Raw genomic sequence first — 115,343 nt, forward strand, 5'->3', positions numbered from 1 at the left:
TTCTTCAGAGCAATACCGCTATAATTATTATATGTGGCAATACTGATATAATCATCTTCACTAAGACGTTTTGAGAGTAGTTTAAAGGTTTGTTTTAGAACAAACTTATCTTCATCAGAAAAATCTCCTTGATGAGTTTTTAATAGGAATGAAATATTTTGTGGATTACCATCTTCTTCAAAATGGTCTACAATAAACGTAAAGAGGTTCTCTAAAGTTACCGATTCTGTTTCAACTCTTCTTTCTTGACTGTTTAGTTGCACTGTAAAGAACAGTATAGCAATACATTTAATTAGCTTTTTCATTGGTTCTGCATTTAAAAGTTTCGATAAAACTAAATGCAATACCGTTTCTAAAAAACACAGAATGAGTGAAATGCAACTTTTGGTGAGTAAACTATCCTAAAACCGATTGAATAGTTTTTTGACGCTGTACTTTACCGTTCTCAGTGAGAACGAATTGATCTATGGTATAAATATGCTTAGGTATTTCGTATTTATGAAGTGAGTTAGCAGTAGAGATTTTGTTCTTCAGTTCTTCTGAGATATTGCCCGATGTTTCGACAATTAAAATCACTTTTTCTCCAAAATTATCATCTGGTTCTGCACAAACAATAATACGTTTCTTGATAATTGGAAGTAATTTTTGTTCTATATGTTCTGGAAATAATTTAACGCCTCCAGAGTTGATAACGTTATCAAAACGCCCTAGCCATTTGAACTCTTTATTCGATTTTAAATCAACGACATCGTTTGTAACTAAAGGTGTATCCATCAAGTTTGGCGCATCAATAATTAAGCAGTCACGTTTGTCTTGACTGAATTTTACCGTTGGCAGTGCTTTAAAAAAGTCTTCTCCTTTTTGAGTTAAAGTCTCTAATGGTTTTAATGCAACATGTGTGACCGTTTCTGTCATACCATAAGTCTCGTAGAATTTTACCGGACTGTTTTTCATACACTCTAACAAAAATGGAACAATCTTAGAACCACCAATGATAACCGTTTTTATGTTATCTAATTTCTTTATTGACCCTGCCACTTGTATCGGAACCATAGCACAAAAATCATAAATTTTATTAGTATCAAATAATGGTTTGGAGTGTGGGGTTTCGCAATCAATTTCCAAACCCAAAATCATTGCTCTTACAAGCATCATCTTTCCTGCAATATAGTTACTAGACAAACAGTTTAATGCTTTATCTCCTGGGTTTAAACCAAAAAAGTCTCCTGTTGCAATGGCAGAATTCACCATGGACTGTTTCTGTAATTTAATACGTTTGGGCGCACCTGTTGAACCAGAAGTTTCTGCGAAAACAAAATCATCATCATTAAGCCAATCGGTCAAGAAATCACCAGTAATACGTTCGTAATAATCACCTTCTTTTATAAGACTATACGCGACTTCTTTAAATTCTTCATGACAAAAATGATGCCCATTAAACTTAAATCGGTTGTGAATCTTATTAAAGCTTGGTGTCATTAATCAAGTACTTTGTAATCTTCTTTCGGTGGCGGTGTTACTTTGCCAAATAGCTTATCTTTCCAATTAGTCCAACCATATTTTTTAGATAGAATAAAGAGTAGTATTGGATAGACTATTATTACTGGAGTTAAAATCTCAGTAATAGAGCTTATTCCTTGTTCTGCAGTGTTCTTAAAAATAGCATCGGTTTGTAATGCCGACCAATCTGAAGTAATTAGCAATGCTGCCAATAAATTATTACCAAGATGAAATCCTAATGCAAGTTCTAAGCCTTCATCCATTAATGTCATTATTCCAAGAAGTAATCCAGTACCAACATAAAAAATCATCATTTTAAAATAGCCTATCTCAGCTACTTCTGGATTTGCGCTATGCATAATCCCAAAAAGCACAGAGGTCAATATTAATGGGAACCATTTATTTTTTACGATGACTCCAATATGCTGCATTAAATATCCTCTAAAGAGATATTCTTCTAATCCTATCTGAAATGGAAATAAGAGAACACATATTAGAAACAGAATTGCAAATCTTCCTGGATTAAACTGATAAACAATATCAGAAGAATCGTAATAATAACTAATAAAAAAAGTGACTAAAGTAAAAACAACGACTAGAAAGAAAGTGAAAAATATTCGTTTAAAATCGACTTTAGGGCGTGATGTAGTTAAAGACAATATACTTCGTTGATGCACATATTTTACAAACACAAAAAGTAATAATATAAGCGGAACAAAAAGTCCTAAATTTAGAATCAAAGTTAAATTAGGGTCCCAACTTTTCATTAAATCATAAGATGCTTCTAAGTCTTCGGGTGATGAAAATAGGTAGAAAATAAAATTTAGTACAAATATACCTGACACTACGCATGTGGTAATTATTACCATCCATGCTTCTAACTTTCCTTTATAGGCCTGTTGTATATAATTCATTATATAATATTAAGTTTCCAATTTGTATTTATATCGTATTGCAAAGTACCATTTTTTACTGTTAATGGCGAATGGAAATTATTGGTATATAAACTCCCAGTCCCTAAACCTTGTGGCATTTTATTCTTTAAAGCATATGTCCATTGCGCAATGGCATTTAAACCAACATTACTTTCTAGAGCACTCGTAATCCACCATTTAACATGATATTTCTCAGCAATAGCAATCCATTTTTGACTACCACTGAAACCACCTACTAAACTTGGTTTAAGGATAATATACTGAGGTTTTATACTAGAAATAACCTTCTCTTTTTCGGCACCATAAAAAACACCAATAAGCTCTTCATCTAAAGCAATGTCTATTGGAGATGCTTCACAGAGTCTTGCCATAGTATCTAACTGTTTTGGTTTTATAGGTTGTTCTATAGAATGTAGCTGATATTCTGAAAGCTGTTTTAATTTCTCCAAAGCCTCATTTTGATTAAAAGCGCCATTAGCATCAACTCGCAATTCGATATCTGAAACCGAAAATTCTTTCCGAATAGATTTTAAAATATCTAACTCTGTTTGAAAATCAATAGCACCAATTTTAAGTTTTATACAATTAAACCCTGCTTCTATTTTTTCAATTATTTGCTTACGCATAAAAGCCTCGTCTCCCATCCAAACCAGTCCGTTGATAGGAATATTGTCGTTTCCTTTAGTAAACTCAGACGGGAATAGTTCGAATTTGCTTTCAGCTTGCAAAGATTTGAAAGCCATCTCAACACCAAATTGAATACTAGGCAGTTCGACAAGCTCGCTAAGCAATTTTTCTAGTCCTAAATTAATATTATTACACGTCCACTCTAACTTTTCTTCATAATCAGGTCTATCGTCTATAGAAAGTCCTCTTAAAATGCCGCATTCGCCAACACCAATTTTACCATTCTCCTCAAGAATAATAAACCAGGTTTCCTTAGTAGTCATAACGCCACGCGATGTTCCACTAGGGTGCTTAAAGTTTAAAATATAAGACTGATAAGTAGCTTTCATAAGAGTTTCAAAAATACTTAATAATTCTCCCTTTTTAAATGAAATATCTCGTAATCATTCTACAAATTCGTATTTTCAATTTTTAAATATCGATTATGGATTTTAACAATAAGGTTGTATGGATTACTGGTGCATCTAGTGGTATTGGTAAAGCAACAGCATTACTCCTTTCTCAACTAAATTGTAGACTTATACTCTCTTCTAGGCGTGAAGCTGAACTCAATAGTGTAAAATCTCTATGCAAAACCCAAGAGAATGTTGCTGTTCTTCCTTTTGACTTGGCAAATTATGATATGATGAAACCTATAGCAGAAAAAGCAGTTTCTGCTTTTGGGACTATTGATATCCTTATTAATAATGGCGGTATTAGTCAACGCTCATTGATAGTAGACACCGACATCTCTGTAGACAAAAAATTGATGGAGGTTGACTATTTAGGCACCGTAGCTTTATCTAAAGCTTTGTTGCCTTATTTTATTTCTCAGGAATATGGGCATTTTGTAACTATAACAAGTTTAATGGGAAAATTTGGCTCGCCGTATCGCTCAGGGTATTGTGGAGCCAAACATGCGCTTCATGGTTTTTTTGATGTCTTAAGAATGGAACATGAAAAAGACAATATTAAAGTAACTCTAATTTGCCCTGGTTTTGTTAATACAGATGTGTCTCGTAATGCATTAACTGGTGATGGCACAAAATTAGAGGCATTAGACAAGGCTACAGAAAATGGATTATCTGTTGACGAGTTTGCAAAGCGCATGCTTAAAGCTATCTCAAAAGAAAAATTTGAGGCTTACATTGGTAAAAGGGAAACGATTGGTGTGTTTTTAAAACGGTTTTTCCCTAAACTACTACATAAAACAGTATTAAAAAGTAGCGTTAGATAACTACCATTTATGATGCATACTCAACTGTAATTGGCCTTTTCCCCAAGTATTGGTTTTTTGATTCATCCAGCCTAATTGAAAACGAATCTTCTCATTTAAAACATATCCAAAACCAAGGTAAGTTCTGTTTCTATCAAATAATTCTACCGTTTGGTTGTTCCCAATATCTTGCTGACCATTGATAAACAATTCGTTATACAATGCTGCATATATTGCTTTAGGTGATAATTCTTTTTTGTTAATAGGAATATTTAAAAATAGATTGTAACGATAACGCGTTCTAAAATCTTGATTTTCGACAAAACGCTGTTCGTATCTAAAACGATGCGTCAAATAAAAACGACCAAATTTTGAATTAAACAAGGCTTCTTGATAGATACGACTCTCGCTGCTTGTATCATCACTTTCTCCTGGAACTCCAGAAGTAACATTACCATAGCCAAGCGTAAACTTTATATTGGCATTTTTTGGCATATATGTAAACCCAGAACGTAATAATAATTGTTCCTTATCTCCTAAACCTTGCCAATCGCGATATTGAAAATCACCTTGAATGCCAAATTGACTATTCTTAAACTGATGACTATAAAAGTACATGTACCATGCACCAGTTTGCGATTGGTCTACTTGTGCATTAGATACAAGAAAGCTTATACAAAAAATGAATAGAAATATATATCTCATCGATTATTATTTTAATACAATAAATAGCCTACACCTAATAAAATTGAAAACATAAAAGTTGTCAATGCTAATACTTTAAGCTGACTATCAAAGTCATCAGGAACTTCAGCTTTTTTAATTTTTTTTAAATGAATAACTAAAGGAATAAAACTTAGAAGAAAAATAAAATTATAAGGTTCTACATAATATAATATGCTAAATAATATAGCCGAGAACATAGCGCCAACTATCAAAAAATAATGATATTTCTTAGCCTTTTGCTTTCCTAGTTTTACTGCAAGAGTAATTTTACCAACTTTCTCATCAGCTTCCAAATCTCTCATATTATTAAGGTTTAGAACTGCTACACTCAATAAACCTAAAGTTGCTGCAGGCAAAAATACAATATGGTCAATGGCTTTTACATTTAGTAAATATGTACCTAAAACACTTATGAATCCAAAAAATATAAATACAAAAACGTCTCCTAAAGCTCTATAACCATATGGAGAATCTCCCATCGTATAATTGATTGCCGCATAAATTGATAGACCTCCAAGAAAAATAATAAGTAATGCGTATAGAAAATACATATGCCCAAAAGCCACATAAACTAGCGAAATTGTGAGTGCAATGACTATAAGAATATTCTTTTTTATCGCTTCAAACATTTGCTCCGGAGTAATCTCTCCACTTTGTATGGCACGCTGCGGACCTACTCTATCTTCATTATCAGTACCTTTAATCCCATCTCCATAATCATTTGCTAGATTAGATAGGATTTGCAAACTTACAGTTGTTAAAAGTGCGAGTATAAATACAAAAACATTAAACTTACCATTGTAAGCCGCAAGGCATGTGCCTATGATAATTCCGGAAACTGATAAAGGCAATGTACGCAAACGCATTGCCGAAAGCCATGGCTTAATATTATTCATGAATATCGAAACTATTTAGGGAATCCATTTTTTGTCAAAATTTGGTTTACGTTTCTCTAAAAACGCATCTCTACCTTCTTTAGCTTCATCTGTCATGTATGCTAAACGTGTAGCTTCTCCAGCAAATACTTGTTGCCCAACCATACCATCATCAGTAAGGTTCATTGCAAACTTTAGCATCTTTATAGATGTCGGAGATTTAGCTAAAATCTCTTGCGCCCATTCATAAGCAGTATCTTCTAAATCTTTATGAGGTATAACAGCATTAACCATTCCCATCTCATAAGCATCTTGAGCAGAATAGTTACGCCCTAAAAAGAAAATCTCTCTAGCTTTCTTTTGCCCAACCATTTTTGCTAAATATGCTGAACCATAGCCGCCATCAAAGCTTGTTACATCTGCATCTGTTTGTTTAAAAATTGCATGTTCTTTACTCGCTAAAGTTAAATCACAAACAACATGCAAACTATGTCCTCCTCCAACTGCCCATCCAGGGACAACAGCAATTACAGCTTTAGGCATAAATCTGATAAGGCGTTGTACTTCTAAAATATTAAGTCTATGGTAACCATCGTCGCCAACATATCCTTGATGACCTCTCGCCTTTTGATCTCCACCAGAACAAAAACTCCAAATACCATCCTTAGTTGATGGTCCTTCAGCACTAAGTAAGACAACGCCTATATTGACATCTTCATTTGCATCATAGAAAGCATCATAAAGTTCTGAAGTTGTTTTTGGTCTGAATGCATTTCTAATATTTGGCCTATTAAATGCTATACGTGCTACACCATTACATTTTTTATAAGTAATGTCTTCGTATTCTTTAGCAACGACCCATTTTATATCACTCATTAAATATTCATTCTTTAGCAAACAAAAATACGGATAAATTCTATTTCTAATTCTATGATTAATTTACAAAAAGAGCAACATTTTGTTTAAGATTAAAATCTACTTTATTCAACGAAAACGTTGTAATTAAAATTAACTCAAATCACTATTAATCAACTATTTAAATTATCTGTAACAATTCATATATTTTTTTATTTAATTCTAACATAAGTTAAACAAAGCTTGAAGTTTTAGTACCTGATACGTTAAAGTCAAAAAAAGCCATGTTAATACTATGCTTGCATAGTACTTTTGCACTCTGTTAAACAAGAAATATGTCGATAACTGAATACAAAAATACGCTAGAACTCATTGATTATAAGGAAGTAAAAATTGGAAAGCTGTACTTTTTTAATAATTATGTTGTTGGTGAATTTAATGAAGGTATACATATAGATTTTGAGACATTTGCGGAATCAACAGAAAAAATACTTAGCTATTTTGGTAGTAATGATTTTGGTTTTATAGCAAATAGAACAAATTCTTACTCAATTGATTTAAATGATGCAAATCGCTTTAACAAGAGCTTTCCAAATCTTAAGGCCTATGCTGTAGTATGCGATACTCTGTTTGGAAAAGGTGTATTTGAAGTTGAAAACCAGTTCTTTAAGTTTAACCGACAAATATTTAAAAATCTAGAAGAAGCAATAACTTGGGTTGAAGAAACGATATAAAGCATCTATTTCAAATAGATACCGTTCTCTTTGATTTCAATTTTTCTTGCTTTATATAATGAGCCAACAGCTTTTTTAAAGTTCTTTTTACTCATTTGCAGCATATCCTTTATATCATCAGGTGCAGATTTATCATTTAATGGCAGATAACCCCCATTATCCCCCAATTCTGTCAAGATAAACTGCGCATTGGGCTCTATATTACGATACCCGATTTGACTCAGAGAAATATCTAACTTATTTCCAGGTCTTATTTTTTTGATAGTGCCCTTTAACCTGTCTCCAACGCTTAGGTCTTTAAAGATTTCATCTTTAAAGACTAAGCCAAGGTGACGTTTATTTACAATCACATTCATTCCAATATCCGAAGGATGTGACACAATTAAATCTACTTCTTCATAGCGTTCTACAGTTAGCTCTTTATTATCAAGAAAGTGATTGGTTTTACTAGAAGCCACAAGACGCCCTGATTCTTCATCTAAATAACAATGCACAAGGTACCATCCTCCTGCTTTCATTTTAAAAGCTTGTTCTTTAAATGGGCAGAATAACTCTTTAACTAAACCCCAATCCAAAAAAGCACCAAATTTTGTGACTTGATTACAACGTAGCAAAGCAAAATCACCTCTCTTAATATATGGTTTATCAGTAATTGCTACTGGTCTTTCTTCATTATCTAAATAAGCAAAAACTTCAATCTGATCTCCTATTTCAAAAGATTCAGGTACATATCTATTTGGTAATAAGATTTCGTTCTCTTCATTATCTCCTAAGAAGAGTCCTGGCTCTGTATCTCTTAAAATTGTAAGTGTATTGTATTCGCCTATCTGTATCATAGTGCAAAGGTAAATAAAGTTAGAAGTTTAAGGTTCTAAGTTCTAAGTTTAATTCCTCATAAATATTATGAGATGCTGAAATAAATTCAGCACAAAGAAAAAGCGCTAGTATTCTGTAGTAGAATTATAGCGCTTACTTTATTTGAAACATCTTATCCTAGTACCTAGTAAACAGATTCTTTTTTAAAGTGCTTCGTCAACATATAATATATTACTGCTCTATACTTGTTACGGTTTGAGCGTCCATAAGTTTCAATAACACTATCAATAGCCTTATCTAAATCTGCTCCATCGCTCAATCCTAGTTTTTTAATTAAGAAGTTATTTTTTACTGTTGCCAATTCTTTTTCATCTGAACCTGAAACTGTAGCAGCATCTGCATTGTAAATTGATGGCCCCAAACCAATAGTAACCTTAGTTAGTAGGTCCATATCTGGATTCATACCACATTTATCTTTTAAATCTGCAGCATATTTTGCAATAAGGTCGTCTCTTTTACTCATTATTATAGTTTTTTTAGATTAATACACTTGAACATTTTAAAGATAGTGAAATTTACTATTCAAATTAAAAAGACTAATAAGTTATTAAGAATTTTACTACTTAATAAATTCAAAATAGCTAATTAAAATCTCATCATTAATTTGAGAAGGTGTGAAAATTTCTAACAGTTTTGGTTGATTTGAAACCTCATAAAATGTTTTTAAAGTATTAGTTAAAGCTAATTCTTCATCAACTGCGATATATTCAAAACCATACATTTTAGATAAGTTCGAAGCATTAAGATGATGCTTAGTTTCGAAGAAAGTATCAAAGTTTTCGGTATTCTTATGGCCTGGCAAAATTCTAAAAATCCCACCTCCAGAATTATTAATAACTATAATTCTAAAGTTATTAGAAATGTAGTTATTCCAAAGCGCATTACTATCATAGAAAAAGCTTAAATCACCAGTAATAAAAGTCACTCTCTCTTCTGAAGCTAAAGCTGCCCCAATAGCTGTACTTGTACTACCATCAATACCACTTGTACCTCTATTACAAAATACGGTTACACTATTTTTAAGTTGAAACAATTGCGTATATCGTATTGCCGAGCTGTTACCAACTTGAAGTTGGCTATTATCTGGAATACTTTTTAAGAGTTTATCAAAAACTATAAAGTCTGAAAAAGAAATGGTTTCTAAGTATTTATCGTGCTTATCTCGACGCTTTTGCCTAATCGATAACCAATACGTTTTATATTTGCTTTTTAAATTACCATTAACACCAGATAGAAAAACATCAAAAAATGTATTAGGCCTTAATTTAATGTGCCTGTCTAAAATGAAGAAAGTATCATTTGCATTATACTCATCAATATGCCAATGGTATTTCGGCTTATAACCTCTGAGGAAACGCTTTACCTTTTTTGACACTATTAAACCTCCAAGAGTTAATAACACATCTGGTTGAAGCATCTTAAAGCCTTCCTCATCAAGTGGCGCTATAAGTTTGTCTATACTAGGAAATATATCCTTATGATGAAGGTTTGATGTGGTTTCTGTCATGATAATAACACTATCATCTTTTGACAATTCATTTAACCACTTCGCTTCTATTGAATTTGGTTGTAATACACCAACCAAGATTAGTTTTTTGCTAGAATTACTCCAGATTTCAGCACATTCTTCTATTTCAATGGCATTAATACTTTCTTTAGTATTTGGTAACTTAAAAGGTATTGGACTAATGGTTAACTCATCAACCCTTTTGTATAAAGGCTCATCAAAAGGCACATTAATATGCACTGGTCCAGAATTTATAACTGCACTATGCAATGCTTGATGAATTTCTGTTTCGTTTTGAGATTGAATACCATTTTGAAGTCCTAAAAGTTTCTCAAACTTATTTTCCAAGTTTTTAAAAATTGGCACCTCATCCTTTGGTTGTTTTTGAGTTTCTTCTCTTAAATCAAGCTTTAGGTTAGCACTGTAAAACACATGTTCACCGTAGACATTTTTTTGCTTAATAGTTTGCCCATCTCCAATATCTACTAAATGTTTTGGTCTGTCCGCGGATATAACCACAATCGGAATACGACTATAATACGCTTCTGAAACTGCTGGGTAATAATTTAAAAGTGCACTTCCTGAAGTACAAATGACTGCAGTAGGTTCTTGCGTTTGTTGTGCAATTCCTAATGCAAAAAAAGCTGCACAGCGTTCGTCTACAATGCTATAGCACTCAAAAAAATCATCATGAGTAAAACCAATAGTTAAAGGCGCATTACGACTTCCTGGAGATATAATAATATGCTTGATATTATGCGTTTTGCATAATGTCACAACCGTTTGTGCTAAAGGAATTTTAGAGTATTGCATCAATACGCAAAGATAAACAATTTCTAGGTGGACTTATCTCAAAATACGACCAATAGTTTTTGCTTTATTTTGAGTTTCTTCCCATTCGTTTTCTGCAATTGAACCTTGTGTAATACCACCACCAACATAAATAATGGCCTTATCGTCTTTTATTTGCATACAGCGTAGGTTTACATAAAAGTTAGACTGTTTTTTGACAATACTATAAGCATTATTCTCAACGTTCTTTCTATTGGGATTGCGGGTTTTAGAAAACTGAAGATTTAATTCACCTAAGAAGCCTGTATAAAATTCACGATTATAATATTCATTATCGAGAATAAATTGTTTTGAGTCTTCTTTAGGGAAGCCACAAACCGCTGGTGTGGGATGCAAAGCTTCAATGATAGACTTTAATTCGGTTTCTTTAGAAACACGACTAATCAATCGTGACTTTAAATGCCAAAGATTACCAGCCCTGATGGTTTCAACTTCAGAAATATTAGTATTCTCTGTGTAATCTGTAATCTGTTGTGCTAAATAATCCGTTACAATCTGTTGCTCCTTTAACTCTTTTTCTGTCCAATTTGGATTTCTATTTGGGTTATAAGCTTGCGTGCCTGCTAAAGAAATGGTGGTCAATTGTTGACCTTCTATCTTAAATAACAATTCTGGTGTGGCGCCTAACCACAAGCCTACTTTTGGATGATACCAACAATAGACCATTGCATTTTTGTAGGTATTGAATAAGCGTTTAAAAATAGAAATAGGATGTTCTGCAACTGGGCGTTCTTCAAAACGTGAGAGAACCACTTTTTCAAGCTCACCATTGGTAATGGAATCGATTCCTTTAGTAACTAAATTGATGTGTTCTCTTTTTCCTTCGGAACTAAGCTTAAACTCAGTTTTAGACTTTTCATCAAGTTGTAAATTATCAATCTCTAAAACATGATGACTACATTCACTTTGCGGTAAAACAATGGCTGACTGATTTAAGTCAAAAGGAGAAAATACAAAACCACTTTCTTTAAATGTATTTGTTGAATGGAGAATGTCATCATTTTGTAACCAGCATTTAATGATAGAATTTATAGGCCTACTATAGACCACAAAAGGTAATTTGTTATCGTATTGCTGTTCTAAATTTCGAAAAAAAATGTCTTCGTTCATTTACTTTTTCTTAGGCAAAGTAATCGTTGATAAACGACAAATAGACACCAAATTATCGTTCTCATCAGTCACGCGAATATCTATGAGTTGCGTTGTACGTCCACGATGCAAAAAAGAGGCTTTTGCATATATATAGCCTTCTGTTACACTTTTTAAATGGTTTGCAGTAATCTCTAATCCACGAACAAAAAACGCTTCAGTATCAATAAAAATATGAGACGCAAAACTCCCCACGCTTTCTGCTAAAGCAGCAGTAGCACCTCCATGTAATACGCCATCTGGCTGATGCACTTTAGATGTTACAGGCATACGTGCCGTTAGAGTTTCCTCGGTAAAATCTACAATTTCAATCTCTAAGGTTTCCATTAACGTATTTTTACTTGCTGCATTTGCCTTTTTGAGTAATTCGTCTTTAGATATTTGCATAGTTATGCCTACTTTTAATGTCGGAAAGCAAAAATACTGAAAGTCCAAAGAATAATGAATTCAACCGAAAAAGAAATTACATACACCACTACCAACTCTTATACTACCCTAAATACACTGACCGATAACACAAAAAATATCTGGTTAGTTTGTCATGGCATGGGTTATTTAAGTAAATACTTTTTAAAGTATTTTAAAGACTTAAACCCTGCAGAAAACTACATCATTGCTCCACAAGCGCCAAGCAAGTATTATATACAGCCTAAGATGCATGTAGGTGCTAATTGGCTAACTAGAGATAATACTCATGCTGGGATGCAAAACATATTGAATTATCTAGATACTGTTATGGAAGCAGAAGCGATTCCAGAAGATAAAAATCTTATCATTTTTGGATACTCTCAAGGCGTGAGTATTGCGACCCGATTTGCAGTTAAGCGTAAACTACAACCAACTCAATTGGTATTACATTCTGGAGGAATTCCTGTAGAATTAACAGCCAAAGATTTTGAATACCTGTCTGATAATACTAAAGTGAAATTAATTTACGGTACTCAAGACCAGTATTTAGATGAAGCCAGAATTGAAATTGAGCGCCAACGCGCTCATGAACTATTTGGTAACCGATTAGAAGTATTGCCTTTTGATGGTAAACATATAGTTAATGTAGATTATATAAATGCTTTGGTATGATAGCACCAACTATAGAAAACAATCGTGTAAAACTAAGTCTACTTGACCTAAGCAATTATAATAGCTTGGAAGCTATTGCTCAAGAAAAGGACCTCATCTACTACTCGCCTTCTGATATATCAACTCCAGAAAAATTACATGATTATGTGCAGGTTGCTGTTGATGGGTATTATCACAAAACTGTTATTCCGTTTATTATTTATGATAAGGAAAAGGAAGTTTATGCTGGTTCAACGAGATTTGGGCTTATCAATTGGAAAAACAAAGTTCTACATATAGGTTGGACATGGATAGGTCATGATTTTCAAGGTACTGGACTAAATAAAAATATGAAGTTTTTAATGCTGCAATATGCGTTTGAAACTTTAGAATTCGAGAAAGTAGAATTCCGTATAGACTCTCGCAATAATAAGTCTAGACGTGCTACGGAAAAACTTGGTGCTACACTTGAAGGTATCCTAAGAAAAGATACTGTTATGAAGGATGGCTATAGACGCAGTACCTGTTGCTATGGCATCCTAAAAGAAGAATGGCCGACTATTAAGTCGACCATTTTTAAAACCTTTTAACTTGTTTGCCAAGTTTTATTTTTCTCTTTAAGATGTGCTAATTGTTTTTCTAAAAAGGTAATTGCTTTTTCTGCTTGGACACTTGCTTTTACTTTAAAGTCGTGCGCTTCTTCTTTAAATTTTTCTTTACCAGATTTGGCCGCTTTAGAAACGTCTTCTTTTACTTCTTTAAAGTCCGAAACCAATTGGTCTTTAACGTCATTGCCCTCTTTCTTTAATTTATCTCTAGTATCGCTTCCTTTTTCTGGAGCGATTAAAATGCCTATCCCTGTGCCTATCAATGCACCTAATACAAGTGCGCCTTTAAATTGAATCATAACTTTTCTTTTTTAATTGTTGTGTATACTTATAAGACTCAACTAACTAGAATTTGTTACAAATTAATACTTTAGATATTTACTTCTCTTTCTGGAACACAAAACTCTGACCATTTTGTGTAAAGTCAATGGTGTTTTCCTTAAGGTTAAAAACTAATGAAATTCTTGCTGGTTCAAACTTAAATGTGTCATTAGCATAACTATCTAAGGGAAACGCGCCTTGACCATCACCTTGCCCCATTAAAATACCATCACGTACAAAAAACTCAATTTTTATGGGAAAGTTTTCATTAGAAAAAATGCCAGTATATTTATCTAATTCTTCAGTTGAGAGTTTTATTGTTTTTGGGATAACTAAGCCTTCGTCGTTTAAGATTTTGCGCACTTTTTTACTTGGTATGGTATTTAATCCCGTAGAGTTATTCTGAAGAATGATAAATGTTTTATCATTATCTAATTGCCGTTCTATATAGGTCAAGTTTCCTGCCCATGAGCCAGAATGGCTAACCGTCTTTCCATATGCATCCGAGGTACTAACTCCCCAACCAAAGCCATAACCAGAGCCTTTGCCATCTTTGGTCTCAGCCGAACTAAATATTAAAGCCTTGTCTTCTGCATTAACCAGTTTATCCGTATATAATGCTCTATCCCACTTTAGTAAATCGTCTAAAGTAGAATTGACCATCCCATCACCAACAATACCATCTAAGTAATAGAAATAAAATTCTTTACCATAACTATCTGGGCGTACTTTATTACCACTTTTATCACTGATGTAGCCTAATGCGTAATTATCAATCTCTCTAGTCTCGTAACGACTTCTATACACAAAGGTGTTATTCATTCCTAAAGGCTTAAAAATAGTAGAGGCCAAATGATTTGTAAAACTCTTTCCTGAAGCGCGCTCTATAATTGAAGCTAATAAAGCGTAACCTGTATTGCTGTACTCAAACTTATCGCCAGGTTGAAAATTTGCTTTAGGTTTATGTTTTGCAAACAGCTTAATGATATCTTCATTAGTAGCAAATTTTGATTTATCCCATTTTTTCTCAAACAAACCCATATAATCTGGTAATCCGCCCGTATGATTTAATAAATTTCTCACCGTAACGTCTCCGTAAAAATCTAGCTCTGGGATATATTTTGATATTCTATCGTTATACTCCAATTTGCCAGCTTTTTGTAGTATGACAATCCCCATTGCCGTGAATTGTTTGGATACAGAAGCCAACTCAAAAATGGTCTCATTATTTATTTTACGTCGTGTACTCTCATCTGCATACCCATAGCTTTTTTTAAAAATCACCTCGCCTTTTTCAGCCACTAGCACATTACCATTAAAACTCTTTTTGGCGTAAAGCGAAGAAAACAAACTGTCTAAACGTTTCGATTGTAAACTTTGAGAAAAAGTAGTTACAGAACATGCTATTGTAAAAAGTAGTATAAGTGATTTTTTCATGGATTAAAATTTTGAAGATGAATTGATGACCAAGTTAATAAATTCGAGAACTATCATAGTCATTTATTATACAGACTATTATACTTTTCTATCATATACTTGATGTTTTTTTCTGTCCCAACTAATGAATCGAACTCTTTTAAAATCGTTGGGTTATCACTAAATAAAGGTCTTATTCTTGAGTGCGACTCTTTTCTGTTATTAAAACCACCAAAATCATTAGACTTAATTTTAGAGTTATCCTTTGAGGTAAAAAAAATGACTCCATCAACGAGCTGATAAACCTTTATTTTACCATCGATAATCAATTTTACATACCAATCATCGTAAACAGTTTTTATAATGGATTTACCATCTACGCCTTTGAGAGACTTTATAGTTTCTACATCTTTAGGATTTAAAACTTTTTTATCTCCATTTAAGTCTTTGATTTTAAACTTAACCTTAGAAGCATTTAAAAAACCTGTCGCTCTTGTTACTTTTCCGTAGATAGTATCGCCTTTTTTTGTGACTACGTACTCTTTCTCTTGAGCAGTAGATATTGTCAAAACTAATAGGTTAAAAAATAGTATGGCTTTTTTCAATTTTAATACTGATATTTTCACTACACTTATCGTACTTGTATATGAGTTGTAGCTACTTTATATGTGCTATTTTTGCAAAGTAATATACAAAATAGAAAGCGACCTGAGCTTGAACTCAAATCGCTATTACTTATAATTGCTGTTAGCAACTGGTTATTTTAATACTTTTTTCATGAATGTTCTTATTTTATTGATGATTTCATTTCCATCTTCTTCTAAAGCAAAATGTCCTGTATTATAAATATTATAATCTATATTTTTTACATCTTGTTTAAATGCTTCAGCACCACTTTCAGGAAAGAATGCATCGTTCTTACCCCAAACAATCAATAGAGGTGGTTGATTATCTCTCAAATACTGCTGCCATTTTGGATATAATTTTAAGTTGTTTTGATAATCATAAAATAAATCAAAGTTTACGTTATGAGCGTTGGGTCTAGATAGTCTTAAAAAATCTAAATGCCAAGTGTCAGGATTTACATTTGCAGGGTTTCTAGTTCCATGTGTATATTGCCATTTTAAGCCTTCTAAAGAGAAAACTGGTAACAGAGCATTTTCTGTTTGCTCATTTCTGCTAGCCCAAAAAGTTCTAATGTCTTTCCAAGCTTCTCCAAGTCCTTCCTCATAAGCATTACCATTTTGATTAATAATAGCAGTTACTCTTTCTGGATATGCAGTAGCTATCCTAAAACCTATTGGCGCACCATAATCCTGAATCATTAAGGTATAGGTATTGATTTCTTTTAATTCTAAAAACGAATTTATGGTTTTAGCAATATTATCAAAAGTGTATTCATAATCTTTCGCAGAAGGAAAATCACTATTTCCAAAACCAGGGTAGTCTGGTGCTATTAGATGAAATTCATCCGAAAGCTGATTTAATACTTTCCTATATTGATGAGAAGACGATGGAAAACCATGCAGAAGAACTAATGTTGGGTTTTTACTATCACCAGCTTCTCTATAAGCTACTTCAACACCATCAACACTTAATGTTTTGTAGTAAACTAGATTTGTTTGCTTTTGGTTTGAGTGTGTGTTTTGATTCTTTAATGTATTCGGTTTCTCTTGACAAGATACTATTAGCATTAAGGTAAATAGATAAATAAGTTTAAATTTTTTCATGTAATATGTATTTAAAATTTTCGTTCAGATTTTTTTATTTCTAGGTCGTTAATGCTTGCGTAGCGCTTTTGCATTAATCCGTTTTCATCAAATTCCCAATTTTCATTACCATAAGCTCTGTAACAAATACCATCTTTGTTTTTATATTCGTATTCAAATCTTACGGCAATTTTATTATCAAGAAAAGCCCATAACTCTTTTTTAAGTTTGTAGTCTAATTCATTTTGCCACTTGTTTTTTAAAAATTCTTGTACTTCATGCCGACCATTAATAAATTGATCTCTGTTACGCCATTCTGTGTCTTCTGTATATGCCATAGACACTGTTATAGGGTCTTTACTATTCCATGCGTCTTCTGCCATCTGAACTTTTTGTATAGCAGTTTCTTTGTTGAAAGGTGGCAGTGGGTATTTTTTCATGATTATAATTTTATTACCGAACATTCGGTAAAATTTATAAGTAAATTTTTATTCATTAATGTATTTAAGCTCAATATTATTTAATGTGTTTTCGAAAATTGAAATATCTCCTAGTCCTTTCGTGACTATTAAACTACCTTGAATTTCAATTAACACTTGTATCGCTTTTTGTTCAGCATCTGTTTCATTTAACTGAAACGCTCTTCCAATTTCTTTAAAAGTGGAAATCCATTCATTCATTCCATTTTTTATTTGATCCTCAAATAGTTCAATACCTGTTTGCATAGATAGAGCCCGGAAAATACAGGTTTCTTTTCCGTTATTGTATAAAGTACGAATTTCAGATAACCCATTTTTTAATCTTATTTGAGGTTCAATGTCATCATCCAAAAGAAACCTAAACACATTATTAATAACCCATTTGCCTAAATGATTTAAAACGGCATCAGCCATTTCTTGCTTTCCATTTTGGAATCTATGATACAGACTAGCTTTTTTTAAACCTGTTGCTTCAGATAATTCTTTTAAGCTTGCCCCTTCATATCCTTTAGAACGAAAAACTTTAGTCAACCCTTTTAAGATTTCAATATCTAATACTTTTTGTGGTCTCATGGTGCAAATATAGGTAAAAATATATAATTACCAAACGTTCGGTAAAAAATATTTTGTCTTGTTCAAATTAAGACTTGGTTTACAAATAGTTATAAACACAGCAAGATTGGAAAAGTAGTTGTGTACATTTACGTTTAGTTTTGTTTTCAAGAAATAGTAAAGAATGAAAGACGTTTCAAAGCATATCTATCAAGAACAACTAAATACGATTATAGATTATATACACAATCATTTAGATTCTAAAATAGATATTAAACATTTAGCAGAGTTGTCACATTTTTCGCCATTTCATTTTCATCGGATTACAAGAGCTTTACTTGGTGAGCCTATTGGCGCTTACATAACTAGAACGCGACTAGAAACTGCAGCTAAAATGCTGAGATACTCCAAACATTCCATCGAAGAGATTGCATACAATGTGGGTTTCGAAACGCCTTCTTCCCTATCTAAAGCTTTTAAGAATCACTTTGGCATTTCGCCAAGTGAACATCGTATTAAGAAACAATCATTAATCAAAAAAACGAACAGTATGACAACAAAACTCAACATCAAAACACCAAAAATTCTAGACCTAGAAGACCAAATGTGCTTGTATTATAGTATGCAAGGCGATTATCAAAAACTAGATTACCCAATGGCTTGGCAAAAACTTTGGGGCGAAATTAAAGCACAAAAACTATTTACCAAAGGCATACAAATGCTGGGCTTACCACATGATGATCCCAATGTTACTGACCCCAATAAAACAAGATATGACGCCTGTTTAGTAATTCATAAACAAGCAAAACCAAATGGTGATGTTGGTGTTAAAGCACTTAAAGGTGGCAAATTTGCCATGTTTTTATACCAAGGCAGCTACAAGCATTTTGCTGATGTTTATAACCATATGTTTAACGATTGGCTATTACAAACTGATTATGAATTACGTGATGCTCCAGTAAGAGAACGCTATATTAGCAACCCAGAACGAGTTGCTGAAGAAAAATTAAAGACAGAATTTTATATTCCGATTAAGTAACTAATTTGGTGATTTTTGCCATGTGGATTGCTTTTTAAGCAAATAGTCTTTCTCTAGCGCATTATTAACATGCTCAATAGCTTTCTGAATATACTCCAACGCCAATTCTAGATGGTTTGTCGCTTTATAATAATCCGCTTTGGCGGCATAGTATAAGTACTTTCGCTGTTCTAAAGCATCTGGATTGAGTTTTTTGAAATACGATTCGGCACTTTTATAATCTCTATTTTGAAGACATATCACAGCCATAGTCAATTGATGCGATGGCATAGGCTGTAACTCGTAAAGTAATTGGTACCAGTGTAAAATCTTATCCCAATTGGTGTCTTCAAAAGTTCGAGCTTTTAAATGTTCAGCAGCAATTGCCGCTTCATAATGATAGGATGAAAACGCTTCTGTCTCAACAGCTTTATTCATCATGGTATTTCCTAATTGTATTAATGGAAAGTGCCACAAGCTTCTGTCTTGATGTTTTAAGTCTAGTACTTGGTTATTGGTGTTAGTTTTAGAAGATAATCGTGCCGAATGAAAACACATTAATGCAAATAGCGCATAAACATTTGGCTGCCTTGTATTATTATGTTTCAATAACAATTGACATAATCGCATGGCTTCGCCGCATAAATTTTCCCTAATTAATTGCTCTTTATTATTAGAATGAAAACCTTCATTAAAAATAAGGTATAACACTTCCATGACACTATTTAGTCGTTCTTTCAAAGCTTTGCCTTGAGGTATAGCAAATTTTAATTCAGCCTTCTGAATAGATTTTCGAGCTCTTAGAAGACGCTTCTTTATGGTTTCTTCTTTTGTGAGCAATGCTGAAGCAATCTCTTTAGTACTAAAGCCCGAAACTGTTTTAAGAGCAAAAGAAATACGGTCTCTAGAATCTAGCTTTGGATGGCACGCTGTAAAAATCATCCGCAATTGCGCATCTTCTATTTCTTTATCTAGAAACAATTCGTTAATAGCAATAGCGTCTGTTCCTGTAGATAAATTTGAGATGTATTTTTTTTGTGTTTTGAGCGTTCTAAAAATATCAAGGACTCTATTCTTAGCAGCTTTGGTTAGCCAAGCTTCAGGATATTCTGGCTGTTCTTTACGCCATGACAAACTGGCTTTTAGAAAAGTGTCTTGTACAGCATCTTCAATAATATCCAAATGCTCTAAACCGAAGATTCGGGTTAAAACAGAGACCATCTTTCCACTATGATGGCGAAATAGATGGTCTATGTCTTTATGTTCCATTATTTATCAAAGACCATGATTTCACGGATTTCTACTGTTCCGCCTAAATCATAATCTGGGAAGTCTCTTGCTATTTCTTGTACGGCATCAAAATCTTTAGCTTCAACGGTGTAGTAACCGCCAACTATTTCCTTAACCTCTGCAGAAGTTAAATCAGTAACTGTTCTGTTTTCTCCAACAATGCGTCTTATTTGAGGTGTTAAAGCTTCGCCACCTCTAAGGATTCCAGCTTGTTCCATTTTGTTGCCCCAGGCAAACCATTTGCCCATTCGGTTTTGTAATTCGTCTGGCGATAGCCCTAAGTCAGCATAATCAGCACCGATGAAAATCATCATAAAATTTTTCATAATTCTAAAATTTAATTGTTTATACCCTTAAGACGTATAAGAAAACAACAAAGGGGACAACTTTATTAATTAATTTAGGACATGAAGATAAAAACTTTGAATTAAGTAGAAAAGATGATTATCTCTAAACTAATTTGTAAGCTTAGCAACAATATCTTTTACAGGAAGAATTGCTTTTGTATGCTCAATACTTGGACCAGCGACCCATACCGTTTTGTAAGTCGCTTTTTTAGCCGCTTTTTCTGTGGCTTTCATACCTATTGAAAAACGAATCATCTTCACCCATTTCTTAAGTTTTCGATTTTTATTTAAAACAGATTCTAACCAAGTTTGCTTTGTTCCTATTTTCTGAACATAAGGTGTATTAATTACTGTACATGGTGTGCCAGAAATACGCTCAGTCATAACGATGTCTTCTGCACCGTAATCGACACAAGCTTGTTTGTACTCGTCAGTTACACCAGCTTCTATTGAGGCTATAAATGGGCTACCTACTGAAACACCAGCAGCACCATAACTTAACATATTGTCTATATCTGCTTTGCAACCAACACCTCCAGCTGAAATCACCGGGATAGACAATTCTTTGCTTAATAATCCTGTCAATTCTTGAGGCGTCATATTTCCTCGGTGGCCACCAGCTTCGTTATTAACCGCAATAGCAGCATCTGCACCAAGACCTTCTACCTTTTTAGCAAATTTTAAATCTACAACATCACAGAAGACTTTAATTCCGACTTTGTGCGCTTGTTTAATTGTTTCTTCTGGACTTCCTAAAGAGGTAATAATAAAATCGCAACCTTCCTCACAAATCACTTCTAATTGTCCTTTATACTTTACGTTAGATTTATTGACAATTAAATTAAATCCAAACGAACCGCCTTCTGGTTTATTAGCTTTCAACTCTTTAAGCGCAGCACGTAACTCCTCTAAAGTTCTGTAATTTAAAGCAGGTATACAGCCTGCAATACCAGCATTCATAGCCTCAGTAACCATATTAACGTTAGAAACTAAAAACATTGGCGCCTGTATAATTGGATATTTTATTTGAAGTAATTCGGTAAGTTTAGTTTGCATCTTCTACTATAGATTTTGTCAAATATACTAAATTATATTATGCATGCATAATAGTTTTATTCTAAGAAGCGGTAATAGCCACACTTTAAATAAGCGCCTTCAGGAAAGGTCACTGGATGGTCAATATCATGTTTAGTTTTAAGTATGGTTTCAAACAGACGAGTCTGGGCGTTTAGGACACGTTGATTTAAATCAAAAAATGATTGCGCTAAAACTCGCGAAGAACATGAGGCCAGAACCAGTAAGCCATTTTTTGCTGTTAGCTTCTCACCTAATTCTGCCAATTGCGCATATTTCTTTTTGGCTAATTCTATTTCTGATTGTTGTTTTGCAAAACTTGGCGGATCGATAACAACGATATCATAACGCTTGGCTTTTTTAATTAAAGCCTCCATTTCCTTAAAAGCATCTCCCGAAATGGTTTTATGTTGACCGACATAATCATTAAGTCTACCATTATCTCTGGCGACATCCAAAGCTTGTTTACTAATATCTAAACTCGTCACCTCATCTGCGCCATTTGCTAATGCATGTACAGAAAATCCTCCAGCATAAGAAAAGACATCGAGCACCTTTTTACCAGTGCTTAATTCACCAACTCGTCTTCTATTTTCGCGATGATCCAAAAAATAACCTGTTTTATGACCTTTAATAACATTAGCAGAAAAGTTAATACCGTGCTCAATAAATTGAACAACTTCATCTTCTAAAACGCCATAAATTACGTCACCATCATTAAGATTATGATTATTACTATTCTGCAGGTTTCTACTTAACCGCATAACTACAGTTTCTGAATTTGAAACCTGTTGCAAACTATGTACTATAGGTTCTAAATACGGCAACCATATTTCGGAATACAACTTTACGACTAATACTTTAGCGTATACGTCTGCTATTAAACCAGGAAAGCCGTCATTCTCACCAAATATTAAACGATAACTATTAGTGTTAGTGGTTAAGAGCTCTTGACGTAATGCATAGGCTTTTTCAATTTTAGTATGAAAAAAATCAGCATTGATAACTGCTTTGGTTTGCGCATTATGAATCATTTTTATTCGGATTGGAGATTTTGCATCAAACAATCCTAACCCAATAACTCTGTTCTTATTCTTGCTGAAGATAATAGCTAAATCACCTGTCTTTGCATCCTCATTAACCTTCACAATACTATTAGAAAACACCCAAGGATGCCCTTTTATAACAAATTGTTCGCCTTTAGAATTAAGTTTTATAGCCAAACGCTTAGGTTGGTAAATAGATGTTATAGAGTCTGAAAAGGTATTCAAATGACAAATAATTTTGGAGTTGCAATTTAACTACTTATTTTGGCAGTTATAAACTAATAATTACAATAAAAATGAAAATCAAACAATTATCACTTCTACTTGTGCTTGTTATCGTATCAAGTGTTTCTTTTGCTCAGAAAATTAAAATCAAAAAAGGAAACGTTACCGTAGATAAAGTGAATACTTGCAAAATTGAAAAAGATGATGTTAGTCGTGGTGCGTTTTATATTAACAACCTTCAAGACGAGCAATTACTATACTTAAAATGGATTGATTGGGGACAATATGGCTATATGGAAATTTACAAAGCAGATAACCTAGATGATATCCTTTTTGAAACAGAAGTTGGAATTGGCTATAAAAAATGGATTATTAAGAAATTATATAATGCTAAAGTATTATCTAGTGCTGGAATAAATGAAGATAAGCTGAATCAATTTGCGAAAAAGTTCGGTCGAGAATTCACAAGAAAACGCAATAGATATTAATTAAAAATCTATCAAATATTAAAAAGCCCAACTAAAAAGTTGGGCTTTTTATATTAATGAGATGCCGAATCAAGTTTGGCATAAGCGATTTATATATTTTTTGCCTAAGCAAAAAACAGTTCTCTGCTTACTTCACTTCTTCGAAGTCAACATCTTCTACATTATCACCTTCGGCTTCTGGTTGACCTTGAGCTCCTGCATCAGGACCTGGTGCGCCACCTTGAGCTTCGGCTTGTGCTTTATACATTTCTTCGCTAGCAACTTTCCAAGCTTCATTAATTTTCTCTAAAGCTGGTTCTATAACTGCTAAATCTTTTGATTCGTACGCTGTTTTTAATTCAGCTAGAGCATCTTCGATTGGCTTTTTCTTATCATCAGATAATTTATCACCAAATTCAGCTAATTGACTTTCGGTTTGGAAAATCATTGCATCAGCTTGATTTAGCTTTTCAGCTGTTTCTTTAGCTTTTGCATCTGCATCTGCATTTGCTTCAGCTTCAGCTTTCATCTTTTGGATTTCTTCATCTGTTAATCCAGAAGACGCTTCAATACGGATATCTTGTTTCTTACCTGTTGCTTTATCTTCAGCAGATACTTTGATAATACCATTGGCATCGATATCAAAAGTTACTTCAATCTGAGGTGTTCCTCTTTTTGCTGGTGGAATACCATCTAAGTGGAAACGACCAATTGTTTTATTATCTGCAGCCATTGGACGCTCACCCTGTAATACGTGAATTTCTACCGATGGCTGATTATCTGCAGCTGTTGAGAATACTTGAGATTTCTTAGTAGGAATGGTAGTATTCGCATCAATTAATCTTGTCATTACATTACCCATAGTTTCGATACCAAGAGATAATGGTGTTACGTCTAATAAAAGAACGTCTTTTACATCACCTGTTAATACACCTCCTTGAATACCTGCGCCTAGAGATACAACTTCATCAGGGTTAACACCTTTACTTGGTGCTTTTCCGAAGAAAGACTCTACTGCTGCTTGTACTGCTGGAATACGAGTAGAACCACCTACAAGAATAACCTCATCAATATCAGACTTGGATAAACCTGCTGCTTTTAATGCTGTTTGGCATGGCTCAATTGTTCTTTTAATTAAATCGTCAATTAACTGCTCAAATTTTGCACGTGTTAATGTACGTACTAAGTGCTTTGGTCCACTAGCTGTAGCTGTTACATATGGCAAATTGATTTCTGTTTGAGTAGAAGATGATAATTCAATCTTTGCTTTTTCAGCAGCTTCTTTAAGACGTTGTAAAGCCATTGGATCTTTACGTAAGTCCATATCTTCATCTGCAATAAACTCTTCTGCTAACCAATCGATAATTCTTTCGTCTACATCATCACCACCTAAGTGTGTGTCACCATCCGTAGATAATACTTCGAATACACCATCACCTAACTCGAGGATAGACACATCATGTGTACCACCACCAAAATCGAATACAACGATTTTTTGGTCTGTACCTTTCTTATCCATTCCATAAGCTAAAGCTGCTGCCGTTGGTTCGTTGATGATTCTACGAACTTTAAGACCTGCAATCTCACCTGCTTCTTTAGTTGCTTGACGTTGTGCATCATTAAAGTATGCAGGAACTGTAATTACAGCTTCAGATACATCTTGACCTAAATAATCCTCAGCTGTTTTCTTCATTTTCTGAAGAATCATAGCTGATAATTCTTGTGGTGTGTATAAGCGACCGTCGATATCTACACGAGGCGTATCGTTGTCACCTTTAACCACTGTATATGGTACACGTTCTGCTTCTTTTTTAGATTCAGAATATTTATTTCCCATAAAACGCTTAATCGAATAAACCGTTTTTGTTGGGTTTGTTACTGCTTGTCTTTTTGCTGGGTCACCAACTTTAATTTCACCACCTTCAACGAAAGCGATAACCGAAGGTGTTGTGCGCTTACCTTCTGCATTAGGTATTACAACTGGTTCATTGCCTTCCATTACTGAAACGCAAGAGTTGGTTGTTCCTAAGTCAATTCCAATAATCTTACTCATAATTTGTTTATAGTTTTTAAAGTTTCCACTTTCGCAGAAATTATAATATGATTCATTAAATAATTACGATTTGTATTAGTCAATGATTATGCCATCAGAAAAAATATGACATGATGTCACATTATAAAATCAAAATTAAAACTGAAGTAAAAATCTTTGGTATGACATTTGATAACTTAGAAGAAAAACTTAGACATTATGAAACGTATACTTACATTTATTTTTGCCATTACCTTGTTAAATAGTTGTACAACAGAAGAAATTGTTCAGGTTCAAAACAATGATTTTGTGTCTTCAGCTTTTGAAATAGTTATCGATTTTAATGCCGCTAACAATTATGAATTTATTGAACCTTATGGTTTTAATGTATTTCCATCGGATGTAACTTTAGTATACATTTTATGGGATACGATTAATGGTCAAGATGTTTGGAGATTGGTTCCGCAGACCGTGATTTTTGACAATGGTGATGATTTAGTTTACAATTTCGATTTTACTCAAGATGATGTTCGCTTCTTTTTAGAAGGTTCAGATTTAGATAATGTTGATGATGTTTGGACGCAAAATCAAGTATTCAGAGTCGTTGTCGTACCAGCTGATAATGTTGGTCGTGTAGACAATTCAGACATTAACGTAGTGATGCAGAGGCACGGAATTACAAGTTTCCCGAGACGATAATTAGTCGTCCTACATATATTGAAAAGCCTGAATTAAAGTTCAGGCTTTTTTATTTCCCAAAAAAGCAAACACCATATAAAAACAACATCTATATTTGCGACAAAACTAAATCGTTTGCGATAATGGAATCTATTTCTGTTTTTGATATGTTAAGTATCGGTGTTGGTCCATCCAGTTCTCATACACTTGGGCCATGGCGGGCAGCAAAACAATGGATTAAAGACCTTCAGAATAGAGAACTATTTACTGGAGTTGCCTCAGTACAAGTAGAACTTTTTGGGTCATTGGCATTAACAGGGAAAGGACATGCTACTGATATCGCAGTATTAATGGGACTTTTGGGGACTGACCCTGTTACTTTTGATATTGCTGATATTCAGAATCAAGTGGATAAAGTGAAGACCTCAAAAACTCTGATACTTAATCTTGAAAAAGAGATTCCTTTTGATTTTGAGCAACATATTATTTTTAATCGCGAATTTTTAGATTTCCACCCAAATGGCATAACCTTTACAGCTACCCTAAGAAATGGTTTAAAGAAATCTGCAACCTATTACTCAATTGGTGGCGGTTTTATTGTGCAAGAAGAACGCAAACGTGCCAAAAGACAAACCGAAAAATTTGAAGGTTTCCCTTTTCCTATCCAAAAAGCAACTGAGATTTTAGAATATTGCAAAACAGAAAAATTATCGATTAGTGAGCTCGTATACAAAAACGAATTGTCATTACGTGATCCTGATAGAATTGATGCCAAATTAAAAGCCATTTGGGATGTCATGCTTGACAGTATGTATGTTGGTTGCCACACAAAGGGCATATTACCTGGTGGGCTTAATGTCATTAGACGCGCCTACGAAACTCACGAAAAACTTAAAGGTGAAACACCTTACAACAATGCTTACGAATGGATTAATTCCATAAGAGACACTGAAGTGAAATTTAGACAAATACTTAAATGGGTGTCTTGCTTTGCATTAGCAGTAAACGAAGTTAACGCCTCTCTTGGTCGCGTAGTTACAGCACCTACAAATGGAAGTGCTGGTGTTATACCAGCAGTTTTAATGTATTATATGGTAATTGAAAATCATGATGCTAACTTTGAGGATATCAAAAAATTCTTATTAGTCGCTGGAGAAATCGGAAGTCTCTTTAAAAAGAATGCTACAATTTCTGCGGCTATGGGTGGTTGTCAGGCAGAGATTGGTGTATCTTCAGCAATGGCAGCAGGCGCACTAACGGAATTAATGGGAGGTTCTCCTGGTCAAGTACTTGTGGCTGCCGAAATAGCAATGGAGCATCATTTAGGACTTACATGTGATCCCATAGGTGGCTTGGTCCAAATACCTTGTATAGAACGGAATGCCATGGGTGCCATAAAAGCTATAAATGCTGCAGAATTGGCATTAGACACCGACCCAGAAAATGTAAAAGTCCCTCTAGATAAAGTTATCCAAACGATGTGGGAAACCGCAAAAGATATGAGTGCCAAATACAAAGAAACCTCCGAAGGTGGCTTAGCTGTTGGCGTTAATATGGCAGATTGTTAGCTTCGACTCCGCTCAGCTACCAGAGCTAAATCATATTAGATTATGCGGAATTTGTGTTTAAATATTAAATAATCTTAACCTTTAGAAATTGCTTTGCATCCTTGTCGACGTCGACTATCAACTAAATAAATAATTTTCCAATTGTCGTCTTCCTTGATAAGTTGAAATGAATTTACGCCACAATGGCTAAAATTACCATCAAACCAAAACTCATAAGGTGTCCAAGCATTAGCCATTTTTCCATCAATTTTGATATTAAAATCTAGCAATTTTTCTTCAAAGGTCTTGTCTTTAGGGATTCCAGCTATGTTTTTTATAAAACCATAGTAATCGTTTTCATCTAAACGTGTTTTTCCTTCTTTGTTAGAAGAAATAGATTGCATACTTATATTGCCTTTTGCCATAGACTTTAGCTTCACAGTATCTTGCTTATGAAAAGCATCAAAGAAGTCAATGATTGTTTGTTTTACTTTATCTTCTTCAGAAGTTTGTGAAAAAGCTGAAAACATAAAACACAAGGTCAGCATACAAATGGTAAATTTTTTCATGATTGATATTTTTTTGTCAAAATACCTTCAAAATAGTATTTCCACTTAAAGTTAAACAAAAGTTTAACAAATCTCATTATTTTTACCATTCACTAAATATAACAGTATGTCTGTAGCCAAAAAAGAATACAAAAGAATTACAGTAAAGACTTTAGTAGATATGAAGTCTAAAGGCGAAAAAATATCAATGCTTACAGCTTATGATTACACTATGGCAAAAATAGTAGATGGTGCAGGTGTAGATGTGATTTTGGTTGGTGATTCTGCAAGTAATGTTATGGCTGGTCACGAAACGACTCTGCCAATTACTCTTGACCAAATGATATATCATGCATCTTCAGTAGTCAGAGCTATTGATCGCGCTTTAGTTGTTGTTGATTTACCTTTTGGAACATACCAAAGTGATCCTAAAGAGGCACTTCGCTCTGCTATTAGAATCATGAAAGAAAGTGGCGGTCACGCAGTAAAATTAGAAGGTGGTAAAGAGATAAAAGAATCTATAAAGCGAATTTTAAATGCTGGTATTCCAGTTATGGGACATTTAGGATTAACACCTCAATCTATATACAAATTTGGAACCTACACCGTAAGAGCCAAAGAAGAACAAGAAGCTCAACAACTTAAAGAAGATGCTTTAATGCTAGAAAAAGCAGGATGTTTTGGAATTGTCCTCGAAAAAATTCCTGCAGCTTTAGCCAAAGAAGTTGCAGAAAGTGTATCCATACCAGTTATTGGTATTGGTGCTGGAGACGGTGTTGATGGTCAAGTCCTTGTATTGCATGATATGATTGGGATGACGCATGAATTCAACCCGCGGTTTTTACGTCGCTATATGAACCTCTATGAAGAGATGACTACAGCAATTGGCCAATATGTTGCAGATGTAAAGTCTGAGGATTTCCCAAATGAGAAGGAGCAGTATTAAGTTATGGGGACTTTAGAAAAAATTATTCAAAAACTTGAGTTACAACCTCATCCTGAAGGTGGTTTTTTTAAAGAAACTTATAGAAGTAAAGGTGTTATATCTAAATCATCTCTTCCTGAAGTTTTTCAAGGTGAAAGAAATCACTCTACATGCATCTATTATCTATTAAAATCTGATGATTTTTCTGCATTTCATAAAATAAATCAAGATGAAATATGGCATTTTTATTTAGGTGATGCCATAGAATTGCATATGATATCTGAAGAAGGAATATTAAATACTGTTAATGTCGGAAGAGATGTATTAAATAATGAAGCCTTACAAGTTGTTGTACCTAAAAACTGTTGGTTTGCCGCAAAAGTTATGAATCCAAATAGTTTTGGATTAGTTGGATGTACGGTTTCTCCTGGTTTTGATTTTAAAGATTTTACTTTGGCATCATATGACATGCTCGCTAGTAAGTTTCCCCAACATAGAGACATTATAAAAGCGTTTACAAGACAATAATGTCTAATCAAAAAAAAACAATATCAAATAAAGACAATTTACAAGTTATCTATGAGGATAACCACATCATAGTTGTCAATAAACGTGCTGGCGATATTGTTCAAGGTGATAGAACAGGAGACAAGCCTTTAAGTGATGTCGTAAAAAAATACATTGCAGAAAAGTATAATAAACCAGGAAATGTATATCTTGGTGTTGTACATCGCTTAGACAGACCTACAACTGGCATTGTCATGTTTGCCAAAACCAGCAAAGCTTTACCACGATTAAACAAACTGTTTGCTGAAAAAAAAGCCAATAAGACTTACTGGGCTTTAGTAAAAAATCAACCTCCAAAAACCGAAGACACTTTGGTGAATTGGCTTAGAAAAAACCCTAAAAACAATAAATCTACTGCTTATAAAAAGGAAATAGAGAACAGCAAAAAAGCAATACTAAGCTATAAAGTTATAAAAACACTAGATAATTTCTATCTGTTAAGTATTGATCTAGAAACAGGAAGACATCATCAAATAAGAACACAGCTTTCAAATATTGGATGTCCTATAAAAGGTGACTTAAAATATGGTTTTGACCGTAGTAATAAAGACGGAAGTATTAGTCTACATGCTAGAACTTTAGAGTTTATACATCCAGTGAAAAAAGAACCTATTTTCATTGAAGCACCTCTACCAAAGGACCCGCTTTGGGATGCCTGTGTTTCGACTCCGCCCAGCAACCACAATTAGTTAATGCTAAATAGAATCATTTAAGGGAACTCTATTAAATTAAAAGTCAATATATCACGCTCTTTTTTTTGACTAAGCAAATTAATTGCCGACTCGGTTAATTGTAGAACTCTAGGGTAACCCCCTGTTGTTTGACAATCACGCATTAATACAATTAATTGCCCTGAAGGTGTTAACTGAACTGTTCCTGGTAAAACTGGACCCGTAAGTATCGATTTTAAGTCATTATTAATTAGTGGTGAAAGCTGATATGCCATACGATTATAGAGCTTTGAAACCATAAACTGTGCAGACTTTAGTTGATCTTTCTGTAGATTAGATAATAATTCAAATTCTGGCCCTTTAAACACATTTATAATCTCTGATGAGAAATCAATAAGCTTCAGCTTAGAAAATAGTTTTGAAGGTTTAGATTTGGTTGTAAGCGCGTTAAAAGATAATACATCACCTTTGGTAATGCTATCATTTATTGTGATTGGCTTGTAATAACTTTGGCTTCCAAGAACTATCTCTGTTTTAAAACCGCCTTTAACAGCCATATAAGTGCGTAAACCTGACTTTAGTTTACCAAATTCAATAATATCTCCTTTGAGAATACTATACACTTTATTATTCTGAATCATTTCGCCATTAATAGATGGAGATATATCAGCTCCACAGATAACAATATAGCTTTCTACTTCAAATTTGAGCTTAGGACCAGTCATTGTGATTTCCAACACTGCATCAGTTGCTGCATTACCCAACAAAGTATTTGCCAATTTAGCAGAATATAAATCCATGGTACCGCTTTTTGGAACACCAAATGCTCCATAACCAAAACGACCTTTATCTTGGATAGTAGAAAACAATCCTGATTTTAAAACCTTAATCATTATATTGAAATGCTTTTAGGTTTATAAGAATTTGAAGCTACTTGTTTCAAAATCGAATGATATTCTTCTCTAGAAACAGGTAGGAATTTTATTTTATCACCTGCTTTAGCAAAGCATGGATTTTCTTTTTTTGAGTTGAAAAAACTGATTGGAGAATTGCCAATTATATGCCAACCACCTGGACTATTTTGAGGGTAAATTCCAGTTTGATTTCCACCTATACCCACAGCTCCTTTTTGGGTGTTTAAATTAGGTATAAATTTTCGGTCAAAATGCAATGATTTATCTAAGCCTCCCAAGTATAAAAAACCTGGTAAAAAACCAATAAAAAAAACTGTATATATTTGTTGAGAATGCCGGTGAATAATTTCAGATTTTGATAGTGATTTAGTAATCGATAAAGTTTCCAAATCTGTTCCAAATTCGTCATCGTAGCAAACAGGAACTTCCCAAAGTTTCAATTTCATAGAATTTTGCGACTCTACGCTTGAATATATAGTTTTTAGATGTGTAATTTCACCATAGACATCTTCAATAGTAGATGGATAACTAATTAATATTGAATTATATGTGTTGATTACATAAACTTTTAGTTTAATATAATTATTGAGTAATATATTTTTGAAATTTAGGACATCGTGAAGCATGTTTTTATCAATAATTGATGGCCATTCTATTAAAATAGAACGTTCATTAAATTGCCTATATTTAAGATTGTGTTTCAAAATTAATTATAATATTCTAACGTTATTAAGTTCTAAATTATGATGCAAATATTCTAAAATATCTTGAACATTTTCCGTATCGCCATGCACACAAATTGTATCTGCAAATAGCTTTGTTTCTACTCCATTTATGGTACTGACTTTTTGTTCAGAAATCATCTTAATAACATGTTTAAAAACATCTTCTTTTTTAGTGATTAAAGCTTCATTTTTTTGACGAGAAACGAGAGACAAATCTTCATTGTAATTTCTGTCTGCAAAACCTTCAAAGACAACTTCAATATTTTCATGTTTTGCAAGTTTAGAAATAACAGATTTATAAGGTGCATATAATTTCACTGATGAGGAAAAGGACTTTATAACTTTCAAAATTACTTTAGCAGTTTCAGAATCTTTTGCTGCCAAATTATATAAAGCACCATGCGGTTTTATATGATGTAATTTTAAATTTTCATCAGTGACAATCTTTAAAAGGCTTTCTATTTGAGATTTCAAACTATGAAACAAATCATCATTTGACATTTCCATCACCATTCGCCCAAAATTTAATTTATCCGGAAAAGATGGGTGCGCTCCTATCTTCACTTGGTGTTCTTTAGCTAGTCTTACCACAGATTTCATTGTATTAAAATCACCTGCATGTCCGCCACAAGCGATGTTACAAGAAGATAAGTAGGGCATCAGACTCGCTTCATTGCCTAGACCTTCGCCAACATCGGCATTGATATCTATTTTGAGATTAGATAACATTAAAGACGCTTAAAATTGTTTTTACTCCTAAGAAGATGGTAATACCTAATATAAAATACCCTAAAACATTCTGAAGCGTAGAGTTTTTATACTTACCAAGAATGTTTGATTTATTCATAATCCAAATCAAAATACCAGCAATTATGGGTAATAATAAACCATTGGCTACTTGAGCAAACTTTATGATTTCAATAGACTTAAACCCAATAGATGAGAATAACACACCCAAGAACAGAATAAAAATCCATACCCATCTAAATCGTTTAGATTTTAAATTGCTTTTCCAACCCAAACATCCAGAAGCCACATAAGCAGCAGCTAAAGGTGCCGTAATTGCACTTGTAATACCAGCAGAAAACAAACCAATAGCTAAGAAATATTTTGCAAAATCTCCAAATAATGGCTGCAGGCCTAATGCCAAATCTGACGCATTATTAATATCTTGAAATGAAACCGCTGATGCAGAAATAATGATACACATAGAGACTACACCGCCTAATACAACAGCCATGACTGTGTCTTTTCTTGCAAATGATAAATCGTCTTCAGACTTCCACTTGGTTTTTGCTAAAGACGCGTGAAGAAATATATTGTAAGGCACAACAGTTGTACCAATTAAGCCAATAATTGTTAGAATACTCTTTTCAGGAAATTGTGGCACAACCATACCTTTTAACACATCAAAGATATTTGGCTTCGTTATTATTGCTGTAACCAAAAAAGCCAAGCTCATAAGTATCACCATAAAAACTAAAGCACGCTCGATAACTTTGTAATTACCAATATACAAGATTACAAAGGCTACAAACCCAATTATAATAGGCCACACATCAATATTAAAATCAAAAATTTGAAACTCTGGCGTACCAAAAAGTGTTTTTACACCTAATGCACCTCCAGAAATATTTCCAGCTTCATAGGCTGCATTACCTATGACAATGGCAGATAAGATGAGAGTTATAATTACTATTCTTACTGCTGGACTTTTAATTTCTCCACGTATGGTCTCCGATAATCCTTTTTGGGTAATGACTCCTAATCTTGCTGACATTTCTTGTAATACTATGGTCGCTATAACTGATAGCGTCATTGCCCAAAGCAAAGCGTAGCCAAAGTTAACACCAGCTACAGTACAAAGTGTTACTGTTCCTGGCCCAATAAAAGCTGCAGCAACTAATGGTCCAGGACCTATATTCTTGAAGAAATTCTTCATTATCATTCTATTGAATTTAGTGCGTAAATCGCGAAACTACCCAGCCAATGACCACCTTCATAACTATCACCGACAATGCTTGGTAAAGAACTATTAATATGCTTATTCGCTAAGTTTTTTATATGCTTATAGCCTTCCAAATCTTTAGATATATAATTCAAACTCCACGCACGAGAGAAGTTTACACCATCTAAATGCACTAACTTTCCATCAGTTCTATCAGATACACGACCGACTTCAAGATTAAAGTTTTCTTCTTTTAATTGAGGTAAAAATTCTTCAAACCATAGTTTGAATTCTTCTATAGACAAAACGCGTCTCATTAAAGCTGCTTCCTCTAAACAAGGTGATAAAAAATCAAAGCCACTTGGCTCCCAACCTAACGGACAACCAACATCAGTAAAATAAAAGTCACGAGCACGCTTTTCTATTAATAATTTTAATTCGGTTTCATTCAAAGTTAATGCATAATCATAGGCAAAACTTAGTCCAAATGCTGTATTAGGGTGTTCTCCAACTCGGATAGGGTAATTTAATTTTGGTAAAAAATCAATGTATTTATCTACTATTAAATCAGTTAAAGGCTGCATATTTTCTTCAACTTGTCTTGCCACATCACTATCCCATTGGTTTAATTCTTCAGCAAGTTTTAAAACCCATGCCCAACCGTAGGTGCGTTCAAAGGACTTATTATTTTTATCATCAAAATAGGCGACTTCTTTTTCAATATTATCTTTAGAAATACTATTAAGCAACCAAGCTTCAATTTCATTAGCTCTTTCTAAATCTGGAAATTGACGCAACAAACTTACCAAGCTCCAGTGTCCATGTACCGCAGAATGCCAATCAAAACAACCATAAAATGTAGGATGCAACTCCTGTGGTGACTTTAAATCTTTATCACCTCCTAAAGTTTGTCCTAAACGATTAGGATATTCTGTACCTACACAAGCTAGAGGTAATTCAGCTAAACGATTAGCTTCTTCAAGGTTTAATTTTGGGACTTTTTCTAATTTAACCTCAATCTCATCAGAAATTTCAACTTGAGTGTTTTCTTTAGTATTGCAACTCGTCATCAAGAGAAACAAAAAAACTATATAGACATTTTTCATTAGTGATATTAATTTTTAGATAGGTCTTCTCAAAAATACAATTTACATGGTATTGGTTTTCATATATATTATTTATCTTTCAATTTAAATTGAGTATTTACAATAAATGGGAGAAGAAAAACGTAAAAAAAAGTGGATTAAAACACTTCAGTTTTTGGCAGCTTACCTAGTTGCCGCATGGACATTTTTACAATTTATTGACTGGATATTAAATCGTTACGATATATCACCCAATTGGGTAGACTTACTACTCTGGATATTTGTCGGTGTGATTCCTTCATTATTAATTTATTTTTATCATCAAGATCGAATAAATGAAGGGATATTAAAACTTCGCGAAAAAATCATCTTTCCGCTTAACATTATACTATTAGCAGTAATTACCTATTTTGGTTTTGGCAGTAGCGACTTAGGAGCCACAACTAAAGAAATTAGCTATACAAATGATACTGGCAATTTAGAAACACAACTCATCACAAAAGAAGAATTTAGGATTGGATTGCCTATTTATGAATTTGAACCAAAAATAAAAGACACTGCTAATACCTGGCTCAAAGAGGGCATCCAAGAGCTATTATATCAAGATTTATTACAAGACAAAACGCTTTCTGTTTTTACCTCGGACTCTAATGGTACTGTAAATAAGGTAACAGAATCACGGATTTTTAACGATTATTATGTTGATGGCACTTATGAGGTTGTTGGAGAAACATACAAAGTAACTCCAACAATCAGGAATGCTAAAAACGGCAAAATACTTTCTGAGAAAACATTTGAAGGCAATAATCTATTAAATCTTTTAGATGATGCTAGCGTGTTTATTAAAGACAATATTGGACTTACAGAAGTAAAAAGAGACCTTTATATTGACTTAAACCTTAGTGAGTTTTACAGCAGTTCACTTGAAGCTATAAAAGCACATATTAATAGAGATTATTACAGAGCTCAAGAATTAGACCCTGCTTTTGCTATATCTTATTTTGAAAATGCTCAAAGAAGTATTCGCTTTAGTTATGGTGAAGAAGGTGAAAAAAAATTGATTAATCAAGCCTATAAATATAGTGGAAAACTCCCGTTACAACGCCAACTACAAATAAGGATTCTAAGACACATTGCCTATGAAGAATGGGATATGGCCGAAAAACTATTAAAGCTTCAACTAGAAATTGACCCAAGTGATGAAATATACAATAGGCTTTTGTACGCCGTTTATGGAGAGACAAAACAAGTCGATGCATATGCAGAATACTGCCAAGAGCGTTTTGACAAAAACAGAAGTATCACCAATGGATCTAACCTTATAAATGCTAGTATTGTCGCAGGTAATTATGATAAAGTTATTAATGCTATTACAAACCTAGAGCTTGTTCAACCCAATAATCAAGGGCTTTCTTCTTTTAAAATCAGACCTCAGTTGCTCAAAGGAGATATTAAAGCTGCTAAAAAAACACAAGAACGCACTAAGCTTCTCAATCCAGATTGGAAGAACTTCACTACGCCTGTGGATTCAGTTATTGATTACTTATCTAATAACGAGGCAACTAAAAAGCGTTTAGAGAAATTCGTTGGTAAATATCGTTCTCAAATATCAGAACAAGAATACGAGTATTGGATTGATGATGATAAAATATTGTCTTATGTGTCTAATCAAGAGTTAAGTGCTCCAATTTTGGCTGACGATAACAAGTTAATGCTCGGGAGCTATGTATATCGTAGTGTTATCATAAATGAGTTTCTAGAGGATGATACGGGTATTTTCTATGCATCAAAAAATACGGAGTACAATTACAATACTAAAAATGACTTTTACTATTGGAAATACGATAGTACTATAAAAAATGCTGAAGAAGCATTGAGTAATAATGATTTGGGAAATGCTGAAAAACTGTACAAGACTGCCATAGAAAAGTTCCCAAAACACTATTTCTTAAAATTAGCACTGCAACATATAGAATATACAAAGTCAATAACTGATGAAGAGCTGCAAAAACAATATTCAAAAATTACTGGGAATTATAGTGCTAGACATTTTTGGGTAGAAGATAAAAAGCTCTATTATGAACGTGAAGGTCTTCCAAAACTACACCTATATCCAATTTCTGAAGACCGCTATATTTCATTATCGCGCTATGGAACTCAGTACGCTTTTGAAGTTACGGAGTCTGGAAAATTAGCATCAGCCGTTTACAGTTATGAAAATGAAACTGGCAGATGGAATAAACTTATGGCTAATAATAATTATTTATTAAAAGACGAGTAATACATTACCCTAACCAACCATCACGGTCCAAACTACGGTACTGAATAGCCTCACTAATATGTGTACCCGTTACATTATTAGAACCTTCTAAATCAGCAATAGTTCTTGACACTTTTAGAATTCTGTCATAGGCCCTAGCTGACAGATTTAAACGCTCCATAGCAGATTTTAACAACTGAAGCGAAGCGTCATCTAACTTACAATAGTCACGGATTTGTTTGGTATTCATTTGCGCATTATAATGCACATTTTCTAAGTCTTTGAAGCGTTGTGTCTGAATTTCTCGAGCCGCAGTTACACGCTTTCTAATCTCTACAGAAGACTCGCCTTTTCGTTCATCGGATAGCTTCTCAAAAGGGACAGGTGTCACTTCGATATGAATGTCTATACGATCTAATAATGGTCCAGATATTTTACCCATATAGCGTTGCATTTCTGCTGGAGATGATGTTACTGGTGCATCTGGGTCATTAAAATAACCACTTGGACTCGGATTCATACTTGCTACCAACATGAAAGAACTTGGATAGGTTACAGTGAATTTTGCACGCGAAATCGTGACTTCTCTATCTTCCAAAGGTTGACGCATCACTTCCAAAACCTCACGCTTAAACTCTGGTAATTCATCCAAGAATAAAACACCATTATGTGATAAGGAAATCTCACCTGGTTGCGGATAACTTCCACCACCAACTAAAGCCACATTTGATATAGTGTGATGTGGAGAACGAAACGGCCGCTGTGCCATTAATCCAGCATGGGCTTTAACTCTGCCAACAACGGAATGTATTTTTGTGGTTTCTAAAGCTTCATGTAAAGTCATTGGCGGCAAAATACTTGGTAGACGTTTTGCTAACATGGTTTTACCAGAACCTGGAGGCCCAATTAAAATAATGTTATGACCACCAGCTGCAGCAATTTCCATGCAACGTTTAATACTTTCTTGACCTTTGACATCTGCAAAGTCAAATTCTGGGAAATCTAGATTTTTATAAAACTCTTCACGTGTATTAATAATAGTTTGCTCAAGTTGCTCGCCTTTATCAAAATGATTGATGACTTGGGTAATATTATCAACGCCAAAGACTTTTAAATCATTAACAATAGCTGCTTCTTTAGCATTTTGATTGGGCAGAATAAAACCTTTAAACCCTTCCTCTCTAGCTTTAACAGCAATTGGCAAAGCACCTTTTATGGGTTGAAGAGAACCATCAAGAGACAATTCGCCCATAATGAGGTAATCTTCTAGATCTTCTGCCTTAATTTGTCCTGAAGCTGATAAAATACCGATAGCTAAAGTGAGGTCGTACGCTGAGCCCTCTTTACGCAAATCGGCAGGAGCCATGTTTATGGTAATCTTTTTACCTGGAATTCTATAACCGTTATTCTGAAGCGCTGCGGCAATACGATAATTACTTTCCTTAATGGCATTATCTGGCAAGCCTACCAAGTGATAACCAACACCTTTATCTACATTTACCTCAACAGTAATTGTTGAAGCTTCAACACCAAAAACAGCAGAGGCGAAAACTTTTTTGAGCATAGAATTAATTTGTATTAAAACTATGAAAGAATTTTCACTAAAGCAAAGCTCTTAAATATGGTGATATTCTGAAACAACACTACGATACTTCGACTATGCTCAGTACATGAAAGCTCAGTACAGCGGTTTAGAATGACAAAATCAGATATTATTCACAAACTCCGAAGCTCTTTTTTCGTTGTAGTAAAATTCTCCTTTTCGGATAAACCCAACATGTCCGCCGTATTTAGGCATTTCTAAATGGAGGTTAGGATTAGCCTTAGCCTCTTTTACAGGAAAACAACCTGAGGACAGGAAGGAATCGTTTAGTGCATTAATTAACAATGTAGGTACTTTAATGTTGGATAAAAACTGTAAACTACTTGCCTTCTCATAATAGTCATAGGCATCTTTGTAACCATGAGCTCTTGAGGTATACACATGGTCAAAATCGATTAGGGTTTTAATAGACTTATAATCATCTACCGAAATCTTATCCGGAAACTGCTCTAATTTAGGTTTTAACTTTTGTTTTAAATGGTCTAAGAACCGAATCGCGTACGCTTTGTTTTTCAAACTTAATAACTCGTCGCAAGACCCTTTTAAATCGCAAGGCGCAGATATTGAAATAACTGCCTTTATTTCTTTGGGAACTTCACGTTCTTCACCAACATACTTCAACGCCATATTAGCGCCAAGGCTTATCCCTTTGATGTAAATTTCCTCATATTTCCCCATAGAGATTATATGCTGAACAACAGCATCTAAATCCTCTGTAGCTCCAGAGTGGTAACTCCTGTATAGTAAATTTGGTTCGCCACTACAGCCTCTAAAATTTACAGCACATGCATCAATTCCGTTTTGATTGAATAGTTTAGCTGCACCAGTTAAATATGGACGTTGTGCATGACCTTCGAGACCGTGAAGTAGAATTATAACTTTATTTGTTTCACTCTCGGCATAACTCCAATCTAAATCTAAAAAATCGGTATCTGGGAGCATAATCCGCTCACGTGTTTGGTGAACACCTTTCACTTTTCTAGCTAAACCAGAAAAAACTGTAGACACAAAACCACTCTTTGCCCAAAAGAGTGGTTTATAGGTGGATTCTATAATTGGCATTTAAGCTTGTACTATTTCAAAATTGTGAACTCAATAGAAGAATCGTTATACACCTTATGCGTCTGTGCTTTAAAGTCTTCTTCTTTTGCCTTAAAGATGTTCTCTACATAGGTTTGCGGATTAGCATCTATATAAGGGAAAAATGTACTCTGTACTTGTACTTGAATCTTATGACCCTTTTTGAAGGTATGAAATACATCTTGCAGCTTTAAATTAACCGCAGTCTTTTGGTTAGGCACAAAAGGTTCAGGGTCTGTCATACTATTTCTAAAGCGTCCTCGAAGCACTTCACTTCTAACCATCATGTGATAATTACTTAATTTTAAATGGTCTTGTACATCATCTGTATTTTCTGTATCAGCAGGAAAAACATCTACTACTTTTACAATCCAATCGGCTGCTGTTCCAGTTGTTGAGACATTTAGCTTAGTCATAATATCTCCAGCTAAAGTCACATCGTTTTCTAAAGCTTCAGTTTCAAAGGTTAATACATCTGGACGACGAGATGCAAAACGCTGGTCGTCTGTCATAAATTTTCTTGGTGTGAATACCACTTTAATATCTTCTGTGTACGGCACAGGCTTTTTAGGGTCACTCACAAAATCTGATGTCGCTATATTACGAGTGGCTTGTTGTGTTAAACGCTCATTAGGTTGCAGAAACCAACTTTCTTTAGTCGCATTTTCAGGTGGCCACTTTGCAAATGACTGCCATTCTTTTGTTCCTGTGTTAAACATTTGCGCTTCAGGCAATCCTGTTTCTCCATTGGCTTCACCTTTAAGGAAATGGTTAAAAAATTTAGTCTCAATATCTTTTTGGAAATAATCCGACAAACCATCTCCAAAATGAACATTACCAATCACCTGTCGTTCACTTGTTCTAGCCCAATCTCCATGACTCCATGGTCCAAAAACAATAGTGTTATAATTATCACTATTGGCTTCAATACTCTTATAGGTATTGTATGGTCCGTATAAATCTTCTGCATCAAACTGTCCGCCCACAATCATTGTTGCTGGCTTAATATTCTTTAAATGCTGAATAATTCCACGGCTTTGCCAAAACTCATCATAATTGACATGCTCTTCTAATTGCGTCATAAACACATTGTCATCACCGTAATAATCATCTAATTTACTTAGCGGTATATTATCTAAGAAAAACTGATACTGGTCTTCTGTACCGATATCCGGGAAGCTATACCAAGATTCTTTTGTTGGCTCGTCTTTCATATAACCAAATACAGACGTAGCTCTCCAATAGCTCAATAAATACGCACCATTATGAATAAAATCATCAAAGAAAAAGTCTCCAATACAAGCTTGTGGCGATACGGCTTTTAATGCCGGATGCGAATCTAAAAGCGAATATGTCGCATAAAAACCTGGATAAGAAATACCATAAGTTCCAACATTTCCATTGTTGTTTTCCACATTATTAACTAACCATTCAATAGTATCATAGGTATCACTAGCTTCATCAGTTTGTGTCCCAGTTTTATTAGGAATATAAGCACGCATGTTATCATAAACGCCTTCACTATTCCAACGACCACGAACATCTTGATATACCATAATATTACCTTTTTCCATAAGGTATTTGTTTGGTCCTACTTTAGTCGGAAATTCATTTTCACCATACGGTCTGCAACTATATGGTGTTCTTTTCATTAAAATAGGGTAAGACTTAGACGTATCTTTAGGTGAATAAATCGTTGTGTGCAGCTTAATACCATCTCTCATTGTAATCATCACCTCTTTCTTGGTGTAATTATCCTTAGCGAAAGTATTCTCTATTTTGGCAGTCTGGTCAGTTTCTGTTGCTTGATGCTGAGTTTCTTTACAACTGAAGATGAATGTTGCCATTATAGCAACGAGTAAAAATCTTTTAATCATGGTGGGTGGTTATTATTTTTCAAGCTTAAAGATAATTGAAATTTGATTTTTTAAGTAATCATTTAGAAACCTTTAGGATTTTATAAACCGAAACAACACTTCGATACTTCGACTATGCTCAGCACAGGAAAGCTCAATGCAACGGTTCAGCATGACTACACTATTTAACTTCTAACGGCGTGAACTGAAACGAATTTCCGTCAAACAGACCTTTATCCCCTAATTTTAAAGACGGAATAACCAGTAAGGCCATAAAAGACAAACTCATGTAAGGTGCATGAAGCTTGCTTCCTAAATCTTTTGCCATTTTATCCAGTTCAGAGTATTGTTTTCCAATAGTTTCGGCATTTTGGTCACTCATAATACCAGCTACTGGAAGCGCAACAACTTTTTCAAAGCTATCAGAAACAGCACAAATACCACCTTTGTGCTCTATCAATAAATTTACAGCTTTACAAATGGCTACATCAGAAACACCAACAGCAATAATATTATGAGAATCATGGCCTACAGAAGATGCAATAGCACCTTCTTTTAACCCAAAGTTTTTAATAAACGCTATTGATGGCTTTTCATCCCGATAGTTATCGGAATGATAACGATTAACCACAGTCATCTTTAAGATATCAGTCTCTGTATTTGAAACTAGATTTCCGCTTATAATCGTTGTGTCTTCAATGATTTTATTGGTTACCAATTCACCATCCAAACATTCAATAACTCGTATTTTGTCAGTTTCGGATTCAAATCTGAAATCGGAAACTATTTTCTTGTCTGTATTAAAGTTATTTAGAATTTCGAAATTGACATGTTCAATTTTAGATTCTCCACTATCAAATACTAACTCTCCATTGATATAAGTTTGAAGGGTTTTAAAAGCTTTTAAATCTTCAACAATAATGCAATCGGCTGTGTCTCCAACTTGAAGTAAACCGACATCTAAATTATAGTGTTCAACTGGATTTATACAAGTAGCTTGTAACACCTTAAATACATCAATGCTTTTTGCAACAGCTCTTTCTGCGAGTTGATTGATATGACCTAGTAATAAATCGTCAGGGTGCTTATCATCACTACAGAACATCATATTCTCAAAATGCTCTGGCAACAAATCGATTAAAGCTTCAAAATTCTTCGCTGCACTTCCTTCGCGAATAATCACTTTCATACCTTTTTGAAGCTTTTCTAGAGCTTCATCATAAGTAAAACATTCGTGGTCTGTAGAAATTCCTGCTGAAATGTATTTGTCTAAATCCTTACCTCGTAAACCTGGCGCATGACCATCAACTGGCTTATTAAAATGTTTTGCCCATTCTATTTTTTTATGCACTTCTGCATCGTCATAAATGACGCCAGGATAATTCATCATCTCCGCCAAATATTTAATATCTGGATTAGACAGTAAAGTTTTTATGTCTTCGGAATCTATAACTGCTCCTGCCGATTCAAAAGGTGTAGCTGGCACACAGCTTGGCGCTCCAAAATTGAATTTAAAAGATGTTTTTTTGCCATTTTCTATCATAAATTCCACACCTTTAACTCCAAGCACATTAGCGATTTCATGTGGGTCAGATACTGTTGCAATTGTGCCGTGTTTTACTGCGATTTTTGCAAACTCAGATGGCACCAACATAGAACTCTCTATATGAATATGAGCATCAACAAATCCTGGAAGTATAAAATGATTCTCTTTGCAGTCTTTTTCTGTTATTGAACTGATCTTTCCATTTTCAATAATGATTTCTCCTTTAAAAGTGTTTCGGTTTTGGATATCTACGATGTTTCCTTTTAATACTTTCATATATTTAAGACTTCTCGACTGTGCTCGAAGTGACATTGCATTATTTATTGTAATTCTATTTTTAAAATTTGTGTAGTGCGTTCATCAACTTTAAATCGCTCATCTGCACGCTTATTAACTACCCAAACGATTTTATGATTAGAAGTTAAAACCCATGTGTTTTCTTTTTGAGAAGGTGTTAACTTTTCGTCCTTGAGATATTTACTGATTTTTTTACTGCCTTTCATTCCTAAGGGTTGAAAAACATCTCCTGTTCCCCAAAGTCTCAATTCTAAAGGAAATTCAAGCTTTTCTTTATCAACAAAAATGCAACTTTCTAAATTGTTTGAAGCTTCTTTTAAAACTTCAAAAGTTAATATGCCTAATGAAGTTTCTATCGGTTTTAAATCGTTAATCAGGTGAGATTCTGAAACAAGTTCAGAATGATAAGTATTGGTCAAGATGAGCAAATCTCGATGTTTAGTGAGCTTATGCGTATTGGATTGTACATACTTACCTGTTTCAGCATCTAATAAGTTAACAACGTCATTCCACTCAGTGAAACCATAGTCTTTAAACATTTCAAACAAATAGGCTTTGGGGTTATTAACTTTTAAAAACTCAGAAATTTCAAAAGAAATAGCATCATTATCAACACCCGCAATTGCACGTTTAGCGACCGCATTTAAACTTTCTTCAACTATATCTGCGGTATCATTCAAATTATCTAATGTATTTTGAAAACTATCTAATAATTGTGGATTAATTTCCTTTAAAATGGGAACCACTTCGTGACGCAATTTATTTCGCAAATACTTACGAGAAGAGTTACTCCTATCTTCTCGCCATTCAATATTATTTTCTCGAGCAAAAGCTTCGATAGTTTTACGAGAAAACGGTAATAATGGACGGACAACATTATCGTTAATCATTGGAATACCAGTTAAGCCATTAAGCCCTGTTCCACGAGTAAAATTGATAAGAAATGTTTCCAGATTATCATCGGCGTGATGAGCGGTTAATATATAATCAAATTTTAATTGCTCGGCGAGTTCGGCAAACCAATCGTAACGCAGCTCTCGAGCCGCCATTTGGATAGAGCTTTTGTTGTCTTTGGCATAAATTTCTGTATCAAAACGCTGGGTAAAGGCTTCAACATTCATGTCTTCACCTAACTTTACAACAAAATCTTCATCAGCATCGCTTTCATTTCCTCGGAGTGAAAAATTACAATGTGCCAAAGCAAAATTAAAGTCCAAATCCTTACATAGATATGCCAACACGACGCTATCTATTCCGCCAGAAATAGCGACAATGAGTTTACTTTCTTTTAGGAATGATAACTCCTGATTGATATGTTGACTAAACGATTTAAACACGTGTCAAAGTTATCGATTTAATTTTCCAAAACCTCACGCATAGCTTTTGCCTTAATGAGACATTCTTCATATTCTTTTAGTGGGTTACTCTTTGCTGTAATGGCACTACCTACGGAATACGATACATATTTTTGAGTTTGGTTGTAGAGAATACTTCTGATAATAACATTGAAATCAAAATCGCCTTCAGGTGTAAAATGACCAACTGACCCCGAATATAAACCACGCTTTGTCTCTTCTAAATCCTCTATAATTTGCATGGCGGAAATCTTTGGAGCACCTGTCATGCTTCCCATCGGGAAAGTGGTTCTCAATAATTCGGCTGGAGTAACATTGTCTTTAACTTCAGAAACCACGGTAGAAATCATTTGATGCACTTGCAAAAATGAATATACTTTACACAACTCATCCACTTTAACACTTCCTTTTTTTGCGGTATGTGATAAATCATTACGTACTAAATCAACAATCATAATGTTTTCGCTACGCTCTTTTTCATCTAGAGCTAATGCTTTTGCCAATTGCTCATCTTCAGTTTTATTGACTGACCTTTTTGCAGTACCCTTAATTGGTTGAGAAATTACTTTTGAACCTTCTTTTTTAAGATAGCGCTCTGGAGAGGCAGACAGTAAATATTTATCATCCGTTTTTAAGAAAGTTGCAAATGGTGGCTTGGATATTTCATTAAGTTTATTAAAAGTTTCTATGGGTTGGATCTCGGTGTCTTCTGCATAAAATTCCTGACAAAAATTAGCTTCATAAATATCTCCACGATAAATATGAGCCAGCATTTTTTCTACTTTTTTAAAGTAGTCGTCTTTTGTGATGCGAAGCTTTATCCGAATGTGCTCACTACTATGAGATTTCTCACCTTCGTTCGAAATGACATTTAACGATTTATTTGCATTCTGAATACTTTTTAAATCTTCTTTAATCTCATCATCAACCATTCGTAGATATTGTACTTCAACTTTATTACCCTTAATTAAAAAGAGCTTCTTTGGTTGAAAGAAATACAAATCAGGGAATTGTAATCCATCAAAATTATTAGAAGTTAATACTTCAACATCATTCTTTAAATCGTAAGTTAAATAACCAAACAACCAATCTTTAGTCATAGATTGATATTCGCTAAGTTTATCAAAAGCATTAATATAATCGGTCTTAATCGAGGTAAAAGCATCAACAGCTAAAACTGCATCGTAAGTACTGTATTTTTCGTTATGATTATTAGAGTCTAACCAAACCACATCATCGAATTGTTGCGCCCAAAACAATAACTGCTGCTTAAAGTTTTCAATGGATTCTGGTTGATGGATTTTACTTGTTCTCAATAGAAAAATAATTACCGCAAAATACCAAAATTTAAGCACCAAATGAAACCTTAACTATCCTTAGTCTACTAATTATGAAACCCTATCTTTGTGCCATAAATTAAGATTGTGACTTTTAGAGATTTAAATTTAAACACGCCACTATATAATGCCTTAGACGATTTGGGTTTTGAAACACCAACACCTATTCAGGCAGAATCGTTTAATGTTGTTGCTTCTGGCAAAGATGTCGTTGGTATTGCGCAAACTGGTACTGGTAAGACATATGCATATATGTTGCCTATTCTTAAGAATTTAAAATATTCGCGTCAAGAAAATCCACGTGTTTTAGTTTTAGTACCGACTCGTGAGCTAGTTGTACAAGTCGTAAATGAAATTGAAAAACTATCAAAATATATTAATAATCGTGTGCTTGGCGTTTATGGAGGCACAAATATTAATACCCAAAAACAAGCTGTTGCTCAAGGTCTAGACATTTTAGTAGCTACACCAGGACGCTTATATGATTTGGCTGTAAGTCGCGTGTTGCAATTAAAATCGATACAGAAATTAGTGATTGATGAAGTTGATGTGATGCTAGACTTAGGTTTTAGACATCAACTGATGAATATTTTTGATATTCTACCTGAGCGAAGACAAAACATTATGTTCTCTGCTACTATGACAACTGATGTTGACGACTTGATTACAGATTTCTTTATCAACCCAACTAAGATATCTATTGCTGTTTCTGGTACACCATTAGAGAATATTACACAACAGCGATACGATGTTCCAAATTTTTACACCAAAGTAAATTTATTGGAAGATTTACTCTCTGATAAAGACACCTACTCTCGAGTGCTAATTTTTGTAGCCTACAAGCGTATGGCTGACCGCTTGTTTGATAGGTTGGAAGAATTATTTCCTAGCCAAACCTGTGTGATTCATTCTAACAAAACGCAGAATTATAGATTGCGTAGTATAGAGCAATTCCGTGAAGGCGAACATCGTCTTTTGGTAGCTACAGATGTTATGGCACGTGGTTTAGATATTGATGATGTTTCTCATGTCATTAATTTTGATACGCCAGATTATCCTGAAAACTACATGCACCGTATTGGTAGAACTGGTCGTGCTGAACGCAAAGGAAATACTATACTATTATCAACAGAAAAGGAACAAGAATCTCGTGAGCGGATTGAAGAGCTGATGCAAATGCAGATTGAAACGCTGGAAATTCCTCACTACATTGAAATCTCAAAAGAACTCATCGAAGAAGAGCGCGAGGTTATAAAGGAACGTTACAATCCTACAAAACGAGCTGGTGACGATGTTCCTGGACCAGCGTTTCATGAAAAGAAAGAGAAAAACCAGAAAGTTAATCTTGGTGGCTCATACCGTCGTGAAATCGCAAAAAAATATAAGAAGCCAAAAACTCGCGGTGATAAGAATTATAATAAGCGTAATAAGAAACGTAAATAATCAAGGTATTATCGTTGCTTTAAATCCTCTTCTATATCACTAAGGTGATGTTTAAGTGCCTTAGATGAAATTTGAATTTCCCATATTAAAAAGGCCAAAGAAATTATAAGTAATAGTAATGCCAACCCAAATACCCAAACAGCTATTACATGATAATCTATATAAATTAAAAACATAGTTAACACGCAAAACAATAAGCTGGTAATACCAAATATTTGCATCTGGCGCGTCAAGTTTAATCTCAGTTTTAGATTGTTAATTTGTCGTATCAAAGACGCTTCTTTGCGTTGTAAGTATTTATCTCTTAAGTTTCTAATTACTGCAGCATATGCCAAAAATCTATTGGTGTATGCTAGCATTATTAAAGATATTGCTGAAAATAAAAGTGCTGGTGTGGTTAGTGTAAGTTCTTCCAAAAGCTATTTTTTAATTACCTCTAAAGATAAAAAAAGCGAACTACACTTCGACAAGCTCAGTGACCAGTTCGCTTTTTAAATGATTGATTTTAGACTTAATAACCGCCATATGCAAAAGTAAGAGAAAACATAATATCCAAAATTGTTGCAACTGTTATTTAAAACATCACTATTATTAGTGATTCTACTTTTAATTATTTGGTCTTTCAGGAATGTAAGTCATCTCAATTTCAATATCATTTCCGTATTTTACTATCATGGAGCACAATACAGCAACATTTGTTCCATTGTGAATAGCAGGTTTCATGACAGGTAATTTTTTAAGCACTCTCATGATTTCTGATTGAATGATGACTTCTGAATCTCTAATTTTCATACCATTCAGTTTTCCGTTTTCGTCGATTATAAAAAAGGCATCTACCTGTTTTGGTTCTGAAATATTTAAACTTTTAGAGATGCTCAAGTTAAACTCTCGCTCTATAAATGCCGATACTTTGGTATTAAAACACGTCATTGTGCCTTCTTTAGAAAGCTCCTCACAGCCATTGTATACAGGTGCAATGTCTGAATCTTTTAAAACCATTCTATCATCAGGACTAAAATTTCCTAAACCGTCATCAACTGACATAATATTGCATAAACTTAATATTGCCAGTTCTTCATCTTCTGTTATATTTCCTTGCGCCATCACTTGTTGTTGGACAGCATTAATTTTCATTATCAATTCACTTTCTTCATTCTCTGAAGAGTCAACTATTTCTTTACAAGAAACACATAAAAGACCTGCAGAGAAAATTGAAATAGCTACTAGGTGTTGCAACTGTTTTCTTCTTTTTAGATTGAATTTCATACGTTTTAATTTTATGTATTACTTATTACTTTCCAAATTCAAACTCCATTTATAGATTAAAATCCCAATTCTTGCTATCGTAAAAGCAAATAAACCAAAAGTAATAGTTAATAAAGACACCTTAATACCAGCAGCCACTAAATCTGGTCTTGCGTCTCCAATAGCTTCTAACATATCAAATAATGTAATAATACCTATAACGGAAGACAAGCAACCAATGACTAAAGCTACCAAACTAGATTCCGCAGCTAACCCAATCATCTTATTAGATGTTTCGAGGCTTTTATTCTTTTTTACAAAAGCCATTATTATAAAAAATAACGCTAATAAAAAGGCAATTAAAATAAAGTACATTCCTGATCCTCCTTCTTCGAGACGACCGACTAATAAATAATTTTTAAACATAAGTGTTAGTGTTTTTGATTAAACTTAAAACAAACATACTTTCTATTCTGACTAAAAAAAGTAGAATGCGACCAATGACCATTTTCGTGAGGGATTTAACACCGATGTTAAAACAAGTACTAAATCCGTCATTCGTCTACAAAATAACATCAGCATCTAAAAATGAACTATTATTGTAGCATATTACATCAAATTGAGAACAAAAAGGCATTACATAAAACAGCTACTACTCCACTTTCTATTTTGGTGTGCTGTGCTTTTTTTCTTTACGCTTATTTTTAGTGCAGACAATACTGTTGATAGTAATATTTTTTATTTCTCTCTCTTTTTAATGCCTATAACTATAGGTACCACATACATTTCTATTTACAAGCTTATTCCAAATTATTTGATTACAAAACGGTATGCTTTATTTGCTCTTTATACATTATACACCATAATAATTTCTGTTTTCAGCATTATGTTTTCGGTCTTTTTTGGTATTGCATTTTTGACCAATTTTATGTTTACAAGAGTTGAGTCATTATCTCGTAACACTTTATTTATAATTGCTTGTGTATATCTAGTAGTTATTGTCGTTAGTGCGTTTAAGCTCTTAAAATTGAATTTAGAGCAATCTAATTATAATGCTGAACTTGAAGCCAAAATACTAGAAGCACAACTCAAGTTAAAAGAACAAGAATTAAACTATTTGAAGATGCAGATACATCCGCATTTTTTATTCAACACCTTAAATACCATGTATGGTTTTGCGTTAAAGAAAGCAGAACAGACACCTGAGATGATATTAAAACTCTCTAATCTTTTAGATTATTTGCTTTACCAAGTAGATAAACCCCAAGTAGAACTTACTGAAGAAATAAATCATATTAAAGATTACATTAGTTTAGAACAGCTACGTTTTAGAGATACATTGCATGTTACTTTTAATTCTGAAAGCTGTACAGATATTATCTCTATTGCTCCAATGTTATTTTTGCCTTTTGTAGAAAATAGCTTTAAACACGGGAAAATTATTGACGGGAAACTCTCCATTGCAATTTCATTTGAATGCAAAGGCAACACCATTAACTTTATTATTACAAACTCTCATGAAAAAAGCCAATCTCAACCTCATGGTATTGGCTTAGAAAACATAAAAAAACGTTTAGAACTGCTCTATAAAGACCAATATAGTCTAGATATCTCTGAAACTCATAATAGTTTCCATGTGCAACTAAAACTAGAAGCATCTAATGGTTAAAACAATTAACTGTATCATAGTAGATGACGAAGCTGTTGCAAGGGAAATCATTGCTTTACATCTTTCTAAAATAGAACGCATTTCAGTATTAGCTCAATGCGGTAATGTCGTTGAAGCTTTTAATGCTATTAGTCAGCATGAAGTCGATTTGGTCTTTTTAGATATTAATATGCCAGAAATTACTGGAATAGCTTTTGCTAAATCTATTAATAAAAACATCCAAGTCATTTTTACCACAGCCTATCGAGATTATGCAGTTGAAGGTTTTGATTTGCAAGCTGTAGACTATGTAATGAAACCTATTTCTTTTGAGCGTTTATCGCAAGCTATTAATCGTTATTTTGAAATTTCTGAACCAAGCATAACAACAACAAAACCTCTAGAAACACAAGATTTTATTTTTGTACGCGCCGACCGACAAATGCAGAAAATAGATTTTGAAAGCATCATCTATATAGAAAGTTATAGCGATTATATTAAAATTCACTGTAAAGAAAATACTTCGACTAAGCTCAGCACAAGGTCTATAGTTACTCGCGAAACTATTAGTAACATTGAAGCAAAACTACCTAAGTCACAGTTTCTACGGATACACCGCTCTTATATTGTAGCCATAAAAGAGATTAGCACTTTTACCAATGAATTTGTTTCTATAGCTGATAAAACATTAACCATTAGCCGTAGCTATAAATCAGAAGCATTAAAAATATTAGAACGATTTTAGAAGTTACGCACAGGAACAAGACTATAAACAAATGACTTACAAACAGTTATAAACAAATAAGCGATTCATGCAAAAGTGAACTTGGGAGTTTTAAGTATTAGATAATTCTAAATATTATTTCAAAGATTTTTTCTTCAAAAGCTTCTCGATTTCTTCTTTAGGATACTCGTATTTGGGATTCATTTTAAGTGCCTTTTTGTGCCACTGAATAGCTTGGTCTATGCTATCTAGCTCCTTATATGCATCACCAACGCTAGAAACCCACCCTGCATAGTTTGGGTCAACCTCAACCAAGAGAAGAAATACATCTAAGGCTTCTTTTGGATGATTTCTATCTATTAACCAATAGCCCAAATCATCTAAATAACCGTCATCAAAATCATAATCTTTAACTGCCTTACTTTTTTCAGTAAAGTAAATCTCTTTTACTTTTTTAATATTTTCTGTAAGTATGTAGTTTTTGAGTTTATAATGTATCGGCGCATTAACCGTAATTGAATCATTAAAAACACTATTTCTTATGATAGTGGCAATACTCTTTGATGTTTGAAAATTATCCGTATTTACCATCAATGTAATAGCTACTTTACCTTGAGGCATAAAGCCAAAAAACGTATGGTAACCTGTATCGCTACCTGCATGATACACAAAAGGATTATCATTTATTGTACCTAAAAACCAACTTAAACCCACCTTACGTTGATTCTTTGGAGTTTGTATCGTCGTTAATAATTTATAAGACTCTTCAGAATAAATGCGTTTACCATTAATGGTGCCTTTGTTAAGGTTAACTCTTGCCCAAAGTAACATATCATCGACATTACTATGCAATGTAGAGCTCCCTGCATGTCTTCTGTTGTAAGGATAAATTTTACTTACCTCAAGTTGTAAACTGTCTCCCAAAACATGAGGGCTAGTCGCTAATTCTTTTGATACTCCTGGTTTAAAAAATGTACTATTAACCATCCCTACAGGTTCAAAAATATTCTGTTTCATATAGGCTTCAAATGTCATTCCTGAAGCTTTAGAAATTACATCACAAAGAATATCAAATGCTGGATTGCTATAACTATATTCTGTACCAGGTGTAAAATCGAGTTCAAATACATTTTGGCTTCTAGCGTAACGCTCAGCTGCACCGTCATCATATTGCGGTTTATCCCATTCATAATCATCAGTATTTGGAATTCCTGATGTATGACTAAGCATTTGACGAATGGTAACATCTTTATAACGCTCATCTGCCATTGTATAATAGGGTAAATAATGTGTCAATTTTTCATCCAAATCTATCTTTCCTTCTTCTACAAGCTGAATCACGGCAGTCGCTACAAAAGGCTTTGAGACAGATGCCATATGAAATATAGATTTTGTAGTGAGTGCTTTTTTTGTATTAAGGCTTTGTACACCATGCGCATCTGCATAAACAATGGTATCATTTTTAATCATCCCAACCGCAATACCGGGTGCTTCAAAAAGTTCTTTTTGTTTGAGCACTAGCTCTTGTATTGCTAATACTTCTGGAGATAGTGTTTCTTTAACTTCTTCTTTACAGCTAAAAAATAGTGTAAAGCAAATGGCAATCAGTAAAGGCTTTTTCATAATAGTTATATACAAATGGTTAACCTACAGATAATTAAACATTCGATTTGTTACAGTTATAAAAATTATAAAGAAGATATTGACTAGCAATAAATTAATAAAAGAGTTTTCAAATATCATTTAACTACTATCTTATCTCTAAGATTAGTCATTGGCATTTCAAAATATTTATAAATTAGAACAGATAATAAAATAGTTAATGACCAAAACAACATATATCTCAAACCCAAATATAAATTCATATCAAAAGTTTGTATGAATTCAAGATTAATATTGGATAAAATCCACTTTTTGACAACTTTTAAATTTACAAGGTACATCGAATAAGATATCAAACTTATGTAAGTAATAGTTTTATAAAATAATCCTTTTCCCTTTTTAAATAAGCTTAGATAAGGTAGTAAAAAAAGCGTTCCTAAAGAGGTGAATGAAAATGAAAAAACACAATGATATAATCCGAAACTTTTAAAATCTAAAAGATTTAGTTGCATTGTAATTAATAGAATAATCCCCGATATAAAAAATACTATTTTAGTTTTCTTCCAAAAATTAAAAAAATAAATATAAACATATGCCCCAATTATGCCATACATTAAACTATCCAAGCGAGTAAATACTTGCTTTCTCAACAACCTATCCCAAGAAGTCAAATCATCAATTATATCTAAACTATATCTTTGAAATCTGAAAAAAGTAACTCCAATAATTATCCCAAAAACAATTATTATAATAGCTTTGGGAATTGAGATTTTGAAAATTTTTATTAAAAAGAATATCAATAATGGTATCAATAAATAAAACCATTCTTCAACACTTAAACTCCAAGCTTCTGAGAAAAAATAAGGATGTTTATAATATAAATTTTGAGCAAATAAAAAATAGCGCTTATAATTAAAAAGTGAAAAATTATTATTGAATATATAATTTAGAGTAAATAACGTAAAAAGGATTAAATAATAATTTGGTAGAGTTCTAAACCATCTCCTAATCCAAAAATTTAGTATGGTCTTATAATTTATTTTGCTTTTAGAAAGTTCTTTGATAAGTATTCTTCCTATTAAAAATCCACTTAGAACAAAAAATATACTTACACCGTCAAAAATTAAAAATTGGACAAGTTTTGGAGGTTTTTCAAAGATTAAACTATTTCCGTGTCCTAATACTACAAAAATAATAGCTAATGCTCTCAATATATCTAATCCAAAGATTCTATTTGGATTTAACTGGATTACAAAAATATTTTTCAATAAACTTTATCTATTAATTATATACTATTGCTTGTAAGCATCATATTTAGCCAGCTCAATCTCAACAATAGCTTCCCATTTTTCTTGGGTATCTTTCTTTTCGCCTTTTTTGGTATCATCATCATAGCGTTCTTGGAATAGCTGGTACTCCAAAAAAGCAGCATCAAAAAGTGCTCTTGCTCTTTCAATATCTTTACTGGTAATGCTATTATCTGCTAGGGTTTTTCGCAATTTCCTAGTAAAGATTTCAGTGATATCAAAATGAATTTGCTCATGACGCAACACATAATCATTCATATGTTTTGGAATACCCCAACTTTTAAAAGTATTAAATGTATTGTGCACAATAATTTCTGATGCCTTAAAAGGATTAAAGCTAGATTCTATGCCAAAACCAGAGTTTGTGATGGCCAATGTATTTGGGTGCTCTTCTGTATTTGGTTCGCCTTTAAAATCATCCCAAGTAAGTTTTCTACTCTCGCTCCATTCTATTTTTGTTTCGTACAGTTTTGGGTTGTCTACCTTATAAATTTTTCCCCATAATCTAAAACAACTGCTCCATTTACTAGGCTCTTTTAGTTGTGTTATCTTCACCAAATTGGCTCCCGATGCACGTGCAATTTCTTTTAAATTTTCAATATTTTGGTAATAGCCACAATTCACAGAAAAGCCGTTGTCCTTAGCACTAACTTCTCCTATAAGTTGCCCATCAATGTCTTGATTATCGGCTAGCTCCAAAACAACAATTAATGTACTCTTTGCTAATGGTTCTAGCTTGGTAACAACATTACTTTTTAGTTTAGGTGAACAAGTCACAAAAACAAAACACAAAAATACAATCAGTATATATGGCTTATTGGTATAAAACATATCTTGGTGGGGTTATTCCGTTTAATTTTAATGTCACTAGCATCTGGCCTCTATGATGCGTGATATGATCAGTTAGTAGCATTAATATTTGTCGCTTTGTTCTATTTAGACCAAAATAATCTAAACGTTCAGATAGCTTATTCGTATCAAAACTAGTAATCAGCCTTATTGTTTCATCAAAGGTTTCATCAATAAGTTTTATCATCTCTTTTTTAGACTTATTTGCTGTTTTAAAAATGGTGTCTGTTTGCCAAACCCTAGCTTTTCTTCCTCCTAATAAGGATTGACTATGCCAGTCCATTGCGTAACCAATATGCAATAAATTTTCTGCAAAACTCATTGACTCTGGTGTTACTTTAGAGTTATACTTTTCTTCAGGTAGTAATTCTGCCACTTTAAGCACATACTTTCTAGAGTTTTCTAATCGCTCTAAATACTCCTTTATATAAACATCTTCTTGTGCTTCAACAGAAAAACCACAAAGGCTAAAGAGAGTTAATACAGAGATAATTAATAAATTCTTCATAATGTAAAAATAAAAAAAGCGAATCTTCCGACCCGCTTTTTATTTTAAATTGCTCTTAAATCTTATAACTACCTTAGTTTTGGCTAGTTCCCATATCGTAAAATACTTTTAAAACCTTACATGAATCCTCACTACTCAAATAAGTCATCAAGTATTTATGAGATTCAGTTTTAGGATTATCTAACCTAATTTTTAATGCTTTATTTTGAATTGAAGAAGTGTCACAGTTCTCAATTTTTGCTCCAAAAGATGGTTCCTGCATTTTCTGAAAGGACCCCATAATTGCTTGCTTATCTACATCACTAGCTTCTTGCATTTCCTTAGTGATATATTGTTCCATCTTTTGTTGACCATCTGTTGCTAGAATATTTATAGCTTCAATTGCCTTTGGATGTAAGTCCTTAAGGGTATTATTAAAACAGTCACACATCTTTTGCGCATAAGTTTCTATTTCATTTTTTTCATTCTCTGAAACTTGACCAAAAGACAGAAAAGGGATAACTAATAATACGATTAATAAATTCTTCATTGTTGCTATAAATATAGTTTGTTATAAAATTTTAAACATGCAACGCTCTATCGTCAGTAGCTGCTAAGGCCGCTTCTTTTACAGCTTCTGCAAATGTAGGATGTGCATGTGAGTATCGTGAAATGTCTTCGGCAGATGCTCTAAATTCCATAGCGGTTACAGCTTCAGCAATTAAATCTGCACAACGAGCGCCAATCATATGTACGCCTAAAACTTCATCAGTTGTTTTATCTGCTAAGATTTTTACAAATCCATCAATATCACCACTAGCACGTGCACGACCTAAAGCTCTAAAAGGAAATTGACCAACTTTATAAGCTGTTCCTGCTTCTTTTAATTCTTCTTCAGTCTTACCAACTGCAGCGACTTCTGGCCATGTGTAAACAACACCGGGAATTAAGTTATAATCTATATGTGGTTTTTGTCCCGCTAAAATTTCTGCTACAAATACACCTTCTTCTTCAGCTTTATGAGCTAACATAGCTCCTCTTATTACATCACCAATAGCGTATATATTAGAAGCAGATGTTTGTAAATGTTCGTTAACTTCTACTTGCCCTCTATCGTTAATCTTAACACCAGCAGCTTCAGCATTTAAGCCATCTGTATATGGACGACGACCAACTGAAACTAAGCAGTAATCGCCTTTAAATTCTACAACTTCGCCTTTTTTATTTTCAGCTTTTACAATAACCTCATCGCCTTTGCGCTCAACAGATTGCACTTTGTGAGACATCATCATCTTACACTTAGCTTTCTTAAAGACCTTATTCAGCTCTTTAGATAAACCTGCATCCATGGTTGGCAAAATACGATCCATATATTCTACAACCGTTACTTGCGCACCTAATCTGTAATACACTTGACCTAACTCTAATCCAATAACACCACCTCCAATAACAATCATATGTTTTGGTACTTCTTTAAGCTTCAAAGCTTCTGTAGATGTGATGATACGCTCTTTATCCAGCTCTATAAATGGTAAGTTACTTGGCTTACTACCTGTAGCAATAATGGTGTTTTTGGCTTCAATAGTTTCAGTAGAACCATCAGTCTTAGCAATGTTTACATGCGTCGCATCTTTAAAGGACCCTAAGCCTTCGTAAACATCGATATTATTTTTCTTCATCAAGAAATCGATACCGCCAGTGGTTTGGTCGACAACGGCTTGCTTACGTGCAATCATCTTTTCTAAATTCACCTTGATGTCTCCAGGAATTTCAATTCCGTGATCCGCAAAATGCTTAGTTGCTTCCTCATAATGATGAGAAGAACTTAAAAGCGCTTTACTAGGAATACACCCTACATTAAGACATGTACCACCAAGCGTTGAATATTTTTCGATTATTGCGGTTTTCATCCCTAATTGAGCGCAACGGATTGCGGCAACATATCCACCGGGACCAGAACCTATAACTACGACATCGTATGAATTCATAAGAAGTTTTTTATCTGATTAAATCAGTTACAAAAGTACAACTTAGAATAAAGATTTACGAATTTTTAAAAGGCATTATTTTGACAGAAATCGAATTACTTTTTCTTCTCAATATCATTTAAAGCCCATTCTAATTCTGGGTCGATATTATTGAGTCTATCTTGATACGTTGGCATAATTTCAACATCTGGTTTTATACCATAGCCATCTGGTGATGTTTTAAATTTGCTATCTATATGCATTAAACCAATTCTAGCTTTAATCTTAGTGTTTGGCAATTCATAAACTTTATAATAACCCGCTACTGTTCCATTGTACGCACCTCCAGTTTCTTCTCCTACAAATGTAGCACGATTACTGCCTTGAAGTTGCGTTGACAAAATTGAAGATGCTGAAAAAGAATTACCATTAATTAACACATAGATGTTTCCTTTAAAGTTAAGAGGATTAGCCTCTCTTTCTTTTGCTGCTTTAAACTTAAAATACAATTGACCGTCTTTTTTACTGGATCTTAGCAAATTGTTAGGAATAAGGTATGGAGATGCCAAACCTGCAAAAAACTTTGTAACTACTGAAGTAGAATTACTCATTAATGCTTTTAATATTGGAATACGGCTATTGGCTTCGCTTTTATTGATTAACGTAAAGTTTTTATCTGTTAAATAGGAATAGAACCATCGGATTTCATTTAATCGGCCTCCAAAATTATTTCTAAGGTCAATAACTAAATCTTTTGTCCCCAAAGAATCTAGCTTTGCAAAAGTTTCTTCATAAAAGTCTTTGTATTTACCACGTCCAAAACCTCTAATTTTTATAAGTGCTGTGGTACTATCTTTACCAACAAAAGAAAGGTTTCTATTATACAGTTTTGTTGAATAATTATAGCCATACTTTTTGTAATCTTTAAATCTTTTCTTCCTCTCTAGCTTTTTTGCCTTTTTTTCAGCTTTAGTCAACTTTACTGGTTTTATTTGCTTTAAAGAATCTGCTTTTGAAGAATCTGTTTCTGTTTTCTTTTCTACTTTAGGAACACGTTTATACTTTTTTACAAATGTTGAGTCAGCATTACGAAATTTGAATGTTATACTATCAAAGCGTCCATTGTCTTGTATGTAATAACCTAAAAATCTATAGCCTGCTGCTCTATCATGAAAGGTTGTGTTATAACCGTCTGAGGCTATAGTTTTCTTATATTTTTTCATTAAGTCCAGAGGATTCTGTCCATTAACTTCTAAGACTTCTGCATTTATTAAAACAGAGTCTTTTCCCCTGGCATTTCTAATAATTAATTTTTTATCTAAATATTCGAAATCTAAGTTGGAAACTTCAAACTTTTTTTTGAGTCTAGCCTTGCGTTCCTTTCTAGTAAATTTTGTTGATGGTGGTGATAAAGACATATGTCCTTGACCAACAAACTTAGTGACTTTTGCCAATTCTTTATGAAATGTTCGGCTTGTCATTGGGGAAGTAATAGCCGTTTTTAAGCTATCAAATTTAAAATCTAAAGTCTCCTTTGGTGTAAACTGATATAATCGCGGATGTAAGCGTTGTAGTTGTGTGTATACTTTATCTACATCTTCTCGTAAGTCTTCAACTGGGTGCATTTTGGTAACAGCTTCGTTGTAACTTTCAATACTACCGCAGGATGATAATACAATTGATACGCTTAATAGGAGTAAAAATTTCTTCATTTTATGATTTTAAATTGATGAATTAGAAATAGTGCCTTTTTCATAAAGACGTTGAATCTTTAACAAAGGTTGCCTGAGGTATAAATTATGATGGAAAACCTAACATATTACCCATACCAACAGTAAACAACCAACAGCCGTAAATGGCATGTTCTATTGAAACCAATACCGTAGATTTTGTTTTTCTGAACGTTAAAGCAAATAATATACCTCCGATAAAAGTTAAGAACATAACCAAAGTATTTTTGAAAAAGATATGAGCTAAAGAAAATAATGCCGCATTAATTATTATAAAAAGTGTCTTGCTCTGAAAAAGAGCTTGATAACGCTCAAAGAAGAAGGTTCGATAAATTAATTCTTGTGGGTAAACTGAAAATAGCGAATATACAAATAGTATAAACCCCCATAACATAGGCTTATTTCTAATAACAACATAAAGATTTGAAGCATCTACTAGCCACATGTATAACGTTGTAACAATAGCTATAGCAATTAATTTTATGAAGGTTACTTTCCAAAAACGCTTCCAATTCAATCCTTTTGTGACTTCAAATTTTATTCGTTCTACACGCAATAACACATACAAAATATATGCAAAGCCCAATACACCAATAATCAATTTTATAATTATCGGATAGTCTAAAACAAAGCTGGTAGGTACTAAAACAAATATGATAAAAAGCTCTGCAAGTCTATATTTTACTGTTTGCATTATCTAAATGGTAATTGTTGTGGTGTGTTTTACTTCGTTAATCACAAACATACTATGTGTACTTCCAATATGATCTATAGTTGTTAATTTTTTAACCATAAATTCTCGAAACTCTTGCATATCCTTTACCAAAACCTTTAGAATATAATCATAATCACCACTGATATGGTAGCATTCTAAAACTTCTTGCAGTTTAGCTACTTCGCGTTCAAACTTAACCACATAATCTTTAGAATGTTGCAGTAATTTAATATGACAAAATGCAATAAAACTTTTATCTACACTTTCTTTATCTACTAAAGCCACATAATTACTTATAATACCTTGATTCTCTAGTTTTTTAATGCGTTCGTACACTGCAGTGACCGAAAGACCCAAAACATTTGACAGTGCTTTAGTGGTTTGCTTACAATCTTTTTGTAATAATCTTAATAATGTTTTATCTGTTTGATCTAAAACCATAACTGTAAATTTTTCGCTTTCAATATGATATTCTTTTATAAAATTAGAAAAATAATCACATATACTTACTATTAAGTGTTTTATTTTCTATTATAACTTAAAATGATTGACTTTAATTCTAAATAGCATCATTTTTGAAAATAATTTATAACTCAGAATTATGGCATTCAAACCAGCAAATAACATTCAAGATTTACAATATTTCGGAGAATTTGGAGGTGTTAATCCTTCAATCTCAGATTCATCTACCTATACGTTTTTATCCGCAAAAACAATGTTTGATACGTTTGAAGGTAATGCCGATGGTTGTTATTTATATTCTCGTCATTCCTCACCATCAAATCTATATTTAGGTGAAGCTTTGGCCGCCATGGAAGGCACAGAAACAGCAACAGTAACTGCCTCAGGAATGGGTGCTATTACACCTGTTCTTCTTCAGCTTTGCGGCGCAGGTGAGCATGTTGTTAGTAGTCGAACTATTTATGGAGGTACTTATGCATTTTTAAAGAATTTTGCACCTCGTTTTGGTATTGATACGTCCTTTGTAGATATCACGAAGTTAGATATTGTAGAAGCTGCAATTACTTCTAAAACAAAAGTTTTGTATTGCGAATCTGTGAGTAATCCACTATTAGAAGTGGCAGATATCAGAGGTTTAGCACAATTGGCAAAAAAGCATAATTTAAAACTTGTGGTAGACAACACGTTTTCACCATTATCAATATCACCAAAAAAGTTAGGAGCCGATATCGTTATCCATAGTTTAACAAAGTTCATTAATGGCTCAAGTGATACGGTTGGCGGTGTCGCTTGTTGTACTCAAGAGTTTATAGACCAACTACGTAATGTTAATGATGGTGCAGCTATGCTATTGGGTTCTACTATGGATAGTTTAAGATCTGCTTCCGTTTTAAAGAACTTAAGAACACTACACATAAGAATGCAGCAGCATAGCAAGAATGCGAGTTATCTCGCTAAAAATTTTGAAAAACTAGGCATAAAAACTGTATATCCAGGATTAGAGTCTCATCCTTCGCATTACCTATTTAAGTCAATGATGAATCAAGAATACGGTTTTGGAGGCATGCTAACTATAGATGTTGGTTCTCTTAATAAAGCCAATGCATTTATGGAATTAATGCAAGAACGTAATCTAGGTTACTTAGCTGTAAGTTTAGGCTTTTACAAAACATTATTTTCTGCACCTGGAAGCTCTACATCTTCTGAAATTCCTGAACATGAACAAGAAGAAATGGGCTTAAGTGATGGTCTAATAAGATTCTCTATTGGGTTAGATGCAGATATAGAACGTACCTTTGGAATAATGCACGAATGTATGGCCGAATTAGAAATTTTAGAAACAGAAATGGTTTAAAATCTATTTGCCTTTAGCACGTTGATATATAGAGTTCATCGTTGCCCAAAACCCATCAAACTCGGGAGTAAATGGCTTCATACCTAATCGACTATCTGTTTTATATAACTTCAGATTAAAAACAGGTTTATATCCATCTTTAGTTTTAATTAAAGGATACCTCAAATCTTTGTAGATATAGTCATTCTCTTCAAGATTTTCAATACTATAGTAGTTGTTACTAAACCACGCTAAATGCTCTAAATCTTCATAATCCTCTGGTTTTAGTACTCTAGTTTTCTGAAGTATATTCCATTCTGAAAAAATATTAGTCGAATCAAATAATGAATAATAAGCAACTTGATAACTGTCTTCGGTTTCAGCAATTCCATACCAAAGTACATTGTTGAAAATTGAAGGTTGAGTACTAAAACGTTGATGAGAAATTCCTTTCTCAATCAATGACGATTCGAATACACTATCAATGTACAGTTTATTAACAATAGTTAATATCATATATATAGAACTAATACCAACACCTAGTTTCCACCAATACTTTCTTTTTTTATTTTGTCTATTGTAAAACATCATTACTATCATACATGTTAAAAAAGGAATGGTATAAAATAAATCTGCTACAGCTATATTATTAAACGCTACACGATAATCGGAAAATGGTGCAAAGAGTTGTGTGCCATAAGGCGTAAAACAATCTAAAATTGGATGTGTCAATAAAGACCAAAAGAATAGTTTTTGCCAATCTTTTAGAGTTGTTGACTCTTCTCTTTTTCCTCTATCATAAAGTTTATAGACCAACCAGCCAAAAACAAAAGTGCCGATAATCGCAAATAAAATAGAATGCATGAACCCACGATGAAACAACATGGCGTCTATTTCATTTTTATAAAATAGATTTCCTATGATGACATCTAAATCTGGTATTGTACCACCAATAGCACCGAACAAAAGTGCCTTGTTACCAATTTTTTTTCCTAATACTGCTTCTCCGCAAGCAGCACCTAATACAATCTGAGTGAGTGAATCCATAAATACAATTACAAAAGTAAGCAACTAAATGCATTTGCAAATGGCTTTACAAAATCGTAACATTACGTCACTAAACTAATAACAATGCAAGACGATAACAACATTGACAACTTTAAAGCAAATGATCAAAACATCGTAACCAATAAAGAATTAAACTTTATAGAAGCTTTGATTCCTGTGGTTATTTTAATGGGACTTCTTGCATATAATATCTTTTTTGTTGAAAGTCAAGAATGGTTTGGAGCATATACAAATCAAATTATATTACTTATAGGTGGTGGTGTTGCTGCTATAGTTGGCTTTTTTAATAAAGTGACTATAAACACCATGATTATGGAGGTTTGGGAAAACCTAAGAAGCGTTTTTATTCCAATAATGATTTTATTCTTAGTTGGTGCTCTAGCTGGAACTTGGTTAGTAAGTGGAGTAATTCCTGCAATGGTGTATTATGGACTACAGGTATTAAGTCCAGAAATATTTTTACCAGCATCAGTAATAATCGCTGCGGTTATCTCAATAGCTACAGGTAGTTCTTGGACGACTTCTGCAACTGTTGGTATTGCCTTAGTGGGTATAGGCACTGCATTAGGTATAAACCCTGGTATGATTGCCGGTGCTGTAATTTCTGGTGCATATTTCGGAGATAAAATGTCACCTTTAAGTGACACAACAAACCTAGCACCTGCAATGGCAGGTACAGACTTATTTACCCATATTAAATATATGGCATACACAACAGTACCAACAATATTAGTAACATTAATTGTTTTTAGTATCATTAGTATGTCTATAGAACCAACAGGAAATGCAGATATTAGTAATCTTCTAGCGTCAATTGACAAAACATTTAATATTACACCATGGTTATTCTTAGTACCAGTGACAGTTATAGTTTTAATCTTGTTAAAGACGAAACCATTGATAGCACTGACAGCTGGTGTAATCTTGGCAGCCATTTTTGCCTTTATATTTCAACCAGAAGTATTAAGTAAATTATCAGATTCAAACTTTTCAGCAATTGTAAATTCTATCTTTACTGATACAAATATCACTACAGATAATAAAGCTTTAAATGAGCTATTTAGTTCAGGCGGAATGAAAGGTATGCTTTGGACAATTTTTCTAATCGTATGCGCTATGGTATTTGGTGGCATTATGGATGGAATTGGTGCTTTAGCACGAATAACAAAAGCATTATTATCTATTGCATCTAGTATTTTCGGATTATTCGCCAGTACCGTGATTAGTTGCTTAGGGTTAAATGCCATAGCATCAGATCAATACTTGGCTATTGTTATTCCTGGAAAAATGTTTAAAAAAGCTTACGAAGACAAAGGCTTAGCGCCACAGAATTTAAGTCGTACTCTTGAGGATTCTGGTACAGTAACATCAGTATTAATACCATGGAACACTTGTGGTGCGTATCAAAGCGGTGTGCTTGGTGTTGGAGTTGCAGAATATTTTTTCTATGCAGTATTTAACTGGCTAAGCCCGTTTACTACACTCTTATTTGCAGCCTTTAGAATAAAAATCAAAATGCTGAAGGATAAGTAATGATTATTTCAGCATGTTAGCGATTTCAACGAATTGCTTTTCTGAGGCATAATCTAAAGCTGTTTTCCCTGATTGGTCTTTTAGAGATTTATCTGCACCATTAGACAGCAAATAATCAACCATTTCTTTTTGCTTATACATCGTCGCAAAAATTAATGGTGTTGTATCCATTTTATTGGTAGCATTAATATTAGCACCATGACTTATCAATGTTTCGGCCAAAGTAACATTCCCCTTAAAGCTTACGCCTAATAAAGCTGTATTTCCCGAAGCATCTTGAGCATCAATTTCTGCATTATTTTTTAATAGTATATCTGCTGCTGTTTTATTATCAAAATAGGTTGCAAATATTAATGGCGTAAAACCTCTTGCATCTTTTGCATTAACAACTTCAGGGTTGTTTTCTATTTGTAATTCTAACCTGTCGTTTAAACCCTTTCGTATTGTATCAAAAAACAATTCAGTTGCGTTCATTCTTAATTTGTTTTAATAAAAAAGGAATGCACTACAAGAATACATTCCTCTTTCTTTTAATCTATTTAAAATTATTATAAGTCAAATCTATCTAAGTCCATCACTTTTGCCCAAGCAGCAACAAAATCATTAACAAATCTTGCTTCACCATCGTTGGCTCCATATACTTCAGCAACTGCTCTTAGTTCAGTATTGGAACCAAAGATTAAATCGGCTCTAGTACCTTTGAATTTCACAGCACCTGTTCTTCTATCGCGACCTTCAAAAATTGTGTCATTATCTGATGTTGCACTCCAAGTGTAAGTAAAGTCCAAGATATTTGTATAGAAATCGTTAGATAAGCTACCTACATTATCTGTAAATACACCATAATCAGAACCATCGAAATTAGCACCTAATACTCTTAAACCTCCAACTAAAGCTGTCATTTCTGGAATAGAGAGTGTTAGCAAGTTTGCTTTATCTACTAACAAATCCTCGGCGGCAACATTAAGTTTAGAATTCATATAGTTTCTAAAACCATCTGCTAAAGGTTCTAAGTATCCAAAAGACTCTAAATCCGTTTGTTCCTGTGAAGCATCTCCTCTACCTTGTGTAAAAGGTACAGACACATTATGTCCTGCATGTCTAGCAGCTTCTTCAACACCAGCAACACCAGCTAATACTATTAGGTCAGCCATTGAAATATCTCCACTAAACGCTTCCTGAATGCCTTCGTAAACATTAAGAACACGATTTAATTCTGTAGGGTTATTTACTTCCCAACTACGTTGTGGCTCTAATCGTAAACGTCCACCATTTGCACCACCACGCATATCAGAACCTCTAAATGTAGACGCTGAAGCCCAAGCCGTTTTTACTAAATCAGAAACTGATAATCCTGAAGCTAAAATCATTTTCTTTAAGCCTTCAATATCTGAATCGCTTAAGGTATAATCTACAGCAGGAATTGGGTCTTGCCAAATCAGCTCTTCTTTTGGCACTTCAGGTCCTAAATAACGCTGAATTGGTCCCATATCTCTATGTGTTAGCTTGTACCAAGCTCTAGCAAATGCATCTTCAAAGGCTTTGTGGTCTTTATGGAAACGCTCAGAAATCTCTCTATATGTTGGGTCCATTTTTAAAGCCATATCTGCAGTAGTCATCATTAAGGCTTGTGTACCATTTCCGCCAGCTGCTGGTGCTCTACGTGCATTGGATGCAACTGTTGGCGTCCATTGATGTGCTCCAGCTGGACTTTTAGTTAATTCCCAATCATAATTTAATAATACATCAAAATAATCAGCATCCCATTGTGTTGGGTTAGGTGTCCAAGCACCTTCGATACCACTTGTAATTGTATCATCTAACACACCTGATTGGAATGTGTTTTTCCAACCTGTACTCATTTCTTCTATTGATGCACCATGCGGTTCAACACCAACATACTTATCTGGGTCTGCAGCGCCATGAGCTTTACCAAATGTATGTCCACCAGCAACTAATGCAACCGTTTCTTCATCATTCATTGCCATACGCCCGAATGTAATCTTGATATCATGTGCAGATTTTAATGGGTCAGGATTTCCGTTAGGGCCTTCTGGGTTTACATAAATTAAGCCCATATGCACAGCACCTAAATGACCTTCTAAATCACCATCACTAGTATCGTAACGGTCGTCATTATCTAACCAACCTGTTTCAGAACCCCAATATATATCTTGTTCTGGTTCCCAAACATCTTCACGACCACCTGCAAAACCAAAAGTTGGAAAGCCCATAGATTCTAAAGCGCAGTTTCCTGCAAGAATCATTAAATCTGCCCAAGAAATTTTATTACCGTATTTCTTTTTTACTGGCCATAATAGCAAACGTGCTTTATCTAGGTTACCATTATCTGGCCAACTATTTAATGGTGCAAAACGATGTGTTCCAGTTCCTGCGCCGCCTCGACCATCACCAACACGATATGTCCCAGCACTATGCCATGCCATACGAATCATAAACCCGCCATAATGACCGTAATCCGCAGGCCACCAATCTTGTGAATCCGTCATTAAAGCTGTAACATCTTTTTTAAGCTCATCATAGTTAATACTATTAAATGCTTTTGCATAATCAAAATCTTCACCCATTGGGTTATTCTTTGAAGCATTTTGACGTAATATGTTCAATTTTAACTCATTTGGCCACCAATCTCTATTACTAGTTCCGCGACCAGCTGCTTTCTTTTGATCTCCACTTAAAAATGGACATTGATTTGGGTCTCCTTCGTTATTATGATTCATTATGTTGTAGTTTTTTTGATTATAAATTTTACTTGTATAAAATTATGAAATAAAACATGGTTTTATTCATTGAAGCATTCTATATTTTTATTTTTTAATAGGCAGTATCTATAGTAAGTTCATTAAGTATTACTTTATGCAATAATTAACGCATTAAATGTGTAACATTCGTTACAATTTTGTAACTTATAGGTACATTAATTTTTAAATATATCTGTTATGAGTGATACTGAATATACCAAAGTCTACGGTGGCAATATATTTTTAGTTACCAGAGTCAAAGTTGAATTAGAAGCTATCGGCATTGTACCAATAATTAAAGATGAGAGTGAATCTTTTAGATTAAATGGCTACCCTATTATTAATGATGGATTTCAAGAAGTTTATGTCAATAACGAAGAGCTTGAAAAAGCTATGGAAGTTGTAAATCGTGTAAAGTCAGAGATGGAGGCTTAATACATTAGTATAGAACTAATGTTGTTCTTTGCAGATATATTTATCAATCATGTATTGAGTTATTTTCTTTAACGTTTCTCCTGTTTCTGGATGTAGTCCTAAATCTGTAAAATATTCGAGTTCTCCATTTTTATTTTTTTCATACCATACTTTTACACTACCATCTTCATTAAAAAACTCATAAGCACAGGTAGGATTAATCTTTTTGAAAAATTCTATACGCTCTTCTTTGTAAACTTTAAGTTGATTTACATTATACTTCTCTAAATCAAACTTTACTTCTACATAATGATCTTCTTGCCAAACCATCCAACGCTGTCTCGTTATTGAATTATACATAATTAATCCAATAATAATTATTGACATAATACTTATTACAATTTTATTTTTTTTAATCAGAATTTTAATCTTTTTGAATATAGATTTTTCTTCTTCCTCTACTAAACTTTCTGTAAATTCTTGATAATTATTAAATCCTAAATATTTACAAAGCCCGTTGATAATTGACATCTGTTTAATGCTTATATCTTCTTGAGTATCTAATAGATTTTTCGCCTCATTATAATAATTTCTATAACTCCGCTCATCAAGACTAAAACCTTCTTCTTTATCAATAAAATTAGATAGCTCTTTAGAAATATCGGTTTGAGAAGGCTTTTTAATGCCTTTTTTCTCATTTGCTAATCTAGCTTCTACGAATGCTTTTACAATTAATAACTTATTCATAAGGTTGGTTTTCAGCTTTTTAAAATTACAAATTCAATTTGGAAATATTTAGGAATAAACTTTCCAAAACCTTTCCAACTCATTTCCAATAACTTCAATATAATCCCCCTTCATTTGCTTCAGAATTGATAAACGTCTTACTCGTAATAAGGCTTACGAAATTCAATTCATTATTGGTTTGCATAGTAAAATGACATTGTCATTAGGGAAGTAACAATTCTGTTTTACTTCTGCATCCATACTTCCCAATGAAGAGGCGCCTCTTCAAAATCTAGTTTGTGTTGCTATGCAACAAATGCTCTGAGAATTTCTCGGACGGCAGCACTATTGTCAAATCTTAATATAAAAACAAAATGAAAAAAATATATGTAATTCTGTTTACGGTTTTCCTCAATGGCGCTTTCTTTTCGTGCACACCTGAGGCACTTACAGAAGAAATAAAAGAACAAGCCTGTTGTGATGGAAGTGGAGAGATTGATCCACCACCTCCACCACCTCCTGGAAATGGTGGGTAATAATTAATTTGTTACTATTTTAGAGGAATGAAACCAATTAAAATTTCATTCCTCTTTTTTTTATTGTCCTTATTGTGTTTTAATAAACGTATAGAAGCTCAAAACAATACAGATAGCACACACTTTTATGTGAAGTCCATCACAAGCTCCAAAAAAAATAATGATGTAGTTAATGCCATATTATACCTTCAAAACCTAAACAATCTTCACAAAAAAGACGATAATACTCTAGCATTAGTATATAATTTAACCTACATAGCCAGTGCTCAAAAAAAAATTGGATTTATATACGAGGCAGAAAAAACTGCAATTGAAGCAATAAAATTATTAGATCAGATTGAGGGAAAAAATAATGATTACAGAATACCTTTAAATAACTTTTTAGGGAATTTATATCTAGAATATGAAGATTACAACACTTCTCTTGAATATTACAATTTGGTTTTAGATTTAAATAACAATTCTGAAAATAGAGTTACTATTATTAATAATATAGGTAAAGTTTATTTAGAACAAAAAGACTATAATTCTGCCATAGAGTTCTTTAAAGAATCATATTTAAATAGTTTAAATTTTAACAAAAAGGAAAATACTGCCAGAGCTTTGGATAATTTGGGTTTTGCACAATCCAAAATAGAAAATCCAGATGCCTTAACAAGTTTAACAGAGGCTATGGAAATAAGGCTAAAGTTAAATTATATCCCTGGAATTATAGAAAGCTATATACATTTAGGAGAATACTATAAAGATAGGAATGACAAAATAAAAGCTTTAGAATATGCCAATAAAGCTATCGTAGTTGCTGAAGCTAGCGGAAATAGTGATTATTTATTAAATACACTGTTATTCTACAGTGAATTGAATACAGATTCAAAAATTCTTAAATTAAGAAAACTGGAAGATAGTGTTAAAAAAAGTGTGTCAAAAATAAAGAATCAATACACTGCTAAAAGATATGATTTTGAAAAAAAGGAGCAAGAATTAAAAGATACTAAAATAATAAAGGAGCGCATTGTCATTTCTTTCATATTTATATTCTTAATTACTATATTTTTTCAATTATATCAAAAATCTAAACACAAAAAAGAGAAACTACAACAAGTCTATAAAACTGAATCTCGAATATCAAAAAAAGTACATGATGAAATTGCTAATGACGTTTTTCAAGTAATGACAAACTTAGAAGTTGAGACAGATATAAACAGCAACTTAAAAAGTGACATTGAGCATATCTACGATAAAGCTAGGGATATATCTAAACAGTTAGGAGAGTTAAATATTACTGGAGATTTTAAAATAATTTTAAATGATTTAGCTATAAATTACACTAACTCTGACACGAATGTTATCCTTAAGGATGTCTCAAAAATACAATGGGAGAAAGTTTCTGACATAAAGAAAACGGCTTTATATAAAGTCCTTCAAGAACTACTCATAAATATGAAAAAACATAGCAAAGCTTCGATTGCAGTGATAACGTTTAATAGTAGTTCTAAAAAGATAATAATAAACTATAAAGATGATGGTATTGGTTGTCACTTAAAAAAGAGTAATGGATTATTAAATGTGGAAAACCGTATTAATGCTATTAGTGGTACAATTAATTTTGAGTCAGAAATAAACAAAGGCTTTAAGGCTATAATTGAAGTTTAAGATATGTTTAAAAAGGTTTTAATTGTCGATGATCATGATGATATCAATACTAGTGTATTAAATATTTTAAAAGCTAATAATGTTAGCAATATTATTAATTCTCAATACTGCGATGATGCATTTTTAAAGATTAAAAGAGCTAAATATGATAATGAACCTTATGACTTGCTAATAACTGACCTATCCTTTAAAAAAGACCATCGTAATTGCGATATTACATCTGGTGAAGATTTAATTGCTGCACTAAGAAAAGACTTTCCAAATTTGTCCATCATAATATATTCAATGAAAGATCAATTGCAGAAAGTACGGCTTTTAGTCAAAAACTATAAAGTCAATGCCTATGTCTGCAAAGACAGAAACGGTTCAAAGGAATTGGCTGAAGCTATAAATTTAGTCTACAATAATGAATCTTTCCTGTCACCACAAGTAGCAAATGCCTTAAATTCAAAATTGGATTTAGAAATCACAGATTATGATATTGAACTTACCAAACAACTTTCTTTAGGTTTAGACCAAAAGGGTATTAGCCTTTATTTTATAGAGAATAATATATCCCCAGGAAGTGTCAGTTCTATAGAAAAGCGATTAAATAAACTACGTGATCAATTTAAAGCTGACAATGCAACACACTTAGTTGCAAAAATGAAAGATTTAGGACTTATATAAGCTTCTCCTCTTCTCTTGTTCTTTTCCAATATGGTTTTCCGTAAGGAAAATTCTTTTAATGGTTTTAGGTTTGGGCATTATTAATATTAAAACTCAAAATGAAGATTAAACCAACTATCTATTTAATTTTAATAATATCTGTCTTCAATTGCTCTAACAGAGAAACAAAAAAGCAGTTATCAGAATTAAATACTGAACTTGAAAAAACCAAAGAAGAATTAAATACTTGTTCAACTGAATTGACCGAAATAAAAAACACATCTGAAAATCGATTTATCAAAGCTAATAATCTATTATATGATAATAAACTTATTGAGGCAAAAGCAGAATTTGAAGGCATTGTATTAAATTACAGAGGAACAAATGATGCCAAATCAGCTTCAAAAGAGATAAAAAAGATTGATAACATAATCAAAAAACAAGAGATTGAAGCCCTAAGAAAATTAAAGAATGAAAGAGAAGAATTCGAGAGAAAAAAGACTCTCGGGTATAAAATATTAAAACCAACAACTAGAATTGAGTATGGCAACTTATCGCTAAGGTTTGACAAAATATGGAAAGGGAAACGTTGGAGTTTTGATGATTATGGGTATCAATATTTCTTACGAGATGCCGAAAGAGGAAATAGTCATATAATGACCAGAGTTTCTATAACTTCAGAGAACAACAATCCTAAACTCCCACCCATTTTGGTTTACAAAATGGATAATGGTGAATTAAAACTATTGGGGGTTTTAGGCTATAAATTTAGACGTTGGAAAGATTATGGCTCATATCTTGGAAACACAGCAGATTATGGTAATGATTTCGCACATTCTAAAACAATACCTTTTAACTGTGGTTTGGAATTATCGGATGATGATTTGATAAGTGGAACAATTTATGTCGTACTAAAAAAACAGGGATGTTTTAATCGAACTAAAGTTAACTATGGTAATCCAGAAATTGCTTATCGACAAAGCTTATGTAATCCAAAACAAATTTTAAAAGTTGAGGATTTTGAAAGCGAGTATGTTTTACTGAAAAACTTATAGAAAACAAATGCGAAAACATTTAGTATTATTAATTACAATTTTTCTATTCACAAGCTGTTCTCAAAACAAAAGAGAGCTTTATGAAATAACTGACTCATTCGTTGAATCTTTAGATACTAAATTTGAAAGTTATGGTATTCAAGGAGAAAAATATTCAAAGAAAACAACTGATGGAAAGTATAGAGTTATTCCAATAGGCAGACTAATTAATGTAAAAATTATGGAGGTTGTAGAAGACTTAACTTATGAAGACCTTCGAGAAGACTTTACGAACCATTATGACAACGACAATAGAGTAAATAAAGTTTATATTAACAATTTAGGAACAATAATGATTGACTGCAGAAACTAAAACCTGCATACAACAATGGTTAAAAGTAACTGTTTGTTCTCTAATACTTATGAAAATCCTAGCGGATTTTCAGTTTCGTGTTTACTTGCAAAATTAACCACTAAACCAAACAACTACTCATAGCTTAGACTGTTACTTAGAAATTAATAAGCTATGCTTAAAGGAGATTTTATTAAAAGAATTTAAGCCTTACGGAATTCCGTAAGGTTTTGTTTTTTAATGGGTTTATGTTTGAATATTATTAATTACAAAAAACGAAATTATGCCATTATACAGGAATTTAGGTGGTAATTCAGGTGTTCATTCTTATGAAATTGGAATGGATAGAATAATAGTGACATTTTCAACAAATGCTTCTTATGAGTACACCTATGCAAGTGCTAGCAGACAACATATTGAAAATATGAAATCTCTAGCTCTACAAGGGCAAGGATTGAATAGTTACATCAATAAATATGTAAAAAAAGGATACTCTAGAATATTGTAAATCAATAAACATGAACAAGCATTATTTGTTATCAAAAATAAAATCTACAGGAACTGCATATTTATGCTGGTTTTTCTTAGGATGTCATTATGCCTATTTAGGAAAATGGGGATTACAATTACTTTATTGGTTCACAATAGGTGGACTAGGGATTTGGTGCATAATAGATTTATTCCATATTCCAACTAAAGTGAACAATCACAATATGCTAATTAGCAGTCAAATTACCGAAATTGAAAAAAACGAAAAAGAGGAAATACACTCAAGGAACATGGCAATGATAGCAGCTTCTAAGAGTAACTAAATTCTTAAAATATTAATTAAAAATTATAACTATGGGATACATTCATGTTAAAAACAAAAAAGGAACTGCAAATAACAATCCTCCAAATGGATATTCAAGTTGGCTTGATTTCTGGGAAAAGAAAAAAGGAAAGAAAGCAACAATATGTGAAGCAAGATATTGTAATGGAACACCTGATGTAGGAGGTCATGTTATAAAGGCTGGTCAAGGAGGTAAAGAATATATATTACCAATTTGCTATAGCCATAATAACAAATCAGAGAATGAAGAGTATGAAGCATGGGAAAGTGATTTAGTTCCTGTCACATAATATTATTTAGGTTTATTATGGGTAAAAACAATAGTTGGCTAAGCATGATTTTTAAAATAATTATTGCTTCTGTGGCAATAATTATTGGTCTCAATATTTATAGTCATTTTGATTCATTAAATAGCAATAGCTCTTATTATAAAAAAAAATGACTATTCAAGAAATGGAAAATTCAGAGCCTTTGAAGTTTTTAAATATTGAAGGAACATATAATAAAAGTTTTTGGGGAACCAAAATTAAAGTTCAAGGCAGAATAAATAATAAAGCTTCAGTAACCACATACAAAGATGCAATAGTAAGAGTAATATATTATTCTAAAACGAAAACAAATATTGGAAGCAGAGATTATACTATTTACGAACAGTTTCTACCAAATTCAACTAAACCTTTTAAATTGAAAATTGATAATTTTAAAAATGTAAACTCTATAGGTATAAATATTATAAATGCTTCTATAAAATAAACTGCCACAATACTTAACTTTACAAAAAACAAGAATGAATATTAATAAAACTCAAATACGAGTTCCTGTAGAGTAATTGTATGCATAAATATTGGTTAGTTTTCTTATTTCTAATAATATTATCATTTAGTAATAATTCAAAATCGATTAAAAAAGAAACTATTGTTGGTAAAGTAGTAGCCATAACTGATGGAGATACTTTTAAACTACTAACTAAAGATTCGACCTTAATAAAAGTAAGATTAGCCAATATAGATTGCCCAGAGCGTAAACAACCATTTTCAAATAATGCAAAACAATTTGTGTCTAAGGCAATCTTTAGTAAAACCGTAAAGCTAAACGTACTAAAAAAAGATAGGTATAGACGTTATATTAGCAATGTAATATATGATGATTCGTTAAGCCTATGCCATGAGCTTTTGAAAAATGGATTTGCATGGCATTACAGAAAATATTCTAAGGATTCTATTTTACAAGCTTTAGAGGACAATGCCAGAGAGAATAAACTAGGACTTTGGCAAGATAAAAATGCTATAGCACCTTGGGAATGGAGAGACAGGAAAAAGAAAAAACCTAAAGAATGAAATCACTTAAAATAGTTCTTCTATTCATAACATTATCTTTTGGTTATTTTATATCTGCCCAAAACGTATACACAACTAAAACTGGAGAAAAATATCATAAAAACAATTGTCATTATCTTAAGTACTCTAAAAAAGAAATAAAATTAGATAAAGCTAAAGCTTTAGGGTATCTTGCTTGCAAAGTATGTAAACCAACAGCAAGCAACACAAAAAAGAAGTCAAATACAACGTCTTTAACTTCAAAGAAAGAATATAAAACTACAACTTCAAAAAAAGCAGCCGCTAGTCAATGTAGTGGTAGAACCAAATCTGGTAGGCGATGTAAACGAAGAACTAAAAACTCTAATGGTAGATGCTATCAGCACTAATTTATATTAGATTATTTAAGCCTCAACAGCATACATCTTCTCGCGTTGCTCCTTAATCTTTTTGTCACTCATATACTCATCAAAGGTCATATAACGGTCAATAACACCATTAGGTGTTAGCTCAATAATACGGTTACCTACAGTTTGCGCAAACTCGTGATCATGAGTCGTTAAAAGTACTGTCCCTTTAAAGTTAGTCAGTGAGTTATTAAATGCTGTAATACTCTCTAAGTCTAAGTGATTTGTTGGCTCATCTAGCATCAATACATTAGCGCGCATCATCATCATACGGCTGAGCATACAACGTACTTTTTCGCCTCCAGATAATACATCTGCAGTTTTAAGCGCTTCCTCTCCACTGAAAATCATTTTACCAAGGAAACCTCTAATGTTTACCTCTTCTCTTTCTTCTTCGGTTTGTGCCCATTGACGTAACCAATCTACCAAAGTCTGTTTTTCTTGGAAATATTCACTATTATCTAGTGGTAAGTACGACTGCGTTGTTGTTACACCCCAAGATACTTTACCTGCATCAGCTTTTTCTTTATTATTCAATATTTGATAAAATGCTGTTGTTGCTCTAGAATCTTTTGAAAACACAACAACTTTATCGCCTTTTGCTAAATTAATATCAATATTTTTGAATAATAACTCGCCATCTAAACTTGCAGACAATCCTTCAACATTTAAAATCTGGTCACCAGCTTCGCGGTCACGCTCAAAAATAATAGCTGGATAGCGACGACTTGATGGTTTAATATCAGAGATGTTTAATTTATCAATCATCTTCTTACGACTCGTTGCTTGTTTAGATTTAGCAACGTTAGCAGAAAAACGACGGATAAATTCTTCCAATTCTTTCTTCTTCTCTTCAGCTTTTTTGTTCTGTTGCGCACGCTGTCTAGCTGCTAATTGAGATGACTCATACCAGAATGTATAATTACCAGAGAAGTGATTGATTTTTCCGAAATCTATATCAGAAATATGTGTACAAACTGCATCTAAAAAGTGACGGTCGTGAGATACAACAATCACACAGTTATCGTAATTAGCTAAGAAATTCTCTAGCCAAGAAATTGTTTCGTAATCTAAATCATTGGTAGGCTCATCCATAATAAGCACGTCAGGATTTCCAAATAAAGCTTGAGCTAATAATACACGTACTTTTTGCTTTCCATCTAAATCGGCCATCAACGTATAGTGAAAATCTTCTTTGATACCTAAGTTAGACAACATAGCTGCTGCATCACTATCTGCGTTCCAACCATTCATTTCTTCAAACTGCACCTGAAGCTCACCTATTTTTTCAGCATTCTCATCCGTGTAATCTGCATATAAAGCATCGATTTCAGATTTCAATTTATATAAAGGCTTATTCCCTTTTAAAACTGTGTCTAAAACTGTGTCTTCGTCATGCTTGTTATGGTTTTGTTCTAAAACAGACATACGCTTACCCGACTCTAAATGCACATGACCAGAAGTCGCATCCATTTTGCCTGCCAAAATCTTTAAGAATGTAGATTTTCCAGCGCCATTTGCACCAATAATACCGTAGCAATTACCGTTATTAAACGTTGTATTTACCTCATCAAATAAGATACGTTTTCCGAATTGTACTGAAAGATTAGAAACTGATAACATTTATAGGTGTTTTAATTGGCGGCAAAAGTAGAAAATTTAAGTGATTACAGGAAATTTATACCAATGATAGTAACATTTAACGCCGCATTAACAAGACAAAACATGCGCAAGGCATATTTTTGTCCATGCTGTAAAGCATAATGTTATTTTAATGAGGCGATTAATTATTATTCTAAACCTACTCCTATTTTCTTTTTTAGGATGCAAAAACATGTCTGTATCTGAGACTGATACCGCATTTTTTGGTGGAGAAATTATTAATCCAAAAGGTGACAGAGTTATCCTTTATAACCGTAGAGAAAAAGTTAGTGATACTTTACTCCTAGATGCTAATAACAGATTTAGTCATACCATAGAAAACGTAACACCTACTGTTTATTCTTTTAGGCATGGTGGAGAAATTCAGTTTGTGATATTGGAACCAACAGATAGTGTTATGATTCGTCTTAACACCTATGAGTTTGATGAATCTCTTGTTTTTACTGGCGAAGGTGCTCATAAAAATAACTATCTCATTAAAACCTTTCAGAATAACGAAAAGGAATCACGTAAGCTTGTTAAATACAGTCAAAAAGAGCCCGAAGTTTTTGAAACTTTTATAACTAATCGTCACCAAAGAGAATTAAGCCACTTCGAAAGATTTAAAGCAAAAAAGCCTATTTCTGCTTTTGCTAGTTCAGTGATACAAGCCAATATAGATTATCATAACTATGCAGACAAAGAGATTTATCCTTTTATCTACTTTGGAGAGAATAAAATGGTACACATAAAAGATTTACCAGAAAATTTCTATGCATTTAGAGATAAAACTAACTATAATGAGAAACATTTAAGCGAGATGTATGATTACAATAGATATCTCTTTTCTCATTTTGATAACCTTGCAGTAACTACCTTTTATAAAAACAATGCATTTCACAGTAAATTCGATAGACGTCAATTATCTTACAACAAAGCAAAGTTGAATCTTGTTGACAGTTTAGTCGAAGACGAAATTATAAAGAATAACTTACTGAAATATAAAACTCGAGAGTTTATAAACCATAGTGATAGCAAAGAAAAGATTAATGAGATGATGGCATCTTATCTCTCTAAAACAACAAGTGAAGAAGATATAAAATACTTAAATGGTCTAATTGCGTCATTAGATAATTTAAAACCAGGGAAAGGCTTACCAGACTTAAAACTAATAGATGTTAATGACAATGAATATACTATTGCAGAAGTTGTTGATAAACCTACCTTAATCTATTTTTGGTCTACAAATAGAAAGAAGCACTACAAGAATAGTCATTATAGAGTAAAAGAATTAAAAGCGCAATTCCCTAAAATGGGTTTTATATCTATAAACATTAATGACAATCCTGATAAGTTTTGGAAAGAAACTATACATCAGTATAAGTTTGATTTGAATACAGAATATCGTTTTAAAAATCCTAAACAGGCATTAAAAACATTGGCTGTAAACTATCTCTATAAAGTGATTGTTGTTGATAATGAGGCTAACATTATTAATCCTAATGTAAATATCTTTAATAAAGATTTTGAAAACACCCTTAAAGATATGATACTAAAAAAGGAGCTTGTATTAAAATAAAAGCTCCTTAGTAATTGTTAGATTTTATATAAATCTAATTTCCTTTTTTATAATCTGCTAAGAATTTTTCTAAACCAATATCAGTTAATGGGTGCTTTAGTAATCCAGAAATTGAACTTAAAGGTCCAGTCATAACATCAGCTCCTAATTTTGCACAATCTATAACATGCATTGTATGACGTACAGAAGCAGCTAAGATTTCAGTTTCAAAAGCATAGTTATCATAGATGTGACGAATCTCCGCAATTAGGTTTAATCCATCGGTAGAAATATCATCTAAACGACCAATAAATGGCGACACATATGTCGCACCTGCTTTAGCAGCTAATAATGCTTGACCTGGAGAAAACACTAAAGTTACGTTAGTTTTAATCCCTCTATCTGAAAAATATTTACATGCTTTAACACCATCTTTAATCATTGGCAATTTTATAACAATCTGGTCATGAAGCTCAGCTAATGCCTCACCTTCTCTAACCATGCCATCAAAATCTGTAGAGATAACCTCTGCAGAAACATCACCATCTACAATATTGCAGATATTTACATAATGCTTTAAAATATTATCATGACCTGTAATGCCTTCTTTTGCCATTAAAGACGGATTAGTAGTAACACCATCTAAAATACCCATATCTTGAGCTTCTTTAATCTGCTCAAGGTTGGCTGTATCAATAAAAAATTTCATTTAATATAATTTGAATTGTTGTGTTTAATTTCGGCGAAGTTACAACAATTGGGTTCTTTAAATTCAATTTGAAATAAAAAGAAATTAACTTTTATTCAACAGGAATAAATAATAGTTTTTTACTAGAATCATCGATGCCTATTTTTAGTGTATCATTAAAGAATAGTCTATGAAAATGACCATCATTAATTCTAATAGTCTTAGTGTATTTTACTTTATCAAAAAAAGTATCCTTTTCCAAAATCCTGCAAGCTTCTTCTTTAAAAACTTTTGAGCATGCTTCTATTTTCGAGTTTTCATGATAAAACATATGATATACCTTAACCCGTGGCGTGCAAAAAACTTCAATCTCTTTTACATCTGAGTTACCAATTGATTTATAGGCATGGTAATGTGGTGCGGGTGTCATTAATGGACAAGAATAGAATAATAGACACGCTAAAATTGTAAAAATAAAATATCTATTAGTTTTACTGGTAAGCATAAATAGTAATTTAGCAGCAAACGGAGAAACCTTATAAAGATTATAAAGGTTTACTCATTTACAAACAAGGTGAAGTCTCTTCTCGCACTATCATTACATGTTGGGCTTGAGTCGTAATAACCATCCTCAAAGCGCTCTACAGATAGAAATACCGTAAACTCAAAAGCACCTGTTTCTTCTGGAACACCAATAAGTTCTATGCTTCTCGCAAAGAAGACAGCATCAACACCTAATGGCAAGTCTCCAATAATATCGAAGAAATAATCATAAGAGTTATCGTTAGCAGCATTATCAACCTCAGCTGTAATACGTTGAAAATAATTTTCGTCTAGTGTAGCACTAGAAATAGAAGTTTCATTAATTTCTGGATTTACTCCGAATAAGCATTCTAAAGCTTCATCACAAGATAATAAGGCTAAAAAAGAAAATAATAAGATAAAAGTAGTTTTTGATTTCATGACTGATGCTATTTTTTAGTTATCAATCACAAAAAACATACCAAAACTGTTACAAATCGTAATGGTTCATTAATAATTTTTCATAGACCTTATCTGGAAGTATTCTTTTTAGCACAATAGAAAACTTCTGCATAAAAGCGCCAACTTTATAATGAATTTTTGGGTTTTTAGAATTTATGATTTTAAAAATCACTTTTGCAACTTCATATGGGTTTCCTCCAGAATCTACATGGGCATCCATAGTATTAAGACTATCTCCATAAGATTTTTTATAAGGAGAATTTTCCATAACTGGTGCATGATAGCGCCCTGCAGCTATATTTGTAGCAAAGTCTCCTGGTGCTAAGTTACACATGTGTACTCCAAAAGCTCTAAGTTCCATTCTAAATGCTTCTGTTACCAATTCTAATGCACCTTTGCTCGCACTATACACACCTCGATAAGGCAAACCCATATATCCGGCAATAGATGTGATATTTATAATTAAACCACTTTTCTGCTCTCGCATACTAGGCAAAACAGCCTTAATAACATTTATTGGTCCAAAAAGATTAGTTTCAAAATTGCGCTTTATTTCTTCATCAGGAATTTCTTCCATAGGCCCTGTAATTCCTGCACCAGCATTATTGATTAAGACATCTATTTTACTTTCTTTTTCTATAACTTTATTAATACACGATGCAATAGTTTCAGGTTTAGTAACATCTAAAGCAACTAACGGAAATTGGCTATCTCTATAATTATTAGGGTTACGACTTGTGCCGTAAACAATAAAATCTTTAGCTTTTAAAAACTCGCCAATAGACTTTCCAATTCCTGAAGAACCACCAGTAATTAAAACAACTTTAGACATAGAATAGAAAATTTAAGTAAGCAAAATACAAATTTATACGTCACTTTTGGGTACAAAAAAAGGCAAGCTACCTACATCACACCGCTACGACCGCATACCTTTGCTTCGTTCCCGACCTGGAGGATTCCGCAGGAGCTGGTTGTGTAGGACTTGCCGGCTGCAAAGATACAACCTTTTAATACTTTCACAATATTTTTTTAATCCTATTTTTTATAAATATCTTGCCAAAAATTAGATACAATTCATGTTTAGATTTAAATATTTAGTAGTCACACTTTTAGGTTTATTTTTAATTGGTTGCGCTAGCGAGAAACCTCAGCTTTCAGTAAAAACATCAGCAAAAAATAATAAAGCTAGACTTGGAGAAACAGTTAAGTTATCACTCAATAATCCTGATGGCGTTAGTATTAACTCTATTAATTACCTATTAGAAGGAGAGACTATTACTGAAAATTTAAAGCTTAATAATAAACTAGGCAAACAAGATTTAGTAGCGAAAGTTATCTCCGGAAATGACACTATTATTGCTAAAAGTAATCTAGTTGTTCTCGATAGAAAAGACCCAGAGTTATACGCCTTCCCTAATACCAAGAATTATAATAAAGCTAATTATACTGTCGAAATAATAAATACTTATCCCCATGATGAGACTTCATATACCCAAGGATTAGAATTCCATAATGGAGTACTTTATGAAAGTACTGGACAGTTTGGCGAATCTAAACTCAGAAAAGTCGATTATAAAACTGGTGAAGTTCTTAAAAATTTAGATTTAAAAAGTGGTTATTTTGCCGAAGGCTTAACCATTTTAGACAATAAAATTTATCAATTGACTTGGAAAGCTGATACGGGAATCATATATGACTTAAATACTTTTAAAAAACTCGGAATCTTTAGATATAATCAAAGTAAAGAAGGTTGGGGCTTATGTAATGACGGTAAAACGTTATACAAATCTGATGGTACCGAAAAAATATGGAATCTTAATACTTCCAACTTTACAGAGGATGATAAAATTGAAGTCTATACCAAAAAAGCTAAGGTTGGAAGGTTAAATGAATTAGAGTGGATTAACGGAAAAATATATGCTAACCTTTACACAACTAACTTTATAATAATAGTTAACCCAAAGAATGGCTCTATCGATGGTATAATAGACATGGGCGAATTAACTAAGCAGATTCCAAATTATTCAAAGGATGATAATGTACTTAACGGTATTGCCTACAATCCTGATACAGAAACCATCTTTGTAACTGGAAAACGTTGGGATAAACTTTTTGAAATTAAAATAACTAAGAAGTAATAGTTGCAAACCTTCCAAAAAGAAATAACTGTTTTTCAAACAGATCTAGATCAACTTAATCATGTCAATAACGTACGTTATGTCCAATGGGTGCAAGATATTGCAGAAGCGCATTGGCTAAAAAATGCATCAAAAGAGATATTAGATAAGTACTACTGGTTTTTGGTAAAGCATACTATAGATTATAAAGGGCAAGCATTTCTTGGTGATAAGATTCTTATCAAAACCTTTGTAGATTCTTCTGAAGGTGTTACCTCAATCAGAAAAATTGAGATGTATAACCAGACTTTAGATAAACTAATTATAACTTCAGAAACTAAATGGTGTCTTTTGGATAAAAGTACACAACGACCAACTCGTATAACGCCAGAAATAGCAGAATTATTTAATTAACATTATCTTAGGTTAAAGTTTTTTTAAATACTCGTGTTGCCTAAAAATATTGGGCGTAATTGCAGAGCAACTAACCATTCAAATATGCTAAAACGCCTCTATCTAATAGTTTTTATTTGCTTTTCTTCATTTTCATATGCCCAAGAAGTAAATGGTATTGTTTACGATGCCGAAGCCAGAGTTAAAGGCGTTAAAGTCTTAAACATTTCTAAGAAGATACTAACCGCTACTAACGACCAAGGCGAGTTTACTCTAAAAGCAAATGTGAATGATACACTAACATTTCAATCCGTTTTCTACAAACCAATTATGGTTATTGTAAAACCAGACTATTTTGAAGGCACATACGTTTTTGAACTACAGAAAATAATTAATGAACTAGACCCTGTAAATATTAAAGATAAACCCAAAGCAAAGCTTTTTGGAGAAAAGGCTTTCAATGCTAACCTAAAAGAGGTCATAGCAATTGATAAAAAGAAAGAGCCTCAAAAATATAATGCAGCACCTAAATATGGTTTGGACTTTATACAAGTCGCTAAATTAATTGGTAAGCTTTTTAAAAAGAAAAAGAAGAACATCCCAAATACTTTAAAATACAATCAGTACAAGCTACTTTTTTCTGAAAATAATTTTTTCACTAAAAAAATGCTAACAGAAGATTTAAAGGTCCCAGAAAAGTATCATTCTCTATTTTATGAATTCTTAGAGGAGAAAGCAATCCCTGAATCAAAGCTCAACTATAATATGCGTCTTCAACTTCTCAACGATTTTACCATGCATAGCCAAGAATTTTTATTAATAGTTGAGATGGCTGAAGAAAAAGTAAAAGATTAATTATTCTTTTCTTTTCCATACTAAATCATAAATTGAAAAGTTATATTTTTAGCCTGAATTAATATGTTCACTTTATGAAGCGATTGCTATACTTCTTTATCTGTTTTGGATTATTAATCTTTTGGAGTTCTTGTCGTAACGATTTTGAATTCTCTCCAAGTACAGGAAATCTTGAATTTGCTAGAGATACCGTGTATTTAGATACCGTTTTTAATAATATTGGCTCTAGCACATATAATTTAAAAGTTTACAATCGCAGTGATAATGATATTGTTATTCCAACCATACAGTTAGAGCGTGGTACTGCTTCTTTTTATAGATTAAATGTCGATGGAGGTACCGGCGAAGAAAACACTCCTCAAGAAGGTAAGTTTTTTGAAAATGTAGAATTACTCGCCAATGACAGCCTTTTCATTTTTATTGAAACCACTATTGATATTGCTACTCTCCCATCCTTAAATAACGAGTTTTTATACACCGATAGAATTTTATTTGATGGTGGAAGCTATCAACAAGATGTAGATTTGGTGACCCTTGTAAGAGATGCGGTTTTTATATATCCCGATTTTCAAGGCAATAGCACCACTTTTGAAAACCTAAGTTTTGATGTCGATGGTGATGGTATAGCAGACGAAACCCCGTTACCAGGACGTTTCCTTACAGATGCAGAATTAACCTTTACCAACGAAAAACCTTATGTGGTATATGGCTATGCTGCTGTAGATGAAGGTAAGATTTTAACTATGGAAGCTGGAACACGTGTCCATTTTCATGCAGATTCTGGGATTTTAGTGACTAATAATGCAACTCTAAATATTAATGGTACAGCAAGTACAGACCCAGAACTCTTGGAAAATGAAGTTATCCTTGAAGGCGATAGATTAGAACCTATTTTCTCGGATGTGCCAGGACAATGGGGAACTGTTTACCTTTTTAATGGCAGCGTAAACAATACCATTAATCACGCAACCATTAAGAATGCTACTATTGGTGTTTTAGCTGAAGGCAATGATGATGCTCCAACTGATAAATTGATAATTACAAATTCTCAGATTTATAACACAAGCTCTTTTGGGCTTTTAGGAAGTGCCACTTCAATTACTGCAGAAAATGTGGTAATTAATAACTCTGGGCAATCCTCTTTTGCAGGAACTGTTGGTGGCAAATACAACTTTACGCATTGTACTATTGCAAATTACTGGAATAATAGTTTTAGACAATTTCCGGCACTATTACTAAATGATTTTGCACAAATAGATGAATCTACTATTGGTACAAATCCTTTGGTTGAAGCCAATTTTAATAATTGCATCATCTACGGAAATGATAACCCTGAATTTATTTTAGACCAACAAGGCGATACGTTTAACTTTAAATTTACCAATTGCCTCTTACGTTTTGATAATTCTAATTTAGAAGGAACTACCAACTACGTTTTTACTGATGACACATTTTACGATAGTAATATCTTTAACGAAGACCCAGATTTTGAAGCGCCTTTCGATAACCTAATGCGTATTGGAGAAGATTCTGGAGCTAACGGTATTGGTAGTACACTATTTTCTATGCAGGTCCCATTTGATTTATTGAACGCCTCTCGTGCTGCATCACCTGATGCTGGTGCTTATGAGAGTGTTGTTTTTGAGGATTAACTCAATACAAAATTATAAATCATTATACATAATAACCTTTAAGCTAGAGTCTAATCGTTTAAGCTCTTCACTAACGGCTTTTGCGTGACCAGCACCGACAATTAATACGCTACGATTTACATTATTTTCTTTTAACACTTCTAATATGTTTTTAGCCATATTTACATTTCTATCATCCCACTTTTTTTGTTGTAACTCATAATCATCCCCACTGAACCCTTCGTATCGCAATGAATTAATTCTATAATAAGAGTCAAGCGTTGATGGTTTATTCATATATCTTCCCAATGACCAAGACAAGCCAGCAAAAATATTTCCCCAAGTATCTTTTCGCATAGCTTTTTTAAATGCTTTTTTACCTTCTTTAGTTCCTGACTTCATAGCACGTTGCCATGCAGGCCAATAACCTTGATAACCAGCATGACTATCTACGCCATAAACAGATTTTAAATCTAGTTGACGCATTAACTGAAAGGTTAAATCAGGATTTTGGTTACCGTATGGTTTAAATTTCTTTGTAGCACCATGCCTCGCAAAATAGCGGTACATTCTATGATTTCCTTGATTTCCTCTACTCAAATAATAGTCTTGCAGTTTCCTAAATTGTAAGCTATCTAATTCCTTGTTAGAAGTCTTAATTAATTTCGCTATTTCTTCTTTATCAATCTTATAAGACGCTTTTTTCTTAAGATAAGCCTCTTTAAATTTAGAATTCCACTCACCCATAGCTGCTGTATCGCCCGTTTTAGAATACTCAGCCATGATTAACTCAGGTCTATACTTTAATATCTTCTTAACCATAGGCTTATAAGCACGTTTTACAATACCTGGAAGTTGGTGCATATCACCTACTATTAATACTTCTTGCTTTTCTTGAGAAAATGAAAAATTAAAAGCTATTAGCAATACGCTTATTAATTTGATTAAGTTTTTAGCTTTCATGAGTTATAGATGTGTTTGTGACTTTAATTTTAAGGTTTAAGAGTGCCCTTTTTACTGTGATTTTTTAGCTAACCATTCACTTGTAGGTACAACTTCAAAATAAGGGTTAGCGTTAAACAAGTTTTCTATAATTGGAATATGGTCTGCTCCCATTATCAAAAATATGGCATCATCATTTTCATAATCCACTTGGTTTATCATTTTGGTATATATAAGTATATTTCGTCTATACCAATCAGTTATTACTTCAGCACCAAGCAAGGTATTATCATCTTCATAATTATAATAATCTGTACTACCCATCAATGGCCAATTAGAAATATAGCTTGCATGTGATGCATTCTTCACTTTATCACTATTTATCCATCGTATGTAATCTAGCAGACTAACACTTTGCATTAATGAGTCTTCATCAATAATATCTTCTTGTCGCTCTACAGTACCAATTCGTTTTCCTTCAATAATATCCTTTTGATTATTATTTTCTGCGTATTCGTATGCTATATTATTTAAATAACCATATCTACCTGGATGATCGCATAAATAGACACTATCATGATTAAGTTGCCTTGCAACTCTAAAGCCTACTTGGAAGATTTCATTCTTAACTTTAAGTGGTCTATCCATTTGCCTATACTTGCTATATAATGAGTTCATTTTATTTTGAAACTCAAATTCTGGTTGTCGCTCCAAGAACACTTTATTCGGTTTTCCGCTAGCTATAATGTTACTGAGTTTTTCAATACTTTTTTGATGTATAGAATCTAGAACATTATACGTTGAATCTGTTTGCGCAAAATGAAAGGTCCCTAACAAATAAACTTTAATCGTTTTGGAGTTAGAAACTTGATTAATTTCGTCTTTGTTTTCTTTATGACTTTCACAACTAAAAATCAATAGGATAAAAACTAGAAGGATATTTTGAATTCTACTTGACATAGTCTCATTTTTAATGTTAAGTCAAAATTCTAATACTTTTCCATTAAAAAGAAAGAGAATCTGTGAATGAAAGAAATGTCTCGGTCAAATTTTGAACTACTTAATGAATAAAGTTTACAGACAAAATTTTAAAGTTCACAGATAACCCTCTCATATAAGCCTATATTTAATTAGTTTCGCAATTATGAAAATGGATATCAAAAAATTAGCATTATGTTTTTTTCTCTATTACATAGTAACTGATGTATTCAGAGGTATTATTAATTCAAATTCTTTTAGTGAAGCTTTAGTGTATAATTTACAACCAAGGATTATTGCTTTAACGATTTCTGTAGGTTTCATATTCTTTTTATTTACGATTTCTTCATACTTCATATTTTTTAAGAGATATAATAAGAAACCGTTTTGGAGTAATTTATTAATTACGGTTTTGATTGCGATACTTATTATCTTTTTAAGATACTTTTTAGAGGAAATTATTTTTAGACATTTATTTGGATTTGGAAATTATAATAAAGACGTATCTCTAAGCTATTATTTGATAGATAATTTCTATTATGCCTTTCAATATTGTGCACTTGGAATCATCTTCTACTTCTGGCAATATTCAAAATTTAAAGATGAAAGTAATAGTCAGTTGTTATTAGAAAAGCAGCAAATGGAGCTAGATTTATTACGCTCTCAAACTAATCCTCATTTTTTATTCAATACATTAAATAATATCTATGCATTAATACATACAAATTCTGATAAAGCCTTAGGCGCCATTGAAAAACTATCGTCCTTGCTAAGATATTCATTATACAAAACCAAAACTGATGTATTACTCGAAGATGAAATATCACAAATTAGAAATTTTATAGACCTAGAAAGCTTCAGGCATAAAGAGGAACCAAATTTAAAATTGAATATAGAAGGAATTACTAAAGGTGTCCGAGTGCCTCAATTTTTATTATTACCATTTGTAGAAAATGCTTTTAAACATGGTAAATTGCATAGTCATAACCTACCAATTACAATTACATTAGACGTTACTGACATGAAAATAAAATATATGGTTACCAACGAAATAGAGCAAAAGAAAAAGGATAAAGTTGGCGGAATAGGTTTAGATAATTTAAAAAAACGATTAGAGCTTTTGTATCCAAAGAACCATATGTTTTTATGTAAAGCAGGGAATTCAGCATTTACTGCCCAACTCGAAATACCTTTGCAATGACTTGTATTATTATAGACGACGAACCTTTGGCTATTGATTTACTAGAATCCTATGCTTCTAAAATTGAAGACTTAGAAGTCATTGGTACTTTTAATAATGCGTTAGATGCACTAAAAATACTTCGTGAAAAGTCAGTTGATTTGCTGTTCTTGGATATACAAATGCCCGAGATTACTGGTGTAGAATTCAAAAAAATAATAAGCCCAGATATAAATGTAATTTTTACTACGGCATATTCGGATTATGCATTAGAAAGTTATGACTTAAATGCCGTTGATTATTTATTAAAACCTATAACCTTTCAACGCTTTATACAAGCTGTAGAAAAAGTAAAGAAAAAAAGTGCAGCCTCAATTACAAATGATAATAGTGAGTATCTATTTGTAAAAACGGAATACCGTCATCAAAAAATATTTTTTTCAGATATTTTGTTTCTTAAAGGCTTGAGCGATTATGTATCAATCCAAACTAAAAGTGGCAAAGTTTTGACATTGCAAAACATGAAAGATTTCGAAAAGAACTTACCGAAGGACAAATTCATTCGTGTGCACAAATCCTACATCGTAAGCTTAGAACATATAGAATACATAGAACGCAATCGCATAATTATTCAAGGAGAACATATACCAATTGGTGCAACCTACAAAGATGCGTTTTGGGCTAAAATTAATGGATAGATTTACCCATTAAATAAAGGTCTATCGCTCATTAGATTATTTACTTTTTCAGCAACAGTTTCAAGTACAGTTTCATTATCATGATTGGCAATCACTTCATCAATTAAGTCAACCACATAAGCCATATCCTCTTCTTTAAGACCACGAGTTGTAATTGCTGGTGTACCAACTCTAATACCCGAAGTCACAAACGGAGATTCTGTATCAAAAGGTACCATGTTTTTATTTACGGTAATATCTGCTTTCACTAGTGCTTGTTCTGCCGCTTTCCCTGTGATGTCTTTATTACGCAGGTCAATTAACATCATATGGTTATCAGTACCATTAGAAATTAAGTTATAATCCTTAGCCACAAATGCTTTAGCCATCGCATCAGCATTGGCTTTCACTTGTAGCATATAATGTAAAAACTCGTCGGTTAAACATTCGCCAAAAGCAATTGCTTTGGCAGCAATGATATGCTCTAATGGCCCACCTTGATTTCCAGGGAATACTCCAGAGTCTAAAAGACCAGACATTTTACGCAAGTTTCCATTCTTGAGTCTTAACCCAAATGGATTTTCAAAATTTTCACCCATCATTATAAGCCCTCCACGTGGTCCACGCAATGTTTTATGCGTAGTCGTTGTTACAATATGGCAATGTGGCATTGGGTCATTTAAAATTCCTTTTGCAATTAACCCTGCTGGATGCGAAATATCAGCGAGTAAAAGTGCACCAACATTATCAGCCACTTCTCTAAATTTTGTAAAATCAATATCTCTTGAATACGCAGAAGCACCGGCAATAATCATCTTTGGCTTTTCCTTTTCAGCCATATCAGATAACATCTCATAATCGATATATCCTGTGTCTTTTTTTACACCATAAAATGTTGGTCTATATAAACGTCCAGAAAAATTAACTGGTGACCCATGTGTTAAGTGACCACCATGAGATAAATCAAAACCTAAAATAGTATCTCCAGGCTTTAAACATGCATGATATACTGCCGTATTAGCTTGACTTCCTGAGTGTGGTTGTACATTGGCATATGCAGCACCAAATAATGTTTTAGCACGGTCAATGGCAATATTTTCAACCTCATCTACGACTTCACAACCGCCATAATAGCGCTTACCAGGATAGCCTTCAGCATATTTATTAGTTAATACAGAACCTGCAGCTTCCATAACCTGCGGACTTGTAAAATTTTCTGATGCAATAAGTTCTATGCCATCAATCTGACGCTCTTTTTCAGCTTCAATTAATTCAAATATTTGTTCGTCGCGTTGCATATAGTTTAATATGATGTTAAATGAGTTTCAAAAATACGAATTACATTAGTTTAAATTTGAAAAATCACGTAGATTTGAATGTAAATAATCAACATTTAATCAACAGAAGCCCTATGCCTTTATCAGCAAATAATCCAAACAGAACATCATGGTTATACGTTAACAAATATTCTGATTTTCCAATTCAGAATATTCCCTTTGGTGTGTTTCTAACTAAAGATGATATTATTACTATCGGAACACGAATTGGTGATACAGCCATTGACTTAGGTGCTTTGCATCAATTGGGTTATTTTGAAGGTATTCCACTGACAGATGATATTTTTCTTCAAGATTCTTTGAATGACTTTATTGCAGATGGAAGAAAAACATGGAGAGCTGTTAGAAACAGAATTGCAGAAATTTTTGATAAGAACAATGATACTTTAAAAAATAATACGGCACATAAAGAAACTATTTGCTTCCGCTTGGATGAGATTGAAATGAAAATGCCTGTACTCGTTGGTGATTATACCGATTTTTATGCAAGCAAAGAGCATGCTACTAATGTTGGGACAATGTTTCGAGGTGCAGAAAATGCTTTAATGCCAAACTGGTTACACATGCCAGTCGGATACCATGGAAGAAGTTCTTCGATTGTAACAACACATACGCCAATACATAGACCACAAGGACAAACACTTCCTGAAGGTGCAGACAAACCTGTATTTGGACCAAGCAAATTGGTAGATTTTGAATTAGAAATGGCATTTATAACCACTGATGCTAACGACCTTGGAGAGCCAATCCCTATTGATGAAGCTGAGGAATATATCTTTGGTTTAGTGGTGTTCAATGATTGGTCTGCTAGAGATATTCAAAAGTGGGAGTATGTTCCACTAGGCCCATTTTTAGGCAAAAACTTCGCTTCATCAATGTCACCATGGATAGTCACTTTAGACGCTTTAGAACCTTTTAGAGTTGAAAGTCCAAAACAAGACCCACAACCGCTTCCTTACCTAAAGACAAAAGGTAAGCATAGTTTTGATATTAAATTAGAAGTTGGCATACAACCTAAAGATGGTAAAGAAACGACTGTATGCAAATCCAACTTCCAATACATGTATTGGAATATGGCACAGCAATTGGCGCACCATACAGTTAATGGTTGCCCTGTAAATTCTGGTGATATGATGGGTAGTGGCACCATATCTGGACCGACAGAAGATTCTTACGGTTCTATGCTAGAATTATCATGGAAAGGCACAAAACCTCTTAAAATGAAAGACGGTACTGAACGCAAATTCATTAATGATTACGACACTGTTATTATGCGCGGCTATTGCGAAAATGACGATGTTCGCATTGGTTTTGGCCAAGTAAAAACACAGTTATTACCAGTTTTTAACCCAAAGAAAAACAAATAGTTACCAATAAATAGAATAAAAAAGTCCAGTTTTTAGCTGGACTTTTTTATGTTTGGCATAGCTATTGAAATCTACAATATAATCTCGATTATCGAGTGAAACCTTAAAAACCTACGATTATGAAAAAAACTACTCTATTACTCGTATTAGTTGCATTCGTCGTTTCGTGCGGATCAAAGAAAAAGGTGGAACGCGCCCTAACATCTGGTAACTATAATGAAGCCATTTACAAAGCTGTAAAAAAGTTAAGCACTAACAAAGAAGCAAAACGTAAGCAAGACTACATTCTTTTGCTTAAAGATGCTTACGATAAGGCCAACGAAAGAGATTTAAATGCTATTGCTAGTCTAAAAGCCAGTAATAATCCTGAATACTACAAGCGTGTTTTTGAAACATACAATGCTTTAGACCAGAGGCAGAATGCTGTTAGACCGCTCTTGCCATTGCGTATAAAAGGTCGTGAGGTGTTTTTTAAACGCACTGATTTTACAAATGATATAGTCGAAGCCCGTGAAAATGTCTCTGATTATTTTTATGAAAAAGGTATTGCACTTTTAGAAGGCGATGATAAATTTCAAATAAGAGATGCTTATAACACCTTAGCATATATTGAAGATATAAATCCTAACTATGAGAAAACGCGTGAATTGATGCAAGAAGCGCATGAGCGTGGAACTGTCCATGTGATTGTCGCTATAGAAAATCAGACGAATCAAATCATTCCAAGACGTTTGGAAGATGCCCTATTGGATTTTGACACCTATGGTTTAAATCAATTTTGGACGGAGTATCATGCATACGAAAAAGATAGTATGGTATATGATTATGCCATGCAATTGCGATTGGCAAGAATAAATATTTCTCCAGAACAAATCAGAGAACGTGAAGTTTTACGCCAAAGAGAAGTCAAAGATGGATGGCAATATCAATTAGATGCTAACGGTAACGTTGCAAAAGATAGTCTTGGTAATGATATTAAAGAAGATAAAATTATAACTGTTAGAGCTCGACTTTTAGAATTCGAACAATTTAAACAAGCCGAAATTTTAGCCAATGTTGTTTTTACTGATTTAAAAGCTCAAGAAACTATCGAGCAGTTTAATATAGATAGTGGTTTCATTTTTGAGCATTTCTATGCCACCTATAGAGGTGATAGACGCGCACTAAACAGTGATGATAGAAACATAATTAGAAATCGTCCAGTACAATTTCCAACTAACGAACAAATGGTATTTGATTCTGGTGAAGATTTAAAGCTAAAGCTGAAGGATATTATTTCGGATTATAAGTTATGATCAACAAAAAAAGCCTCGATATATCGGGGGCTTTTTCTCGTCTTTTCTTTAATTTCACAAAACAAAAAACATGTTATGAAACTCGTATTTGCTACTAACAACCTTAATAAACTAAAAGAAGTACAAGTTTTAGTACCAGATCATATAGAGTTACTAAGCTTATCGGATATTGATTGTAACGAAGACATTCCTGAAACACAACCAACTATAGAAGGCAACGCTATCCAAAAAGCAGAATATTTAGTTAAAAATTATGGCTACGATTGTTTTGCTGATGATACTGGTCTCGAGGTCGTAGCACTTAATGGCGAACCAGGTGTCTACTCGGCACGTTATGCTGGACCACAACGTGATGCCAACGACAACATGGATAAGCTTTTAGCCAACTTAAAAGATAAGCCTAACAGAAATGCACAATTTAAAACCGTAATTGCTTTACATCTTAATGGCAAATTAAAAACATTTACAGGCATCTGCAAAGGCGAAATCACTACAGAAAAAAAAGGTGGTAAAGGTTTTGGCTACGACCCTATTTTTAAAGCTGAAGGCTACACTGAGACTTTTGCTCAAATTTCTTTAGAGGAAAAAAACAAGATTGGACATCGCGGAAAAGCAGTACAACAATTAATTGTTTTTTTAAATAACCTATGATAATCATATGCCTTTCAAAACCTTAATTTCTTCAGTTGTAATAATGCTATCTATTTCTTTGTGTAATGCACAATCAGAAGAAGATAAAGTTACAAAAACGTGTAATCAATTTATTCAAGGTCGAAAGCTATTAAGAGTAAATGATTCTTCATTAATAAAAAGTGTTGCAAGTGATTCATTATATGAACTTTTAATGCTCAACGACAAATATGCAAAAATGCTGAAAACGCGTATTATTGGAGCAGATTTAAACATGAAAGTAAAGTCTGTAGAAATTAATGATGATTGTGCCAGTTGTTTAATGACAAGCTACGAATATTATAAAATCCACCTTTGCAAAGACGACAATGACATATGGCGTATTAAAGGCGAAAACAGCATATTCCCAACTAAAAAACGTATAAATCGGGCAAAGAGAAAAATTATAAACTACAGAAAACAACAGGAATTAAAACCTAAAACAGACTCTATTATAAAGGCTGTAAATATCTTTTTTAAAAAGATTGACAGTTATTTTCTTGAAGAAGAGATAAAACCATTAAAATCAATAACAGACGATGATACCTATCAATTTTTACAGACGTTTTATGAGTATGCTAAACAACGTAATGGTTTAGAAATATTACATAAAGAACTCAAAGCACAAGACTTTACAGTTGGTGATTACTACAACGAAAATGGCTTTACAGAATTTAAGTTTTATAAAGAAGATATAACACTCATCTTAGAAAAAAATAGTGATAACGAATTTATAATTGTAGGTTTCAATGGTTATAAATCTTCAACTATAACAGAACCAATCATGAAATCACTCTATCTAGAGTTTCTACGTGCTATGAAATTAGTACGTAAACCTAGATATAGAAACAAAGACCTAAACTAATAGAATTCACTTCATTAAAAAGAAAGTATTGATTATTATATTAATTGTAATTTTAAATCATCAAAAAACACTTTCAATATGTTTAGAATTAAATACTTGGCAAAATTATCTGTCCTTATATTTTTTTTAATTTCTATTTCTAAAGTATCTGCACAAGCAAATCCAACATATTCTGAAGCCGTAGAATCCAGAATTAAAGCTGTAGAAAATAATCTTCGGGATAAACCTATGGATTCTAGCGACGTCACTCATAATCTTTCTGAACGGATGACCTTTCATAATATTCCGGCGGTAAGCATAGCCGTTATCAAAAACTATGAGTTAGATTGGGCCAGAGCTTATGGTTTTGCAGATAAAGAAGCGCAAATTCCTGCAACTACAACTACCCTATTCCAAGCAGCATCCATAAGTAAGTCTTTAAATGCCGTTGGTGTTTTAAGATGGGCCGAATCCAATAATATCGACTTAGAAGCAGACATTGACACCTTTTTAAAAAGTTGGAAACTAAAATCTAGAAAAAAAGCGAATGGCAAGACTATAAGTATCGTAAGTATATTATCACATTCAGCGGGTTTATCTAGACATGGTTTTGGTGGTTATGAAGTTGGTGAAGTGCTTCCGACTACGCAGCAAATTTTAGATGGTAAAAAACCTGCAAATACAAATAAAGTAAAATCCCTTTTTGAACCCAATACAAAGTTTAAATACTCTGGAGGCGGCACAACCATAACCCAACTCATTTTAACTGAAAACACAGGAGTTGATTACGATACGTATATGAAAGAGCAAATCTTGAATCCTTTAGGAATGACCGAAAGTTTCTATACACAACCACCACCAAAAGATGCGGCATTAGCTACCGCGTATTGGTCTAAGGGCGAACCTCTAGATACAAAGTATCATGTGTATCCTGAAATGGCTGCTGCGGGTTTATGGACAACACCTACAGATTTGTCAAAGTATATTATAGAGATGCAAAAGTCTTTAAAAGGTGAATCCAATAAGCTGTTATCTAAAGACATGACTGTAAAAATGATGACCCCATATTTAAAAGGCGAAGCAACAGGTTTTGGTGTTTTTATTTCTGAAATTTTAGGGAAACAATATTTCCAACATGGTGGAAGTAACGAAGGTTTTAAGTGTCATTACTATGCCAGCTTAGAAGGTGGCAATGGTGTGGTTATTATGGTGAATTCTGAAAATTACGACATCATCACAGAGATTATAAGAAGTGTTGTTAAAGTTTACGAATGGTAAACTGTTGATTATTAAGTATTAAAAAACTAACTTCGTTTATGTCAGACTGAGCTTGTCGAAGTCACGTCCGATATAGATAATTATAATTGCTAGTATATCTTTGTAATTGCACACTTTAAAAATAATTTATGAGTAAATGGTTAATAAGAAAAGCATCAGGCTCTAGATCTAAATATAAGTCAAATGGCGATTACTCAGATAATCGAAATTCTGGCGGAAGTCTTGAATTTGATAATCTTCCACAAAGGGAATCAATGCGAAACAAAAATAATCACAAAACCTATCTAGATACCACTCTAGTTAAGAGATGGTTAAACTCTAAGATTGGACAAGATTTTGATACAATATATTCGGAATTTTTAACAAGAATTCAACCCAAGTACTTGGATGAATATCGTGAATGCATATATTGGTATGTAACAAAAGCAGAAGATGTCGAAATTAAGAAAAATGGCGAAATTTGGGGTAAATGGTATGGACAATTTGTAAAGCTTCCATACTCAAGACAAATGTCATTTTATGTACATCCAATAACAAATAAACTGGTTAAATTATTAAAGTAAACGGACTACATCAACTTGCATAAGTTTAGGGTTGTATTCTAACTTATTGCTCAACACAACGAAACTATACAGAAGTCCGTTAAGCGCACCTTCAAATATGCTTTAAAAACTAAGTCAAATAAAAGTGTATCTTTGCACGCTGAAAGTCAAAGGATAAGATTCAGAAATAAATTCGGAATTAATTCAAGTAAAAAATTTGCTAAGCAAATCTAGCTTTCATTAATTTCCTCAGGGTGAGGATGTGTTACAAGAAGTCTTAGGTTAAGTATGTCGATTCGCTTCTTATGTAACACCACATAACATAATCGAATACTTACACAAAAGAATGAGTACATTCCAAGAACTCGGTCTTAATGAAGACCTATTGAATGCCATCACAGACATGGGGTTTGTAAACCCAAGTGATGTCCAAGCACAAGCCATCCCATTACTATTAAACGAAGAACGTGACTTAGTAGCATTAGCACAAACAGGTACCGGTAAAACTGCTGCCTTTGGTTTCCCGATGTTACAAAAAATTGACGTCAGTAGCCGTACAACGCAAGGTTTAATCTTATCACCTACTCGTGAGCTTTGTTTGCAAATTACAAACGAGCTTAAGCAATATGGTAAATACTGTAATGGCTTAAACGTCACTGCTATTTATGGTGGTGCTAGTATTACTGACCAAGCAAGGCAAGTAAAACGTGGTGCACAAATTATTGTAGCTACTCCTGGTCGTATGAAAGATATGATTAGTCGTAAACTAGTCGATATTTCTAAAATACAATACAGTGTTTTAGATGAAGCTGATGAGATGCTTAATATGGGCTTCTACGAAGACATTACAGATATCTTATCGCATACACCAGATGATAAAAGCACATGGTTATTCTCTGCAACTATGCCTAGAGAAGTGGCTTCTATTGCAAAAAAATTCATGTACGACCCGTTAGAAATTACCGTTGGTAATAAAAACGAAAGTACAAGTAACGTTTCTCACGAATACTACTTAGTAAATGCAAGAGACCGTTACCAAGCTTTAAAGCGTTTAGCAGATGCACATCCAGATATATTTTCTGTAATTTTCTGTAGAACAAAACGCGATACTCAAAAAGTTGCTGAAAACTTAATAGAAAGTGGCTATAGCGCTGGCGCATTGCATGGAGATTTAAGCCAGAATCAACGTGACTTAGTCATGAAGTCTTTCAGAAACAAACAAATACAAATGCTTGTGGCAACTGATGTTGCTGCTCGTGGTATTGATGTGGATGATATCACACACGTGATTAATTACCAATTACCAGATGAGATAGAAACGTATACGCACCGTTCTGGACGTACAGGTCGTGCTGGTAAAACAGGTGTTTCTATGGTCATTGTTTCAAAAAGTGAATTGCGAAAAATAAAAAGCATTGAGCGTATTATTAAAAAGCAGTTCGAGAAAAAAGATATTCCAAGTGGTACTGAGATTACCGAAGTACAATTAATGTCTTTGGCTAATAAAATTCATACTACAGAAACTGGTGACGAAATAGATAAATACTTAGAAAGTATCAACGATTTATTTGTAGACACCTCTAAAGAAGATTTAATTAAGAAATTTTTCTCTGTAGAGTTTAACCGCTTCTTTAATTACTATCAAAAATCTAAAGATTTAGGCACCGTTGATGCTAGAGATGGTGGCGAAGGAAGAGTATCTTCAAACGATACACGTTACTTTATTAATGTTGGACGTAAAGATGGTTTTGATTGGATGAAGCTAAAAGACTTCTTAAAAGAAAAACTAGAATTAGGACGTGATGATGTCTTTAAAGTTGATGTTAAAGAGAGTTTTTCTTTCTTTAATACTGAGAAAACCATGCAAGAAAAAGTATTGGCGTTCTTTACAGACTTTAAGCACGAAGGTCGTTTTGTAAATGTTGAAGTATCAGAGAACAAAGGCAGAAGCGGCGGTGGTCGTAGACGTGATGGTGGAGGCCGAAGAAGAGATGGCGGCGGCGGACGTAGACGCTCTGATGATAGACGAAGTGAAAGACGCTCTAGCGATAGAAATGATAGAAAACCAAGACGTTCTGATGATTCTGGTAACAGAGGCGATAGAAGAAGCAGACGCTCTAACGACGATAAACCAAGAGGAAGACGCTCAGAAAATTCTAATTCAAACTTTTCGGGTTCTGATAGACCAAGACGCTCAAGAAGAAAATAAAATATTGTAAAAAGCCTAGAATTTTATTCTAGGCTTTTTTATCTTTTTAACGTAAAATGTCCTGAATATACTCTTCCATTGCTTGGTCGATTGATTTTAAACCAATAATCATTAGTCGGTAAATCTAGTCCATTAAAAGTCCCATCCCATCCTATAGAATTACCATTAAAGACCTTAAGTAATTTACCATATCTATTAAATATCTCTACATATATATCTGGTTCTCTAAAAGAAGATTTAATCTGCCAAAAATCATTAGTACCATCTTGGTTCGGGGTAAAGAATTTTGGTTGAATTAGCAGAAATACACTTTCAGTAATAATACCGCAACCATTCTTATCTCTTATATACAAAGTATATTCTGATTCTTGTAAATCATCAAAAATTGGGTTATCCTGATAAATTATTCCATCTAAGGAATACTCATAATCACCTAATCCATCTGCAAAAATTTCAATTGCATTATTCGTTGATAAGTCATTAATCAGGATTTCTATTTCAGAAGGTAAGTCAGATATACTTACATTGAAAGTGTGCGAATCTGTACAATCTCCTTCAGATGTTTGATTTAGCACTTCAATTGTATAAGAGCCTGGTTCATCTATTTCTATATGACTAGTATTAGCTCCAGTAGACCATGTATAAGTATCATAATCTCCCTCAATATCAATGAATAAGCTTTGATTTGGACAAATGTAATACCAATCTTCTAGTTGCAACTTTGGTTTTGATTTTACAATAACTGGTATGTTTGCGATATAAAATAAACCAGTTTCTATATCTTCTACTCTAATATAAATAACAGTTTCTCCTATTGGAAATATAAACTCGTTTGACAGCTGATTTGAATTAGAATTTGCATCTGCCTCTGTTAGATGATACGTGATTAATGCGCATAAATTATTACCAAAAAATAGATTATCAAAAACTGTATTATTGAAGTTTATTACTTCATTTTCCTCTTGACAGAAAATATATTCTTGGTTATCTAATGTTGGAAAATCATCAATACTTATAGTTATTGGAGTAATCGTAACATTATTAGGGTTAAGTAATTGTTGTAAACGTAAATAAATTACTTGAGGATTTGTCGTAGTAGTAAATTCATTTTGAAATGCATTGTTATTATTTTGTGCATCCTCTTCAGTTAAATGAAATGTTATTGTACCACAATCGTCAGATCTTAATGTCATATCTTGAAGTTCGTCAACGCTGATACTTACTGAATTATCATTGGATATGTCATCGCAAAAATTAAGCATGTTGGGTATATCTAAGGTATCAGGAATATTTACAAAAATTATTCTTGACATGACTGAGTTTTCATAAGTCGCAGTTACAGTAACTGTATAATCACCTGGTGAAAAACTATGTTCGGGATTAATTTCTGTAGATGTAGAACCGTCCCCAAAATCCCAAAAGACTGATAATATATCATTGCTTGTTTCTAAGGTAAAACGTCTTGCTTGACCTCCACATAAAGGGTCCTCATTTATCCTTAAAAAGAAAAATTGCCTTATATCTTGTGGTAGACCAATATTTGCAACTCTTTCTTCCAAAACTTCATCTGACAACGATACTGATAAATGATCATAATTAGAACCAAAACCAAAACTATTTGGAGTATCAATTATTCCTAAAGAAAGTAGTGTATTATTCTCATCTGTTATTTCTTCAATATTATTAGATGCAACATAAAGCTTCTCGTCTAAGCCCCATTGTATAGCCCATATACGATCTACTCCAGAATATATTTTTGCTTGAGAAGAAAAAAATTCTTCATTCGTATCAACATTAACGTCAAACTGATGCAAAGAACTTGGAAAAGAGTTGCCATTTCCGTCTCCAAAAACATTAGCTGCCGAAACATATATGTATCTATTATTAGGAGAAAACTCAACATATTGGGCTGCTCCAGAGCCTGTGTTAAAAGATGGAATATTAAAAAACGTGTTTTCACCCACACTTAAAACATTACCTTCTACTTTTCCTGTATTATCATTATAATTCATCACCTCAACTTTCGAAGTAATACCAGATGCCCCATTACTAGAAAAGTCTTGAAAAACTACAGCAATACGTTTTGCATCATGAGAAATTTTTATATTACCATGAGCACCACCTATATTACTTCCACTCAAAGGATGTACACTTCCTATTTCAGAAATTATAGGATTGGCGCTTATTCCATTTTCATCAACTAAATAAGAGTAAAATTTATTATCGTTAAGACCATGGCTAACCAACCAAAAATCAATATCATTAGCATGCTGAACAGCTGTGAGCTTTGGGGCTAAAACATTATCAGATAATAATTGATTTTTGACAATCACTTCCCCTAAACCATTATTTCGAGTAATATCAATTTCGGAATAGTATACTTCAATTTCATCAGGTTCTGTAATATTAAACTTTGAAGTAAATAAATAATAAATGTTAGTTGACTCAGGTTTTGGTATTATAACACTACCAAAACTATTAAATCCTAAAGTAATATCTTGACCATTTTGCATGGCTTCATGATTACGGTTAAATACTGTGCCTGAACCAAAATAAAATAATAAATTACCTGCTGCATCAGAAATTGAAGCTGGTGAAGTAGCAAAAAAGGTTTCACCATTTATAAGAAAATTAGTAGACTGCTCATCAAAACTTAAACCAGCGTTGGTACCAAAATACCAATTAGAAAATTCCTTTTGAGAAAAACTAATTTGAGTTACAAAAAAGAACCCAGTAAGCCATATAAACATTATCTTTTTCATAGTCTTGTTAAAGTTACAAAAAATAGCTTTACTATTAAGCTATGAAAGCTTATTGTTAATATTACGTCAAAGAAATAATAGTACTATTATAAAATGCGTTTTGTTTAGTACCTTTACGCAGTTAGTAAAAAAATGAGGCATTACCTACTTCTTTTTCTATGTTTTATATCCGTTTATACATTCGGGCAAGATACTGAACCTGCTAATGAACCTACGAGGGTTCAAGCTACAATTATCAGTAGTACTACAAAATTACCACTTGTAGATGCTAACATTGTGAATCTAAACCAAGTCATTGGTACAACTACAAATGATGATGGTGTTTTTGATATTAGAGCTAAAGTCAATGATACGCTTCACTTATCTTACATAGGTTACAAGTCTATAAAAGTGCGTGTGACCAATGACTGGATTAAGTTTGGTAATACTGAGATAGAGATGACAGATTTAGCTCTAGCTCTAGAAGAAGTTGTTGTCAATCAGTTAAAACTTACTGGGTATCTCGAAGTAGATATTAAGCAGATTCCTATCAGAACAAATAACCGTTTTAGAATTTCTGGTTTACCAAATCAAGGCTATGAAGCCGGACAAACCAATGTAGTTAATAAAGTCTTAGGTGCCATTTTTAATCCTGCCGATTTCCTTTACAAGATGTTTGGTAAAAAACCAAACCAGATGCGTAAGCTAAAGGAAATGAAAAAAGACGATGAAATTAGAAATCAGCTTGCAAAGCGTTTTGACCGTGAAATGCTAACTGTATTATTACAAGTTGACAAATACGATTTAGACGAGATTGTGAATCAGTGTAATTATTCTAGAGACTTTATAAGATCTGCTAATGATCTTCAGATATTGGACGCTATAAGCGAATGTTATGAAGAATACAAAGTCCTTAATCGTAATAACGAACGTAAAAGGGGCAAGAAAAAGGTAACGCCTTAACCTTTTGAGTGTAACGCTACGCGGTTTCCTTCAGAATCTATAAAAACTCCCATATGTCCATGCTCATCAGAGATTTTGGTTTTTTCTTGATATATTCTTCCGCCTGCAGCTTCTACTCTATTCAACTCATTTTGCACGTTGTCTGACATAAAATAAACTAAAGTGCCTTCTTGACTTGGGACATAAGAGTCTTGAAAAATTAATGTTCCGGTTGCTCCATAAGCACCATCATTATTAGGAAACCACCCCATTAACAAGCCTCCAAAATCGACAATATTTATTTCAATATTAAAAACCTTTTCATAAAACGCCTTTGCGCGATTTATATCGTTTACGGGAATTTCAAACCAACCTACCATAATACTACTTTTTATCTATTGAAATTTACAAAAATTTAAGATCTCGATTGGTATCGCTCTACTATAGCATCGTAATCTTTTATGGTTTTCTTTATCCAATCAAAACGCTTTTCTATAATTTCTTCATCAGAAAGTTTCCAGTCAATATTAGATATACGAAGCTTTGATGTCACATGCTGAAGAATAATAGCGGCAGATACAGATATATTTAAACTCTCTGTAAAACCAACCATTGGTATCTTTAAAAAGCAATCTGCATGTTCCATAACATACTGAGATAAACCTTCTGTTTCGCGGCCAAAAAAGAAGCATGATTTTTTAGAAATGTCAAAATTTATTAAATCACAATCATTAGTATGTGGTGTAGTTGCTACTATTTGATAACCGTTCTGTTTTAAATCGTCAACACAGGACTTAACACTATTATAACGGTTTAAGTCTACCCATTTTTGAGCACCCATAGCAATTTCTCTATCAATCCGCTTTGAGTTAACTTCTTCAATAACATTAACTTCTTGTATTCCAAAAACATCACAAGTTCGTATGACTGCACTAGTATTATGCAATTGGTACACATCTTCAGTAGCAACCGTAAAGTGCTTAGTACGTAAAGGCAAGACCGTATTAAATCGTTTTAAACGATTTTCAGTAAGGTAGCCTTCGAGATGTTTTAGGAGGTCTAAGTCTAACATAAATATTATATTTATCAAATATAAAACAATCTTATGCTCAAAAAAGTTGCCCTACTTTTTCTATTTTTAATAATCAGCCTAACTAGTACTTCTCAAGTAAGTGAATGTAAATGTTCTCTCTTAAAATATTCTGAAGAAAACAGTGAAAAAGTAATTGCTCTAGGCGAGTTAATTGAAAACGCTTTTAATGAGTCTAATACAAAGCCTTTTGTAGAAAATTTCAACAAAGAAGCTTTCAATAAAAACATCACTAAAGATAGTCTCATTGATAGTAATGATATGTACACCAGAAGATTTTTAAAAAGTCTTGAAAACACATCAAATACATTAGGAGAACGCATTTTATCTGAAATTGAAGATGGTGCCTATTACAATTTTATAAATTTTGAATTTAATATCCCAGAAAGTGCTTATTACATGACATTTAGAATATATTCTGAAGAAACAGGGGTAAATTATCATGATTACAAAATATGCTATGATGGAGAAAATGTGATGTATAATGACATCTATATTTATCTTACAGGAGAACATTTAAGTGAGACCTTTGGCCGTATTTATAAAGCTAGTAAACCGTCGAAAAATAAATTTGTAAAACTTTTTAAAGGTGAAAAAAAACACCCATTCTCTAAAGTTATTAAAGCCCAGCAATTACTTAAAGAAGGTAAGCCAAAAGAGGCTTATGAAACTATCACAGAAGTGAAAGGCAAAAATGCTGAAGAAAAATTTTTCTTAATACTTAAAGGAAACATTGCTGCAGCTTATGATGACAATTTATATAAAGAAAATTTAGAGATTTTTGCGAAGTTGTATCCAGATGACCCAACTTTGTACATGAAGCAAATAGATTATTATATTTTAATTGGCAACTATATTAGGGCAATTGAAAATATTGATAAACTAATGTTTGAAACCGATGATGATTTTTTAAATATCATGAAAGCTAATCTTTATTTAAATCAGACTGATTACAAAAATGCAGATATTCATTATTCATATATGATAGAAAATTATCCATTTTTGGTTGAAGGCTACATAGGTCATATTAGTAGTCTTACCTATCAAGAGCGCTATAGTGATGCTGTAAATGTTATAAATACTTTGACAAAACAAGGTTTTGATAAAAATGAACTGAGTGATTTTTTAGAGTCTGATGATGAGCAGGGAATAAATGTGCTAGAAGCTCTTGTACTATCAGACGAATATAAAGCATGGAAAAAATCTTAAATGCAGATTAAAAAACACATTGTTGTATTAACTGGCGCTGGTATGAGTGCCGAAAGTGGTATTAAGACTTTTAGGGATGCTGATGGACTTTGGGAAGGTCACGATGTTATGGAAGTAGCCTCACCACAAGGTTTCCGAAATAATCCTGGATTAGTACTTGATTTTTATAATCAAAGGCGACGACAACTCAAAGAGGTGAATCCAAATGCTGCACACATCGCTTTAGCGGACTTAGAAAAGGAATACAATATCTCTATTGTCACCCAAAACGTTGACGATTTACACGAACGTGGAGGAAGCAAAAATGTATTGCATCTTCATGGAGAACTGAGAAAAATCCGTAGCACCGGAAACCCAACAGACATTAGAGATTGGCAGGATGATATTAATCTAGGTGATGTTTGCGACAATGGTTATCAATTAAGACCACATATTGTTTGGTTTGGTGAAGATGTACCAATGATTGAAAAAGCAGTAGCAATTTGCGAAACTGCAGATATTCTTGTTATTATTGGAACAAGCATGCAGGTATATCCTGCTGCTAGTTTAATGAACTTTGTAAAATCAACAGTCCCTATCTATTATATAGACTCAAAACCAGCAGACATTAATAACTCTAATGTGACAGTAATACCAGAACTTGCTACATCAGGTATGCAAAAATTGTTAAAAGAACTTAAGAAGTACTAATACAACTAACAATATTACAATAAGCATTAATTTAATCATCTTGCGTTAGTTTAAAAAATTCGTTTACAGATTTACCAAAAACTTTAGATAGCTTCAATGCTAAAACCGTAGATGGCACATATCTATTCGCTTCGATTGAGTTTATTGTCTGTCGGGAGACACCTATTTTCTTAGCCAAATCATCTTGTGTTAGGCTTAATATCGCGCGCTCCACTTTTATCGAGTTTTCCATTATCTATAACGCTTTAAAGTATGGTAAAAACCTAATTGTATTAGAAACATAAAGCTTAATAATTGAAAATCTCCTAATTCTTTATAAGCTTCACCTCCCGAATGCACTATGTTAGAAACCCCAAACTCAACATAAGGCATTATTATAGCGTAAAGAACACCTATAATAAAAGCAATAGCATAGGATTGTGCGCGTATGGCAATAGTCATCTCATCCTCTTCCTTATCTCGTGATAAAGAGATACATAATAGACCAATAATAAATACTTTTCTTCCTATACCTCTTATAAAATCTGCATTATCAGGAAATTGATTTCTCACAAAAAATAACACAAATGCTAAAATAACTAATACCACTCCAATCCATTTAAACAACGTTGGTAATCTAAAATCTAATACTTTCTGTATGCGATGACGCTCGCATTCCGTAAAATTCTTTCCGCTCATAATTGACAAATATATTTTATATTAAGTAAAATTATTTTTACTTAATGACAAATATACTTTACATTTTTAAAATTCACAAAAGAATTTTTAAAAAGTTAATATTTTAATTACTAAAACCTAACTTCGTTTGTGGTAGGCAAAGCTTGTCGATGTATTAAAAATGAATTTATCTATGTATTAAGTGCGATTAAAAAAATGAACAAATACCAATCAATCATAAAATCAAATCTTATAGGAATTCTCATAGCAGGAGGAATATTCTATTGGGGTTTTGCTAATGATGGATATACAAGAATGGGAATAGGAATATTAATCCTATTTGCTGTTATTAAATCAGGAATAGATAACTTTAATTACGCAATAGAACTAGAAAATTGGATTAAAGCAAACCAAGGTAAATTAGTATTATTTTACCCTACAAAAAAAACCATTCAACAGAAAATTAAAACTGATTTTATTCCAAAAATTCCATATGAAATAATGGAAGTCTATTATGACGGACCAAAATTAGTCGGAGATGTAAAACACTCAATTGTGTTTGAAATAATGAAATGGAATTCCAATATAAGGATACATCAACCAGCAATTCTTAAAATCGTGAATGAATCAGTTGTTATGGAAAAACTTGACGAACTTAAAACAATAGAGAATACTGATTTAGATTATCAAGTATTATTAAAAAAAATTGAAAAAGTAGAAAAAGGAACTAACAGTATGTGTTAAACGAAACATCAAAAAATCACTTATTCTTTTCTTCAATCCATTTACTCATATACTTTGTACTTTGAAGCGTGTGATGCATTAATAATTGTCCTGTAAAATTTTGTTGGCGATAAGTATTTAAGTTTTGCTTTAAGTCGTTTAATCTATCTACAAAACCTGTTTCAAAATTTTTAATATTAAAACGGCTATTTAAAACTTTAAAACCATTGGTCTGTTTATCTTTCCAAACAGTCTCATTAGTATATAAGTCAATAGCCTTTTGCGCAAAAGCTTCAGAATTATCCTCAACAAAACCATTGGCTTCAAGCTCACCAAACATACCTTCAGCTGCTATTGAAGACATCATACAAGGCGTGCCACTTTTCATAGCATCTATCAATTTCCCTTTTAAGCCAGCACCAAAACGCAATGGCGCTAAACAAACTCTTGAGTTTTGCATCACAACATCAACATCTTTAACAAAACCTTTGATTAAAAAGCCATCTTTTTGGTGATGCAATTGTAATACCTTTTGTGATTCGTATGCGCCATAAACATGCAATTCCGCTTTAGGCAATTGTCGTCTAATTAATGGCCATATTGTTTGCTTTAAATATAAAACCGCATCATAATTTGGTGCATGTAAAAAATTACCAATGGTTACAAAATGCTGACGTTTCTCAAAAACAGGAAACTGTTCTGTTTCGTTTTTCGTAATTGGGTCTATTAAAAAAGGTAAATAATACAAAAGTTTTCTATCTACCTTAAGTTGATTTACCAATATATCTATTTCAGCTTCAGAAATTATTAAGCTTAAATCACAGCGATATATACTAGCAACCTCTCGTTTAGTCGTATCATTTTGGAGGTGCTCTATCGAGAAATCTGCATTTTCTTTTAAAGCTATTGCTCTTCCCTTTCGTAACCCATGAACGTCTTCGGTATCAAGAATTCTTATCGCATTAGGACATTGTTCCGCGACACGCCAACCAAATTGTTCTTCGGTCATAAAACGATCAAAAAGCACCACAATTGGATTAAACTCTTTTACAAAATCGTCAAAAGATGAGTTATTTAGTGCTATAGATGCAGTTTTTACATCAATAGGGCTTAAATCAAAAGCTTTATCACTTTCATTAGCCGTAGTTACAAATGTGATATCAAAACCTTGCTTTTGAAATTGCTGAATAAGTTGTAACATTCTACTCCCTGCAGCAGAACTATTTGGTTCTGGCCAAACAAATCCAATGATTAAAAGCTTTTTATTAAACACTATAATTATTCTGGACGTTCCATTTGAAGCGCATATTTTGTACGCACCTGCTTAGCCCAAGTAATGATAGCTTCAATTTGCTGCGGAGATAAATCCGCATCACCATGCGTCCAAGTGTAGCTTGGCAGTGGCATTTCTTTTTCCCCTACTTCTTCTATAAGTTCATCAAACTTGTGATCTTTTTTCTTAACCGAATAGTCATTCCATTTAGAAACATTAAAATGACCTTTTCCATGTTTAATATGATCATTCAACCAATAATTCACAGGTGTAATTGCATTATACCAAGGATATCTTGTCTTATCACTATGGCAATCAAAACAAGCGTTTTTTAATATAATTTTTACATCTTCAGGTGGATTAGTTTCAGCCAAAAAAGCATCAACCGATGCCAAATCACCTTGGTTTTTTTCTGGCCCAAAAAACTGAGCAATTACAAATACTATTAATAGAGCTAGACCTAATTTTTTGAGCAATTTTTTCATCATGTAATTTTAACTAATTTAGAAGCTTTAAAAATAAGAAACCTTTTGACAAAAGACCAACTTTACAAAGAATTAAATTATGTAAATCATTCACGAGAAAAACGCTTGCTTTATGCAAATCTCGTAATTGATAACCCTGAGTTAATTCCGTCTCTTCTAGAAATTCTTTTTACAGTAGATGATAAGATATCTTGTCGTGCTGCATGGGTTTTTGAATTTATGTGTGGTGAAAAACTAGAAGCCATTATACCTTACCTAGATACTTTTACTGAAAATATTTCTAAAGTCCATTTAGACCCAGCAGTAAGACCTGTTGCAAAAGTTTGCGAATATTTGATTAAAGATTATTATTCTAAAACAGAGAACAAAATTAAAGCACACCTTACTGAAGCGCATAAAGAAAAAATTGTAGAAGCTTGTTTTGATTGGATGATTAATGACGAAAAAATAGCACCTAAAGCCTATGCTATGAATAGTTTGTTCTTACTTGGTAATGAGATTGGTTGGATTCATCCAGAATTAGTTATCATACTTAAACGCGATTATCAAATACAAAGTTCCGGATTTAAAGCCCGAGCTAGACACATTTTAAAGAGAATAGACAAATAAATTGTATAAGTAAAATTTTAATAAATCTTAGTGCTTGCTGCTTCTTACTTCTATTTGACTTTGTTATCTTTGATGTTTTTAAAATTCTAAACGCAAATGGCACTTTCATCACTGAATGCAATCTCTCCAATTGACGGTAGATACCGCTCTAAAGTCGAAGCTCTAGGTAACTATTTTTCTGAAGAAGCACTTATAAAATATCGTGTTTTAGTAGAAGTTGAATATTTTATTGCACTTTGCGAAATTCCATTACCGCAATTAGAATCTATTAATTCTTCTGTTTTTGAGGATTTAAGAGCTATCTACAGAGATTTTTCAGCTGAAGATGCTACTGCAATAAAAAACATAGAAAAGATTACAAATCATGATGTAAAAGCTGTAGAGTACTTTATCAAAGAACAGTTTGATGCTTTAGGTCTTGTTGAGTATAAAGAATTTATTCATTTTGGATTAACATCTCAGGATATAAACAATACAGCTATTCCTTTAAGTATTAAGGATGCCATGAATGATGTATATGTTCCTGAATATTTCACGCTTTTAGAAAAAATTGAAGGTCTTGCTGAAGAATGGAAAGCCATACCTATGCTAGCAAGAACGCACGGACAGCCAGCCTCTCCTACTCGCTTAGGAAAAGAGATATTAGTATTTGCTGTTAGATTAAAAGAACAATTTAATTTATTGAATGACATCCCAAGCGCTGCCAAATTTGGCGGTGCTACTGGAAATTTTAATGCGCACAAAGTAGCATATCCTCATATCGATTGGAAAGATTTTGGAACAAGATTCGTGCAAGAAAAATTAGGTTTACAACATTCTTTCCCAACAACTCAAATTGAGCATTATGACCATATGGCTGCGCTATTTGATGCTTTAAAACGTATCAATACCATAATCATAGATTTGGATAGAGATATCTGGACCTATGTAGCTATGGATTATTTTAAACAGAAAATTAAAAAAGGTGAAGTTGGTAGTTCTGCAATGCCACATAAAGTGAACCCAATTGATTTTGAAAATAGTGAAGGTAATCTTGGAATTGCTAATGCAATTTTCGAACATCTGTCAGCTAAATTACCGATATCTAGATTACAGCGAGATTTAACAGATAGTACGGTTTTACGTAACGCAGGTGTACCGTTTGCACATACACTTATTGCGTTTAAATCTACATTAAAAGGTTTAGGTAAGTTATTATTGAATGAAGCAAAATTTGCACAAGATTTAGAAAACAATTGGGCAGTTGTAGCAGAAGCCATACAAACGATTTTAAGACGAGAAAACTATCCTAATCCTTACGAGGCTTTAAAAGGTTTAACAAGAACCAATGAAGCTATTACTCAGTCTTCAATTTCAAATTTTATTGACACTCTAGAAGTCTCAGATACCATTAAGAATGAGCTAAAAACTATCACTCCTAGTAATTATACTGGCATATGAAATTTAAGCTTCCTTTTCCTATAAATAACAATACAATATCATTAAGTTTTGTAGCAATCATTACTATTGTTTTTTTTATTGCTGGACTTTTTGATGTACTTGATTTTATAATTATAAAGGTTTTATTAATAGGACTTACAGGAGCTCTTGGACTAATCGTCTCTATTATTTTATTTAAAAAAGGGCTAATAAAAAATCGTCCAGAGGAAAATCCTAAGGACGATTCTAATTAACATTTTAATTTTTCAGTAAATAGAGGTCAGTCTATTTAAAAAAATCTGTTAGGCCATTTAGGTCTGAATCTTCGAATTTTACATCATCCATGATTGTACGTAATGACACTAAATCATTAGCATTCATGTCGTCTCCTAAAATTCTAGCAACCATAAAGCCTTTGTCATTTGCATTTCCTAGAACAATGAGTTCGTCAATACTCTCTACATCTCCTAAAAACTTAACTACGAATTTTCCGTCTGTAGTATTACCACCACGCATTAATTCTTCGTACTTAGGGTCTTTAAGAATTGTTTTTACGTTTTCTAATTCCGTTTTGTAAACATCTATGTTTTTACTATCTACTTTAAACGCTAAAACATTAAGCTTATCTATTGATTTATAAGCTTTTTCTTGTTGTTCTGAGAGCTCAACTTTATCTACATCGATAAAACTCGTAGGTATATCAAAAGTTGTAAAGCCAGGTTTTAACTCATTATCTACATAATACGTTTGCAATGTTGGCCCATTGCTACAGCTTACAAAAGCTGTAACAACTAGGGCTAACATCACAAGTTTTTTGATTGATTGAAATTGCATAATAATTGATAATTAGTTTTTCTTCTTATTCGCTTTTTTAAGCTGATCACCACCAGGCATATTCATCTGGTTAGTTAACTTTGAAATCTGTCTTAAGTCAATATCACCTGTAAGAGATAATACTACAGTTTCAATTTCTCTTTTCTGACCATTAATTTCAATATCCTGTCCTTTTGTCATTTCTTTAAGACCGTTTACAAACATTAATAATTCTTTTACATGGTTTTCGTCTTTACCTTCTTTTACATAAAAGAATACTGTTTGGTCTCCATCCTTAATACGCATTAACTCTTCTAAGTCAGATTTCTTTAAATAAGACTTAACTGTAGAGTTCATATCCGCTGATATTTTTTCATCTCCTGTTGTAAATACTTTAAATCCAGTAATATTTTTAGCCATATCTACAAATTCTTGAGCTTCTGGGTCATCTAAATCTATACCCATAGTCGCTAACATTTTAAACATTTTTTGGTTAACTACTACTGATGTTACACCGTCTAAATCTTCAAATCTATCAAAGATTCCTTGTCCAAAAGATACTGCCGATGTTAATACAAAAGCTACTATTAAAATTAAATTTCTCATGATTCTTGTTTTTGTTTTTGTGTTATTACTTTAAAAGTTTGTTTGTTGTTTTTCCGAATTCTTTTACAAAATTTGCTTTGTAAACTCCTGCATTAAAATTATCAGATGCCATTTCTAAGACATTGATACTTGATGCGCCTTCGTTAAAATTTGAAGACATAAAGGCTAAAGCATTTTTAGTTTTGTTATACAATTCAATTTCTTCTTGAGAGTACGTTGGGCTACTCCACATTTGCGGTATCATAATACCAAACATCAAAACTGCGGCTGCTGCGACTGAAATCCATTGGTAGAAATTTATTTTCTTCTTAGTGTTTAATGGAACGTCCTTGGTAAACGCTTCTTGCTGCGTATTAGTAAAATAGACAAACAAAGGCTTGTAAGACTCTAAATGAGATGCTACATCATCACTGCTAAAATAAGCTCTTAATTGTGCTTCTTCCTGCAGCGTTGTTTCTGCGTTGTCGTACTTTTCTAATAATTTTTCGATACTATTTAATACCATAACCATGTGTCTTAGTTAATTGTTCTCTTATAGTTTTTCTAGCTCTTGATAAGGCGACACGTATTGCCGTTTCGTTCATGTCTAACATTTTAGAAATCTCTGCAAAATCGTATTGCTCTATATCTCTAAGCTGAACTATAATTTTTTGTTGTTCTGGTAATGTTTCTATGATGCTCGAGACCCAGTCAACACTATCTCTAGCTTCTACTTGTTTTTGTAATGACGAGTGACCTTTATCTTGATAGTTACTATGAACTATCTTTAGATTCTGAGCTTGTTTAGACTTTAAACGGTCTAAACAAAAGTTCTTAGTCATGGTCATAGAAAACGCTTCTACATTTTTGTAGTCACTGATTTTCTGTTTGTTATTCCATAATTTCAAAAGTATTTCTTGTGTCGCATCTTCGGCTTCTTCACGAGAAACCAGTAAACGTTTTGCTAAACGAAACACTTTGTCCTTAAATGGCATCACTAAGCTTACAAAATCTGCCTGTGTCATTACTTGGTTTTGATTGGTTGAACCCTTCGACAAGCTCAGGGTAAAAAAGTCGCTTTTTACACGTCTTCATAATTACGACGATGTATAACATATTTTGTTACAATCATTTAAAACTAAATTACAATTGTTTGATTTTCAATAATTTAAAATTAAAAATAGTTATTAAATGTTTGACTTAAAAACCGTTCATCGTATTTTCTTTTTAATTCTACAATATTGTAAGTAAATTTAGAGTTTTACAACTGATATCTATAATTACTATAGTAAACCCAAAGAAAAAGAAAGATGAAATCGAAGATTCACAAATACCTAAAAAACAATAGAGACATTATAAGTAATAAATTTAAACTGTTACTACTTACAATAACAGTAGCCCTTTTTGCGACTAGTTGTTTTGAAGATAGAGATGATAATCTTGTTCTAACAAATGATGTTAAAGACTTTGTATGGAAAGGCATGAATGAGTTTTATGTATATGGTAATGATGTCCCAGATTTAAGAAACGAGCGTTTTGGATTAAATGGACTAGATAATAGGTACGAATCTACACCAGAATATTTGCAATATCTTGGAGGCTTTTCATCTCCTGAAACAATTTTTGATGCCTTAGTTTTTGATGCCGGCAATACAGATCGGTTTAGTACAATATTCCCAGATTTATTTGCTGCATTAGAATTATTTCAAGGCACTACAACAACTAATGGTCTACGGTTTTCTGCATTTCCTGTTCCTGGAAGTTCTAATGAAGTTTTTGCAGTTGTAAGGCTTGTACTTAATGGCAGTACTGGAGATTTAGCAGGGATTGAAAGAAATATGGTGATTACTGGAGTTGATGGTACTACATTGAATACAACTAATTTTTCAGATTTATTAACTCAAGATACTGCTACTTTCAATTTTGCAAACTATGATAATAATGGAACTGAAGCACTCGATGATGATATCATAACACCTAATGGCACAAGTATTACAGTATCTAAAGAAGCTTTTACAGATAATCCTGTTCACCGTGTTGAGGTCATTGTTGAAGATAATGAAACTATAGGCTACTTAATGTACAATAGCTTTAGAGATAATTTTGAAACTGAATTAAATCAAGCTTTTGCGCAACTACAAGCAGCTAATGTAGAACATCTAGTTTTAGATTTAAGATACAATGGTGGTGGAGCTATTGTTACCGCAGCACGTTTAGCAAGTATGATTACTGGGCAATTTAATAACCAAGTGTTTTCTAATGCTGTATTTGGACCAAACAGACAAGAAGATAATACAACATTTAATTTCACAAATACGATAACTGGAGGAGCAGCAATTAATAGCTTAAATTTAGACAAAGTATATGTACTTACTACTGATGGTTCTGCTTCTGCAAGTGAATTAATCATAAACAGTTTGAGACCTTATATCGATGTTGTCCAAATTGGCACAACAACAACTGGTAAAACTACAATTAATAGACTTGTATTTGATTCTCCAGATTTTGGGACACAACAAGTGACTTCTGCTCATACTTATGCACTATTTCCTTTAATTGGTGATTCTTCAAATAGAGACAATGCTCTAGTACCTTCTACAGGATTAGTACCAAATATTGAATTAGCTGAATCTAGAGCTAATTTTGGTACACTTGGCGACCCTAACGAGCCATTATTAGCAAGAGCTATTGCAGATATTACTGGAAGTGGCCGTTTTACAAATAGTTTAGATAATTCTGTGCTACCAGAATTAAAATCAAAAAAATTAGAAGAACCTCTTGATGGATATATGTACATTAATGATTAACAAAAAAAGCCGCTTCAATTGAAGCGGCTTTTTTATTTTGAATCACCCAACTTCACGTTCGAGAGCTATATAATGTGTTTTATTTCCATTATTATATAATGGGAAAATTTTCACCTCACATTTATATGGTATTCCATTTTTCTTATGATTAATAATCACATCTTTGAACGGTAAATCTGTCTTTAGATGCTTTCTTATTCTTTGCTTACTCGTTATTGAAGTTTTAGAACCCTGCAGAAATCTTGGTGTTTTAGTTAATGCCTCTTTTTTGGAAAAACCTGTCATATCAGAAAACCCATTATTTACCCATAAAATTTTCTGATTTATGTCAGTAACTATAATTGCTTCAAATTGTTCCTTTTCAAAAATGGAGTCCATATTATTTTGCCAATTAAACTTTGACGCCAAAGATTTAACTTTAATAATATCTTGAAAACTTTTAGATTCAATCATTTTTTTAGAATTGACTTCACTATATAAATCCCAACTCATTAGAGGAAGTCTTAGCTCGTTATGCTCTATTTTTGAATAGATTTTATCAAAATTGTTTTCACTAATAGAAGAAAGGTAAATGTCTAATGACATCATATTAATTAAATTATTTTTCATAATTCAATTAAAATCAAAGCTTAAGATTAAATCCTAAACTAATATTTCTTCCTAGTGTTGTAAAGCCTATAATTTCAGAATAGTCTTCATTGAATAAGTTATTGACTGTTGCAAAAACTTTTAATTTATTGTTCTCTAATAATTTATGACTGAAATACAAGTTGATTAATGAATAGGCTTCTAAATCTACATTTGTAAACGTTGAAAAATCAGTATCCTGTCTTTCTCCTACATATT

Annotated in this window: 123 protein-coding genes and 1 other RNA gene (2 of these 124 cut by a window edge); 51 read left to right on the top strand and 73 right to left on the bottom strand. The window is 32.9% G+C overall.

The window, feature by feature from the left end:
- The 4 genes from Q0770_RS03840 to Q0770_RS03855 form a co-directional block, all read right to left on the bottom strand.
- Window positions 1-305 carry the 5' portion of a hypothetical protein gene (locus tag Q0770_RS03840; RefSeq protein WP_299114199.1) on the bottom strand. The gene continues 301 nt to the left of window position 1, outside the view, so only the first 305 of its 606 coding nucleotides appear in the window; the start codon lies at window positions 303-305; its stop codon lies off the left edge, out of view.
- Window positions 306-396: 91 nt separating this feature from the next.
- Complete coding sequence (locus Q0770_RS03845) at window positions 397-1,479, bottom strand: AMP-binding protein (protein WP_299114201.1); 1,083 nt, start codon at window positions 1,477-1,479, stop codon at window positions 397-399.
- Window positions 1,479-2,414 (bottom strand): CPBP family intramembrane glutamic endopeptidase, encoded by a 936-nt coding sequence (locus Q0770_RS03850; RefSeq protein ID WP_299114203.1) that lies wholly within the window; start codon window positions 2,412-2,414, stop codon window positions 1,479-1,481. Before Q0770_RS03850 ends, Q0770_RS03845 begins: the two co-directional genes overlap by 1 nt.
- The gene (locus Q0770_RS03855; protein ID WP_299114205.1) at window positions 2,414-3,451 is read right to left on the bottom strand and encodes an o-succinylbenzoate synthase; all 1,038 of its coding nucleotides are present in this window, start codon (window positions 3,449-3,451) and stop codon (window positions 2,414-2,416) included. The genes Q0770_RS03850 and Q0770_RS03855 overlap by 1 nt, the downstream gene beginning before the upstream one ends.
- 95 nt (window positions 3,452-3,546) lie before the next feature.
- Between Q0770_RS03855 and Q0770_RS03860 the strand changes: the two genes are divergently transcribed.
- A complete protein-coding gene (locus Q0770_RS03860) occupies window positions 3,547-4,338 on the top strand; it encodes an SDR family oxidoreductase (RefSeq protein ID WP_299114207.1) in 792 nt (263 codons plus the stop codon).
- On the opposite strand, the gene Q0770_RS03865 is transcribed toward Q0770_RS03860, so the two are convergent.
- From Q0770_RS03865 to Q0770_RS03875, 3 genes are read right to left on the bottom strand one after another with little or no spacing between them, the layout of a single operon-like run.
- Window positions 4,339-5,022, bottom strand: coding sequence for a DUF2490 domain-containing protein (locus tag Q0770_RS03865; RefSeq protein ID WP_299114209.1), 684 nt, complete (start codon window positions 5,020-5,022; stop codon window positions 4,339-4,341).
- Between the two features lie 11 nt (window positions 5,023-5,033).
- Window positions 5,034-5,939, bottom strand: coding sequence for a 1,4-dihydroxy-2-naphthoate octaprenyltransferase (menA, locus tag Q0770_RS03870; protein WP_299114211.1), 906 nt, complete (start codon window positions 5,937-5,939; stop codon window positions 5,034-5,036).
- 15 nt (window positions 5,940-5,954) lie between these two features.
- Window positions 5,955-6,794 (bottom strand): 1,4-dihydroxy-2-naphthoyl-CoA synthase, encoded by an 840-nt coding sequence (locus Q0770_RS03875; protein ID WP_299114213.1) that lies wholly within the window; start codon window positions 6,792-6,794, stop codon window positions 5,955-5,957.
- Between the two features lie 314 nt (window positions 6,795-7,108).
- Here Q0770_RS03875 and Q0770_RS03880 point away from each other — a divergent pair, with 314 nt between their 5' ends.
- Window positions 7,109-7,507, top strand: coding sequence for a hypothetical protein (locus tag Q0770_RS03880; protein ID WP_299114214.1), 399 nt, complete (start codon window positions 7,109-7,111; stop codon window positions 7,505-7,507).
- Window positions 7,508-7,512: 5 nt separating this feature from the next.
- On the opposite strand, the gene Q0770_RS03885 is transcribed toward Q0770_RS03880, so the two are convergent.
- The 5 genes from Q0770_RS03885 to Q0770_RS03905 all read right to left on the bottom strand — a co-directional run bounded on the left by Q0770_RS03885 (window position 7,513) and on the right by Q0770_RS03905 (window position 12,278).
- Window positions 7,513-8,343 carry a S1 RNA-binding domain-containing protein gene (locus Q0770_RS03885; RefSeq protein WP_299114216.1) on the bottom strand — a complete coding sequence of 277 codons (831 nt, stop codon included), beginning with the start codon at window positions 8,341-8,343 and terminating at the stop codon, window positions 7,513-7,515.
- 164 nt (window positions 8,344-8,507) lie between these two features.
- On the bottom strand, window positions 8,508-8,846 hold the full coding sequence (locus Q0770_RS03890; protein WP_299114218.1) for a DUF2853 family protein: 339 nt from the start codon (window positions 8,844-8,846) through the stop codon (window positions 8,508-8,510).
- A gap of 96 nt (window positions 8,847-8,942) precedes the next feature.
- Window positions 8,943-10,703: a 2-succinyl-5-enolpyruvyl-6-hydroxy-3-cyclohexene-1-carboxylic-acid synthase gene (menD, locus tag Q0770_RS03895; protein WP_299114220.1), complete on the bottom strand. Its 1,761-nt coding sequence runs from the start codon at window positions 10,701-10,703 to the stop codon at window positions 8,943-8,945.
- Window positions 10,704-10,736: 33 nt separating this feature from the next.
- Entirely contained in the window at window positions 10,737-11,852 is a 1,116-nt protein-coding gene (locus tag Q0770_RS03900) for a chorismate-binding protein (RefSeq protein ID WP_299114222.1), read from the bottom strand.
- A complete protein-coding gene (locus Q0770_RS03905; protein ID WP_299114224.1) occupies window positions 11,853-12,278 on the bottom strand; it encodes a PaaI family thioesterase in 426 nt (141 codons plus the stop codon).
- A 54-nt stretch (window positions 12,279-12,332) separates the two neighbouring features.
- On the opposite strand from Q0770_RS03905, the gene Q0770_RS03910 reads away from it, so the two are divergent.
- Window positions 12,333-12,971: an alpha/beta hydrolase gene (locus Q0770_RS03910; protein WP_299114226.1), complete on the top strand. Its 639-nt coding sequence runs from the start codon at window positions 12,333-12,335 to the stop codon at window positions 12,969-12,971.
- Entirely contained in the window at window positions 12,968-13,540 is a 573-nt protein-coding gene (locus Q0770_RS03915) for a GNAT family N-acetyltransferase (RefSeq protein WP_299114228.1), read from the top strand. Before Q0770_RS03910 ends, Q0770_RS03915 begins: the two co-directional genes overlap by 4 nt.
- Here the strand turns inward: Q0770_RS03915 and Q0770_RS03920 are convergent.
- From Q0770_RS03920 to Q0770_RS03945, 6 genes are all read right to left on the bottom strand, one after another.
- Complete coding sequence (locus tag Q0770_RS03920; RefSeq protein WP_299114230.1) at window positions 13,537-13,857, bottom strand: YtxH domain-containing protein; 321 nt, start codon at window positions 13,855-13,857, stop codon at window positions 13,537-13,539. The genes Q0770_RS03915 and Q0770_RS03920 overlap by 4 nt on opposite strands.
- A 79-nt stretch (window positions 13,858-13,936) precedes the next feature.
- Entirely contained in the window at window positions 13,937-15,316 is a 1,380-nt protein-coding gene (locus Q0770_RS03925; RefSeq protein WP_299114232.1) for a serine hydrolase, read from the bottom strand.
- Window positions 15,317-15,375: 59 nt separating this feature from the next.
- Entirely contained in the window at window positions 15,376-15,864 is a 489-nt protein-coding gene (locus Q0770_RS03930) for a hypothetical protein (protein ID WP_299114234.1), read from the bottom strand.
- 189 nt (window positions 15,865-16,053) lie between these two features.
- Entirely contained in the window at window positions 16,054-17,025 is a 972-nt protein-coding gene (locus Q0770_RS03935; RefSeq protein ID WP_299114236.1) for an alpha/beta fold hydrolase, read from the bottom strand.
- An 11-nt stretch (window positions 17,026-17,036) separates the two neighbouring features.
- Window positions 17,037-17,444, bottom strand: coding sequence for a nuclear transport factor 2 family protein (locus Q0770_RS03940; protein ID WP_299114238.1), 408 nt, complete (start codon window positions 17,442-17,444; stop codon window positions 17,037-17,039).
- A 48-nt stretch (window positions 17,445-17,492) separates the two neighbouring features.
- The gene (locus Q0770_RS03945) at window positions 17,493-18,056 is read right to left on the bottom strand and encodes a TetR/AcrR family transcriptional regulator (RefSeq protein ID WP_299114240.1); all 564 of its coding nucleotides are present in this window, start codon (window positions 18,054-18,056) and stop codon (window positions 17,493-17,495) included.
- A 163-nt stretch (window positions 18,057-18,219) separates the two neighbouring features.
- Here Q0770_RS03945 and Q0770_RS03950 point away from each other — a divergent pair, with 163 nt between their 5' ends.
- On the top strand, window positions 18,220-19,074 hold the full coding sequence (locus Q0770_RS03950) for a GyrI-like domain-containing protein (RefSeq protein WP_299114242.1): 855 nt from the start codon (window positions 18,220-18,222) through the stop codon (window positions 19,072-19,074).
- Here Q0770_RS03950 and Q0770_RS03955 read toward each other — a convergent pair whose 3' ends face one another.
- From Q0770_RS03955 to Q0770_RS03970, 4 genes are all read right to left on the bottom strand, one after another.
- Entirely contained in the window at window positions 19,075-20,322 is a 1,248-nt protein-coding gene (locus Q0770_RS03955; protein WP_299114244.1) for an RNA polymerase sigma factor, read from the bottom strand. It abuts the gene before it with no gap.
- Complete coding sequence (locus tag Q0770_RS03960) at window positions 20,322-20,669, bottom strand: YciI family protein (protein WP_299114245.1); 348 nt, start codon at window positions 20,667-20,669, stop codon at window positions 20,322-20,324. Before Q0770_RS03960 ends, Q0770_RS03955 begins: the two co-directional genes overlap by 1 nt.
- Before the next feature lie 129 nt (window positions 20,670-20,798).
- Window positions 20,799-21,746, bottom strand: coding sequence for a nitronate monooxygenase family protein (locus Q0770_RS03965; protein WP_299114246.1), 948 nt, complete (start codon window positions 21,744-21,746; stop codon window positions 20,799-20,801).
- 56 nt (window positions 21,747-21,802) lie between these two features.
- Window positions 21,803-23,035 carry a class I SAM-dependent rRNA methyltransferase gene (locus Q0770_RS03970; RefSeq protein WP_299114247.1) on the bottom strand — a complete coding sequence of 411 codons (1,233 nt, stop codon included), beginning with the start codon at window positions 23,033-23,035 and terminating at the stop codon, window positions 21,803-21,805.
- 71 nt (window positions 23,036-23,106) lie between these two features.
- Here Q0770_RS03970 and Q0770_RS03975 point away from each other — a divergent pair, with 71 nt between their 5' ends.
- Window positions 23,107-23,523, top strand: coding sequence for a hypothetical protein (locus Q0770_RS03975; RefSeq protein ID WP_299114249.1), 417 nt, complete (start codon window positions 23,107-23,109; stop codon window positions 23,521-23,523).
- A gap of 127 nt (window positions 23,524-23,650) precedes the next feature.
- Here the strand turns inward: Q0770_RS03975 and dnaK are convergent, their stop codons facing one another.
- The gene (dnaK, locus tag Q0770_RS03980) at window positions 23,651-25,555 is read right to left on the bottom strand and encodes a molecular chaperone DnaK (RefSeq protein WP_299114251.1); all 1,905 of its coding nucleotides are present in this window, start codon (window positions 25,553-25,555) and stop codon (window positions 23,651-23,653) included.
- 198 nt (window positions 25,556-25,753) lie between these two features.
- On the opposite strand from dnaK, the gene Q0770_RS03985 reads away from it, so the two are divergent.
- Both Q0770_RS03985 and Q0770_RS03990 read left to right on the top strand, forming a co-directional pair.
- A complete protein-coding gene (locus tag Q0770_RS03985; RefSeq protein ID WP_299114252.1) occupies window positions 25,754-26,233 on the top strand; it encodes a hypothetical protein in 480 nt (159 codons plus the stop codon).
- Between the two features lie 122 nt (window positions 26,234-26,355).
- Complete coding sequence (locus tag Q0770_RS03990) at window positions 26,356-27,780, top strand: L-serine ammonia-lyase (RefSeq protein WP_299114254.1); 1,425 nt, start codon at window positions 26,356-26,358, stop codon at window positions 27,778-27,780.
- Window positions 27,781-27,854: 74 nt separating this feature from the next.
- Here Q0770_RS03990 and Q0770_RS03995 read toward each other — a convergent pair whose 3' ends face one another.
- The gene (locus Q0770_RS03995) at window positions 27,855-28,328 is read right to left on the bottom strand and encodes a nuclear transport factor 2 family protein (RefSeq protein ID WP_299114256.1); all 474 of its coding nucleotides are present in this window, start codon (window positions 28,326-28,328) and stop codon (window positions 27,855-27,857) included.
- Window positions 28,329-28,434: 106 nt separating this feature from the next.
- Here Q0770_RS03995 and panB point away from each other — a divergent pair, with 106 nt between their 5' ends.
- Genes panB through Q0770_RS04010 form a run of 3 tightly spaced genes read left to right on the top strand, consistent with a single transcriptional unit; the run spans window position 28,435 to window position 30,488 of the window.
- Window positions 28,435-29,253, top strand: a complete 819-nt coding sequence (panB, locus tag Q0770_RS04000; RefSeq protein ID WP_299114258.1) for a 3-methyl-2-oxobutanoate hydroxymethyltransferase — start codon at window positions 28,435-28,437, stop codon at window positions 29,251-29,253.
- A gap of 3 nt (window positions 29,254-29,256) precedes the next feature.
- Window positions 29,257-29,760 carry a cupin domain-containing protein gene (locus Q0770_RS04005; protein ID WP_299114259.1) on the top strand — a complete coding sequence of 168 codons (504 nt, stop codon included), beginning with the start codon at window positions 29,257-29,259 and terminating at the stop codon, window positions 29,758-29,760.
- Window positions 29,760-30,488 (top strand): RluA family pseudouridine synthase, encoded by a 729-nt coding sequence (locus tag Q0770_RS04010; RefSeq protein ID WP_299114261.1) that lies wholly within the window; start codon window positions 29,760-29,762, stop codon window positions 30,486-30,488. Before Q0770_RS04005 ends, Q0770_RS04010 begins: the two co-directional genes overlap by 1 nt.
- 20 nt (window positions 30,489-30,508) lie before the next feature.
- Here Q0770_RS04010 and Q0770_RS04015 read toward each other — a convergent pair whose 3' ends face one another.
- From Q0770_RS04015 to Q0770_RS04035, 5 genes are read right to left on the bottom strand one after another with little or no spacing between them, the layout of a single operon-like run.
- Window positions 30,509-31,363, bottom strand: a complete 855-nt coding sequence (locus Q0770_RS04015) for a biotin-dependent carboxyltransferase family protein (RefSeq protein ID WP_299114263.1) — start codon at window positions 31,361-31,363, stop codon at window positions 30,509-30,511.
- Complete coding sequence (pxpB, locus tag Q0770_RS04020; protein WP_299114265.1) at window positions 31,363-32,088, bottom strand: 5-oxoprolinase subunit PxpB; 726 nt, start codon at window positions 32,086-32,088, stop codon at window positions 31,363-31,365. The genes Q0770_RS04015 and pxpB overlap by 1 nt, the downstream gene beginning before the upstream one ends.
- Before the next feature lie 6 nt (window positions 32,089-32,094).
- Complete coding sequence (gene pxpA, locus Q0770_RS04025; RefSeq protein WP_299114267.1) at window positions 32,095-32,838, bottom strand: 5-oxoprolinase subunit PxpA; 744 nt, start codon at window positions 32,836-32,838, stop codon at window positions 32,095-32,097.
- Window positions 32,828-34,051, bottom strand: a complete 1,224-nt coding sequence (locus tag Q0770_RS04030; RefSeq protein ID WP_370454713.1) for an Nramp family divalent metal transporter — start codon at window positions 34,049-34,051, stop codon at window positions 32,828-32,830. Before Q0770_RS04030 ends, pxpA begins: the two co-directional genes overlap by 11 nt.
- 2 nt (window positions 34,052-34,053) lie before the next feature.
- Window positions 34,054-35,163 (bottom strand): DUF2891 domain-containing protein, encoded by a 1,110-nt coding sequence (locus Q0770_RS04035; RefSeq protein WP_299114269.1) that lies wholly within the window; start codon window positions 35,161-35,163, stop codon window positions 34,054-34,056.
- Window positions 35,164-35,269: 106 nt separating this feature from the next.
- Here Q0770_RS04035 and Q0770_RS04040 point away from each other — a divergent pair, with 106 nt between their 5' ends.
- Window positions 35,270-37,423 carry a hypothetical protein gene (locus Q0770_RS04040; protein WP_299114271.1) on the top strand — a complete coding sequence of 718 codons (2,154 nt, stop codon included), beginning with the start codon at window positions 35,270-35,272 and terminating at the stop codon, window positions 37,421-37,423.
- Window positions 37,424-37,427: 4 nt separating this feature from the next.
- Here the strand turns inward: Q0770_RS04040 and Q0770_RS04045 are convergent, their stop codons facing one another.
- From Q0770_RS04045 to Q0770_RS04070, 6 genes are all read right to left on the bottom strand, one after another.
- Complete coding sequence (locus tag Q0770_RS04045) at window positions 37,428-38,966, bottom strand: YifB family Mg chelatase-like AAA ATPase (RefSeq protein ID WP_299114273.1); 1,539 nt, start codon at window positions 38,964-38,966, stop codon at window positions 37,428-37,430.
- A gap of 141 nt (window positions 38,967-39,107) precedes the next feature.
- A complete protein-coding gene (locus Q0770_RS04050; protein WP_299114275.1) occupies window positions 39,108-40,067 on the bottom strand; it encodes a YheT family hydrolase in 960 nt (319 codons plus the stop codon).
- A gap of 11 nt (window positions 40,068-40,078) precedes the next feature.
- On the bottom strand, window positions 40,079-41,962 hold the full coding sequence (locus Q0770_RS04055) for a CocE/NonD family hydrolase (RefSeq protein ID WP_299114276.1): 1,884 nt from the start codon (window positions 41,960-41,962) through the stop codon (window positions 40,079-40,081).
- A gap of 160 nt (window positions 41,963-42,122) precedes the next feature.
- On the bottom strand, window positions 42,123-43,763 hold the full coding sequence (gene ade, locus Q0770_RS04060) for an adenine deaminase (RefSeq protein WP_299114278.1): 1,641 nt from the start codon (window positions 43,761-43,763) through the stop codon (window positions 42,123-42,125).
- A gap of 44 nt (window positions 43,764-43,807) precedes the next feature.
- Window positions 43,808-45,121 (bottom strand): tRNA lysidine(34) synthetase TilS, encoded by a 1,314-nt coding sequence (tilS, locus tag Q0770_RS04065; protein ID WP_299114280.1) that lies wholly within the window; start codon window positions 45,119-45,121, stop codon window positions 43,808-43,810.
- Window positions 45,122-45,138: 17 nt separating this feature from the next.
- Window positions 45,139-46,455, bottom strand: coding sequence for an anthranilate synthase component I family protein (locus Q0770_RS04070; RefSeq protein WP_299114282.1), 1,317 nt, complete (start codon window positions 46,453-46,455; stop codon window positions 45,139-45,141).
- A gap of 108 nt (window positions 46,456-46,563) precedes the next feature.
- Here Q0770_RS04070 and Q0770_RS04075 point away from each other — a divergent pair, with 108 nt between their 5' ends.
- Entirely contained in the window at window positions 46,564-47,919 is a 1,356-nt protein-coding gene (locus tag Q0770_RS04075; protein ID WP_299114284.1) for a DEAD/DEAH box helicase, read from the top strand.
- An 8-nt stretch (window positions 47,920-47,927) separates the two neighbouring features.
- Here Q0770_RS04075 and Q0770_RS04080 read toward each other — a convergent pair whose 3' ends face one another.
- The 3 genes from Q0770_RS04080 to Q0770_RS04090 form a co-directional block, all read right to left on the bottom strand.
- On the bottom strand, window positions 47,928-48,335 hold the full coding sequence (locus Q0770_RS04080; RefSeq protein WP_299114286.1) for a DUF2721 domain-containing protein: 408 nt from the start codon (window positions 48,333-48,335) through the stop codon (window positions 47,928-47,930).
- Window positions 48,336-48,525: 190 nt separating this feature from the next.
- Complete coding sequence (locus Q0770_RS04085; RefSeq protein WP_299114288.1) at window positions 48,526-49,185, bottom strand: hypothetical protein; 660 nt, start codon at window positions 49,183-49,185, stop codon at window positions 48,526-48,528.
- Window positions 49,186-49,203: 18 nt separating this feature from the next.
- Window positions 49,204-49,590 carry a MotA/TolQ/ExbB proton channel family protein gene (locus Q0770_RS04090; protein ID WP_299114290.1) on the bottom strand — a complete coding sequence of 129 codons (387 nt, stop codon included), beginning with the start codon at window positions 49,588-49,590 and terminating at the stop codon, window positions 49,204-49,206.
- 502 nt (window positions 49,591-50,092) lie between these two features.
- Here Q0770_RS04090 and Q0770_RS04095 point away from each other — a divergent pair.
- Window positions 50,093-50,833: a sensor histidine kinase gene (locus tag Q0770_RS04095; RefSeq protein ID WP_299114292.1), complete on the top strand. Its 741-nt coding sequence runs from the start codon at window positions 50,093-50,095 to the stop codon at window positions 50,831-50,833.
- Window positions 50,826-51,557, top strand: a complete 732-nt coding sequence (locus Q0770_RS04100) for a LytTR family DNA-binding domain-containing protein (RefSeq protein ID WP_299114294.1) — start codon at window positions 50,826-50,828, stop codon at window positions 51,555-51,557. The genes Q0770_RS04095 and Q0770_RS04100 overlap by 8 nt, the downstream gene beginning before the upstream one ends.
- Before the next feature lie 114 nt (window positions 51,558-51,671).
- On the opposite strand, the gene Q0770_RS04105 is transcribed toward Q0770_RS04100, so the two are convergent.
- From Q0770_RS04105 to Q0770_RS04145, 9 genes are all read right to left on the bottom strand, one after another.
- Window positions 51,672-53,159, bottom strand: a complete 1,488-nt coding sequence (locus tag Q0770_RS04105; RefSeq protein ID WP_299114296.1) for a beta-lactamase family protein — start codon at window positions 53,157-53,159, stop codon at window positions 51,672-51,674.
- Between the two features lie 116 nt (window positions 53,160-53,275).
- A complete protein-coding gene (locus tag Q0770_RS04110; RefSeq protein WP_299114298.1) occupies window positions 53,276-54,406 on the bottom strand; it encodes an acyltransferase in 1,131 nt (376 codons plus the stop codon).
- A 24-nt stretch (window positions 54,407-54,430) separates the two neighbouring features.
- Window positions 54,431-55,276 (bottom strand): hypothetical protein, encoded by an 846-nt coding sequence (locus tag Q0770_RS04115; RefSeq protein ID WP_299114300.1) that lies wholly within the window; start codon window positions 55,274-55,276, stop codon window positions 54,431-54,433.
- Window positions 55,260-55,802, bottom strand: a complete 543-nt coding sequence (locus Q0770_RS04120) for a DinB family protein (RefSeq protein ID WP_299114302.1) — start codon at window positions 55,800-55,802, stop codon at window positions 55,260-55,262. Before Q0770_RS04120 ends, Q0770_RS04115 begins: the two co-directional genes overlap by 17 nt.
- Before the next feature lie 73 nt (window positions 55,803-55,875).
- Complete coding sequence (locus Q0770_RS04125) at window positions 55,876-56,331, bottom strand: hypothetical protein (protein WP_299114304.1); 456 nt, start codon at window positions 56,329-56,331, stop codon at window positions 55,876-55,878.
- A 31-nt stretch (window positions 56,332-56,362) separates the two neighbouring features.
- Window positions 56,363-57,769 carry a dihydrolipoyl dehydrogenase gene (gene lpdA, locus Q0770_RS04130; RefSeq protein ID WP_299114306.1) on the bottom strand — a complete coding sequence of 469 codons (1,407 nt, stop codon included), beginning with the start codon at window positions 57,767-57,769 and terminating at the stop codon, window positions 56,363-56,365.
- 95 nt (window positions 57,770-57,864) lie between these two features.
- Entirely contained in the window at window positions 57,865-59,460 is a 1,596-nt protein-coding gene (locus Q0770_RS04135; RefSeq protein WP_299114308.1) for a S41 family peptidase, read from the bottom strand.
- Window positions 59,461-59,545: 85 nt separating this feature from the next.
- Window positions 59,546-60,172, bottom strand: a complete 627-nt coding sequence (locus Q0770_RS04140; protein ID WP_299114310.1) for a CPBP family intramembrane glutamic endopeptidase — start codon at window positions 60,170-60,172, stop codon at window positions 59,546-59,548.
- Between the two features lie 3 nt (window positions 60,173-60,175).
- Window positions 60,176-60,634, bottom strand: a complete 459-nt coding sequence (locus Q0770_RS04145) for an Lrp/AsnC family transcriptional regulator (RefSeq protein WP_299114312.1) — start codon at window positions 60,632-60,634, stop codon at window positions 60,176-60,178.
- Window positions 60,635-60,794: 160 nt separating this feature from the next.
- Here Q0770_RS04145 and Q0770_RS04150 point away from each other — a divergent pair, with 160 nt between their 5' ends.
- On the top strand, window positions 60,795-62,009 hold the full coding sequence (locus Q0770_RS04150; RefSeq protein WP_299114314.1) for an aminotransferase class I/II-fold pyridoxal phosphate-dependent enzyme: 1,215 nt from the start codon (window positions 60,795-60,797) through the stop codon (window positions 62,007-62,009).
- Between the two features lie 3 nt (window positions 62,010-62,012).
- Here the strand turns inward: Q0770_RS04150 and Q0770_RS04155 are convergent, their stop codons facing one another.
- The gene (locus Q0770_RS04155; protein ID WP_299114316.1) at window positions 62,013-63,035 is read right to left on the bottom strand and encodes a metal-dependent hydrolase; all 1,023 of its coding nucleotides are present in this window, start codon (window positions 63,033-63,035) and stop codon (window positions 62,013-62,015) included.
- An 84-nt stretch (window positions 63,036-63,119) separates the two neighbouring features.
- On the opposite strand from Q0770_RS04155, the gene nhaC reads away from it, so the two are divergent.
- The gene (gene nhaC, locus Q0770_RS04160; RefSeq protein WP_299114318.1) at window positions 63,120-64,589 is read left to right on the top strand and encodes a Na+/H+ antiporter NhaC; all 1,470 of its coding nucleotides are present in this window, start codon (window positions 63,120-63,122) and stop codon (window positions 64,587-64,589) included.
- 3 nt (window positions 64,590-64,592) lie between these two features.
- Here the strand turns inward: nhaC and Q0770_RS04165 are convergent, their stop codons facing one another.
- Both Q0770_RS04165 and katG read right to left on the bottom strand, forming a co-directional pair.
- Window positions 64,593-65,063 carry an ankyrin repeat domain-containing protein gene (locus Q0770_RS04165; RefSeq protein WP_299114320.1) on the bottom strand — a complete coding sequence of 157 codons (471 nt, stop codon included), beginning with the start codon at window positions 65,061-65,063 and terminating at the stop codon, window positions 64,593-64,595.
- 74 nt (window positions 65,064-65,137) lie between these two features.
- Entirely contained in the window at window positions 65,138-67,330 is a 2,193-nt protein-coding gene (katG, locus tag Q0770_RS04170; protein WP_299114322.1) for a catalase/peroxidase HPI, read from the bottom strand.
- 219 nt (window positions 67,331-67,549) lie between these two features.
- Between katG and Q0770_RS04175 the strand changes: the two genes are divergently transcribed.
- Window positions 67,550-67,786, top strand: a complete 237-nt coding sequence (locus tag Q0770_RS04175) for a putative signal transducing protein (protein WP_299114324.1) — start codon at window positions 67,550-67,552, stop codon at window positions 67,784-67,786.
- Between the two features lie 15 nt (window positions 67,787-67,801).
- Here Q0770_RS04175 and Q0770_RS04180 read toward each other — a convergent pair whose 3' ends face one another.
- A complete protein-coding gene (locus tag Q0770_RS04180) occupies window positions 67,802-68,512 on the bottom strand; it encodes a hypothetical protein (RefSeq protein ID WP_299114326.1) in 711 nt (236 codons plus the stop codon).
- 353 nt (window positions 68,513-68,865) lie between these two features.
- Here Q0770_RS04180 and Q0770_RS04185 point away from each other — a divergent pair, with 353 nt between their 5' ends.
- The 11 genes from Q0770_RS04185 (at window position 68,866) to Q0770_RS04235 (ending at window position 75,251) form a co-directional block, all read left to right on the top strand.
- Window positions 68,866-69,027, top strand: coding sequence for a hypothetical protein (locus Q0770_RS04185; protein ID WP_299114328.1), 162 nt, complete (start codon window positions 68,866-68,868; stop codon window positions 69,025-69,027).
- Window positions 69,028-69,054: 27 nt separating this feature from the next.
- Window positions 69,055-70,680 (top strand): tetratricopeptide repeat-containing sensor histidine kinase, encoded by a 1,626-nt coding sequence (locus tag Q0770_RS04190; RefSeq protein ID WP_299114330.1) that lies wholly within the window; start codon window positions 69,055-69,057, stop codon window positions 70,678-70,680.
- Window positions 70,681-70,683: 3 nt separating this feature from the next.
- Window positions 70,684-71,349, top strand: coding sequence for a response regulator (locus Q0770_RS04195; protein WP_299114331.1), 666 nt, complete (start codon window positions 70,684-70,686; stop codon window positions 71,347-71,349).
- A 98-nt stretch (window positions 71,350-71,447) separates the two neighbouring features.
- The gene (locus Q0770_RS04200; protein WP_299114333.1) at window positions 71,448-72,383 is read left to right on the top strand and encodes a hypothetical protein; all 936 of its coding nucleotides are present in this window, start codon (window positions 71,448-71,450) and stop codon (window positions 72,381-72,383) included.
- A gap of 7 nt (window positions 72,384-72,390) precedes the next feature.
- Window positions 72,391-72,735, top strand: coding sequence for a hypothetical protein (locus Q0770_RS04205; RefSeq protein WP_299114335.1), 345 nt, complete (start codon window positions 72,391-72,393; stop codon window positions 72,733-72,735).
- A gap of 262 nt (window positions 72,736-72,997) precedes the next feature.
- Entirely contained in the window at window positions 72,998-73,222 is a 225-nt protein-coding gene (locus Q0770_RS04210; protein WP_299114337.1) for a hypothetical protein, read from the top strand.
- Window positions 73,223-73,232: 10 nt separating this feature from the next.
- Entirely contained in the window at window positions 73,233-73,526 is a 294-nt protein-coding gene (locus tag Q0770_RS04215) for a TM2 domain-containing protein (RefSeq protein WP_299114339.1), read from the top strand.
- A 31-nt stretch (window positions 73,527-73,557) separates the two neighbouring features.
- Window positions 73,558-73,836 (top strand): hypothetical protein, encoded by a 279-nt coding sequence (locus Q0770_RS04220; protein WP_299114340.1) that lies wholly within the window; start codon window positions 73,558-73,560, stop codon window positions 73,834-73,836.
- A 148-nt stretch (window positions 73,837-73,984) separates the two neighbouring features.
- Window positions 73,985-74,299, top strand: a complete 315-nt coding sequence (locus tag Q0770_RS04225) for a hypothetical protein (RefSeq protein ID WP_299114342.1) — start codon at window positions 73,985-73,987, stop codon at window positions 74,297-74,299.
- An 80-nt stretch (window positions 74,300-74,379) separates the two neighbouring features.
- Window positions 74,380-74,883 (top strand): thermonuclease family protein, encoded by a 504-nt coding sequence (locus Q0770_RS04230; RefSeq protein ID WP_299114344.1) that lies wholly within the window; start codon window positions 74,380-74,382, stop codon window positions 74,881-74,883.
- Window positions 74,880-75,251, top strand: a complete 372-nt coding sequence (locus Q0770_RS04235; protein WP_299114346.1) for a hypothetical protein — start codon at window positions 74,880-74,882, stop codon at window positions 75,249-75,251. The genes Q0770_RS04230 and Q0770_RS04235 overlap by 4 nt, the downstream gene beginning before the upstream one ends.
- A 15-nt stretch (window positions 75,252-75,266) precedes the next feature.
- Here Q0770_RS04235 and Q0770_RS04240 read toward each other — a convergent pair whose 3' ends face one another.
- On the bottom strand, window positions 75,267-76,892 hold the full coding sequence (locus Q0770_RS04240; protein ID WP_299114349.1) for an ABC-F family ATP-binding cassette domain-containing protein: 1,626 nt from the start codon (window positions 76,890-76,892) through the stop codon (window positions 75,267-75,269).
- Window positions 76,893-77,043: 151 nt separating this feature from the next.
- On the opposite strand from Q0770_RS04240, the gene Q0770_RS04245 reads away from it, so the two are divergent.
- Window positions 77,044-78,489, top strand: a complete 1,446-nt coding sequence (locus tag Q0770_RS04245; RefSeq protein WP_299114351.1) for a hypothetical protein — start codon at window positions 77,044-77,046, stop codon at window positions 78,487-78,489.
- A 34-nt stretch (window positions 78,490-78,523) separates the two neighbouring features.
- Here Q0770_RS04245 and fsa read toward each other — a convergent pair whose 3' ends face one another.
- From fsa to ffs, 5 genes are all read right to left on the bottom strand, one after another.
- Window positions 78,524-79,177, bottom strand: a complete 654-nt coding sequence (gene fsa, locus Q0770_RS04250) for a fructose-6-phosphate aldolase (RefSeq protein WP_299114353.1) — start codon at window positions 79,175-79,177, stop codon at window positions 78,524-78,526.
- Between the two features lie 91 nt (window positions 79,178-79,268).
- Window positions 79,269-79,661, bottom strand: coding sequence for a hypothetical protein (locus Q0770_RS04255; RefSeq protein WP_299114355.1), 393 nt, complete (start codon window positions 79,659-79,661; stop codon window positions 79,269-79,271).
- Window positions 79,662-79,711: 50 nt separating this feature from the next.
- Window positions 79,712-80,119 (bottom strand): hypothetical protein, encoded by a 408-nt coding sequence (locus tag Q0770_RS04260; RefSeq protein WP_299114357.1) that lies wholly within the window; start codon window positions 80,117-80,119, stop codon window positions 79,712-79,714.
- Window positions 80,120-80,168: 49 nt separating this feature from the next.
- Window positions 80,169-80,972, bottom strand: coding sequence for an SDR family oxidoreductase (locus tag Q0770_RS04265; protein ID WP_299114359.1), 804 nt, complete (start codon window positions 80,970-80,972; stop codon window positions 80,169-80,171).
- A 57-nt stretch (window positions 80,973-81,029) separates the two neighbouring features.
- Window positions 81,030-81,128: signal recognition particle sRNA small type (gene ffs / locus Q0770_RS04270), an RNA gene on the bottom strand.
- Between the two features lie 88 nt (window positions 81,129-81,216).
- Between ffs and Q0770_RS04275 the strand changes: the two genes are divergently transcribed.
- From Q0770_RS04275 to Q0770_RS04290, 4 genes are all read left to right on the top strand, one after another.
- Entirely contained in the window at window positions 81,217-82,278 is a 1,062-nt protein-coding gene (locus Q0770_RS04275) for a glutaminyl-peptide cyclotransferase (RefSeq protein ID WP_299114361.1), read from the top strand.
- A 3-nt stretch (window positions 82,279-82,281) separates the two neighbouring features.
- Window positions 82,282-82,671: a thioesterase family protein gene (locus Q0770_RS04280; RefSeq protein ID WP_299114363.1), complete on the top strand. Its 390-nt coding sequence runs from the start codon at window positions 82,282-82,284 to the stop codon at window positions 82,669-82,671.
- 84 nt (window positions 82,672-82,755) lie between these two features.
- On the top strand, window positions 82,756-83,505 hold the full coding sequence (locus Q0770_RS04285; RefSeq protein ID WP_299114365.1) for a hypothetical protein: 750 nt from the start codon (window positions 82,756-82,758) through the stop codon (window positions 83,503-83,505).
- Window positions 83,506-83,579: 74 nt separating this feature from the next.
- On the top strand, window positions 83,580-85,157 hold the full coding sequence (locus Q0770_RS04290; RefSeq protein ID WP_299114367.1) for a hypothetical protein: 1,578 nt from the start codon (window positions 83,580-83,582) through the stop codon (window positions 85,155-85,157).
- Between the two features lie 12 nt (window positions 85,158-85,169).
- Here Q0770_RS04290 and Q0770_RS04295 read toward each other — a convergent pair whose 3' ends face one another.
- The gene (locus tag Q0770_RS04295) at window positions 85,170-86,099 is read right to left on the bottom strand and encodes a DUF5694 domain-containing protein (protein ID WP_299114369.1); all 930 of its coding nucleotides are present in this window, start codon (window positions 86,097-86,099) and stop codon (window positions 85,170-85,172) included.
- A gap of 51 nt (window positions 86,100-86,150) precedes the next feature.
- Complete coding sequence (locus Q0770_RS04300; RefSeq protein ID WP_299114371.1) at window positions 86,151-87,038, bottom strand: DUF5694 domain-containing protein; 888 nt, start codon at window positions 87,036-87,038, stop codon at window positions 86,151-86,153.
- A gap of 184 nt (window positions 87,039-87,222) precedes the next feature.
- Between Q0770_RS04300 and Q0770_RS04305 the strand changes: the two genes are divergently transcribed.
- Both Q0770_RS04305 and Q0770_RS04310 read left to right on the top strand, forming a co-directional pair.
- Entirely contained in the window at window positions 87,223-88,257 is a 1,035-nt protein-coding gene (locus Q0770_RS04305) for a sensor histidine kinase (RefSeq protein ID WP_299114373.1), read from the top strand.
- On the top strand, window positions 88,254-88,934 hold the full coding sequence (locus Q0770_RS04310; protein WP_299114375.1) for a LytTR family DNA-binding domain-containing protein: 681 nt from the start codon (window positions 88,254-88,256) through the stop codon (window positions 88,932-88,934). Before Q0770_RS04305 ends, Q0770_RS04310 begins: the two co-directional genes overlap by 4 nt.
- 2 nt (window positions 88,935-88,936) lie before the next feature.
- On the opposite strand, the gene glyA is transcribed toward Q0770_RS04310, so the two are convergent.
- Entirely contained in the window at window positions 88,937-90,211 is a 1,275-nt protein-coding gene (gene glyA, locus Q0770_RS04315) for a serine hydroxymethyltransferase (RefSeq protein ID WP_299114377.1), read from the bottom strand.
- A 113-nt stretch (window positions 90,212-90,324) separates the two neighbouring features.
- On the opposite strand from glyA, the gene fahA reads away from it, so the two are divergent.
- The 7 genes from fahA to Q0770_RS04350 all read left to right on the top strand — a co-directional run bounded on the left by fahA (window position 90,325) and on the right by Q0770_RS04350 (window position 98,454).
- Entirely contained in the window at window positions 90,325-91,617 is a 1,293-nt protein-coding gene (gene fahA, locus Q0770_RS04320; RefSeq protein WP_299114379.1) for a fumarylacetoacetase, read from the top strand.
- 119 nt (window positions 91,618-91,736) lie between these two features.
- On the top strand, window positions 91,737-92,912 hold the full coding sequence (locus Q0770_RS04325) for a hypothetical protein (protein WP_299114381.1): 1,176 nt from the start codon (window positions 91,737-91,739) through the stop codon (window positions 92,910-92,912).
- A 75-nt stretch (window positions 92,913-92,987) separates the two neighbouring features.
- Complete coding sequence (locus Q0770_RS04330) at window positions 92,988-93,563, top strand: non-canonical purine NTP diphosphatase (RefSeq protein WP_299114383.1); 576 nt, start codon at window positions 92,988-92,990, stop codon at window positions 93,561-93,563.
- Window positions 93,564-93,570: 7 nt separating this feature from the next.
- Window positions 93,571-94,446, top strand: coding sequence for a hypothetical protein (locus Q0770_RS04335; protein WP_299114384.1), 876 nt, complete (start codon window positions 93,571-93,573; stop codon window positions 94,444-94,446).
- 78 nt (window positions 94,447-94,524) lie between these two features.
- A complete protein-coding gene (locus tag Q0770_RS04340) occupies window positions 94,525-95,703 on the top strand; it encodes a serine hydrolase (protein ID WP_299114386.1) in 1,179 nt (392 codons plus the stop codon).
- A 128-nt stretch (window positions 95,704-95,831) separates the two neighbouring features.
- On the top strand, window positions 95,832-96,266 hold the full coding sequence (locus tag Q0770_RS04345; RefSeq protein ID WP_299114388.1) for a hypothetical protein: 435 nt from the start codon (window positions 95,832-95,834) through the stop codon (window positions 96,264-96,266).
- A 325-nt stretch (window positions 96,267-96,591) separates the two neighbouring features.
- Complete coding sequence (locus Q0770_RS04350; RefSeq protein ID WP_299114390.1) at window positions 96,592-98,454, top strand: DEAD/DEAH box helicase; 1,863 nt, start codon at window positions 96,592-96,594, stop codon at window positions 98,452-98,454.
- Between the two features lie 38 nt (window positions 98,455-98,492).
- On the opposite strand, the gene Q0770_RS04355 is transcribed toward Q0770_RS04350, so the two are convergent.
- Window positions 98,493-101,216: a T9SS type B sorting domain-containing protein gene (locus Q0770_RS04355; protein WP_299114392.1), complete on the bottom strand. Its 2,724-nt coding sequence runs from the start codon at window positions 101,214-101,216 to the stop codon at window positions 98,493-98,495.
- Between the two features lie 132 nt (window positions 101,217-101,348).
- On the opposite strand from Q0770_RS04355, the gene Q0770_RS04360 reads away from it, so the two are divergent.
- Window positions 101,349-102,158, top strand: a complete 810-nt coding sequence (locus tag Q0770_RS04360) for a carboxypeptidase-like regulatory domain-containing protein (protein WP_299114394.1) — start codon at window positions 101,349-101,351, stop codon at window positions 102,156-102,158.
- Here the strand turns inward: Q0770_RS04360 and Q0770_RS04365 are convergent.
- Together Q0770_RS04365 and Q0770_RS04370 are read right to left on the bottom strand one after the other, a co-directional pair.
- The gene (locus Q0770_RS04365; protein ID WP_299114396.1) at window positions 102,155-102,517 is read right to left on the bottom strand and encodes a VOC family protein; all 363 of its coding nucleotides are present in this window, start codon (window positions 102,515-102,517) and stop codon (window positions 102,155-102,157) included. The genes Q0770_RS04360 and Q0770_RS04365 overlap by 4 nt on opposite strands.
- A gap of 35 nt (window positions 102,518-102,552) precedes the next feature.
- Entirely contained in the window at window positions 102,553-103,209 is a 657-nt protein-coding gene (locus Q0770_RS04370) for an RNA methyltransferase (RefSeq protein ID WP_299114398.1), read from the bottom strand.
- 33 nt (window positions 103,210-103,242) lie between these two features.
- Between Q0770_RS04370 and Q0770_RS04375 the strand changes: the two genes are divergently transcribed.
- Together Q0770_RS04375 and Q0770_RS04380 are read left to right on the top strand one after the other, a co-directional pair.
- Window positions 103,243-104,436: a M48 family metallopeptidase gene (locus Q0770_RS04375; protein ID WP_299114400.1), complete on the top strand. Its 1,194-nt coding sequence runs from the start codon at window positions 103,243-103,245 to the stop codon at window positions 104,434-104,436.
- On the top strand, window positions 104,437-105,126 hold the full coding sequence (locus Q0770_RS04380) for an NAD-dependent deacylase (protein WP_299114402.1): 690 nt from the start codon (window positions 104,437-104,439) through the stop codon (window positions 105,124-105,126).
- 31 nt (window positions 105,127-105,157) lie between these two features.
- Here the strand turns inward: Q0770_RS04380 and Q0770_RS04385 are convergent, their stop codons facing one another.
- Both Q0770_RS04385 and Q0770_RS04390 read right to left on the bottom strand, forming a co-directional pair.
- Window positions 105,158-105,358, bottom strand: a complete 201-nt coding sequence (locus Q0770_RS04385) for a helix-turn-helix transcriptional regulator (protein WP_299114404.1) — start codon at window positions 105,356-105,358, stop codon at window positions 105,158-105,160.
- On the bottom strand, window positions 105,358-105,804 hold the full coding sequence (locus Q0770_RS04390) for a hypothetical protein (protein ID WP_299114406.1): 447 nt from the start codon (window positions 105,802-105,804) through the stop codon (window positions 105,358-105,360). The genes Q0770_RS04385 and Q0770_RS04390 overlap by 1 nt, the downstream gene beginning before the upstream one ends.
- Before the next feature lie 195 nt (window positions 105,805-105,999).
- On the opposite strand from Q0770_RS04390, the gene Q0770_RS04395 reads away from it, so the two are divergent.
- Entirely contained in the window at window positions 106,000-106,527 is a 528-nt protein-coding gene (locus Q0770_RS04395) for a hypothetical protein (protein WP_299114408.1), read from the top strand.
- Window positions 106,528-106,543: 16 nt separating this feature from the next.
- Here the strand turns inward: Q0770_RS04395 and Q0770_RS04400 are convergent, their stop codons facing one another.
- Entirely contained in the window at window positions 106,544-107,779 is a 1,236-nt protein-coding gene (locus Q0770_RS04400) for a glycosyltransferase (RefSeq protein WP_299114410.1), read from the bottom strand.
- A gap of 5 nt (window positions 107,780-107,784) precedes the next feature.
- Complete coding sequence (locus Q0770_RS04405) at window positions 107,785-108,264, bottom strand: heme-binding domain-containing protein (RefSeq protein WP_299114412.1); 480 nt, start codon at window positions 108,262-108,264, stop codon at window positions 107,785-107,787.
- Between the two features lie 45 nt (window positions 108,265-108,309).
- Here Q0770_RS04405 and Q0770_RS04410 point away from each other — a divergent pair, with 45 nt between their 5' ends.
- The 3 genes from Q0770_RS04410 (at window position 108,310) to Q0770_RS04420 (ending at window position 110,546) form a co-directional block, all read left to right on the top strand.
- Window positions 108,310-108,873, top strand: a complete 564-nt coding sequence (locus Q0770_RS04410; RefSeq protein WP_299114414.1) for an adenylosuccinate lyase — start codon at window positions 108,310-108,312, stop codon at window positions 108,871-108,873.
- Window positions 108,874-108,969: 96 nt separating this feature from the next.
- Window positions 108,970-110,313 carry an adenylosuccinate lyase gene (gene purB / locus Q0770_RS04415; RefSeq protein ID WP_299114416.1) on the top strand — a complete coding sequence of 448 codons (1,344 nt, stop codon included), beginning with the start codon at window positions 108,970-108,972 and terminating at the stop codon, window positions 110,311-110,313.
- Window positions 110,310-110,546: a hypothetical protein gene (locus tag Q0770_RS04420; protein WP_299114418.1), complete on the top strand. Its 237-nt coding sequence runs from the start codon at window positions 110,310-110,312 to the stop codon at window positions 110,544-110,546. Before purB ends, Q0770_RS04420 begins: the two co-directional genes overlap by 4 nt.
- A 31-nt stretch (window positions 110,547-110,577) precedes the next feature.
- On the opposite strand, the gene Q0770_RS04425 is transcribed toward Q0770_RS04420, so the two are convergent.
- Genes Q0770_RS04425 through Q0770_RS04440 form a run of 4 tightly spaced genes read right to left on the bottom strand, consistent with a single transcriptional unit; the run spans window position 110,578 to window position 112,715 of the window.
- The gene (locus Q0770_RS04425; RefSeq protein ID WP_299114420.1) at window positions 110,578-111,096 is read right to left on the bottom strand and encodes a DUF4252 domain-containing protein; all 519 of its coding nucleotides are present in this window, start codon (window positions 111,094-111,096) and stop codon (window positions 110,578-110,580) included.
- Window positions 111,097-111,138: 42 nt separating this feature from the next.
- On the bottom strand, window positions 111,139-111,711 hold the full coding sequence (locus Q0770_RS04430) for a DUF4252 domain-containing protein (protein WP_299114422.1): 573 nt from the start codon (window positions 111,709-111,711) through the stop codon (window positions 111,139-111,141).
- A 25-nt stretch (window positions 111,712-111,736) separates the two neighbouring features.
- Window positions 111,737-112,222 (bottom strand): hypothetical protein, encoded by a 486-nt coding sequence (locus Q0770_RS04435; RefSeq protein WP_299114424.1) that lies wholly within the window; start codon window positions 112,220-112,222, stop codon window positions 111,737-111,739.
- Complete coding sequence (locus tag Q0770_RS04440) at window positions 112,203-112,715, bottom strand: RNA polymerase sigma factor (RefSeq protein WP_299114426.1); 513 nt, start codon at window positions 112,713-112,715, stop codon at window positions 112,203-112,205. Before Q0770_RS04440 ends, Q0770_RS04435 begins: the two co-directional genes overlap by 20 nt.
- A gap of 285 nt (window positions 112,716-113,000) precedes the next feature.
- Between Q0770_RS04440 and Q0770_RS04445 the strand changes: the two genes are divergently transcribed.
- The gene (locus Q0770_RS04445; RefSeq protein ID WP_299114428.1) at window positions 113,001-114,497 is read left to right on the top strand and encodes a S41 family peptidase; all 1,497 of its coding nucleotides are present in this window, start codon (window positions 113,001-113,003) and stop codon (window positions 114,495-114,497) included.
- A 42-nt stretch (window positions 114,498-114,539) separates the two neighbouring features.
- Here the strand turns inward: Q0770_RS04445 and Q0770_RS04450 are convergent, their stop codons facing one another.
- Window positions 114,540-115,106, bottom strand: a complete 567-nt coding sequence (locus Q0770_RS04450; RefSeq protein ID WP_299114430.1) for a PAS domain-containing protein — start codon at window positions 115,104-115,106, stop codon at window positions 114,540-114,542.
- Window positions 115,107-115,119: 13 nt separating this feature from the next.
- Window positions 115,120-115,343, bottom strand: partial view of a TonB-dependent siderophore receptor gene (locus Q0770_RS04455; protein WP_299114432.1) — the 3' end only. Its footprint extends 1,648 nt past the window's final position; the window shows 224 of its 1,872 coding nt (coding positions 1,649-1,872); the start codon falls outside the window, past its right edge — the gene reads right to left on this strand; it ends in the stop codon at window positions 115,120-115,122.

Source organism: uncultured Winogradskyella sp., assembly GCF_947501905.1.
GTDB lineage: Bacteria > Bacteroidota > Bacteroidia > Flavobacteriales > Flavobacteriaceae > Winogradskyella.

Bases quoted from the DNA above. Each gene is read 5' to 3' on its own strand.
- Q0770_RS04240 (WP_299114349.1), bottom strand. From the start codon at position 76,892: ATGTTATCAGTTTCTAATCTTTCAGTACAATTCGGAAAACGTATCTTA.
- Q0770_RS04220 (WP_299114340.1), top strand. From the start codon at position 73,558: ATGGGATACATTCATGTTAAAAACAAAAAAGGAACTGCAAATAACAAT.
- Q0770_RS04405 (WP_299114412.1), bottom strand. From the start codon at position 108,264: ATGAAAAAATTGCTCAAAAAATTAGGTCTAGCTCTATTAATAGTATTT.
- Q0770_RS04245 (WP_299114351.1), top strand. From the start codon at position 77,044: ATGAGGCGATTAATTATTATTCTAAACCTACTCCTATTTTCTTTTTTA.
- panB (WP_299114258.1), top strand. From the start codon at position 28,435: ATGTCTGTAGCCAAAAAAGAATACAAAAGAATTACAGTAAAGACTTTA.
- Q0770_RS04430 (WP_299114422.1), bottom strand. From the start codon at position 111,711: ATGAGAAATTTAATTTTAATAGTAGCTTTTGTATTAACATCGGCAGTA.
- Q0770_RS03865 (WP_299114209.1), bottom strand. From the start codon at position 5,022: ATGAGATATATATTTCTATTCATTTTTTGTATAAGCTTTCTTGTATCT.
- Q0770_RS04090 (WP_299114290.1), bottom strand. From the start codon at position 49,590: ATGTTTAAAAATTATTTATTAGTCGGTCGTCTCGAAGAAGGAGGATCA.
- Q0770_RS04115 (WP_299114300.1), bottom strand. From the start codon at position 55,276: ATGTTTTATACCAATAAGCCATATATACTGATTGTATTTTTGTGTTTT.
- Q0770_RS04040 (WP_299114271.1), top strand. From the start codon at position 35,270: ATGGGAGAAGAAAAACGTAAAAAAAAGTGGATTAAAACACTTCAGTTT.
- Q0770_RS04275 (WP_299114361.1), top strand. From the start codon at position 81,217: ATGTTTAGATTTAAATATTTAGTAGTCACACTTTTAGGTTTATTTTTA.
- Q0770_RS04145 (WP_299114312.1), bottom strand. From the start codon at position 60,634: ATGGTTTTAGATCAAACAGATAAAACATTATTAAGATTATTACAAAAA.
- Q0770_RS04205 (WP_299114335.1), top strand. From the start codon at position 72,391: ATGCGAAAACATTTAGTATTATTAATTACAATTTTTCTATTCACAAGC.
- Q0770_RS04295 (WP_299114369.1), bottom strand. From the start codon at position 86,099: ATGAAAGCTAAAAACTTAATCAAATTAATAAGCGTATTGCTAATAGCT.
- Q0770_RS03920 (WP_299114230.1), bottom strand. From the start codon at position 13,857: ATGATTCAATTTAAAGGCGCACTTGTATTAGGTGCATTGATAGGCACA.
- fahA (WP_299114379.1), top strand. From the start codon at position 90,325: ATGCCTTTATCAGCAAATAATCCAAACAGAACATCATGGTTATACGTT.
- Q0770_RS04360 (WP_299114394.1), top strand. From the start codon at position 101,349: ATGAGGCATTACCTACTTCTTTTTCTATGTTTTATATCCGTTTATACA.
- Q0770_RS04120 (WP_299114302.1), bottom strand. From the start codon at position 55,802: ATGAAGAATTTATTAATTATCTCTGTATTAACTCTCTTTAGCCTTTGT.
- Q0770_RS04440 (WP_299114426.1), bottom strand. From the start codon at position 112,715: ATGACACAGGCAGATTTTGTAAGCTTAGTGATGCCATTTAAGGACAAA.
- Q0770_RS04300 (WP_299114371.1), bottom strand. From the start codon at position 87,038: ATGTCAAGTAGAATTCAAAATATCCTTCTAGTTTTTATCCTATTGATT.
- Q0770_RS03945 (WP_299114240.1), bottom strand. From the start codon at position 18,056: ATGAGACCACAAAAAGTATTAGATATTGAAATCTTAAAAGGGTTGACT.
- Q0770_RS04180 (WP_299114326.1), bottom strand. From the start codon at position 68,512: ATGAATAAGTTATTAATTGTAAAAGCATTCGTAGAAGCTAGATTAGCA.
- glyA (WP_299114377.1), bottom strand. From the start codon at position 90,211: ATGCAACGCGACGAACAAATATTTGAATTAATTGAAGCTGAAAAAGAG.
- Q0770_RS04125 (WP_299114304.1), bottom strand. From the start codon at position 56,331: ATGAAGAATTTATTAATCGTATTATTAGTTATCCCTTTTCTGTCTTTT.
- katG (WP_299114322.1), bottom strand. From the start codon at position 67,330: ATGAATCATAATAACGAAGGAGACCCAAATCAATGTCCATTTTTAAGT.
- ade (WP_299114278.1), bottom strand. From the start codon at position 43,763: ATGAAAGTATTAAAAGGAAACATCGTAGATATCCAAAACCGAAACACT.
- Q0770_RS03850 (WP_299114203.1), bottom strand. From the start codon at position 2,414: ATGAATTATATACAACAGGCCTATAAAGGAAAGTTAGAAGCATGGATG.
- pxpA (WP_299114267.1), bottom strand. From the start codon at position 32,838: ATGTTATCTAATCTCAAAATAGATATCAATGCCGATGTTGGCGAAGGT.
- Q0770_RS04450 (WP_299114430.1), bottom strand. From the start codon at position 115,106: ATGAAAAATAATTTAATTAATATGATGTCATTAGACATTTACCTTTCT.
- Q0770_RS03955 (WP_299114244.1), bottom strand. From the start codon at position 20,322: ATGGAACATAAAGACATAGACCATCTATTTCGCCATCATAGTGGAAAG.
- Q0770_RS04330 (WP_299114383.1), top strand. From the start codon at position 92,988: ATGAAACTCGTATTTGCTACTAACAACCTTAATAAACTAAAAGAAGTA.
- Q0770_RS03925 (WP_299114232.1), bottom strand. From the start codon at position 15,316: ATGAAAAAATCACTTATACTACTTTTTACAATAGCATGTTCTGTAACT.
- Q0770_RS04105 (WP_299114296.1), bottom strand. From the start codon at position 53,159: ATGAAAAAGCCTTTACTGATTGCCATTTGCTTTACACTATTTTTTAGC.
- Q0770_RS04290 (WP_299114367.1), top strand. From the start codon at position 83,580: ATGAAGCGATTGCTATACTTCTTTATCTGTTTTGGATTATTAATCTTT.
- fsa (WP_299114353.1), bottom strand. From the start codon at position 79,177: ATGAAATTTTTTATTGATACAGCCAACCTTGAGCAGATTAAAGAAGCT.
- Q0770_RS04395 (WP_299114408.1), top strand. From the start codon at position 106,000: ATGAACAAATACCAATCAATCATAAAATCAAATCTTATAGGAATTCTC.
- Q0770_RS03950 (WP_299114242.1), top strand. From the start codon at position 18,220: ATGAAAGACGTTTCAAAGCATATCTATCAAGAACAACTAAATACGATT.
- Q0770_RS04420 (WP_299114418.1), top strand. From the start codon at position 110,310: ATGAAATTTAAGCTTCCTTTTCCTATAAATAACAATACAATATCATTA.
- Q0770_RS04335 (WP_299114384.1), top strand. From the start codon at position 93,571: ATGCCTTTCAAAACCTTAATTTCTTCAGTTGTAATAATGCTATCTATT.
- Q0770_RS04210 (WP_299114337.1), top strand. From the start codon at position 72,998: ATGCCATTATACAGGAATTTAGGTGGTAATTCAGGTGTTCATTCTTAT.
- Q0770_RS03965 (WP_299114246.1), bottom strand. From the start codon at position 21,746: ATGCAAACTAAACTTACCGAATTACTTCAAATAAAATATCCAATTATA.
- menD (WP_299114220.1), bottom strand. From the start codon at position 10,703: ATGCAATACTCTAAAATTCCTTTAGCACAAACGGTTGTGACATTATGC.
- Q0770_RS03995 (WP_299114256.1), bottom strand. From the start codon at position 28,328: ATGAAAAAATTTACCATTTGTATGCTGACCTTGTGTTTTATGTTTTCA.
- Q0770_RS03915 (WP_299114228.1), top strand. From the start codon at position 12,968: ATGATAGCACCAACTATAGAAAACAATCGTGTAAAACTAAGTCTACTT.
- Q0770_RS03940 (WP_299114238.1), bottom strand. From the start codon at position 17,444: ATGAAAAAATACCCACTGCCACCTTTCAACAAAGAAACTGCTATACAA.
- Q0770_RS04365 (WP_299114396.1), bottom strand. From the start codon at position 102,517: ATGGTAGGTTGGTTTGAAATTCCCGTAAACGATATAAATCGCGCAAAG.
- Q0770_RS04380 (WP_299114402.1), top strand. From the start codon at position 104,437: ATGCAGATTAAAAAACACATTGTTGTATTAACTGGCGCTGGTATGAGT.
- lpdA (WP_299114306.1), bottom strand. From the start codon at position 57,769: ATGAATTCATACGATGTCGTAGTTATAGGTTCTGGTCCCGGTGGATAT.
- Q0770_RS03905 (WP_299114224.1), bottom strand. From the start codon at position 12,278: ATGCAAATATCTAAAGACGAATTACTCAAAAAGGCAAATGCAGCAAGT.
- Q0770_RS03935 (WP_299114236.1), bottom strand. From the start codon at position 17,025: ATGAAAAAATTTAAACTTATTTATCTATTTACCTTAATGCTAATAGTA.
- Q0770_RS04350 (WP_299114390.1), top strand. From the start codon at position 96,592: ATGAGTACATTCCAAGAACTCGGTCTTAATGAAGACCTATTGAATGCC.
- Q0770_RS03855 (WP_299114205.1), bottom strand. From the start codon at position 3,451: ATGAAAGCTACTTATCAGTCTTATATTTTAAACTTTAAGCACCCTAGT.
- Q0770_RS03875 (WP_299114213.1), bottom strand. From the start codon at position 6,794: ATGAGTGATATAAAATGGGTCGTTGCTAAAGAATACGAAGACATTACT.
- Q0770_RS04390 (WP_299114406.1), bottom strand. From the start codon at position 105,804: ATGAGCGGAAAGAATTTTACGGAATGCGAGCGTCATCGCATACAGAAA.
- Q0770_RS03960 (WP_299114245.1), bottom strand. From the start codon at position 20,669: ATGAAAAATTTTATGATGATTTTCATCGGTGCTGATTATGCTGACTTA.
- Q0770_RS04015 (WP_299114263.1), bottom strand. From the start codon at position 31,363: ATGATTAAGGTTTTAAAATCAGGATTGTTTTCTACTATCCAAGATAAA.
- Q0770_RS04150 (WP_299114314.1), top strand. From the start codon at position 60,795: ATGGCATTCAAACCAGCAAATAACATTCAAGATTTACAATATTTCGGA.
- Q0770_RS04035 (WP_299114269.1), bottom strand. From the start codon at position 35,163: ATGAAAAATGTCTATATAGTTTTTTTGTTTCTCTTGATGACGAGTTGC.
- Q0770_RS04260 (WP_299114357.1), bottom strand. From the start codon at position 80,119: ATGAAATCAAAAACTACTTTTATCTTATTATTTTCTTTTTTAGCCTTA.
- Q0770_RS04165 (WP_299114320.1), bottom strand. From the start codon at position 65,063: ATGAACGCAACTGAATTGTTTTTTGATACAATACGAAAGGGTTTAAAC.
- Q0770_RS04095 (WP_299114292.1), top strand. From the start codon at position 50,093: ATGTTTACAAGAGTTGAGTCATTATCTCGTAACACTTTATTTATAATT.
- Q0770_RS03910 (WP_299114226.1), top strand. From the start codon at position 12,333: ATGAATTCAACCGAAAAAGAAATTACATACACCACTACCAACTCTTAT.
- Q0770_RS04215 (WP_299114339.1), top strand. From the start codon at position 73,233: ATGAACAAGCATTATTTGTTATCAAAAATAAAATCTACAGGAACTGCA.
- Q0770_RS04190 (WP_299114330.1), top strand. From the start codon at position 69,055: ATGAAACCAATTAAAATTTCATTCCTCTTTTTTTTATTGTCCTTATTG.
- Q0770_RS04235 (WP_299114346.1), top strand. From the start codon at position 74,880: ATGAAATCACTTAAAATAGTTCTTCTATTCATAACATTATCTTTTGGT.
- Q0770_RS04265 (WP_299114359.1), bottom strand. From the start codon at position 80,972: ATGTCTAAAGTTGTTTTAATTACTGGTGGTTCTTCAGGAATTGGAAAG.
- Q0770_RS04340 (WP_299114386.1), top strand. From the start codon at position 94,525: ATGTTTAGAATTAAATACTTGGCAAAATTATCTGTCCTTATATTTTTT.
- Q0770_RS04005 (WP_299114259.1), top strand. From the start codon at position 29,257: ATGGGGACTTTAGAAAAAATTATTCAAAAACTTGAGTTACAACCTCAT.
- Q0770_RS04010 (WP_299114261.1), top strand. From the start codon at position 29,760: ATGTCTAATCAAAAAAAAACAATATCAAATAAAGACAATTTACAAGTT.
- Q0770_RS04285 (WP_299114365.1), top strand. From the start codon at position 82,756: ATGCTAAAACGCCTCTATCTAATAGTTTTTATTTGCTTTTCTTCATTT.
- Q0770_RS04345 (WP_299114388.1), top strand. From the start codon at position 95,832: ATGAGTAAATGGTTAATAAGAAAAGCATCAGGCTCTAGATCTAAATAT.
- Q0770_RS04195 (WP_299114331.1), top strand. From the start codon at position 70,684: ATGTTTAAAAAGGTTTTAATTGTCGATGATCATGATGATATCAATACT.
- purB (WP_299114416.1), top strand. From the start codon at position 108,970: ATGGCACTTTCATCACTGAATGCAATCTCTCCAATTGACGGTAGATAC.
- Q0770_RS04435 (WP_299114424.1), bottom strand. From the start codon at position 112,222: ATGGTTATGGTATTAAATAGTATCGAAAAATTATTAGAAAAGTACGAC.
- Q0770_RS04230 (WP_299114344.1), top strand. From the start codon at position 74,380: ATGCATAAATATTGGTTAGTTTTCTTATTTCTAATAATATTATCATTT.
- Q0770_RS04140 (WP_299114310.1), bottom strand. From the start codon at position 60,172: ATGCAAACAGTAAAATATAGACTTGCAGAGCTTTTTATCATATTTGTT.
- Q0770_RS04050 (WP_299114275.1), bottom strand. From the start codon at position 40,067: ATGCCAATTATAGAATCCACCTATAAACCACTCTTTTGGGCAAAGAGT.
- dnaK (WP_299114251.1), bottom strand. From the start codon at position 25,555: ATGAGTAAGATTATTGGAATTGACTTAGGAACAACCAACTCTTGCGTT.
- Q0770_RS04085 (WP_299114288.1), bottom strand. From the start codon at position 49,185: ATGAAATTCAATCTAAAAAGAAGAAAACAGTTGCAACACCTAGTAGCT.
- Q0770_RS04385 (WP_299114404.1), bottom strand. From the start codon at position 105,358: ATGGAAAACTCGATAAAAGTGGAGCGCGCGATATTAAGCCTAACACAA.
- Q0770_RS04135 (WP_299114308.1), bottom strand. From the start codon at position 59,460: ATGAAGAAATTTTTACTCCTATTAAGCGTATCAATTGTATTATCATCC.
- Q0770_RS03890 (WP_299114218.1), bottom strand. From the start codon at position 8,846: ATGAGTAAAAGAGACGACCTTATTGCAAAATATGCTGCAGATTTAAAA.
- Q0770_RS03900 (WP_299114222.1), bottom strand. From the start codon at position 11,852: ATGAACGAAGACATTTTTTTTCGAAATTTAGAACAGCAATACGATAAC.
- Q0770_RS04370 (WP_299114398.1), bottom strand. From the start codon at position 103,209: ATGTTAGACTTAGACCTCCTAAAACATCTCGAAGGCTACCTTACTGAA.
- Q0770_RS04100 (WP_299114294.1), top strand. From the start codon at position 50,826: ATGGTTAAAACAATTAACTGTATCATAGTAGATGACGAAGCTGTTGCA.
- Q0770_RS04175 (WP_299114324.1), top strand. From the start codon at position 67,550: ATGAGTGATACTGAATATACCAAAGTCTACGGTGGCAATATATTTTTA.
- Q0770_RS04325 (WP_299114381.1), top strand. From the start codon at position 91,737: ATGAAAAAAACTACTCTATTACTCGTATTAGTTGCATTCGTCGTTTCG.
- Q0770_RS03880 (WP_299114214.1), top strand. From the start codon at position 7,109: ATGTCGATAACTGAATACAAAAATACGCTAGAACTCATTGATTATAAG.
- Q0770_RS03975 (WP_299114249.1), top strand. From the start codon at position 23,107: ATGAAAATCAAACAATTATCACTTCTACTTGTGCTTGTTATCGTATCA.
- Q0770_RS04445 (WP_299114428.1), top strand. From the start codon at position 113,001: ATGAAATCGAAGATTCACAAATACCTAAAAAACAATAGAGACATTATA.
- Q0770_RS03845 (WP_299114201.1), bottom strand. From the start codon at position 1,479: ATGACACCAAGCTTTAATAAGATTCACAACCGATTTAAGTTTAATGGG.
- Q0770_RS04200 (WP_299114333.1), top strand. From the start codon at position 71,448: ATGAAGATTAAACCAACTATCTATTTAATTTTAATAATATCTGTCTTC.
- Q0770_RS03985 (WP_299114252.1), top strand. From the start codon at position 25,754: ATGAAACGTATACTTACATTTATTTTTGCCATTACCTTGTTAAATAGT.
- Q0770_RS04155 (WP_299114316.1), bottom strand. From the start codon at position 63,035: ATGGATTCACTCACTCAGATTGTATTAGGTGCTGCTTGCGGAGAAGCA.
- Q0770_RS04225 (WP_299114342.1), top strand. From the start codon at position 73,985: ATGACTATTCAAGAAATGGAAAATTCAGAGCCTTTGAAGTTTTTAAAT.
- Q0770_RS04310 (WP_299114375.1), top strand. From the start codon at position 88,254: ATGACTTGTATTATTATAGACGACGAACCTTTGGCTATTGATTTACTA.
- Q0770_RS04425 (WP_299114420.1), bottom strand. From the start codon at position 111,096: ATGTTAGCCCTAGTTGTTACAGCTTTTGTAAGCTGTAGCAATGGGCCA.
- Q0770_RS04305 (WP_299114373.1), top strand. From the start codon at position 87,223: ATGAAAATGGATATCAAAAAATTAGCATTATGTTTTTTTCTCTATTAC.
- Q0770_RS04055 (WP_299114276.1), bottom strand. From the start codon at position 41,962: ATGATTAAAAGATTTTTACTCGTTGCTATAATGGCAACATTCATCTTC.
- Q0770_RS03885 (WP_299114216.1), bottom strand. From the start codon at position 8,343: ATGATACAGATAGGCGAATACAATACACTTACAATTTTAAGAGATACA.
- Q0770_RS04045 (WP_299114273.1), bottom strand. From the start codon at position 38,966: ATGCTCAAAAAAGTTTTCGCCTCTGCTGTTTTTGGTGTTGAAGCTTCA.
- Q0770_RS04030 (WP_370454713.1), bottom strand. From the start codon at position 34,051: ATGAAGAATTTCTTCAAGAATATAGGTCCTGGACCATTAGTTGCTGCA.
- nhaC (WP_299114318.1), top strand. From the start codon at position 63,120: ATGCAAGACGATAACAACATTGACAACTTTAAAGCAAATGATCAAAAC.
- Q0770_RS04255 (WP_299114355.1), bottom strand. From the start codon at position 79,661: ATGCTTACCAGTAAAACTAATAGATATTTTATTTTTACAATTTTAGCG.
- Q0770_RS03990 (WP_299114254.1), top strand. From the start codon at position 26,356: ATGGAATCTATTTCTGTTTTTGATATGTTAAGTATCGGTGTTGGTCCA.
- Q0770_RS04375 (WP_299114400.1), top strand. From the start codon at position 103,243: ATGCTCAAAAAAGTTGCCCTACTTTTTCTATTTTTAATAATCAGCCTA.
- Q0770_RS04185 (WP_299114328.1), top strand. From the start codon at position 68,866: ATGAAAAAAATATATGTAATTCTGTTTACGGTTTTCCTCAATGGCGCT.
- Q0770_RS04355 (WP_299114392.1), bottom strand. From the start codon at position 101,216: ATGAAAAAGATAATGTTTATATGGCTTACTGGGTTCTTTTTTGTAACT.
- Q0770_RS03860 (WP_299114207.1), top strand. From the start codon at position 3,547: ATGGATTTTAACAATAAGGTTGTATGGATTACTGGTGCATCTAGTGGT.
- menA (WP_299114211.1), bottom strand. From the start codon at position 5,939: ATGAATAATATTAAGCCATGGCTTTCGGCAATGCGTTTGCGTACATTG.